Annotated in this window: 104 protein-coding genes and 2 pseudogenes (1 of these 106 cut by a window edge); 50 read left to right on the forward strand and 56 right to left on the reverse strand. The window is 70.3% G+C overall.

The features are described from left to right. Positions 1-290: 290 nt before the first annotated feature. The 3 genes from AC6EUL_RS13200 (at position 291) to AC6EUL_RS13210 (ending at position 3,265) form a co-directional block, all read left to right on the forward strand. Positions 291-611 (forward strand): hypothetical protein, encoded by a 321-nt coding sequence (locus AC6EUL_RS13200; RefSeq protein WP_499870572.1) that lies wholly within the window; start codon positions 291-293, stop codon positions 609-611. A gap of 121 nt (positions 612-732) precedes the next feature. After that, entirely contained in the window at positions 733-1,998 is a 1,266-nt protein-coding gene (locus tag AC6EUL_RS13205) for an MFS transporter (RefSeq protein WP_499870574.1), read from the forward strand. 538 nt (positions 1,999-2,536) lie between these two features. Then, positions 2,537-3,265: a lytic transglycosylase domain-containing protein gene (locus tag AC6EUL_RS13210; RefSeq protein ID WP_499870576.1), complete on the forward strand. Its 729-nt coding sequence runs from the start codon at positions 2,537-2,539 to the stop codon at positions 3,263-3,265. Positions 3,266-3,317: 52 nt separating this feature from the next. Here the strand turns inward: AC6EUL_RS13210 and AC6EUL_RS13215 are convergent. The 3 genes and pseudogenes from AC6EUL_RS13215 to AC6EUL_RS13225 all read right to left on the reverse strand — a co-directional run. After that, a pseudogene (locus AC6EUL_RS13215) lies at positions 3,318-4,379 on the reverse strand (glycosyltransferase family 2 protein). Beyond that, complete coding sequence (locus AC6EUL_RS13220; RefSeq protein WP_499870578.1) at positions 4,376-5,836, reverse strand: oligosaccharide flippase family protein; 1,461 nt, start codon at positions 5,834-5,836, stop codon at positions 4,376-4,378. The pseudogene AC6EUL_RS13215 and the gene AC6EUL_RS13220 overlap by 4 nt, the downstream one beginning before the upstream one ends. A 986-nt stretch (positions 5,837-6,822) precedes the next feature. Then, positions 6,823-7,125: pseudogene (locus tag AC6EUL_RS13225) on the reverse strand (methyl-accepting chemotaxis protein); the annotation flags it as partial. A gap of 1,303 nt (positions 7,126-8,428) precedes the next feature. Between AC6EUL_RS13225 and AC6EUL_RS13230 the strand changes: the two are divergent. The 3 genes from AC6EUL_RS13230 (at position 8,429) to AC6EUL_RS13240 (ending at position 14,245) form a co-directional block, all read left to right on the forward strand. Next, positions 8,429-9,691: a hypothetical protein gene (locus AC6EUL_RS13230; protein WP_499870580.1), complete on the forward strand. Its 1,263-nt coding sequence runs from the start codon at positions 8,429-8,431 to the stop codon at positions 9,689-9,691. Between the two features lie 171 nt (positions 9,692-9,862). After that, positions 9,863-11,128, forward strand: coding sequence for an SPM autocatalytic domain-containing protein (locus AC6EUL_RS13235; RefSeq protein ID WP_499870582.1), 1,266 nt, complete (start codon positions 9,863-9,865; stop codon positions 11,126-11,128). 375 nt (positions 11,129-11,503) lie between these two features. Next, entirely contained in the window at positions 11,504-14,245 is a 2,742-nt protein-coding gene (locus AC6EUL_RS13240; protein ID WP_499870584.1) for a heparinase II/III domain-containing protein, read from the forward strand. A 63-nt stretch (positions 14,246-14,308) separates the two neighbouring features. Here the strand turns inward: AC6EUL_RS13240 and AC6EUL_RS13245 are convergent, their stop codons facing one another. From AC6EUL_RS13245 to flhA, 6 genes are all read right to left on the reverse strand, one after another. Beyond that, positions 14,309-14,755, reverse strand: a complete 447-nt coding sequence (locus AC6EUL_RS13245) for a hypothetical protein (protein ID WP_056213214.1) — start codon at positions 14,753-14,755, stop codon at positions 14,309-14,311. A gap of 15 nt (positions 14,756-14,770) precedes the next feature. Next, positions 14,771-15,100, reverse strand: coding sequence for a hypothetical protein (locus AC6EUL_RS13250; RefSeq protein WP_056213212.1), 330 nt, complete (start codon positions 15,098-15,100; stop codon positions 14,771-14,773). A 6-nt stretch (positions 15,101-15,106) separates the two neighbouring features. Further along, the gene (locus AC6EUL_RS13255; protein WP_056213211.1) at positions 15,107-15,598 is read right to left on the reverse strand and encodes a rod-binding protein; all 492 of its coding nucleotides are present in this window, start codon (positions 15,596-15,598) and stop codon (positions 15,107-15,109) included. Between the two features lie 87 nt (positions 15,599-15,685). After that, positions 15,686-16,087 carry a hypothetical protein gene (locus AC6EUL_RS13260; protein ID WP_499870587.1) on the reverse strand — a complete coding sequence of 134 codons (402 nt, stop codon included), beginning with the start codon at positions 16,085-16,087 and terminating at the stop codon, positions 15,686-15,688. A 4-nt stretch (positions 16,088-16,091) separates the two neighbouring features. Further along, on the reverse strand, positions 16,092-16,862 hold the full coding sequence (fliR, locus tag AC6EUL_RS13265; protein ID WP_056213207.1) for a flagellar biosynthesis protein FliR: 771 nt from the start codon (positions 16,860-16,862) through the stop codon (positions 16,092-16,094). Next, a complete protein-coding gene (gene flhA, locus AC6EUL_RS13270) occupies positions 16,859-18,940 on the reverse strand; it encodes a flagellar biosynthesis protein FlhA (protein WP_056213205.1) in 2,082 nt (693 codons plus the stop codon). The genes fliR and flhA overlap by 4 nt, the downstream gene beginning before the upstream one ends. 247 nt (positions 18,941-19,187) lie before the next feature. On the opposite strand from flhA, the gene AC6EUL_RS13275 reads away from it, so the two are divergent. The 4 genes from AC6EUL_RS13275 to AC6EUL_RS13290 are packed head-to-tail and all read left to right on the forward strand — an operon-like array spanning position 19,188 to position 22,136. Then, entirely contained in the window at positions 19,188-19,439 is a 252-nt protein-coding gene (locus AC6EUL_RS13275) for a hypothetical protein (protein ID WP_056213202.1), read from the forward strand. 48 nt (positions 19,440-19,487) lie between these two features. Next, a complete protein-coding gene (locus tag AC6EUL_RS13280; RefSeq protein ID WP_056274189.1) occupies positions 19,488-20,249 on the forward strand; it encodes a 5-oxoprolinase subunit B family protein in 762 nt (253 codons plus the stop codon). Beyond that, the gene (locus AC6EUL_RS13285; protein ID WP_499870591.1) at positions 20,249-21,304 is read left to right on the forward strand and encodes a 5-oxoprolinase subunit C family protein; all 1,056 of its coding nucleotides are present in this window, start codon (positions 20,249-20,251) and stop codon (positions 21,302-21,304) included. Before AC6EUL_RS13280 ends, AC6EUL_RS13285 begins: the two co-directional genes overlap by 1 nt. Positions 21,305-21,353: 49 nt before the next feature. Continuing rightward, a complete protein-coding gene (locus AC6EUL_RS13290) occupies positions 21,354-22,136 on the forward strand; it encodes a 5-oxoprolinase subunit PxpA (RefSeq protein ID WP_082487887.1) in 783 nt (260 codons plus the stop codon). On the opposite strand, the gene AC6EUL_RS13295 is transcribed toward AC6EUL_RS13290, so the two are convergent. The 11 genes from AC6EUL_RS13295 to AC6EUL_RS13345 form a co-directional block, all read right to left on the reverse strand. Beyond that, positions 22,109-22,375 carry a flagellar biosynthetic protein FliQ gene (locus AC6EUL_RS13295; RefSeq protein ID WP_056181443.1) on the reverse strand — a complete coding sequence of 89 codons (267 nt, stop codon included), beginning with the start codon at positions 22,373-22,375 and terminating at the stop codon, positions 22,109-22,111. The two genes, AC6EUL_RS13290 and AC6EUL_RS13295, sit on opposite strands and share 28 nt — an antisense overlap. A gap of 55 nt (positions 22,376-22,430) precedes the next feature. Then, positions 22,431-22,850 carry a flagellar hook assembly protein FlgD gene (gene flgD, locus AC6EUL_RS13300; RefSeq protein WP_056213421.1) on the reverse strand — a complete coding sequence of 140 codons (420 nt, stop codon included), beginning with the start codon at positions 22,848-22,850 and terminating at the stop codon, positions 22,431-22,433. Between the two features lie 28 nt (positions 22,851-22,878). Beyond that, positions 22,879-23,340, reverse strand: a complete 462-nt coding sequence (flbT, locus tag AC6EUL_RS13305) for a flagellar biosynthesis repressor FlbT (RefSeq protein WP_082487877.1) — start codon at positions 23,338-23,340, stop codon at positions 22,879-22,881. A gap of 8 nt (positions 23,341-23,348) precedes the next feature. Continuing rightward, on the reverse strand, positions 23,349-23,696 hold the full coding sequence (gene flaF, locus AC6EUL_RS13310) for a flagellar biosynthesis regulator FlaF (RefSeq protein ID WP_056213195.1): 348 nt from the start codon (positions 23,694-23,696) through the stop codon (positions 23,349-23,351). A gap of 143 nt (positions 23,697-23,839) precedes the next feature. Further along, complete coding sequence (locus AC6EUL_RS13315) at positions 23,840-24,889, reverse strand: flagellar hook-associated family protein (RefSeq protein ID WP_056274202.1); 1,050 nt, start codon at positions 24,887-24,889, stop codon at positions 23,840-23,842. A gap of 5 nt (positions 24,890-24,894) precedes the next feature. Then, positions 24,895-26,790 carry a flagellar hook-associated protein FlgK gene (gene flgK, locus AC6EUL_RS13320; RefSeq protein WP_499870595.1) on the reverse strand — a complete coding sequence of 632 codons (1,896 nt, stop codon included), beginning with the start codon at positions 26,788-26,790 and terminating at the stop codon, positions 24,895-24,897. A 125-nt stretch (positions 26,791-26,915) separates the two neighbouring features. Then, complete coding sequence (locus AC6EUL_RS13325) at positions 26,916-28,154, reverse strand: flagellar hook protein FlgE (protein ID WP_499870597.1); 1,239 nt, start codon at positions 28,152-28,154, stop codon at positions 26,916-26,918. Between the two features lie 142 nt (positions 28,155-28,296). Next, positions 28,297-29,622, reverse strand: a complete 1,326-nt coding sequence (gene fliI, locus AC6EUL_RS13330) for a flagellar protein export ATPase FliI (RefSeq protein ID WP_499870599.1) — start codon at positions 29,620-29,622, stop codon at positions 28,297-28,299. 4 nt (positions 29,623-29,626) lie between these two features. Further along, the gene (gene flgF / locus AC6EUL_RS13335) at positions 29,627-30,352 is read right to left on the reverse strand and encodes a flagellar basal-body rod protein FlgF (RefSeq protein WP_056274212.1); all 726 of its coding nucleotides are present in this window, start codon (positions 30,350-30,352) and stop codon (positions 29,627-29,629) included. A 6-nt stretch (positions 30,353-30,358) separates the two neighbouring features. Then, positions 30,359-31,135: a DUF1217 domain-containing protein gene (locus AC6EUL_RS13340; protein WP_056213182.1), complete on the reverse strand. Its 777-nt coding sequence runs from the start codon at positions 31,133-31,135 to the stop codon at positions 30,359-30,361. 169 nt (positions 31,136-31,304) lie between these two features. Further along, positions 31,305-31,862 (reverse strand): hypothetical protein, encoded by a 558-nt coding sequence (locus AC6EUL_RS13345; RefSeq protein ID WP_156653264.1) that lies wholly within the window; start codon positions 31,860-31,862, stop codon positions 31,305-31,307. A gap of 134 nt (positions 31,863-31,996) precedes the next feature. Here AC6EUL_RS13345 and AC6EUL_RS13350 point away from each other — a divergent pair, with 134 nt between their 5' ends. Together AC6EUL_RS13350 and AC6EUL_RS13355 are read left to right on the forward strand one after the other, a co-directional pair. Further along, on the forward strand, positions 31,997-32,290 hold the full coding sequence (locus AC6EUL_RS13350; protein WP_056213176.1) for a PilZ domain-containing protein: 294 nt from the start codon (positions 31,997-31,999) through the stop codon (positions 32,288-32,290). A gap of 333 nt (positions 32,291-32,623) precedes the next feature. Further along, complete coding sequence (locus AC6EUL_RS13355; protein WP_056274226.1) at positions 32,624-34,027, forward strand: flagellin N-terminal helical domain-containing protein; 1,404 nt, start codon at positions 32,624-32,626, stop codon at positions 34,025-34,027. Positions 34,028-34,146: 119 nt separating this feature from the next. Here the strand turns inward: AC6EUL_RS13355 and AC6EUL_RS13360 are convergent, their stop codons facing one another. The 4 genes from AC6EUL_RS13360 to AC6EUL_RS13375 form a co-directional block, all read right to left on the reverse strand. Beyond that, positions 34,147-34,821, reverse strand: coding sequence for a response regulator transcription factor (locus AC6EUL_RS13360; RefSeq protein ID WP_056213171.1), 675 nt, complete (start codon positions 34,819-34,821; stop codon positions 34,147-34,149). 392 nt (positions 34,822-35,213) lie between these two features. Next, the gene (locus AC6EUL_RS13365) at positions 35,214-37,370 is read right to left on the reverse strand and encodes an FUSC family protein (protein WP_499870604.1); all 2,157 of its coding nucleotides are present in this window, start codon (positions 37,368-37,370) and stop codon (positions 35,214-35,216) included. Between the two features lie 236 nt (positions 37,371-37,606). After that, on the reverse strand, positions 37,607-38,347 hold the full coding sequence (aqpZ, locus tag AC6EUL_RS13370) for an aquaporin Z (RefSeq protein WP_056213419.1): 741 nt from the start codon (positions 38,345-38,347) through the stop codon (positions 37,607-37,609). 534 nt (positions 38,348-38,881) lie between these two features. Further along, complete coding sequence (locus AC6EUL_RS13375; protein WP_056213166.1) at positions 38,882-39,259, reverse strand: hypothetical protein; 378 nt, start codon at positions 39,257-39,259, stop codon at positions 38,882-38,884. A gap of 403 nt (positions 39,260-39,662) precedes the next feature. On the opposite strand from AC6EUL_RS13375, the gene AC6EUL_RS13380 reads away from it, so the two are divergent. The 3 genes from AC6EUL_RS13380 (at position 39,663) to AC6EUL_RS13390 (ending at position 43,864) form a co-directional block, all read left to right on the forward strand. Then, entirely contained in the window at positions 39,663-40,496 is an 834-nt protein-coding gene (locus AC6EUL_RS13380) for a PRC-barrel domain-containing protein (RefSeq protein ID WP_244476399.1), read from the forward strand. Next, a complete protein-coding gene (locus tag AC6EUL_RS13385; protein WP_499870607.1) occupies positions 40,493-41,845 on the forward strand; it encodes an MFS transporter in 1,353 nt (450 codons plus the stop codon). The genes AC6EUL_RS13380 and AC6EUL_RS13385 overlap by 4 nt, the downstream gene beginning before the upstream one ends. Positions 41,846-42,100: 255 nt before the next feature. Then, the gene (locus AC6EUL_RS13390; protein ID WP_056213159.1) at positions 42,101-43,864 is read left to right on the forward strand and encodes an ABC transporter ATP-binding protein; all 1,764 of its coding nucleotides are present in this window, start codon (positions 42,101-42,103) and stop codon (positions 43,862-43,864) included. Positions 43,865-44,068: 204 nt separating this feature from the next. Here the strand turns inward: AC6EUL_RS13390 and AC6EUL_RS13395 are convergent, their stop codons facing one another. Further along, entirely contained in the window at positions 44,069-45,283 is a 1,215-nt protein-coding gene (locus AC6EUL_RS13395; protein WP_499870610.1) for a polyhydroxyalkanoate depolymerase, read from the reverse strand. 374 nt (positions 45,284-45,657) lie between these two features. Here AC6EUL_RS13395 and AC6EUL_RS13400 point away from each other — a divergent pair, with 374 nt between their 5' ends. Then, entirely contained in the window at positions 45,658-46,314 is a 657-nt protein-coding gene (locus AC6EUL_RS13400) for a glutathione S-transferase family protein (protein WP_056213154.1), read from the forward strand. A 245-nt stretch (positions 46,315-46,559) separates the two neighbouring features. Continuing rightward, a complete protein-coding gene (locus tag AC6EUL_RS13405) occupies positions 46,560-46,829 on the forward strand; it encodes a hypothetical protein (RefSeq protein WP_056213152.1) in 270 nt (89 codons plus the stop codon). A gap of 104 nt (positions 46,830-46,933) precedes the next feature. Here AC6EUL_RS13405 and AC6EUL_RS13410 read toward each other — a convergent pair whose 3' ends face one another. Next, positions 46,934-48,367 carry an ATP-binding protein gene (locus AC6EUL_RS13410; RefSeq protein WP_499870613.1) on the reverse strand — a complete coding sequence of 478 codons (1,434 nt, stop codon included), beginning with the start codon at positions 48,365-48,367 and terminating at the stop codon, positions 46,934-46,936. Further along, positions 48,364-49,092 carry a response regulator gene (locus AC6EUL_RS13415; protein ID WP_056213417.1) on the reverse strand — a complete coding sequence of 243 codons (729 nt, stop codon included), beginning with the start codon at positions 49,090-49,092 and terminating at the stop codon, positions 48,364-48,366. The genes AC6EUL_RS13410 and AC6EUL_RS13415 overlap by 4 nt, the downstream gene beginning before the upstream one ends. A 298-nt stretch (positions 49,093-49,390) precedes the next feature. Here AC6EUL_RS13415 and AC6EUL_RS13420 point away from each other — a divergent pair, with 298 nt between their 5' ends. The 4 genes from AC6EUL_RS13420 to AC6EUL_RS13435 all read left to right on the forward strand — a co-directional run bounded on the left by AC6EUL_RS13420 (position 49,391) and on the right by AC6EUL_RS13435 (position 52,165). Continuing rightward, positions 49,391-49,669 carry an accessory factor UbiK family protein gene (locus tag AC6EUL_RS13420; RefSeq protein ID WP_499870616.1) on the forward strand — a complete coding sequence of 93 codons (279 nt, stop codon included), beginning with the start codon at positions 49,391-49,393 and terminating at the stop codon, positions 49,667-49,669. Between the two features lie 303 nt (positions 49,670-49,972). Beyond that, positions 49,973-50,476, forward strand: a complete 504-nt coding sequence (locus AC6EUL_RS13425) for a type III secretion system chaperone family protein (protein ID WP_055957499.1) — start codon at positions 49,973-49,975, stop codon at positions 50,474-50,476. Beyond that, complete coding sequence (gene proC, locus AC6EUL_RS13430) at positions 50,473-51,306, forward strand: pyrroline-5-carboxylate reductase (protein WP_499870619.1); 834 nt, start codon at positions 50,473-50,475, stop codon at positions 51,304-51,306. Before AC6EUL_RS13425 ends, proC begins: the two co-directional genes overlap by 4 nt. A gap of 55 nt (positions 51,307-51,361) precedes the next feature. Then, positions 51,362-52,165, forward strand: coding sequence for a hypothetical protein (locus AC6EUL_RS13435; protein WP_056213414.1), 804 nt, complete (start codon positions 51,362-51,364; stop codon positions 52,163-52,165). Positions 52,166-52,169: 4 nt separating this feature from the next. On the opposite strand, the gene AC6EUL_RS13440 is transcribed toward AC6EUL_RS13435, so the two are convergent. Next, the gene (locus AC6EUL_RS13440) at positions 52,170-52,523 is read right to left on the reverse strand and encodes a cupin domain-containing protein (protein WP_056493156.1); all 354 of its coding nucleotides are present in this window, start codon (positions 52,521-52,523) and stop codon (positions 52,170-52,172) included. A 745-nt stretch (positions 52,524-53,268) separates the two neighbouring features. Between AC6EUL_RS13440 and AC6EUL_RS13445 the strand changes: the two genes are divergently transcribed. Next, positions 53,269-53,700: a hypothetical protein gene (locus AC6EUL_RS13445; RefSeq protein WP_499870622.1), complete on the forward strand. Its 432-nt coding sequence runs from the start codon at positions 53,269-53,271 to the stop codon at positions 53,698-53,700. A gap of 103 nt (positions 53,701-53,803) precedes the next feature. Here the strand turns inward: AC6EUL_RS13445 and AC6EUL_RS13450 are convergent, their stop codons facing one another. The 3 genes from AC6EUL_RS13450 to AC6EUL_RS13460 form a co-directional block, all read right to left on the reverse strand. Further along, positions 53,804-53,941 (reverse strand): hypothetical protein, encoded by a 138-nt coding sequence (locus AC6EUL_RS13450; protein WP_499870624.1) that lies wholly within the window; start codon positions 53,939-53,941, stop codon positions 53,804-53,806. 110 nt (positions 53,942-54,051) lie between these two features. Beyond that, the gene (locus tag AC6EUL_RS13455; protein WP_056274259.1) at positions 54,052-55,191 is read right to left on the reverse strand and encodes an HPP family protein; all 1,140 of its coding nucleotides are present in this window, start codon (positions 55,189-55,191) and stop codon (positions 54,052-54,054) included. Between the two features lie 217 nt (positions 55,192-55,408). Next, positions 55,409-56,635 carry an App1 family protein phosphatidate phosphatase gene (locus AC6EUL_RS13460; RefSeq protein WP_499870626.1) on the reverse strand — a complete coding sequence of 409 codons (1,227 nt, stop codon included), beginning with the start codon at positions 56,633-56,635 and terminating at the stop codon, positions 55,409-55,411. A gap of 208 nt (positions 56,636-56,843) precedes the next feature. Here AC6EUL_RS13460 and gntA point away from each other — a divergent pair, with 208 nt between their 5' ends. The 4 genes from gntA to AC6EUL_RS13480 all read left to right on the forward strand — a co-directional run bounded on the left by gntA (position 56,844) and on the right by AC6EUL_RS13480 (position 59,656). Next, positions 56,844-57,542 carry a guanitoxin biosynthesis heme-dependent pre-guanitoxin N-hydroxylase GntA gene (gntA, locus tag AC6EUL_RS13465; RefSeq protein WP_499870628.1) on the forward strand — a complete coding sequence of 233 codons (699 nt, stop codon included), beginning with the start codon at positions 56,844-56,846 and terminating at the stop codon, positions 57,540-57,542. After that, on the forward strand, positions 57,532-58,155 hold the full coding sequence (locus tag AC6EUL_RS13470) for a DUF1989 domain-containing protein (protein WP_056355381.1): 624 nt from the start codon (positions 57,532-57,534) through the stop codon (positions 58,153-58,155). The genes gntA and AC6EUL_RS13470 overlap by 11 nt, the downstream gene beginning before the upstream one ends. A gap of 95 nt (positions 58,156-58,250) precedes the next feature. Beyond that, positions 58,251-59,024 (forward strand): ribonuclease HI, encoded by a 774-nt coding sequence (gene rnhA / locus AC6EUL_RS13475; protein ID WP_499870631.1) that lies wholly within the window; start codon positions 58,251-58,253, stop codon positions 59,022-59,024. After that, entirely contained in the window at positions 59,021-59,656 is a 636-nt protein-coding gene (locus tag AC6EUL_RS13480) for a DNA-3-methyladenine glycosylase (RefSeq protein ID WP_056493140.1), read from the forward strand. Before rnhA ends, AC6EUL_RS13480 begins: the two co-directional genes overlap by 4 nt. Here AC6EUL_RS13480 and AC6EUL_RS13485 read toward each other — a convergent pair. Then, positions 59,622-61,313, reverse strand: a complete 1,692-nt coding sequence (locus AC6EUL_RS13485; RefSeq protein WP_499870634.1) for a HAMP domain-containing methyl-accepting chemotaxis protein — start codon at positions 61,311-61,313, stop codon at positions 59,622-59,624. The two genes, AC6EUL_RS13480 and AC6EUL_RS13485, sit on opposite strands and share 35 nt — an antisense overlap. A 443-nt stretch (positions 61,314-61,756) precedes the next feature. Between AC6EUL_RS13485 and AC6EUL_RS13490 the strand changes: the two genes are divergently transcribed. Both AC6EUL_RS13490 and AC6EUL_RS13495 read left to right on the forward strand, forming a co-directional pair. Continuing rightward, positions 61,757-61,975: a hypothetical protein gene (locus AC6EUL_RS13490; protein WP_156389600.1), complete on the forward strand. Its 219-nt coding sequence runs from the start codon at positions 61,757-61,759 to the stop codon at positions 61,973-61,975. Between the two features lie 357 nt (positions 61,976-62,332). Further along, positions 62,333-64,468: a carbohydrate porin gene (locus tag AC6EUL_RS13495; RefSeq protein ID WP_499870636.1), complete on the forward strand. Its 2,136-nt coding sequence runs from the start codon at positions 62,333-62,335 to the stop codon at positions 64,466-64,468. Between the two features lie 22 nt (positions 64,469-64,490). Here AC6EUL_RS13495 and AC6EUL_RS13500 read toward each other — a convergent pair whose 3' ends face one another. After that, entirely contained in the window at positions 64,491-64,784 is a 294-nt protein-coding gene (locus tag AC6EUL_RS13500; protein ID WP_156389599.1) for a hypothetical protein, read from the reverse strand. A 130-nt stretch (positions 64,785-64,914) separates the two neighbouring features. Next, positions 64,915-65,544: a recombinase family protein gene (locus tag AC6EUL_RS13505; protein ID WP_056213119.1), complete on the reverse strand. Its 630-nt coding sequence runs from the start codon at positions 65,542-65,544 to the stop codon at positions 64,915-64,917. A 559-nt stretch (positions 65,545-66,103) separates the two neighbouring features. Here AC6EUL_RS13505 and AC6EUL_RS13510 point away from each other — a divergent pair. From AC6EUL_RS13510 to mnhG, 7 genes are all read left to right on the forward strand, one after another. Beyond that, a complete protein-coding gene (locus tag AC6EUL_RS13510; RefSeq protein ID WP_499870639.1) occupies positions 66,104-66,370 on the forward strand; it encodes a hypothetical protein in 267 nt (88 codons plus the stop codon). A gap of 361 nt (positions 66,371-66,731) precedes the next feature. Then, on the forward strand, positions 66,732-69,665 hold the full coding sequence (locus AC6EUL_RS13515) for a monovalent cation/H+ antiporter subunit A (RefSeq protein WP_499870641.1): 2,934 nt from the start codon (positions 66,732-66,734) through the stop codon (positions 69,663-69,665). After that, on the forward strand, positions 69,665-70,033 hold the full coding sequence (locus tag AC6EUL_RS13520; protein WP_056216341.1) for a Na+/H+ antiporter subunit C: 369 nt from the start codon (positions 69,665-69,667) through the stop codon (positions 70,031-70,033). The genes AC6EUL_RS13515 and AC6EUL_RS13520 overlap by 1 nt, the downstream gene beginning before the upstream one ends. 82 nt (positions 70,034-70,115) lie before the next feature. Then, a complete protein-coding gene (locus AC6EUL_RS13525) occupies positions 70,116-71,723 on the forward strand; it encodes a monovalent cation/H+ antiporter subunit D (RefSeq protein ID WP_499870644.1) in 1,608 nt (535 codons plus the stop codon). Beyond that, positions 71,720-72,208 carry a Na+/H+ antiporter subunit E gene (locus AC6EUL_RS13530; RefSeq protein WP_056216337.1) on the forward strand — a complete coding sequence of 163 codons (489 nt, stop codon included), beginning with the start codon at positions 71,720-71,722 and terminating at the stop codon, positions 72,206-72,208. The genes AC6EUL_RS13525 and AC6EUL_RS13530 overlap by 4 nt, the downstream gene beginning before the upstream one ends. Then, positions 72,205-72,489 (forward strand): K+/H+ antiporter subunit F, encoded by a 285-nt coding sequence (locus AC6EUL_RS13535; protein WP_056216335.1) that lies wholly within the window; start codon positions 72,205-72,207, stop codon positions 72,487-72,489. Before AC6EUL_RS13530 ends, AC6EUL_RS13535 begins: the two co-directional genes overlap by 4 nt. After that, on the forward strand, positions 72,486-72,827 hold the full coding sequence (gene mnhG, locus AC6EUL_RS13540) for a monovalent cation/H(+) antiporter subunit G (protein WP_499870647.1): 342 nt from the start codon (positions 72,486-72,488) through the stop codon (positions 72,825-72,827). The genes AC6EUL_RS13535 and mnhG overlap by 4 nt, the downstream gene beginning before the upstream one ends. Positions 72,828-73,023: 196 nt before the next feature. On the opposite strand, the gene AC6EUL_RS13545 is transcribed toward mnhG, so the two are convergent. The 4 genes from AC6EUL_RS13545 to AC6EUL_RS13560 form a co-directional block, all read right to left on the reverse strand. Next, positions 73,024-73,329, reverse strand: a complete 306-nt coding sequence (locus AC6EUL_RS13545; protein WP_056277000.1) for a hypothetical protein — start codon at positions 73,327-73,329, stop codon at positions 73,024-73,026. Between the two features lie 7 nt (positions 73,330-73,336). Further along, a complete protein-coding gene (locus tag AC6EUL_RS13550) occupies positions 73,337-75,211 on the reverse strand; it encodes a methyl-accepting chemotaxis protein (protein ID WP_499870649.1) in 1,875 nt (624 codons plus the stop codon). Between the two features lie 591 nt (positions 75,212-75,802). After that, a complete protein-coding gene (locus AC6EUL_RS13555) occupies positions 75,803-78,094 on the reverse strand; it encodes a putative bifunctional diguanylate cyclase/phosphodiesterase (protein ID WP_499870651.1) in 2,292 nt (763 codons plus the stop codon). A 215-nt stretch (positions 78,095-78,309) separates the two neighbouring features. Beyond that, positions 78,310-78,834 carry a methyl-accepting chemotaxis protein gene (locus AC6EUL_RS13560; RefSeq protein WP_499870653.1) on the reverse strand — a complete coding sequence of 175 codons (525 nt, stop codon included), beginning with the start codon at positions 78,832-78,834 and terminating at the stop codon, positions 78,310-78,312. A gap of 492 nt (positions 78,835-79,326) precedes the next feature. Here AC6EUL_RS13560 and AC6EUL_RS13565 point away from each other — a divergent pair, with 492 nt between their 5' ends. Then, positions 79,327-80,412: a PAS domain-containing protein gene (locus tag AC6EUL_RS13565; protein WP_056379821.1), complete on the forward strand. Its 1,086-nt coding sequence runs from the start codon at positions 79,327-79,329 to the stop codon at positions 80,410-80,412. A gap of 42 nt (positions 80,413-80,454) precedes the next feature. Here the strand turns inward: AC6EUL_RS13565 and AC6EUL_RS13570 are convergent, their stop codons facing one another. Continuing rightward, positions 80,455-80,637 (reverse strand): hypothetical protein, encoded by a 183-nt coding sequence (locus AC6EUL_RS13570; protein ID WP_056216322.1) that lies wholly within the window; start codon positions 80,635-80,637, stop codon positions 80,455-80,457. Between the two features lie 320 nt (positions 80,638-80,957). Between AC6EUL_RS13570 and soxC the strand changes: the two genes are divergently transcribed. The 4 genes from soxC to AC6EUL_RS13590 all read left to right on the forward strand — a co-directional run bounded on the left by soxC (position 80,958) and on the right by AC6EUL_RS13590 (position 84,398). Next, positions 80,958-82,262 carry a sulfite dehydrogenase gene (soxC, locus tag AC6EUL_RS13575; protein ID WP_499870656.1) on the forward strand — a complete coding sequence of 435 codons (1,305 nt, stop codon included), beginning with the start codon at positions 80,958-80,960 and terminating at the stop codon, positions 82,260-82,262. Next, entirely contained in the window at positions 82,243-82,866 is a 624-nt protein-coding gene (locus AC6EUL_RS13580; protein WP_499870658.1) for a c-type cytochrome, read from the forward strand. The genes soxC and AC6EUL_RS13580 overlap by 20 nt, the downstream gene beginning before the upstream one ends. A gap of 628 nt (positions 82,867-83,494) precedes the next feature. Further along, entirely contained in the window at positions 83,495-83,887 is a 393-nt protein-coding gene (locus AC6EUL_RS13585) for a hypothetical protein (protein WP_499870660.1), read from the forward strand. Then, positions 83,877-84,398 (forward strand): hypothetical protein, encoded by a 522-nt coding sequence (locus AC6EUL_RS13590; RefSeq protein ID WP_499870662.1) that lies wholly within the window; start codon positions 83,877-83,879, stop codon positions 84,396-84,398. The genes AC6EUL_RS13585 and AC6EUL_RS13590 overlap by 11 nt, the downstream gene beginning before the upstream one ends. 97 nt (positions 84,399-84,495) lie before the next feature. Here the strand turns inward: AC6EUL_RS13590 and AC6EUL_RS13595 are convergent, their stop codons facing one another. Genes AC6EUL_RS13595 through AC6EUL_RS13635 form a run of 9 tightly spaced genes read right to left on the reverse strand, consistent with a single transcriptional unit; the run spans position 84,496 to position 93,044 of the window. After that, on the reverse strand, positions 84,496-85,512 hold the full coding sequence (locus AC6EUL_RS13595; RefSeq protein WP_499870664.1) for an ABC transporter substrate-binding protein: 1,017 nt from the start codon (positions 85,510-85,512) through the stop codon (positions 84,496-84,498). Between the two features lie 49 nt (positions 85,513-85,561). Further along, entirely contained in the window at positions 85,562-87,220 is a 1,659-nt protein-coding gene (locus AC6EUL_RS13600; RefSeq protein WP_499870666.1) for a thiamine pyrophosphate-binding protein, read from the reverse strand. A gap of 39 nt (positions 87,221-87,259) precedes the next feature. Next, a complete protein-coding gene (locus tag AC6EUL_RS13605; protein ID WP_499870668.1) occupies positions 87,260-88,990 on the reverse strand; it encodes an L-aspartate oxidase in 1,731 nt (576 codons plus the stop codon). Next, a complete protein-coding gene (locus tag AC6EUL_RS13610; RefSeq protein WP_056216309.1) occupies positions 88,990-89,595 on the reverse strand; it encodes a fumarate hydratase C-terminal domain-containing protein in 606 nt (201 codons plus the stop codon). Before AC6EUL_RS13610 ends, AC6EUL_RS13605 begins: the two co-directional genes overlap by 1 nt. Positions 89,596-89,623: 28 nt before the next feature. Then, positions 89,624-90,496, reverse strand: a complete 873-nt coding sequence (locus AC6EUL_RS13615) for a fumarate hydratase (protein WP_499870670.1) — start codon at positions 90,494-90,496, stop codon at positions 89,624-89,626. A gap of 24 nt (positions 90,497-90,520) precedes the next feature. After that, positions 90,521-90,901, reverse strand: coding sequence for a succinate dehydrogenase, cytochrome b556 subunit (sdhC, locus tag AC6EUL_RS13620; protein ID WP_499870672.1), 381 nt, complete (start codon positions 90,899-90,901; stop codon positions 90,521-90,523). Continuing rightward, positions 90,898-91,227, reverse strand: coding sequence for a succinate dehydrogenase/fumarate reductase transmembrane subunit (locus tag AC6EUL_RS13625; protein WP_056216303.1), 330 nt, complete (start codon positions 91,225-91,227; stop codon positions 90,898-90,900). Before AC6EUL_RS13625 ends, sdhC begins: the two co-directional genes overlap by 4 nt. Further along, complete coding sequence (locus tag AC6EUL_RS13630; protein ID WP_499870675.1) at positions 91,224-92,009, reverse strand: succinate dehydrogenase/fumarate reductase iron-sulfur subunit; 786 nt, start codon at positions 92,007-92,009, stop codon at positions 91,224-91,226. Before AC6EUL_RS13630 ends, AC6EUL_RS13625 begins: the two co-directional genes overlap by 4 nt. Before the next feature lie 3 nt (positions 92,010-92,012). Further along, positions 92,013-93,044 carry an ABC transporter substrate-binding protein gene (locus AC6EUL_RS13635; RefSeq protein ID WP_499870677.1) on the reverse strand — a complete coding sequence of 344 codons (1,032 nt, stop codon included), beginning with the start codon at positions 93,042-93,044 and terminating at the stop codon, positions 92,013-92,015. A gap of 106 nt (positions 93,045-93,150) precedes the next feature. Between AC6EUL_RS13635 and AC6EUL_RS13640 the strand changes: the two genes are divergently transcribed. After that, the gene (locus tag AC6EUL_RS13640; RefSeq protein WP_499870679.1) at positions 93,151-93,987 is read left to right on the forward strand and encodes a GntR family transcriptional regulator; all 837 of its coding nucleotides are present in this window, start codon (positions 93,151-93,153) and stop codon (positions 93,985-93,987) included. 30 nt (positions 93,988-94,017) lie between these two features. On the opposite strand, the gene AC6EUL_RS13645 is transcribed toward AC6EUL_RS13640, so the two are convergent. Both AC6EUL_RS13645 and AC6EUL_RS13650 read right to left on the reverse strand, forming a co-directional pair. Next, entirely contained in the window at positions 94,018-94,917 is a 900-nt protein-coding gene (locus AC6EUL_RS13645) for an ABC transporter permease (protein ID WP_056216296.1), read from the reverse strand. After that, on the reverse strand, positions 94,910-95,704 hold the full coding sequence (locus AC6EUL_RS13650) for an ABC transporter ATP-binding protein (RefSeq protein WP_056216294.1): 795 nt from the start codon (positions 95,702-95,704) through the stop codon (positions 94,910-94,912). Before AC6EUL_RS13650 ends, AC6EUL_RS13645 begins: the two co-directional genes overlap by 8 nt. A 654-nt stretch (positions 95,705-96,358) precedes the next feature. On the opposite strand from AC6EUL_RS13650, the gene AC6EUL_RS13655 reads away from it, so the two are divergent. From AC6EUL_RS13655 to AC6EUL_RS13670, 4 genes are all read left to right on the forward strand, one after another. After that, positions 96,359-97,024 carry a tripartite tricarboxylate transporter TctB family protein gene (locus tag AC6EUL_RS13655; RefSeq protein ID WP_056492359.1) on the forward strand — a complete coding sequence of 222 codons (666 nt, stop codon included), beginning with the start codon at positions 96,359-96,361 and terminating at the stop codon, positions 97,022-97,024. Between the two features lie 14 nt (positions 97,025-97,038). Further along, positions 97,039-98,544: a tripartite tricarboxylate transporter permease gene (locus tag AC6EUL_RS13660; protein WP_056277031.1), complete on the forward strand. Its 1,506-nt coding sequence runs from the start codon at positions 97,039-97,041 to the stop codon at positions 98,542-98,544. Between the two features lie 66 nt (positions 98,545-98,610). Next, complete coding sequence (locus AC6EUL_RS13665) at positions 98,611-99,582, forward strand: tripartite tricarboxylate transporter substrate-binding protein (protein WP_082501458.1); 972 nt, start codon at positions 98,611-98,613, stop codon at positions 99,580-99,582. A gap of 114 nt (positions 99,583-99,696) precedes the next feature. Continuing rightward, a complete protein-coding gene (locus AC6EUL_RS13670) occupies positions 99,697-100,449 on the forward strand; it encodes a TerC family protein (RefSeq protein ID WP_499870683.1) in 753 nt (250 codons plus the stop codon). Between the two features lie 101 nt (positions 100,450-100,550). Here the strand turns inward: AC6EUL_RS13670 and AC6EUL_RS13675 are convergent, their stop codons facing one another. Beyond that, positions 100,551-100,718 carry a hypothetical protein gene (locus AC6EUL_RS13675; protein ID WP_200917676.1) on the reverse strand — a complete coding sequence of 56 codons (168 nt, stop codon included), beginning with the start codon at positions 100,716-100,718 and terminating at the stop codon, positions 100,551-100,553. A gap of 367 nt (positions 100,719-101,085) precedes the next feature. Further along, positions 101,086-102,102, reverse strand: coding sequence for an NAD(P)H-binding protein (locus AC6EUL_RS13680; protein ID WP_499870686.1), 1,017 nt, complete (start codon positions 102,100-102,102; stop codon positions 101,086-101,088). A 525-nt stretch (positions 102,103-102,627) separates the two neighbouring features. Here AC6EUL_RS13680 and AC6EUL_RS13685 point away from each other — a divergent pair. The 3 genes from AC6EUL_RS13685 to AC6EUL_RS13695 are packed head-to-tail and all read left to right on the forward strand — an operon-like array spanning position 102,628 to position 105,322. Then, a complete protein-coding gene (locus tag AC6EUL_RS13685; protein ID WP_499870688.1) occupies positions 102,628-103,392 on the forward strand; it encodes an NUDIX hydrolase in 765 nt (254 codons plus the stop codon). Between the two features lie 30 nt (positions 103,393-103,422). Beyond that, positions 103,423-104,418, forward strand: a complete 996-nt coding sequence (locus AC6EUL_RS13690) for an SPFH domain-containing protein (protein ID WP_056277039.1) — start codon at positions 103,423-103,425, stop codon at positions 104,416-104,418. Positions 104,419-104,428: 10 nt separating this feature from the next. Further along, positions 104,429-105,322, forward strand: a complete 894-nt coding sequence (locus tag AC6EUL_RS13695) for an NAD(+)/NADH kinase (protein ID WP_056379800.1) — start codon at positions 104,429-104,431, stop codon at positions 105,320-105,322. 86 nt (positions 105,323-105,408) lie between these two features. On the opposite strand, the gene AC6EUL_RS13700 is transcribed toward AC6EUL_RS13695, so the two are convergent. Together AC6EUL_RS13700 and AC6EUL_RS13705 are read right to left on the reverse strand one after the other, a co-directional pair. Further along, complete coding sequence (locus AC6EUL_RS13700; protein WP_499870691.1) at positions 105,409-106,098, reverse strand: hypothetical protein; 690 nt, start codon at positions 106,096-106,098, stop codon at positions 105,409-105,411. 28 nt (positions 106,099-106,126) lie between these two features. Next, positions 106,127-106,777 carry a glycosyltransferase family 29 protein gene (locus tag AC6EUL_RS13705; RefSeq protein ID WP_499870693.1) on the reverse strand — a complete coding sequence of 217 codons (651 nt, stop codon included), beginning with the start codon at positions 106,775-106,777 and terminating at the stop codon, positions 106,127-106,129. Between the two features lie 150 nt (positions 106,778-106,927). Here AC6EUL_RS13705 and AC6EUL_RS13710 point away from each other — a divergent pair, with 150 nt between their 5' ends. Beyond that, positions 106,928-107,935 carry a glycosyltransferase family protein gene (locus tag AC6EUL_RS13710; protein WP_499870711.1) on the forward strand — a complete coding sequence of 336 codons (1,008 nt, stop codon included), beginning with the start codon at positions 106,928-106,930 and terminating at the stop codon, positions 107,933-107,935. Here AC6EUL_RS13710 and AC6EUL_RS13715 read toward each other — a convergent pair. Both AC6EUL_RS13715 and AC6EUL_RS13720 read right to left on the reverse strand, forming a co-directional pair. Further along, complete coding sequence (locus AC6EUL_RS13715; RefSeq protein WP_499870695.1) at positions 107,923-109,140, reverse strand: glycosyltransferase family 4 protein; 1,218 nt, start codon at positions 109,138-109,140, stop codon at positions 107,923-107,925. The genes AC6EUL_RS13710 and AC6EUL_RS13715 overlap by 13 nt on opposite strands. Continuing rightward, positions 109,140-110,180 carry a glycosyltransferase family 4 protein gene (locus AC6EUL_RS13720; RefSeq protein WP_056379794.1) on the reverse strand — a complete coding sequence of 347 codons (1,041 nt, stop codon included), beginning with the start codon at positions 110,178-110,180 and terminating at the stop codon, positions 109,140-109,142. The genes AC6EUL_RS13715 and AC6EUL_RS13720 overlap by 1 nt, the downstream gene beginning before the upstream one ends. Before the next feature lie 75 nt (positions 110,181-110,255). Between AC6EUL_RS13720 and AC6EUL_RS13725 the strand changes: the two genes are divergently transcribed. Beyond that, positions 110,256-110,467: the 5' end (the start) of an HAD-IIB family hydrolase gene (locus AC6EUL_RS13725; protein WP_499870698.1), read on the forward strand. 1,843 nt of this gene lie beyond the right edge of the window; 212 of the gene's 2,055 nt are visible here — the first part of the coding sequence; the start codon lies at positions 110,256-110,258; the stop codon falls past the right edge of the window.

The following is a 110,467-nucleotide window of genomic DNA, read 5'->3' on the forward strand; positions in this document are numbered from 1 at the left end:
TACGGAGGCCGCGAGACCCGAGGCTGGCTCCGGGTCATCGTGCCGATCTACAAGGAGAGCACCAACGCCGCCGCGCCCACCCTGCCGGTCGCGGGCCCGGGCCGGATCGCAGGCCGGTAGCCGCTGCCTGCGCGTGGTCTATTGAATTCTCTATGAATTCCTCAAGTCCACGTGCAGGCCAGGCCGGATAATCCATGACATTAATGTCAAGCAACACCGCGGAACATCAAGTTCGGAACAGACTTACAGCCGCACTGTGCCGCTCGTGAGCACATGACTGGAAGTCTCACATGAAAACCCTCGCCATGGTTCTGGCCTCCGGCCTGATGTTCGCCAGCTTTTCCCTCGGCTCGGCCTCGGCCGCTCCGGGCCTGACCCCGGCCGAGCGGATGCGGGCCAGCTCGTCGATCGGCCACGCGGGCAACTACAAGGCGCGCAAGTACCACATGCGCCATCGCGGCCATCGCCACGACGCGATCCACCACGCGCGCGCCCATCGCCTGCACCACACCCGCAACCGCCTGATGCACGGCGATCCGAACGCCCGCAATCCGATGCTGCCCGGCTACGCCCAGCAGCGCGGCAGCACCTCGGGCGGCCCGCGCTACTGAGGCCGCCCGGGCCGGCGCATCCCGCCAGACGGGGTGACGCCGGCCAGTCGCGTCGGCTAAGCACGGGGTCCGCGCGGCCCGGACGGCGGCGCCTGGCCGGCGTGAGCGAGGACCGGACCCGATGCCGCCGTGGCCGCCGAGCCTGCAGGACGCGCGCTGGCGGGTCGGCCTCTTCACCCTGCTCTACCTCTACCAGGGGCTCGTCGCCGGCTTCGCCCTGACGGCTTTGGCCAACCACTTCGCCGCCGTGGGCGCATCCACCGCGGAGGTCGGCCGCCACCTCGCCGTGGTCGGCCTGCCCTGGGTGCTGCAGCCCCTGCTCTGGGGGCCGGTGATCGACCGGGCGACCCCCGACCGCATGGGGCCGCGCCGCCGCTGGCTCGTTCTGGCCTTGGCCGCCGCACAGGCGAGCCTCGCCGGCCTGCTCCTCCTCGGCGGCGTCCCGAGCCTCACGGCCGTCAGCCTCGTCCTCCTCCTGCACAGCCTGGCCGCCTCCCTGGCGGACACCGCCACCGACCGCCTGATCGCCGACAGCGTGCCGGCCGGCGAACTGGGGCGCACCAGCGCGGCCACGCGGGCGGGCTTCGTCCTCGGCAGCGCGGCCGGGACCGCCCTCTTCGCCTGGGTGCTGGAAGCCGGGGGGTTCGCCGCGGCGGCGGGCGCCCTCCTCGGCCTGACCACCCCCATCGCCCTGGCAGCCGCGCTCGTGCGCGAGGCCCCGGGGGACCGGCTCCTCGCCTGGCCGCAGCGCGGGCCGGCCCGTGCGGCCGGACCGGGCCGGATCGCCGCGGCGGCCGCCTTCGCGCGCGGGCTCGCCGACGGCTTCCGGAGCCGCGACGCCGCGCGCCTGCTGGCGCTGTGCTTCGCCATCGACTTCGCCCTGGCGCTGTTCCAGGTGCCCTTCGCCGTCGCCCTGGTGCAGGTGCATGGCTGGGACGCGGGCGGACTCTCGCGCCTGCAGGCCCTGCTCGCCCTCCTGGGCGGAACCCTCGGGGCAGCGGGCGTCGGCGCCTCCGTCGACCGCCTCGGCCCGGGGCCGGCCCTGCGCGCCCTCCTGGTCGCCTGCGCGGCGGCCTTCGGGATCGCAGGCGGGTTGATCGCGGCCGGGCTGGAGGCGGCCACGGGGCCCGTCATCCTGGGCCTCGCCAACGTCGTGCCGGCCCTCCTCTACGTCGCCCTGCTGCCGACCGTCCTCCTGGCGAGCCGGACCGGACGGGCCTCGGCCACGCAGTTCCAGATCTACATGGCGGCGATGAACCTCGGCGACGTCGCCGGCTCGGCGCTCGCCAGCGGCCTCGCCGCGGCGGTTCCCCCGAGCCTCGTCGCCCTCGGCGTCGCCCTGCTGTTCCTCATCGGCACCCGCGTCGCCCGGACACCCTCCGGGTGATGGGGCGGGCTGCGGGATGGCGCGCAGCCCTCTCCCCAAGGGCGACCGCCCCCTGCGCAGGGGTTACGGGCCGCGGTTCGGGCCGGGAGACCGGCGCTCGTTCCGTCAGCGGGCCCGGCCCCGGACGCACCGACGCGGCAGAGGCCCTACCAGCCGTTTCGCGCCCGCCGCGCACGGTTCCGTCGTCTCCGAGAGATCGAGGCCCGGAGCGCGTAACCAAGCACAAATCCCAACACGATCAGACCCGGTACGTACCACCCCAGAATGATCGGCGCAGGTATGCTGGCGACATAGGCAACGGACGCGTCCCAATAAGGAAGGACGAACGCGACTAAACTGTCCCAATACGACTTTAACAGATCCATAAGCGTGTGCCTCGATTGGGACCTGCTAGTTGAGAGCGGCACCCGGCTCGAACCTATGCCATACGTTCGACGCGAATGTCACCTTTGACGCAACTGTCCGTGGCGACCTCCCGTTGGGATCATTCACGCCTCCGCCCAGCGCCCGGGCCGTGCGGCGAACGAGGGACATCGAAGTGCCGAAGGCTCGACCGCTGATCGCCCTGGGTCTGCTCTGCGTGGCAGCGGAGGCGCAGGCCCAACCCGCCCGCATGGTCCTGGCGCACGCCGATCATCTGATTCCGCTCCTCGCGGATATGGATCTCCCCCCACATCAGGGCAGCGCACGGACGGCTTACCGGCTGATCGTCCACCGCGAGGCCGCGTCGGAGGGGCTGCCGGCCGAGATTGCCGACGCCGTGACGCAGATCGAGAGCGGCTACGATCCGACCGTGATCGGAGGCGCGGGCGAGATCGGCCTGATGCAGGTTCTGCCGACCACCGCCGCGATGCTGGGCTTCCGGGGGAGCCCGGCGGAGTTGGCCCGACCCGACGTCAACGTCCGGTACGGTGTCCGGTACCTGGCCGAAGCCTGGCGCCTGGCCAGAGGCGACCTCTGCCGGACCCTGATGAAGTACCGGGCCGGTCACGGGTCGGATGTCATGTCGCCCCTGTCGGTGACCTATTGTCGTCGCGCCCAGTCGGTTCTCGACGTCCCGGAGGCGCAACGGGAGGCGCAGGCGCCACCCGGATCCCTTCGACGCGCCGATCGGGCGTCCCTGACCAGGACGCCCCTCCCGAAGGGCGCGAAGCGGGGAACGCCGGAATTCGAGAAGGCCTACTGGGCCGCGCACGAGGCTCGCATCGCGAAGCTCAAGGCGCGCGTTCAGGCCAACTGGCGGGCGCGGGGCGCAAAGCCCGTGTAAGGCGACGCAAGAGCCCATCGGCGCCCGATCGAGCCGCGCACCCGTGCGGACCTCACGAATCTTCGAGCGTGACGTCGGGCGCGCTCCGCACCAGGAAATAGGGGCGGAGCCGCCGGCGCAGCGTCAGCGCGATCCGCGGCGAGCCGATGCAGGCCAGCCGGAACACGGTCCACCTGCTGAGGAGCGGCAAGCGGTAATGTCGGGAGAACAGGATGCGGAGGGCCATCCATTTTCGCCCCGCCAGGGCCGCATCGACCGTGGCGCCGACGGCGACCCTGGCGAGGAGCGCATCGCGGGCCGCGCAAATCTCCTTGCCGCCGCGGACTGCCCGAACAGAGTCATAGAACAGGTCCTGCCGGCGGTTGATCAGGTCCGATCGTGCAATGGAATTCGACGTCAGCCGATATTCCGAGACGAACTTGTCGACGAAGACGAACGCGTGCGGATCGGCCGTCTCACCGAGGCGGATGCCGAAATCGGCATCGACGCAGTCCCCGACCTCGTCCTCGGACCGAAAGCCCATCGCATGGGCCCGCGCCGATGAGACCAGGTAGCTGTTGTTGGGCATCTGCTGCCGGAGCGCCGCGACGAGCGGCACCGGCTGAGGGCCGGCCTCCTCCGGAATCCGATGATAGGTCCGGTTCCAGGTCCGGGTGCGCTTCGGCAGAATCCGCCCCGTCTCGTCGATGACGTACTGCATGCCGTACACGCACAGACACCCCGGATGCGCATCCCAGGCGTTCGTGAGCGTCGTGATCGCATCGTCACACAGGCGATCGTCGTCGTGCAGCAGGATCAGCCGCTCGCCTTTCGCCGATGCGAACAACGCATTGATATTCCGCGCCTGCCCCGCGCGCGGCGCGTTGTGCCGATAACGGATTTCCACCTCGGACGCCGCGGGCAGGCTGGCAATCATCGCCCCGCTCACGGTTCAGCCCGAGTCGTCCCCGATCAGAATTTCCAGCGGACGGTATTTCTGGGACAAACAGCTCTCGACGGCCTGCCTGAGAAAGTCCGGGCGGTTACAGGTCGGAATACAGATGGATATAAAACCTTTCCGTCTATCTATTTGTGCGTTCCCTTCTCCGATTTTTGTCTCAGGCGTGCTTTTCATTGCCTTCTCAAGCCGCTCAGGACAAACCCCGCATTGTCTTTAAACTGCCTGAGCGCGCAAGAAAACAAGATACCGAAGAAGACTGTCACGAAAATCGTAAAAATCAAGACCATCAGAAGATTCGCTGGGACCTTGGCGGTCAATTCGGCACGAACGATCTCGGCCACAACAAAAGCAAGGATCGACGCACCGCAGGGGGCAATAATCGCCGACGCGAGATCACTCCACCTGAGGGAGAGACGATGAACCATCACGCTGAACGTGATGGGCGCCTCACAGAGCAGCAGGAGCGAGTAGGTGATGACTGTTTCCTGAAGATCTGAATTCTTAATGACGACGAGACCCAGGACCACAATCAGTGTCTTTGCCACGATCAGGCCCAGCAGCGTCCCAGGGCGCCCCATCGCGATGAGATACGAGCCGCAGATGAACTGGATGCATTGAACGCCACCGACGATCAGGAGAGGGCGCACGATCTCATCGGCACCCATCCATCGGCTTCCGAGCGCAAGACGAACGAGATCCGGTGATAACGCAGCCACACCGAGAAAGACCGGGGTTCCGAACGTGGCACACAGCGAGACCGTCCGGAGGAACGACCGGGCCAGCCGCTGCGGATCGGAGGCGATCCGAGACAGGAAACTGAGCGCGACGGCCGAGACGCTCACTTGGACCAGCTGGGTCAGCGTCTGATCGATCCGCATGGAGACGGCGAAGAGCCCCAGGGATGCGGCGCCATGGCGACTCAGGATCACGAAATCGATGCTTCGCATGGCCACGAAGTCGATCGCCCGGAGGAGGACGAGGCTGACCCCGAAGCGCAGCAGCCGACGCAACACGGCCGGATCGGGTGCCCGGGACGGACGCCAGGTCGAGCGGGACCAGAGCCAGAGGGCCGATAGGACGACCTGCGTGCTGAATTGGCCCAGCAGCGCCCAGGCGCCCCACCCGTTCAGCGCGAGGGTGAGCCCGACCACCCCGCTGGCGAAGATCCCGAACACGGTCCGCAAGGCGAGCGCGCGGAAGAGCTCGGCGCGGCGATACAGAGCTTCCTGGAAGCTGATCAGGACCAGGATCGGACAGAACAGGGCGGCGTATTGCAGATAGGGCGCCAGCGCTTCCGCCTTCATGATCCGGGCGATCGGCAGGGCGGCGGCGATGAGGAGGCCGGCCAGGATCACGCTGCCGGCCAGGGAGACGTACAGGGTGAGATCGGGATCGCCCGCCCGCAACTGCGGACGCTGCACGAGCGCGTCGCCCATGCCGAAGTCGGCGATCAGCGCCAGAAAGCTGACGACCACGATCGCCGTGGACGCGAAGCCGAATTCATCGGGCGTGACGAAGCGCGCGATCAGGATGAACAGCAGCACGCTCATCAGGCGGCCGACGACGTTCTGCAGCAGGGACCAGAACAGCCCCCGCATCGCCCGCGATCGCAGCGTCGGGTTCTGGCTCATGGTTGCCCGGCACACCCGCTGCGAGAAACCGGACGCCGGGCGACGGGTGTGACAATCATTCGGATGGGGGTTCCTCGATGTCGTCAATCCCGCGCCCCGGGTGGTCCCGGTCCGTCCCGAGACCTGCCCGAGGGCTCCCGAACCGCAAGGCCCCCGCGCAGCAACGTCCCGGCCGGGTCCCAAGAGCCCAAAGGGTCTGACAGGGTCGGCGCGAAGATGCCAGCACGGCACCCTGCGTTCATCGTGCGGTGATCGCACGGCGGCCGAACCACCCGCTGCGTGACCACGCGATCAGGAAGCCGTCTCAAAGGCGCGGGCGGGCGTGCGATGACAGGACACCGCGACATCTCCGACAAGGGCCGTGCTTGCAGACGCCGCGCTCTATACTTCGGCCGCGGCCCGGAGAATGGTGCCCTTCCGATCGCGCGCCGTTTCCCGGCGAGGCTCGTCACGGCGACGCGGCACCGTCAGGGGCCCTGCGAGGTCTTTCCGAAACGCCCCGCGCGGTCTCTCCGCCACGCCCTGCGCGGTTTGCCTGGAACGCAGAGGTCCCGGACGCGTCCGATCGGGCATTCGGCAATGCAAGCCCGGAGATCCGGTTCGCGCCCGATCGTCCATCCTCGCTCCGAGGAGGCGCGCCGTTCGAGCACGACGCCTCGCCGCGCATTCCATCGCGGGTCCGTGCCTTCGGCGACGGAGTCCCGCGACGGCGGCTTCAACGCACCCGCGGCGACACCGTCGCGAACGCGGGCGCACCCGATCCCGCCTCCGGTCCGCCTCGGCGGGGGCGGGGTCCGACGAGGCTCCCGCTCCGGTTTGGGCGGGGGCCGGGGTGACGGGCGCCCCCGCCGAGGTCACCCAGCGCCCCCTGTCCCTGTCCGTCCAGAAGACAGGCCCCGCGCTCGCAGGACGCCGAAGGCGTCGACCGGGACCGGTCCGATCCGGGACGGCGCCCGTCGCGGCAGGGAGCCTGCGCGCCGCGCGTCTCAGGCCGCCCGAACGGTCGTCAGGAAACGCCGCACCTCGCCGGAGAGGTGTTCGGATTGCCGGGAGACCTCGGACGCGGAGGTGAGCACGTGGGCCGCTGCCGTACCGGTGTCCTCGGAGGCTCGTGCCACCCCTGCGATGTTGTCGGTCACCTCGGCCGTGCCGCTCGAGGCCTGGGCCACGTTGCGCACGATCTCCTGGGTCGCGGCGCTCTGCTGCTCCACGGCCGCCGCGATACTGGCCGCCACGGTGTTGATGTCGCGGATCCGCCCCGTGATGCCGTGGATGGCCGCGACGGCTTGGGTTTCCAGAGCTTTCCCGCTCTCGCGCAGGACCTCCGGCTTCAGCGCGAGCGCGATGGGCCGTTCCAGCCCGCGCATCGCGCGTTCGGCGTCCCGCACGGCGCTGGCGGCGGCGTCGACCTCAGACTTCGTTCGCGACAGATCGAGGTCCTTGAAGTTGAGCTGGATGCGATTCAAGGCGACCTGTGCTTGGGAGATCCCCGACAGGACGGTCTGCTCCCGGGCGACAGTGTCGATCGCGTCATTGATCTGGTGATTGCTGTTCCATTGGTATCCCTTGACGCCAAGGGCGAACAGCGCCGTCACCGATGACGAGAGAACAAGCTTACGCAATATAGTGATGAACGGTATGATCAAAACCAATATATAAACTTGACCAAGGCTTTTTCAAAGATTTATATTGTATTTATTCAATAAATCATTCGTTACGATGGACAAATCCTCGCAGGATGGACTGAATTAGGCCTCCTGCTGCGCGCCCGACGCCACGCGCCGCAGCCCGGCACCCACGCGACCCTGGCCCGCATAGTCTGCCGCGACCGGTCTGGGGCGGAGCTCGCCCCACCCATCGAGGTGGACTTTCCGAACCTGAATGCACTGATGCCCAAGGCGGTCGAGCGGAGTATGCCGGATTGGTGACCCATCATTGGACACACATCCAAACGGTCACGTTCGCGAGTGCACCGACCTCGCCGTTGCAGGACCCGAGCGGGAATAGCCAGAGATTTTTAATTCATCGCGCTCGCCTGGATTTACAAACTGATTGATAAATACCATTTTCCCTATATATTATTATAGGCAGCTCGTTAGTCATGTTATAGTTATAAATACACACGCCAAATAACAATCATAGATCGTGGAAATAGATCATCGACGCACAGTTTCATTATACTAACATGAGTATCGATATGATTAGTAAGATTTTGATAGCAATTCCGTTTTTCACATTTATAGTCACGTTGATCATATTGATGAGAGAGAGATCGGGAGGATCTGACTATAGCACAATATCCAAAATTTCTATCGTAGTCTTAGCTATAAATTCCCTTTTTATAGTCGCGAGTATTTCCGCTTTAGGAGTAAGATATCAAGAAAAACTTGAGCCTCTGGGCTTATTTATAGAAAGACATAAAATAATTTTTTTTATTATTACTCCATTCATAATTTATACCTCTATAACAATTATATACTATCTATTCTCATAATACAGGCATTGACAGGCATAAATTTATAAGTAAATAATTGATTATTATATACTTAATTACTGACTTTCAGTCACAGATCGCATTAAGAGGCCTGCACGATGGGCTTGCTATCTAAATTTATTACGTATTTAGGATACGGAACAGCAACGACCAATGCAGTTGATGGCGCACTTACGCTTGAAGAGGATGCGCTATCTCGACTGAATTTTGGTGTGCAAGTGACCGCGTCAATCGCGGGCTTCAAAGCGGAGGTTAGTCCGGCCCCTGCGATCGTCGCAGGCTACCTTGCGATGGATGTGTCTTTCACAAAGATGGCCTTCGACTTAAAACACGGAAAAGGCGCCGACAAAGTTGCCGGAGATATAGCACAGATATTTGGTAACGGTCTCGTCATTGCGGCGGGCATGTTCTCATTCATGGGCCTTAAACCGCTTGCCCTTCCATTGAGTGCGGCAGGAGTTGCCCTAGATGTAACTGGTATCGCGCTGAATCATCCAGATAAAGCGAAAGAGTATACTCGACAGGTTCTAGACACTGCTTCATCGACTGGCTCATCTGCCTTACACGCTATCGGAAAGTTCTTAGATAATACATTCAATTCTCTATGGGACTATCTTGAGATCGGAATATTTGATCCTAGAGCTGACATCAAAAGATCCGTAGACAGATATCTACCGACTGTTTCGGATGCTGCTGGCATAAGTCTTATTCGTGCTCAGGCTACCGAAGCTATCAACAACCCTGCAATCGAATGGGCAGATAAAGCAAATATCAAACACGGCTTTGTTTCTGGGGAGATCGGCAATTTGTATGTCGACCACAACGCCATAACATTCGCCGCCAACACCACGGGCAACGTTCACGGTCCGGGCAATACGCTTCTACTGACCCCCGACAGCGGCAGCTATGCGGGCGTCTTCGGCACTGCCGTGAGTGTCTCTGGCATCTACGGCAGCTCGAACATCAATGTCGGCGGGGTGGGAAGCTCCGTTACCGCCTATGGCGCAAACGGCGTCGGCGGCTACGTCGGCTTGGTTGCCGACAATCAGACCCTGAAACTAATGAATGAAGGCTTCACCGTCGCCACTGCGCCCAACGTTAAGAACCTCAACCTCTACGGCGACCGTTCTACCTTCACCTTTGCCGCCAACACCACAGGTACCGTGTCGGGCAATTTCAACCATGTTGTGTATAATACGAGCAGTGAAGTTAAGATAGTTGGTATAGGGACAAAATTTGACGCGAAAGATAACAATGGAAATTTATTGAATAGATCAATTATCAATTTAGACAACACGAAAGATAGCACTGCATTTGATATTCATAATAATTTTGATTATGCAACTTATACAAATCACTAAGATACAAATGGAAGAAACACGACAGCAGCTATCGGCTACGATGACGGAGGCAGAAGCTATACTGTAAACGACGCCTACAATGAGTCCCCGTGGGCAGCCTACAACGAACGATACAGCTCCGCCGGCATTAAAATCAGTCGATATACAGTTTCTGACGATGGTTCTGGTAAAATGGAAATTTGGAACCGAGGTCTAACATCCCCCAATCTCCCAGACCAAATACACTATTTTAACAAGGATGGCGCCTGGATCCGTACTCTTGAAAACGAATACAGTAGAATCTACGGCACAAATAGATACGAATTATCACGAACAATTACAAAAGATGTCGCAAATTTCTACAATTGGAAAGAAACTTACATTTATTATGATCACTCTGGAAATGCCGCTGCCGGAGCGACGATATTCGATGGAGGTAATTCTCAGAGCACAATCCCAAACACATTGTTCACACCGGCATGGAACTTTGCATCAACTGTCGATAGTAACTTTGGACTTGTCAGAACAAATGTCTACTTGGATTTCTCAATGCCAAAACTCGCCGAACTTGGTGTCTATGCGCCTACGAATTTCGATCCGATGACGTATTTTTCAAACGATTATGTGGGATATAAGGGTCTTAATTTTAATGGCCTGACGAATAATGATCCTTTCAATAATTTTAAACTAATCGATCCTAATCCAATTCGATATTACGATTTTGTGCAATCAAATGGGAATTACGGACCCATTATTTTCGATATCGACAACGACGGCCTATCTATCAATTTACAGAATTCCTCGTCGACATTTATAGATATCGATGGATCTGGACGCTTGATTCAGAGTGCATGGGCGGCTCCAAACGATGGCCTGCTCGCAATCGATTTATCGGCGGATGGGCAATTTTTGCCAGATGGAAAGATCGATCATTTTTCAGAGCTGACATTTCAGTACGATATCGAATTGGGCCAAAATGGTGACTCATCGCTATCCGACCTGGCAGCCCTGAGAAATTCATATGACTCAAATAAGAACGGGTATTTAGATAGGGGAGATGACCAATTTAGTCTCTTTGTGGTCTGGAAAGATAGTAATTCGGATGGATTATCACAACCCGGTGAGCTTATCACTCTAACCAAACTTGACGTAGCGTTTATCGACTTAGCTTCGAAAGGCGAATCCATTTCGCTGCCCGATGGCACTGGTCTAAACGGAATCTCCCAAGTCATCTATCTAAATGGGAAATCGACTTCGGCTGGAGATTTTTCTTTCGCATTCGGCGAAGAGAAGTCTGCCGCGTCGGTCGTAACGAACATGAACTCTGCAAATATAAAAATGAATATCGATGAAACATACGACATTTCTTATGCATCGTATTCGCATCTGGTGGACAGCTTATTTTTCGATAGCCAAAGATATAACGGTCAACCCTCTGATTTTGATCTAAAAATTTAGATTATTGATTTATTACTCTGAATTATCTACGACATATCAAGTTAAATTTACATAGTAAATTAGAACTGCAATAGACAATCTTACCTCTGCGTGTTGGTTTTTATCTCAAGACTGCAAAAGTTAGCATTGTCGTACGTCATTGTCCGCATCACGCACCAGAGCGGTTCGAACCGCCCTGGTGCGTCATCTCGTATGGGACAACAAGATCTCTATAAACCGTGTTCTGCTTGACACGGAGCGACCCGACCGCCTCAGTGGCGGCATCGCGCCGACACCGGGGCGCCCTGGACCACCACGTCGGCCAGACCGACTTACCCCCGCGCCGCACCCCGCCTTGCCGATGTCCCCTCCCCCCGCCTCCGCCCGGTCCGCCTCGTGAGCGAACCGAGCGCGCCCGGCCTTCGGGTCCTGCTGCCCGAGGCCGCCCGCTATGCCGGGGGCGCGCGCGTCGGGCCGGGGGAGAACGAGCATTGGGTTCCGGCCAAGAACCGCTGGTCGCGGGTGGTGCTGCCCTTCGGTGGGCTGATGCCGGAGGCGTGGTGCTGCCTCGGCTTCCGCCTCGCCTGGGCGGCGGAGGAGGCCGCCGGGTCCGCCCTCGACTTCGCCCTGGTGGGGATCGACTTCCTGGCCGAGGACGGCTCGAGCCTCGACTTCGACCACGTGCCCGGTCTCGACCGGACGCTCCTCGACCCGCACGGCACCTGGATCGCCGGGCCGGCCGTTCTGCCGCCGGAGACGCACGGGGCGCGGGCCGGGCGCCTCCAGCTCGCCTTCCGGGTCCCGGCCCCGGCCACCCGGATCACGGTGACGCTCCGCTCCTGGCGCAACAGCGCGCCGTTCGCGGTCTCGGAAGCGCGTCTCGCCCAGGGGACGGATCTGGCACCGTCGCCGGCCCTGATCCCCCGCGCCCGGCACCGCCTCGGGCCGGAGCCGGCCTGGCGCGACCACGCCCTGGTGCCGGGCTGCGGCCTCGTGCTGCGCGGCCAGCTCCACACGCCGCAGCCCGGCACCCACGCGGCGCTCGCCCGCATCGTCTACCGCGACCGGTCCGGGGCGGAGCTCGCCCCCCCCTATCCCGGGACCCTCTCGGTGCCGGGGCTCGGGGCCCTCGTCGACCTCTCCGCCCACCAGCAGGCCCGCCGCTTCACCCTGGAGCTCCAGCCCCCCGCCGGGGCGGCGCGGGTGGCGGTGGGCTTCGCCACCTGGGAGGCGGACGGGCCGGAGGCGGAGCTCCTCGCCCCCCCGGAGCTGGCCCTGGAGGACCGGATGCGGCTGGAGAGCCTCTGCGCCGACGACCTCCTCGCGGCCCCGGATTTCCTTGCCCGCCTGGCCGAGCGCCTGTCCCTGCCCGGGGCCGCCTTCGCGGGCTGGTGTCCGCAGCCCGAGGCGGTGGCCGCCGTGCCGGCGGTGCTCGCCCGCGCCCGGGCGATCCAGCGCGGCGAGGGCCACCGCGCCGCCGGCCTCGACCGGGCCCTGCGCCTCGCCGGCCAGCCCGCCTGGACCCTGCCGGAGGCGCCGGACTGGACCGAGGATCCGTTCCGCTCGGTGCCCTGGCGCCTGGAGTACCAGTCCCTGGCCTGGCTCGCGGCGCTGGCCGAGGCACCGGGCGGCGCGGCCACCGCCGTCGGCCTCGCCCTGTCCTGGTCGCGGGCCAACCCCTGGGGGGCGCCCACCGACGGCCTCGCCCTGCACCCGGCGGCCCTCGCCGCCCGCACCGAGACCTTGGTGCGGCTCCTCGCCCGGGCCGGCAAGCCCGGCGGCCCGGCCTCCCTCACCCTCACGGGCGAGGCGGTGCGGCACGGCTTCGCCCTCGCCGAGATTCTGGGCCAGAACACCTTCGGCCGCTCGATCCACCAGCTCCAGGCGGCGGCGGCCCTGCGCATCGTCGCCCGCGCCCTGCCACTGCTGCCGCTCGCGGCACACTGGCTCGCCCTGGCCGAGGCCGCCCTCGAGACCGGCCTCGCGCCGCTCCTCGACGCGGAGGGGCGGTTCTCCGACCCCGCCCTGCACCCGCGCCTCGAGCTCCTGACCCTCCTGCGCGCCCTCGGGCTCGGCCTCGACGCCGACGACCCCGCCGAGTCGGCGCTCAGGGGCCGCCTCGACCGGCTCGTGGCGGCCGGGCTCCCGGCGGTCGCCGGTCTCCTCGATCCGACCGGGCGCCTGCCCCCGTTCGGGGACGCGCCCGCCGGCGAGGATGCCGCCGGCTGGATCGGGCGCCTCGGTGCGCAGGCGGGTCGCGCGCTCAGTGCGACGCGCTGGTCCGGAGACGCGCGACCGCGACGCGACCGTCCCGGTATACCACGCGTCACCCTGGAGCCCGCCGCGGGCCGCGTCGACCCGTCCTCGGGCATGATCGCGCAGCGCCACGACGCCCCCGGCCGCGGCTGGGGCCAATTCGCCTGCACCTTCGCCAGCCAGGGCCAGGGTCCCGGCCCCGGCCACCGGGACGTCGGCTCCTTCGTCTACGCCTGCGAAGGGGTGCGCTGGATCGTCGAGGCCGGCGGGTCGAGCCAGGTCGAGAGCGGCGCCGCCCGCCACCACCTCCTCTCGGGGGCCGGCCACAACGTGGCGGCCCTCGACCAGCGCGAACCGATGGCGGGGCCGGCCCTCTACCTCGGGGCCGAGCGCCTCATCGGCGCCACTGCCCACCGCCTCGCCACGCAGGTCCACGGTCCCGACGTCGCGCACCGGCGCGTTTTCCTCGTTCTCGACGACCTCTCCGGACTGGCGGTGTTCGACCGCTTCAGCGGGTCGGGCAGCCTCAGCTTCGAGGGCGCGGTCCACCTGTCGCCGGAGATCCTGCTGGCCCTGGCGGGTCCGCGCCGGGCCATGGCCCAGGCCGGGCGCCACCGGCTCTCGCTCTCCCCCGTGGCGGTCGCCGGGCGCTGCGCCGGCCTGACTCTCCGCAACGGCTGCAACGCCCATCCGGGGGCCCTGCGGGGCTTCGTCGCCGCGGCCGCCGGCGGCCTTCAGCCGACGAGCGTGCTCGGCTACGCCTTCGCCGGTGCCGGCACGGTCTGCGGCGGTCTCGCCCTCGCGGCCGATGCCGATGCGGACCGGCGGCTCACCGCCCTCCTGGACGAGCCCGCCTTCGAGCGCCTGCTGGCGGAGGCGTGAGGCCCATCCTCGGATACGCACTTCGCATGAGGAAGGGAGGTCCCTTCGGGGTCGGACATCCCTTCAGGAACGGACTTCGCGCTTGGCGACGAAGTTGAATTCTTCGACCAGCACGTCCTTGACCACGTCGGAGCCGAGGCGGGCGTTCACCTGCTTGCGGATCTCGGCAAGGCGCTGGGTGACGTTGTAGCGGGACAGGCGTTTGAAATCGATCGCCGGGTCCGTATAGATCTGCCGGAACGTCTCATCGACGACGAAGGCATTCGGCGGCACAGAGAGCGTGTGCATCAGCCGCGCATCGGCAGTAAAGACCAGGACGGCGACGATGTAGCCCTGTACTTTGCCATCGACGACCATCGGCACATTGATGGGTGGCAGTTTCTGGTACTGGAGACCTTCGAGGTAAGGCTCAGTTTTCTTGGCGAACAGCCCCGCCCCCCAGGTCACCGCGGCGTAGCAGGACAGGATGGTGAGGCCGCAGATCCACAGGCCGGTGACGAGGATGCGCATGGCGGGGAGCGGACCTCAGCGCCGGACGTGGCCGGAATAGGTGCCGTCGGATTCCGCCGCGCGCAGGGACTCCGCGACGATGCCGGAGATCTCCTCGACGGCCCGCAGGTGCAGGCCGACGGCGTCCTGATTGCGCTCGAGGGCGCCGCGCAGACGCAGCAGCTGGTCGAGCACCGGCGTGTCGAGTTCGGCGGGATCGAGGTCGCGGGTCAGGCGGGTCAGTTCGAGGAGGCTCTGGCTCTTGCGACGGTTCACCGCCTCCTGGTCGACGGGGTGATGCGCCAGCAGGGCCTCGGTCTCCGCCGTCACGGTGGCTTCCAAGCGCTTCAGGGATGCGAGCAGCATGGGGTTTCAGCTCTCCGAAGTCTTGGTCGACGCGGTCTTGGTCGACGGCGCGACGGCCGCCGCGGGCGGGTTCAGCGGACGCGCCGCCTCGAGCATCCGGGCGATGCCGACGCCGCCGGCCCGGGCGACCTGCGTTCCGACCTGATCGGCGAGCATCGACTTCCAGATCCCGCCGGCATTGCCCTTGCCGAAGACGGCGCTGGCCTTCGAGGGCATCATGGTCTCGACGAACTGGCGCAGGACGAAGGCCTCGAACTGCTTGTAGGGATCGCCCGCCTTGCCGGCGCCCGAGACCGCGTTGTCGGTCTGCAGGGCGGTCAACGTCCCGCGAGCGTCGAGGGGCATGTGCACCGAGACGCCGGCCATGCGGTAGGCATCGCCGAACGCCGCCGGATCGGTCCCGGGGGCCGACAGCTTCGCGGCGGCCTCCTGCACGCGGCCGGGATCGGCGGCGCGGGCCACATCGAGGACGATGTCGGAGGGAGGCGAGATGCTCATGGCAGGCGCTTCAGCGGGTTCGGGGAGCCGGTCCCCGGAAGGCATAGGCGCCCTGGCTTTCGGCAGGCTTGCATCGTGGCCTGGGGATCAGTCGATCGGCCTTGCCCCGCGTGCGGTCATGAGGTCGAGCTGCTCGAGCAGGGCGTGCTGCTCGCGCTCGTGGTCGCGCAGCTTCAGGAGGCTGTCGGCCTGGCGCTCGGCGCGCTTTTCGGCGAGGCCGCGGGCCTTCAGTATTTCAGACAGTCGTGTCGAGGTCGCGCCGAGTTCGCTCGCCTCCGTGGCGAGGGCGCGCAGGCGCCGCGCGGCGGCGTCGAGGAACAGGCCGTGCATGGTCTCGCCGGCCAGGGTGGCCAGCATGGCCGTCCGGTCGGCCTCGACGCGGGCGGTCCGGGCGCGGTTGGCGGCGAGGTCGCGCTCGGCGAGGCCCCGCATCTGCTCCTGGACCTTGAGCAGGCGCTGGGCGCGCAGGAGCCGGAGGCGGGTGGTCATGGTCTCAGCCCCGGCGCAGGTAGTCGAAGTAGCCCATGACGAACTGCATCATGAACTCGTTGCTGATGAGGTACAGCAGCATCAGGCCGCCGGCCATGATGAACGGCGTGGCGATGAAGTAGACCGGGATCTGAGGCACGAGCTTGTTGATGAAGCCGGCGGCCAGGTTCACCGCCACCGCATAGACGAGGAACGGCGCGGTGATGCGCAGGCCCAGCACGAAGGCGGTGGTCACCTGGTCGACGATGCGCACCAGGGCGACCTGCGAGCCGATGCCCTCGCCGGGCGGGATCCGGCCGTAGGAATCGACGAGGCCGCGGAACAGCTCCCAGTGCAGGTCGGCGGCGAACAGCAGGGCGGCGGCGGCCATCATGATCATCGCCTCCACCGCCGGCACCGGGTCCATGCCCTCGGCCACCGACCCCGGCATGCCGCCGAAGCCCACCATGGTGGCGGCGGCGTTCACCACGGTCTCCAGGACCACGTAGTAGATCCGGCCGAGGAAGCCGAGGACGAGGCCGGTCAGGCTCTCGGTGACGATCCAGCCCAGAGTGGCGCCGGGGTCCTGCGCGGCGAGCTTGCCCTGGAACAGAGGCAGCAGCATCGGGGTCAGGGCGAGCGAGACCGCCAGCGCGATCAGGAGGCGGACCTGCGCGGGCACGCGGGGGCTGGAGAAGCCCGGCACGATGAGGAGGCAGGCGCCGACCCGGCAGAAGATCAGGAACACCCCGAGAAAGCTCTCGGGGCCCAGCACCGCCAGGAGCGGCGCCGTCACGAAATCGTCCCGAGGGAGCGGATCTCGACCCCGCGCGCGATCTCCAGGTGCGAGAGGACGGCGAGCGTCGGATAGAGCCGCTCGATGATCATGCGCACGTAGGGGCGGGCGTCCGGCGCGGTCACGAGGGCGAAGTTGCGGGTCTCGCGCATCTGCTTGCGGATCGCCTCCGACGCCTCGGTGCCGAACTGCTCCACGAGGCGCGGGTCGATGTCGAACTCGATGACCTCGCCCTTGCCGTCGCGCTTCAGGCTCTGGTGGAAGGAGAGGTCCCAGGCGCTGCCGAGGCGCAGCACCGCGAGCACGCCGTTCTCGGCGAGGTCGCCGCAGATCTGCTGGGCGATGCGCATGCGGACGTGCTCGGCGATCTGCTCGGCCCGGCGGGCATGGGGCGTGATCTCGGCCACGGCCTCCAGGATGAGGTGCAGGTTGCGGATCGAGACCCGCTCGGAGAGCAGGAGCTTGAGCACCGCCTGCAGGCCCGAATAGGAGATCTGCGAGGGGCAGATCTCGTCGAGCAGGCGCTTGTACTCGGGGTCGAGCCGGTCGAGCAGGTTGCGCATGTCCTTGTAGGACAGGAGCGTGGGCAGGTTGTTGCGGATGACCTCGGAGAGGTGGGTCAGCAGCACGGAGGAGCCGTCGATGGGCTCGAAGCCGCCGCGCCGCACTTCGCCCGCATAGGCGTCGAGGACCCAGCGCGCCTTCATGCCGAAGGCGGGCTCGCGGACCTCGTCGCTCGGCACGTCCGGCACGGGCCCGTCGCCGGTGACCACGAGGAGCTCGCCCGGGCGCAGTTCCTGGGTCGCCACCACGGTGCCGTGGATGAGGATCTGGTAGCATTTCGGCGGCACGGCCAGGCTGTCGGTGAGCTTGATGTCGGGCACGACGAAGCCGTACTGGCGCGCGAACTTGCGGCGCATCTTGGCGACCCGGTGCGACAGCTCGGACTGCGTCCCCTGGACCTGGGCCGCGATCTGGCGCCCGAGGCAGAGCTCGATTTCCGGGGTCTTCAGCGACTCCTTGACGGATTCGCGCAGCGCGACCTGCTTCTTCTCCTCCTCGGCCTCCGCCTTGGCATCGACGATCGCCTTCTGGGCGGCGAGCTTCTTCGGGATCGCGTAGGCGGTGAAGGCCATCAGCCCGGAGAGCGCCATGAAGGGCACGAAGGGCAGGCCCGGCACCAGGGCGAACAGGAACATGAGGGCCGCGGCCACCGAGAGGGCGCGCGGGTAGGCCCCGAGCTGGCCCATCACCGCCTGCTCGGCGGTGCCCCGCGTGCCGCCCTTCGAGACCAGGAGGCCGGCGGCCAGCGAGACGATCAGGGCGGGGATCTGCGAGACGAGGCCGTCGCCCACCGAGAGCTTGGTGAACACGTCGGCCGCCTGGCCCAGCGGCATGCCGTGGCGGGTGGTGCCGATGATGATGCCGCCGAACACGTTGACGGCGATGGTGATGAGGGAGGCGATGGCCTCGCCGCGTACGAACTTGGAGGCGCCGTCCATGGAGCCGAAGAAGGCGCTCTCCTCCTCCAGCTCGCGCCGGCGGTGCTGGGCCTCCTTGTCGTCGATCAGGCCCGCGTTCAGGTCGGCGTCGATCGCCATCTGCTTGCCGGGGATCGCGTCGAGGGTGAAGCGCGCGCCCACCTCGGCGATGCGGGTGGCGCCCTTGGTGATGACGAGGAAGTTCACCGTGATCAGGATCAGGAAGACCACGATTCCGATGACGAAGTCGCCGCTCATCACGAACTGCGAGAAGCCCTGGATGACGTGGCCGGCCGCCGACACGCCGTGCTGGCCGTTGGCCAGGATCAACCGGGTGGTGGCGATGCCGAGGGCCAGGCGCAGCAGGGTCGCGATCAGCAGGACGGTGGGGAAGGCCGAGAATTCCAGCGGCTTCTTGATCCAGAGGGCCACCATCAGGATCAGCACCGACAGGGCGATCGAGAAGGCGAGCCCGATGTCGAGCAGGATCGCCGGCACCGGCAGGAACAGGATCGCCAGGATGGCGACGATGCCCGCCGCGAACCCGATGTCCCTCTGGGACCGGCGCTCTCCTGCGATCGTGGCGCTTGCCGCCATGGCGGATACTCAACCCCCGTGAATCAACACGGGCTTGTCGCGCCGCAAGCTTGCGCGAGGGTCGCCTGGCATCGGGCACGGCCTCGGAGACGCGACCGAACGGGCGCGACGCGCGTTGAGGGGACGTCGATTCCGCCGCGCGGGTGCGCGCGTGCTAAGATCATTGTCTGCATCGGCGCCGCGCGTTGGGATTTCGAACCCAGCGGGCGTCGCCCGTCCCGTGTCCCTGGAAAGTCCCGATCGCCCCATGCCTGATCTACGCCTCGTCCTCCCCCTCCTCGGCGCCGTCCTGGTTTCGGGCACCGCGTCGGCCGAACCCACGCCGATCCGCGAGCTGCTCAAGCTCTCCTGCACCGGGGACTACCTCGAGCACTGCAGCATGCATCCCCCCGGCGGACCGGAGGTCGAGGCCTGCTTCCGGCAGAACCTGCGCAAGCTCTCGCCGGACTGCGCCCGGGCGATCCGGTCCTACCAGCGCGAGAAGAAGTCCACCCGCTGAGGGCCGGCCGCGCTGGGCCCCCCGCCGCAACCGTCTCAGGATCACCCCGTGTCGCAGGCCGAGGCCAGCACGCCGACCGATCCGGACGCCGTCCGGTTCCGCGATGCCGGCGAGGCGGCGCTCGTCGTCGAGTTCGGCGCGCGGGTCGATCCGGCCCTGAACGCGCGGGTGCTCGCCCTGGACGCGGCCCTGGCGCAGGACCCGGTCGCCGGCATGCTGGAGACGGTGCCGACCTATCGCTCGCTGATGATCCACTACGACCCGCTGGTGCTCGACCGCGACGCCCTTGCCGCCCGGGTCGGCGGTCTCCTCGATCGGCCCCCGGCAGGATCGCGCCCCGGCCACATCTGGACGCTGCCCTGCTGCTACGACCCGGCCTTGGCGGAGGATTTGGCGGAGGATCTCGGGGCGGTCGCCGACTGGGCCGGCCTGGCGCCCGCGGATGTGGCCGCGCGTCACGCAAGCGGCACCTACCGGGTCTACATGTACGGCTTCGCGCCGGGCTTCGCCTATCTGGGCGGCCTGCCGGACGCCCTCGCGATTCCCCGCCGCCGGACGCCGCGCCCGCCCCATCCCGCCAACGCCCTCCTGGTGGGCGGCGGCCTCGCGGCGGTGGCGACCGTCCCGATGCCCACGGGCTGGTACGTCGTCGGCCGGACCCCGGAGCGGCTCTATTCCGAGGCCCGCCCGCAGGGCTTCCTCGTCGAGCCCGGCGACGGCTTGCGCTTCGAGCCGATCGACGCGGCCACCTTCGCCGCTCTCGAGGCCCGCGCGGCGCGCGGGGAGATCCTCGCGCGGAGGGACCCGTGATGGACGGACCCGTGACGGAAGAGCCCGTGAAGGAGGAGCCCGTGACGGCGTGGGCCACGCTTCGGATCCTCTCGGCCGGGGCGGGCGTCACCCTGCAGGATGCCGGCCGGCACGGCTATCTCCGCTACGGCATCACGCCGGCCGGGCCGATGGATCCCCTCGCCCACGCCACCGCCAACCGCGCCCTCGACAATCCCCCGGGCGCCACCGCCATCGAGGTCTCCCTCGGTGGATTGTCGCTCACGGCGGAGGCGACCGCCCTCGACGTCGCCCTGGCGGGCGGCGACCTGCGCATCGACCTCGACGGGCGCCCCCTGCCCGGCGCCGTCGCCCTCACCCTGCGGCCGGGCGCGCGGCTCACCCTGCGGGCGGGCCGGGCCGGGGCCTGGTGCAGCCTGGCGGTGGCGGGCGAGATCGCCGTGGCGCCGGTGCTGGGCTCGACGGCGACCCACACCCGCTCCGGGCTCGGCGGCCTGCACGGTCGCGGCCTGCGGGCGGGCGACGCCCTCGCGGTCCGCGCTGCGCGCGCCTCGGTCGGCGACCCGTGCCGCCTCGCGGCGCCCTGGCTGCATCGGCCGCCGGACGTGATCCGCGTCGTCCTCGGACCGCAGGACGATCTGTTCGAGGCGTCCGCCATCGAGACCTTCCTGGCGGGTCCCTGGCGGATCGGCCCGCGCGGGGACCGCATGGCCAGCTTCCTCGAGGGCCCGTCCCTCCGGGCTCGGACCCACGACATCGTCTCCGACGGCATCGCCATGGGGGCGATCCAGGTCCCGGGCTCGGGCCAGCCCCTGGTGCTCATGGCCGACCGCCAGCCCACCGGCGGCTACCCGAAGATCGCCACGGTGATCGGCGCCGATCTCGGCCGCCTAGCCCAGGCCCAGGCGGGCACGGCGTTGCGCTTCGCCGCCGTCGACCGCGCGCAGGCGGTGGCGGCGCGGCGGGCGGAGCGCGACGCCCTGATCCCCGACATCCCGCGCCAGCCCGTCCTGCGCACCGACTTCCCGTCCGAATTCCTGCTCGGGACCAACCTCATCGACGGCGTCGTCGGTTAGGATCGCGCCGCCAGCGGCCGGGGGTCGCGCCGAGCCGGGGATGCGCCAGATGCCGACCATCGACCTGAATGCCGATCTGGGGGAAGGCTTCGGCGCCTATCGCTGCGGCGACGATGCGGCGATGCTCGCCCTGGTGACCTCGGCCAACGTCGCCTGCGGCTTCCATGCCGGCGACCCCGAGATCATGGCCGAGACCTTCGCCCTGGCGCGGGCGCGGGGCGTCGCCGTGGGGGCGCATCCGGGCTTTCCCGACCTTGCCGGCTTCGGGCGCCGGCCGATGCCGTTCGGCCCGGCCGAGATCGAGCGGCAGGTCGCCTACCAGGTCGGCGCCGCGCAGGCGCTGGCTGCCCTGGCGGGCCATCGCCTGACCTACGTCAAGGCGCACGGGGCGCTGGCCAACCGCGCGGCGGCGGAGCGGGACGTGGCGGATGCGATCGCGCGGGCGGTGCGCGCGGTCGATCCCGCCCTCGGCCTCCTGGCCATCGCCCGGACCGAGCAGGTCGCGGCCGGCGAGGCGGCGGGCCTGGCCGTCCATGCGGAGATCTTCGCCGACCGCGGCTACACAGAGGCGGGCCAGCTGATCCCGCGCGGCCAGCCCGGCGCGCTCATCACGCAGGCCGAGGCGGCGGCGGACCGGGTCCTGGCGATGGTGCAGGCCGGCGGCCTCCTCACGGCGGAGGGCTCCCTGCTGCCGACGCGGATCGACTCGGTCTGCGTGCACGGCGACAGCGCGCATGCGGTGGGCCTGGCGCGGGCGGTGCGGGCGCGGCTGGAGACGGCCGGGATCGTCCTGCGGGGCCTCGGTCAGAACCCGGTGACGATGCGCCCGTAGGTGGCCTCGGCGAAGGTGTAGATCTGCGCCCCGATGAAGGAGCTGGTCACGAGGAGCACCAGCAGGATCACCACGATCTTGGGCACGAAGGTGAGCGTCACCTCCTGGATCTGGGTCAGCGCCTGGAGCAGCGCCACCAGGATGCCGATCAGCATCGCGGCGCCGATCGCGGGTCCCGCCGCGACGATCACGGTCCAGATCGCGGCGCGCACGAGTTCGAGGGCGTCGACCTCGTTCATCCGGGGAGCGGCCTTGTCCTGTGGGGTTTCGCGTCCACTCTACGCCGGAACGCCGTCACTGCGACAGGGAAATGCCCTGCGCCAGGAGCACGTCCTGGCCGTTGGTGAGGCGGGCCAGGGCGCCCTCGCTGGTGATCTTCACGGACTGGACCTCGCCCGTGACCGTGCCGTCCGAGGACGTGATGGTGCGGCCGATGATCTGGTCGGCCTGCGACAGGAAGCTCGAGGAGAGCAGCGAGTCGAGCTTGGTGTTGGTCTTGGTCGCCTGCTCCACCTGCGAGAAGGTCGCCAGCTCGCTGACATAGGCCGTGGAATCCATCGGCTTCGTCGGATCCTGGTTCTTCAGCTGCGTCATCAGCAGGGTGAGGAAGGTGTCGGCGTTCATCGAGGCGGCGATGCCGGTCGCGGATTTGGTGGCGGCGGCGGTGGCGGCCGTCTGGGATGTGGCCGTGCTGGGGACGCTGGCGACGCTCATCGGCGGGCCTCCTGGTTCGATGGCCCGGTCAGGCCGGGTGGACGGGGGATACGACGGGCGCGGCCCGCAGCACCGGTGCGGCGGCCCCGACCGGAGCGGGGGCGGCCGAGGGGGCGGCCATGAGGGCGGCTTCCGCCGCGTAGAGCCCGCGGATCAGCTTGAGCGCCTCGATCAGCCGGCCCGCCTCGACGAGCCGGCCGGCGCCGAGGACGCCCTCGCGGATCTCCGGATCGGCGACGACGGCGAGGAGACCCGCCTGCAGGGTGCGGCAGAGCTCGCGGGCGCCGTCCGCGTTGGCCGGATCGATCACCAGCGCCTGGACCGCGAAGTAGAGCTGGCGCAGGGGCGTGGTCGCCGCCTCCGCCTGCAGCACGTGGGTCTCGAGCAGGAAGGTGGCGTCGTTCAGAAGCTCCAGGGAGACCTTCCGATCGACGCGCAGGACCGCGCCGTTCACGTAGACGCGCTCGCCGGCGCGCAGGGACAGGCGCATGGTCCGGCTCACCGCAGGCCGTCCCGGATCGAGGTGTTGACCGCGATGAGCGCCGACAGGGCGCGGTCGGGCTCGGCGATGACGGCGTTGGCCTCGTGCATGCTCCACAGGCCGATGGAGACGAGGTCGGCGCGCAGGTCCGGCGGCAGGCCGTTCTCCTCGCTCTGGAGGTCCTCGATGAGCACACCCCAGAGGCTCTGCAGGAAGCCGGCCGCCATGGCGCGATCCGGCTGCTGGGCATCGGGCCGATCGGCGATGCGCAGCAGGTCGAGCGCCCGGTCGAAGGCGGCGCGCTCGCGCTCGCGCGCGATGGCCGGGGCCTCCTCCAGGATCTCGGCGTAGGAAAACTGGTACATATCGGTCCTGTCCCGTGTATCCGCGGCCCGCCGCGCCCGGGCGCGGATCGGACCGATGAGCCGTTGGGGCCGACGGAGCCTTCCGGGGAAGGCGCCCGCCGCCGGGTCGTGACGGGGCTCGGTCGTCCGGGCCCCGCGCCGCGCTAGAGGTAGTTGACGAGGGAGAGCTGCCGCAGCTGCGCGGTCAGGGCGTAGGAGATCTGCACCTGCGTCGACAGGCGGTCGACCCGGGTCTTGGCCTCGGCCCGGTCCACGCCCTCCATGTCCATGATCTGGGCGTCGAGCAGCGAGGTCTGCGACTCGAGCCGGGTGTTGGCCGCCGCGATCGCGGCCTGCGAGCGGCCGAGATCGGCCTGGAGCGTGATCAGGCCCTTGCTCGCCTCGCCCAGCAGCCCGGCGACCCGCGTGGTCAGGACGCCCTGGGCGGCCGCCGAGAGGTTCGCGGACCCGAGTTCGGAGGCCATCACGTAGGCCATGGCGAGCTTGCGCAGGGCCGGTGCGTTGGCGCTCGCCGACGTCTCCACCGTCTCGCTGAGCGAGATCTGGTTGGTCAGGGGCGCGGTGCCGGCCGCGGACCAGGTCGTCCCCCACGACGCTTCGGCGAACAGGCCCTGGAAGGCCGGCCCGTCGAGGAAGGCCGCCATGTCGCCCTCCGTGATCGCGCTCACGCCGGCGCTGTCCTGCGACAGCCCGAAGGCCGCGCGGAAGGCCGCGTCGACGGCGGTCTTCGCCGGGGAGGCCGGACTCGTCGCGTAGGTGGACATCGGCGCCGCGGCGGTCCGGGTGCCGCCGAAGACGTACTGGCCGCCCGCGGAGGTGTTGAGGAGCGCGGTCAGGGTGCCGAGCCGGTTCGCCGCCATGTCCTTGAGGACGCCGGCCCGCTTGTCCTCGGGGACGCCCGTCAGCGCCGTCAGGGTGGCGTCGGCCCCGTCCTGGATCTGCTTCAGGACGGCCTGCGAGGTGCCGAGCCGGAGGCTCGCGGCGTTGTTGCTGTCGCGCAGGGCGGCGAGCTCGGCGCTCTTCTGGCGCAGCCCGACGGCGAGGCCGGTGCGGCTGCCGAGCGCCAGGCCGACATCGGCATAACGGCCGGTGACGATCTCCTGGTTGGCCTGCGCCATGTCGGATTGCATGCGGGCCACGCCGATGCGCGGCGTGTTCCAGAAGCTCAGGGTGGAGAGGGCGTTGGTCCGCATGGGGTCTATCGCACCGCGTCCATCAGGGTTTTCAGGAGATCGTTCACCAGGGTCAGCAGCTTGGCCGAGGCGGTGTAGGACCGTTCGAGCGCGAGGGTCGTCGCCGTCTCGTCGTCGGTGTTGACGCCGGTGGCGTTCGAATAGGCGTCGGAGGCGCGGGCGAGCAGCGTCGACTGGTAGTTCGACTCCGCGGTGGCGGCCTGCCGCTTGCCCGCGAGCCAGCCCACGGACGCCGTGGCGAAATCCTGGAGGCTGCCGCGGCTGGGAAGGTCCGCCGAGGCGTCGAAGGCGCGGTCGGCCGTCAGGACCGAGGCCAGCGTCCGCAGGCGGCCCGCGAAGGCGGTGCCGCCGCTGGCCGCCGGATTCGACCGGTAATCGGCCCCCGCGATGCCACCGTCCCGCAGCAGTGCGACGTCGCCGCCGCGCTGCGGATCGACCGAGGCGTTGACCCGGAGCCGGGCGGCCAGCCCGGTGGCGGCGAAGGGACCGCTCGGCACCGACCCGCCGGCATCCGCCGCGAACAGGCCGGCCGCCCGCGGCGGGACCCCGCCCGTGACGCCGAAGCCGACATCGACCAGCGTCCGGCCGGCCGTGGCGTCCAGGTTCTGGACGGTGAGCTGCGCGGCGGCCCCCGAGGCCGCCGCGGTGGTGAAGGTGAGGCGCCCGGCGCCGTCGAGGGCGGCGGTGACCTTGCCGGAGAGCGACGGCGTCGCGGTGTCGGCGGCGATCCGGCCGTTGATCGCGGCGACGAGCTCGGCCGGGGTCACCCGGGACGGGTCGGCGGCCGCACCCGCCATCGTGCTCGCGTTCAGCACGATCTTGACGGCGGAGCCGTCGGCGAGGCTAAGGGCGAACGCCACTTCGTTGGCGCCGCCGAGATCCGCCGTCCCGGCCGTGCCCGCGGCGGCCCCGGGGCGGAACGCCTCCGTCGTGGCGAGGGCGCCGAGGGCGCTCACCTGGCGCGTCGCTTGGTTCAGGACGCGGGTCCCGGTCTCGGCGAAGGCGTCGATGAGGCTGGCGGCGATCCCGTCGAGCTGGGATTCGTAGCGGGTCGCCACGCCGTCGCGCAGTTCCGCCAGGCCGGCGATGCGGCCGGACTGCACCGGCATCGGGGAATCGGCGCCCGTCACCGGCACGCCGTCGACGATGACGGCGGCCCCGGTGGTGCCGGCCGGGAAGGCGGCGGTGGGCGTGAAGGCGACGCGCCGGGCGCTGCGCTCGAACAGGGGGACGCCGCTGTCGGTGTAGATCGCGACGTCGTTGCCGGCGCGTACGACCGTGGAGATGCCGATCTCCTGGGACAGGCCGGCGAGGATGCGGTCGCGGTCGTCGAGGGCGTCGGTCACGTCGCTGCCGTTCGCGGTGCCGCGGGTCACGACCCGGTTGGCGGCCTCGAACTGGGACAGGAGGTCGTTGATGCGCACGACCGACTCGGCGAGGCCGGCATCGGCCTGCGCGCGCACGGTCTCGACGGCCGCCGCGCTGCTGTTCAGGCTCGTCGCGAGGTCGCGCGCCCGGTCGACCGCGTCGCGCGCCAGCGCCACGTCGTCGGGCTGGTTGGCCGCGGCCTTCAGGGCCGCGTTGAGGGCCCCGAGGCGCGCGGCCGGAGAGGTGCCGTCGCCGGTGTCGCCGATGGTGCCCTGAAGGGTGGCGAGACCGTCGAGCACGGCCTCGCTCGCGGCCACGGAGGAGGTCCCGGCGAGCTTGCGGTCGAACAGGGCGACGTCGGTGGCCCGCTGGATCGAGACCGCGCTGCCCCCGCCGGCCGCCACCAGGTTGGCGATCTTGCGGGTGTAGAACGGATCGCTCGCCCCGGCCGTGTTGCGCGCGGCGACGGCGATCTGCGTCGAGGTCGCGAGCAGCGAGGTCCGGGCGGAGTTGAGGGCGAGGGCGAGGCCCATCGGGTGTGTCCTGGAAAGCGGGCGGGTGGTGGGCGGCGGGCGCCGCCGCACCGGGGGGCGCGGCGGACGGGGCTTCGAGGCCCGGAGCCCGGTGCCGGAGTCCGGCGCCGGGCTCCGGCGTGGCCTCAGCGCTTGAGGTTCATCAGGGTCTCGAGCAGCTCGTTGCCGGTCATGAACACCTTCGAGTTGGCGGTGTAGACGGTCTGCGACTCGATCATCGAGGTCAGCTCGGTGCTGACGTCGACGTTGGACTGCTCCAGGGCGCTCGCCTTGAGGGTGCCGAGGCCGCCGAGACCGGCGAAGCCGATCTGGAGGTCGCCGGAGTTCAGCGACGGCAGGTAGACGTTGCCGGCGCGCGGATCGAGATTGTCGGGGCTCTTCACTTCGGCGATCGGGATCTTGAAGGCCTCGAGGCGGGTGCCGTCGGCGTAGGTCGCGTAGACGAGGCCGTCCGGGCCGAATTCGGTGCCGGTCACGGCCGAGGGCGCCTTGCCGTTGGCGGTGCCCTTGAGGGCGTCGGCGCCGGCGAGCTGCGTCATGCCGCTCATGTCGAGGGTGAAGGGCTCGCCCCCGGGAATCGTGAAGCTCGCGGTGGTCGGGCCGGAGAGCTTGCCGTCGGCGTTGAAGACGAACTGGATCGGCGCAGTCAGGGCCGTCTGGTCCGGTCCATAGACCGAGGCGGTCCAGGTGTTGGGGAGGACCGGCGGAGTGGCGGCCGCGTCCGCGGGCGTGTGCTTCAGGTAGATGTCGAGGGTGACGCTGTTGCCGAGCTTGTCGTAGGTGACGAGCGAGGTCTTCTTCGAGTAGTTCGTCGGCGACACGGTTCCGCCGAGCGTCGGCGTGTCGGCCGCGAGGTTGCCGCCCATCGTCGCCTTGGTGGAGGGCGACGCCCGGAGGCCGAGGCTCGCCATGTTCACGGGCACCAGCCCGTCGGTGCTGTTGAGGGCGGGGGTCGGCGCCTGGCCGTCGACGAGGCTGTAGCCCATCAGGGTGAAGCCGCCGGCGTTGACGAGGTTGCCCGTCGGCCCGTCCACCACGAAGTTGCCGGCGCGGGTCAGGTAGGACGCCTTGTTGTCGTCCTGCACCACGAAGAAGCCGTTGCCCTGGATGGCGAGGTCGGTCTTCGAGGACGTGAAGGTGACCGGGCCCTGGGTGCCGATCGACCGGCGGATCGTGGTCTCGACCGCGCCGGAGGTGTAGTTCGCCGTGGAGCCGCCATCGATCAGCAGGGACGAGAACTCGGCCGCCGAGCGCTTGTAGCCCGTGGTGCTCGAGTTCTGGACGTTCTCGGCGACGGTGGAGATGCGGTTCGACTGCGCATTCATGCCGGAGACGCCGGTGCGCAAAACGCTGATGAGACTCATGACGTCACCTCGAAGAGGGGGATCGCGGCGCGGCGCGACGGTGTGGCGGGCACTAAAGGAAGGCAGGCTTGCGCGGGGCTGGGTGGCCGCGCGCGCGGGGGACGGAACGGGGCGGATGGGGCAGCGGGCGGCATGATCGGCCTCACGTCCGCAGGAACTGCGCGAGCTCCAGGAACGCGTCCTGGCTCGCCGCCATGCCGGGTTCCTGACGCAGGGCCTCGTAGATCCGCGGCACGAGGAGGATGGCCTGGTCGAGCTCGGCATCCTCGCCGGTGCGGTAGCCGCCCATCAGGCGCAGGTCGCGGGTCTCCTCGAACCGGGCCATCATGGCCTTGAGGCGCCGGACGAGCTCGCGCTGCTCGGGCGTCCAGACTTCGGAGGCCAGGCGCGAGATCGACCCGAGGAGGTGCACGGCCGGATAGCGGCCCTGCTCGGCGATGGCCCGGTCGAGGACCACGTGCCCGTCGAGGGTGCCGCGGATCGAATCCGCCACGGGATCGTTGTGGTCGTCGCCGTCGACGAGCACCGAGAACACGCCCGTGATGGTGCCGGCGCCGTCGAGGCCGGGGCCGGCCCGCTCGAGGAGGCGGGGCAGGTCGGAGAACACGCTCGGCGGATAGCCCCGCGCCACCGCGGGCTCGCCGGCCGCCAGGGCGACGTCGCGGGCCGCGTGGGCGTAGCGCGTGACGGAATCCACGATGAGCAGCACGGATTCGCCGGCGTCGCGAAACGATTCCGCGATGGCGAGCGCCATCTTGGGCGCCTGACGGCGCATCATCGGGCTCTCGTCCCCGGTGGAGACGACGATGACGGACCGGGCCCGGTTGGGCGCCATCGCGCCGTCCAGGAATTCGCGCACCTCGCGGCCGCGCTCGCCCACCAGGGCGACGACGACGCTGTCGAAGCCGGTGGCCCCGGCCAGCATCGCCAGCAGGGTCGACTTGCCGACGCCGGAGCCGGCGAAGATGCCGATGCGCTGGCCGAGGCAGAGGGGGGTGAACAGGTCGAGGGCGCGAACCCCCGTGCGCAGGGGCTGCGTCACCCGCGCCCGCTCCATGGCGGGGGGCGGGGCGGCTTCCAGCGGCACGGCGCGGGCGCCCGGGACGAGGTCGCCGAGGCCGTCGATGGGGCGCCCGAGGGCATCGATCACCCGGCCCTTCCAGCTCGGGTCCGGGCGCAGGGTCGGGTCGCCGAGGCGATAGGCCAGGGTTCCGATCCCGGCCTCGATCCGGCAATCGAACGGCTTCACGGTCACGCCGCCCGCATCCACGCGCACGACCTCGCCGATCTGCTCGCGGCCGTTGGCCAGGAAGCCCATGCGGTCGCCGAGGGTCATGAACGGCGCCACGCCGGCGACGCGGGCCGCGCTGGCGGTGACCTCCTGGATCGGCCCGCCGACGCGCACCAGGGGCAGGGCCTCGCGGCCCCTCGCCAGGGCCGCGCCGAGGCGGTCGAGGAGATCGGGCATCGGCTTAGCCCTGGGGGCTCAGGGAGCGGATCGCCCCGGAGAAGGTGGTCTCGGTCTCGGCGCTGAGCGTCGCCGCGCTCTCGAAGGCGCGCTGGATGGTGATGAGCTTCGTCATCTCCAGCACCGGGTTGACGTTGGCGCCCTCGACATAGCCCTGGACCATGCCCATGCGGGTGAAGTCCTGCACCGGGACCGCCGGCAGGCTGGTGCTGACGCCGTTCGGCTCGGCGCGGGTGAGCGTGGTCTTCGGGTCGAGGGTGAAGAGGCCGATGGCCCCGACCTGGTTGATGCCCTGCGAGACGCTGCCGTCGCGCCCGATGGTGGGCGGGCCGGCCTGCGGATCGAGCAGGATCGGCGCGCCGCCGGGATCCAGCATCGGCTGGCCGGTGAGGCTGCGCAGCTGGCCCAGCGCGTCCATCGTCATGCGGCCGTCGCGGGTATAGACGGGGCCCTTGGCGCCCCGCACCGCGAACCAAGCCTCGCCCTGGACCGCCACGTCGAGGGGGCTGTCCGTCTTGATCGTCGGCCCGGCCCGCTGGGAGATGTAGGTGTCGCCGGAGGAGGCGAAGGCGACGGCGCCCTTGGTGGCCTGGGCGAGGAGCGCGGTGAACTTGGTGTCCTCGGCGCGGTAGCCGCTGGTGGACAGGTTGGCGACGTTGTTGGCGACCGCGTTCAGCCGCTTGTCGAGGGCGATCTGCGCCGAGAGCGAGACGTAGAGGGCGTTCTGCATGGCGCCTCAGCTCCCGAAACGAATGCGCTGGAGGCTGAGGAGCAGACTCGCGTCGAGGCCCTGCGCGGTGGAATCGGCGAACAGGTTGAGGACGGGGGCCGACGCGGCGTTGTTCTGGGCATCCCAGATCGCGGTGAAGCGCTGCACGAAGCGCTGCAGCTTGTCCGGGTCCTTGAAGCTCGCGAGATCCACCCGCTTCTCGATGATCGCCGCCTGGCCGGCGATGCCGTCCGCGCTGGAACTGTCGGGCAGGCCCAGGACGGTCTTGACCACCTGCGACAGGGCCGGATCGCCCAGAACGCCGTAGCCCGAGGAGACGGTGGGCGCCATGCGGGCGAAGTACAGGGCGAGACGCACGCCGGCATCCTCGCTGCCCGCATCGGTCTCCAGGCTCTGGCGCAGGTAGGCGGCGGTGGTGTCCGTGGTGGCGGCGGGCAGCGTCGTCGTGAAGGCGCCGTAGGTGTTGAAGTCGAAGGCCTTGGCGAAGGCGACGTAGCGGTCGTCGGCGAGGCGGTTGGCGAAGGCTTTCGAATCCGAGACCCCTTCGGTCAGCACCTTGCGCATGAAGGCCTTGGCGTAGGTCATGTCCTCCAGGCCGTAGGCCTTCATCGCGTAGGCGTAGAGGCGCCGGTCGCCGAGAAAATCGTCGATGGATTTCACGTCGCCGATCTTCGCCTTGTAGTAGGCGGTCTCGCGGGCGACGTCGGGCTGCGCGGCCTTGCGCGCCAGGGTGCCGTCGAGGTCGCGGGCGATCAGGCGGTAGCTCGTGAAGGTGCTCGTCATGGCAGGGCGCGATCGCTCGTGCGGCGCGGTGGCATCGCCGGATTGCAAAGAGAGGGGCGGGACGGCCGGGCGCCCGAGGCGTCGCGGAACGGAGCCGGGGCGGCCCCCGCCCGGCCTAGGCCGCGGGGCTTGCCGGAGGCTGGCGCCGAGACCGGGCCGCGGGCGGCCGTCACAGCGGGGTCGGCCCGATGATCGTCTCCGAGGTGATCACGACCCAGCCGGACCCGGTGGCGCGGATGGAGAGGATGCGGCCCGCGCCCGGCAGGACGGCGCCCGGCACCACCTGGCGCAGGCCCTCGGGGCCTTCCACCAGGGCCGCGCCCTCCGTCACCCGGCGCAGGACGTAGCCCCGTGCCTTCGCGGCGGAGTCGCCCCGCGGCTCGTCGGCGCGCGGCGGGACGGGATCGGGCAGCGCGCCGGTGGTGGTCGGATCGAGGTCGAGGGCCGCCTCGCGGACGGGGGTCGCCGTCCGCTTCCAGGCGAAGCCGCCGCCCACCGCCGGCAGGAACGGCTGGACCGAATAGGTGTTCGAGGCGCCCGTGATCGCGAAGGCCGCGAAGGTGCCCGAAACCACGGCGAGGCCGAGGCAGAGTCCGACGGCGGCGCGCTCCACGGCGGCCGCCCGGGACCGGCGCAGGATCTCGGCCCCGGCGGAGGGACGGGTGTAGCCGGGACGCGGCGAGAGCGGGGTGGCGGCGCGACGGGAGAAGGTCGGGGTCATGGCCATCGCAAGGGGAGCCGGCGGACGAGCCAAAACACTCACATGTTATAGTTACCAAGCCGTTAAGATCCGGCCCGGATCGACAGTCCGGAAACCCGCTGTTAAGCCTGCCCGCAGGTCGCGGACGGGACGGCGGGACGATGGCGGATTGGCAGGAGGCGGTTGCCCGGGGAGACCGGCCCGCGCGCACGCCCTCGCCGAAGCGCTTCCGCGTGATGCAGCAGGGCCGCATCGTCCTCGGCCCGGAGAGCCTGGTGCCCTGCATCGTCCGGGACCTCTCGCCGAAGGGCGCGAGCCTGCGCCTGCCGCGCCCGACCCCCCTGCCCGAGCGCTTCGATCTCGTCATCGCCGGCCACGAACTCCGGACCGTCGCGGTCCGGCTGCGCTGGCAGCGCGCCGACTTCGCCGGCGTGACCTTCCTGGCCCAGGACTGAAACCGTCCCCCTCGGGGGTGCGTCCCGCGGGCCTGCGGCACATCCGGGCACAGGCCCGGGCGATCGGCCTTAAGCTCCTGCTAAGCCGGACCGGGCATAGTCGCCTCATCGGCAAGCGACTGTCCCGGAGCGGGACGGAAGCCCCTCGATACGAACGCGGTGGATAGGTTTCGTGGACCTATAGACATGATGTCGTCCCACCGGTCCGGTGAAACTCCGGGATGTATGAAGCAATACTCGACCTCTCCTGAGAGAGATCTTTAGCCCTCGGGGCGTATTGCTCGGCTACGCACACGAATTCCTTGCAATTCCTGCCAACCGGACATCCTCGCAATGACCAGCCTGCTGACCAACAACGCCGCCATGACGGCGTTGACGACCCTGAAAAGCATCAACACCCAGCTCGACATGACCAGCAACCGGGTCTCGACCGGCCAGCGCGTCTCGAGCGCCGCGGACAACGCCGCCTACTGGTCGATCGCCACCACGGTCCGCACCGACAACGCCTCGCTCGGTGCCGTGAAGGACTCCCTCGGCCTCGGCTCCTCGGCGGTGGACACCGCCTACAACGGCCTGAACTCCGCGATCTCCGATCTGCAGAACATGCGCGCCAAGCTGCAGACGGCCCTGCAGCCCGGCGTCGACCGCGCCAAGGTGCAGGTCGAAATCGACGCCATCCAGAACAAGATGGACAGCACCGCCAAGTCGTCGGTGTCGAGCGGCCAGAACTGGCTCTCGGTCGATTCCTCCGCATCGACCTATCAGAAGGATCGCCTGGTCATCGCCGGGTTCTCGCGTGAGGCCGACGGCGACATCGCGTTCTCGACGGTCAAGATCAACGTCAACGAGATCAAGCTCTACGACGCCAACGCGGGCACCAGCGTGGACGTGCCGGGCACGGCCGCCCAGGTGTTCGGCTCCCAGACCATGACCGGTCTGGCGGCCTTCCGTCCGGCGGACGCAACGCCCGCGAACCGGGGCACGGCCGATTTCTCGGGCGCCGCCACGGTCGCGCTGGACATCCGCGTGGACGGCTCCGCCACCGCGGCCGTGATCACGCTCAACAAGGCCAGCCTCACCTCGGCGGTCTCGAACCTGGCCCGCGTGACCACCGATGAGCTGCTCTCGGCGATCAACAACCAGATCGCCGGCTCAGTCGATCTGGCCGGCAAGGTCACCGCCGGTCTCGACACCCAGGGCCGCCTCACGTTTACCCGGAGCACGGTCGGTTCGCCGGAGTCCCTCCAGGTGAACACCACCGCAGCCAACACCGTCGACCTCGGCTACGGTGGCGCGACGGCCACCGGAAAGCTGGCAACCGGCACGGATGCGACCACGGTGGTGAGCAAGGGTATCCTGGACACGGCCGGCGGCACCTACACCACCCCAGGGGTCACGGGTAACTACACCGTCGCCGATTTCGACATCTCGAAACTGGTCGGGACCGCCGGCGACGCCGACCTCAGCAGCATCATCAACATGGTCGACAAGGCGATCGCCAAGGTCACCGATGCCGGCACCAAGCTCGGTGCCAACAAGACCCAGATCGACGGCCAGAAGTCGTTCATCGACACCCTGATGAAGGCCAACGACCGGACGATCGGCACCCTCGTCGATGCCGACATCGAGGAGGAGTCCACGAAGCTCAAGGCCCTGCAGACCCAGCAGCAGCTCGGCGTGCAGGCCCTCAGCATCGCCAACGCCGCGAGCCAGAACGTCCTCTCGCTCTTCCGTTAAGCCGAACGGCGCCCCGGGGACTCCGGGGCGCTCCACGCAAGACAGGCCACGCCTCCGCGAGGAGGCGTGGCCTTTTGCATTCCGGAGGGTGCGCGACCGCGGCGGAACCCGGGCGCGGATCAGCCCACGAAGGTGTAGCCGGCCAGCCGCTTGGCCTCGATCGGGTCGTAGCCGAGGCGCATCCGCAGCTTCTTGCGTAGCTTGCTGATGTGGCCCTCGACCACGCTCTCCTCGACGTCGGTGCCGTGGTCGGCATAGACCGCGGTGAAGATCTGCGCCCGGCTGAGCTGCCGGCCGCGATGGCCGGCGAAATACTCGAGGATGTGCCGCTCGCGGCGCGGCAGGATCAGGCTGATCCCGTCGATCTCGGGGTCGCGGCCGTCGGAGAACACCTTGAGGCGGCCGCTGCGATCCTGGGCGGCGGGCGCCTGGATCTCGCCGCGGATGCCGCGCCGGCGGATCGCCTCGGCCCGCGCCAGGATCTCGCGGACATGGACCGGGCGGCGCACGACGTCGTCGATGCCGGCGGTGAAGAGGTCGAGGGTCTGCTCCAGGGAGCGGGTCTCGTTGAGGGCGATGATGGGCGCCTGGGAGAAGCTGCGGATCCTGGCGGTCCGGCTGGCGCGATCGGCGCATTCGCCGAGCACGATCCCCTGGAGAGCATCGGCCGGGTTTCCGGCGAGCCAGGCCAGGAAGTCGTCCGCATTCGTGCTGCGTGCCGGAACCGCCTGCGCGTTGAAGCCCGCCACGTACTCGGCGGCCACCGAGTGCCTCTCATCGACAACGATATACATTTCAGCGCCCCGCCGAAAACGAACTGTTCTGCAAGCCCACCGGACGATCACCTTGGAAGCGGAGCGACTTCGTTGTTCGCCCTTGGCATCCAGGTTTTACTTGATGATGACTTCGCAGCGGCCTCTCTTGAAGAGGATTTATTCGCTGCCGTCCGTCGCCTTGCGTTAAAAATGTTTCTTTAAGGAAATGGTTAATTTTGGATTAAGTGGTTCGGCGTCCTGTGATCCCGGTCCGATTTTCGGGCCTCTGGGATACCAGGGACGGCCTCGGACGGGCCGGATGTGGCAAATCGATCACGGTTTCGCGAGCGGCCCGGCACGCGCGCCGCACCGCACGAATCGTGCGGCCGGCCGGCGGGCCTGGTCGGGGGCGCCGGACGATGGGCCGGCGCCTACCCGCGGGGGCTCCGCGCCGCGGCGGGTGCCAGGGTCTCGCCCAGCAGTTCGATCTGGGCGACGAGGCGGGTCAGGCCTTCGCTGCGAGGCACGGCGGGCATGGGCGGTGGCGTCTCCTCGCCTTCGCCCCCGAGGCTCGCCAGGGTCGCGGTGATCCAGCCGCTCCAGGCCGCGAGGGCCTCGGGTTCGGCCACCTCGACGGCGTAGCGCAGGGCCGTGAGGCGGGCCGAGATCCGCCGCAGGGTGGCGTCCGCCACCATGGCGGATTCCACCTGCGGGTGTCGCCCGGCCCGGGGCTGCTGCAGGGCGCGGGCGAGCGCGGCTTCGAGGTCGTTGAGGGCGAGGCCGGCGCCCCGGGCGGCCTGGGCCCGCAGGCCGCTGGCCTCCGCCTCGGGTCCGGCGCAGAGAACCGCCCGGGCGAAGGCCGCATGGGCCCGCACCGCCCTGCGCAGCTCGAGGCGCACCTGGTCGGGCTCCCAGATCGGCCAGAGCACGAGGGCGCTCGCCACCGCGATCAGGCCGCCGAGGAGGGTGAGGAGGGCGCGCATGCCCGCCACCTCCCAGGAGCCGTGCCCGGGTTCCACCACCTCGACGAGGAGGACCACGAGCGGGGTCAGGCAGGCGATGAAGACGCCGTAGCTGACCTGCCGGGCGGCAAAGCCGATGATGCTCAAGGGAAAGACCAGGGCGGCCAGGGCCAGGGGCGAGGTGGCGAAGCTCGCGAGAATGGCCCCGATCAGGCCGCCGAGCACCGTGCCGCCGATCCGCTCCAGGGCCCGCTGCCAGGTGGCGGCGTAGAACGGCTGCATCGTCAGCACCACCGTCATGGTGAGCCAGTGGGCGAACGGTCCGGCCCAGACCAGGGTCGCCCAGAGGGCGGGGGCCGCCACCACGGTGGCGCGCACGGCGTGGCGCAGGTTGGCGGAGGCGACGGTGAAGTTGGTGCTGAGCGGCCCGAGGAGCCGGGTCCCGAGGGGGAGGCTCGCCCGGCCCAGCAGGGCGCCGCCGGGCCGGTAACCGTCCGGCGTCGAGAGCTTGGCGCCGATGCGGACGCGGTCGAGGATGCGGGTGGCGAGATCGTGCAGCCCGCGGTCATGGGCGAGGCGCCGGGTGCTGCGGTCGATCGCCCGGTCCAGGCGGGCGAGGTCGATCACGCTGTCGTCGCGGATGGCCCGCGCGATCACCCCGAGGAGTGGACGCAGGCGGCGCAGGAAGCGGCGGACCATGCGGCGCCGGCGCGGGTCCGGCTCGCCCTCGATCAGGTCCGAGACCGCGATCAGGGCGGCGAAGATCTGCTCGGCCGCCTCCAGGCGGATCAGGGCCTGGGCCGTGCGGTCGGAGATGCGCTCGCGGCTGCGGGCGAGGTCGACGATCACCGTGCGGGCCTGCTCGATCGCCTCGCGCACGCCCCGGCGATGGGCTCGGGCGTGGCGGTCGAAGGCCTGCAGGTCGAAGGTCTGGCGGTCGAAGATCTGGCGGGCGACGCCCCGGGGGGCGGTCCTGGTCTCGAGCGTCTCCGGCCAGGCCAGGGAGGCGAGGTCCTCGAGATCGTCGCAGAGGCGGGTCAGGCGGCGCCAGACCTCGGCCACCGCGCGATGCGTCGGGCGATAAGGGTGAAGCCGCCACAGGAGGAGCGCCAGCAGCGTCGCCCAGAGGCCTCCGGCGGTGAAGACCAGCCCGGCCACCAGGGCCTGGTCGGGCGTGAGCGGCCGGTCCAGGGCGAAGCACAGGACGAGGACCAGGACGTTGCCGGCGGCCTGGGCCTGCACCCCCCAGACCCGGGCATAGGTGCAGCCGAAGATGACGATGCCGGCGAGCGGCACCACCGGCACCGGCCCCAGCGGCTGCATCAGGCCGAACAGCCCCCAGATCATTCCGCCGAGGAGGGAGAAGACCGTGAGCACGAGGAGGCGCGAGCGCATCGGCCCGCCCGCATCGGCGAAGCACGCGAGATTCGCGGCGAGCGCCACGGTGAGGAGCGGCGGCCAGGGAAACCATTCGTGCAGCAGGATGACGAGGCCGAAGGCCAGGGCCGCCCGCACCCCGTCGACGAGGCTGAGGCCGCGGGGGTCGAGGCCGATCGGCAGGCGCGTGAGGTCGAGCCCCGGATTGGTCAGCGTCCCGCGCCCCCGCAGGAAGGCGGCCGCGCGCATCCGCCGGCGTCGGCCGGCCGCGGGGCTGGTCGGGGCGGGATCGGACGGGCCGGGAGCGGACCGGGCGGAAGACGAGGGCATCGCGGACGAGGGGGACTCCCGGCGGGCGCAGGCCCGCCATACCTCCGCGATCTAGGGCGTCTGCGCCCCGCGTGGAACCGCCGGGCTCGGCACGGGAGCCCTGCGTGACGCGGGAGCCTTCCGTCGCCCGCAGCGCCCGGCGCCGGTGGCCGGGGTCAGATCGCGCTGCCCTTCTCGACCACCGTCGTGTCCACGACGTCCGCGGGCTCATAGAGCCAGCGCGTCATGGCGCCCGCCGCCATCGCACCGACGATCGGCGCGAGCCAGAACAGCCAGAGCTGCGCCACGTATTCCCCGCCCGCGATCAGGGCCGGACCGGTGCTGCGCGCCGGATTGACCGACGTGTTGGTCACCGGGATCGAGATCAGGTGGATCAGCACCAGGGCGAACCCGATCGGGATGCCGGCAAAGCCCGTCGCAGCCCCCTTCGAGGTGGTGCCGACGATGATGACGAGGAAGAAGAACGTCGTCAGGACCTCGGTGACGAGGCAGGCCGCGAGGTTGTATCTGCCCGGGCTGAGATCTCCGTATCCGTTCGCCGCGAACCCGTTAGGGACCCAGCCGGCCTTGCCCGAGGCGATGGAATAGAGAACGCCGGCCGCCAGGAGCGCGCCCGTCACCTGGGCGACGATGTATGGCAGGACGTGCCGGTTGGCGCAGCGATGGGCCGACCACAGCCCGAGGGTCACGGCCGGATTGAAGTGCCCGCCGGAGATGTGCCCCACCGCGTAGGCCATCGTCAGCACCGTCAGTCCGAAGGCCAGGGCGACCCCGAGGAAGCCGATCCCGAGTTCGGGGAAGGCCGCCGACAGGATCGCGGCGCCGCAGCCGCCGAAGGTCAGCCAGAACGTTCCGAAGAACTCGGCGGTCGCCCGCCGCATCGTATCGTGATCCATGACGATGCCTCCCGCTCGCAGGGTCGCGAGGCACTCGTCCCATGGCGGGTTCGCCGCCATCGCCGGCACGACGCGAGACCGAATCTCCTCCGCCGCCGCGCGAGCGGCGCACGATCTCAGGATTACACAGTCGCAGGACGACAGCAACGGCGCCGGACAATCAAATTGTCACGCATCCGCCCAGGGCCGAAACCTTTCGTGTTGCAGTTGTCGGCGACCACGAACCGGACCGAAGACTGAACAGGATCGGGGGAAGGCCGGCGCGCGGGCCATCCCCCACGGGGTGACGTCCATCAGTCACGGCGTCGGGTCCGCATTGTTCGGACGCCGCGCGGATCTCCTCGCACTCCCGTCGGGTAAGGGCCGGAGCCTCCGCGGGTTTCGGTTCGGGGTCAGGAGGCGCGCCCCGACGCGGCGCGACACCCGCGCGAGGCCGGCCCCCGCGAGGCTGGGCGGCGTCGCGGGGCCGGACCTTCGGACGTGGACGTTCCGACCTCGGCCCTCAGGTCCCGGTCGTCAGAACGAACCCGGTCGTCAGAACTTGCCGCCGAGACCGACGCTGCCGCCCTGCCCCATCTGGGGGGCGAGGCCGCCGGAGCTCGACCGGCTCGTGGTCTCGCCCTCGATGTCCTCGCGGCGGATCCGGCGCTCCTCGTTCGCGGCAGCGCGGCTCTGGCCGCCGGCGGAGCTCGGCAGGTTGAGGCGGCGCGTCGGCGCGGTCTGCAGCGGGCCCCCGTCGGGGTCGACCTCGGCGGAGCGGCTGCGCTGGGGACCCGGCACCGCGCCGCGCATGGAGGGCGGCGGCCCGACCTCCGTCTCGGGCATCACGCCGCCGCCGCCGCCGAGCGCTTGGCACCCGGCGAGCGCGGCGGCAACGAGCGCGACGGCGCAGGCTCTGGACGGAAGGGACATCGGGTCTGGTCCTCGGTAACACCGGCGACCGCATTCGGACGCCCACGCAAGCTATTCGCCTCTGTACGACGCAGATTTGTCGAAAACCAGACACGCTCCGGTGCGCAAGAGGATTGCGGCCACGCTTGGCCCGGTGCCAGAGTGCTGGTCTCGGAACCCAGATCGGTCGCAGCCCGGTCCGTTTCTTGCGCGCGATCGCGTCGTCCTGCTGTCCCCGGGGTCCGTGTCATCCCTCCCCGGGGATCGGCAGGAAGGGACGCCGCTCGCGCGTCCCTTCCTGCCGCCCATCCACAACTTCGCCTTGGTCCACGCGCAATGAGGCCGGAACCGCCCGTCAGGCGGAACCCGCCGCCCAAGCTTCCATTGTGTCAGGCCGGCGAGACGCACCATTCGGGGAACGCGCGTGTTCAGAACTGTCCGGATGATCGCCACTGCGACGATCACCCTGTTGGCCGCCTCCGCGGCCGCCGAGACCCCGGCCGCGCCGGGCAAGGACGCCGCGCCGAGCTCCGGCGAGGTGACGACGGGCTCGTCCACGCCGCCGGCGTCCGCCCCGGTCCCGACGCCGGCGCCGCCAACCCAAGCGCAGCCGGCTCAAGCGCCCGCGCAACCCGCTCCGGTTCCTGCCCCGGCGCCCGCCCAGCCGGCGGCGCCCGGGACGCCGCCCGTGGCCGGCCCGCCCGCGCCGAGCGCGCCCGCCGCCGGGGCGCCCGCGACGGGCACGCCCGCCACCGTTCTCGACACCCAGGATTACGAGGGCGTCCTCGGCAAGGCCGTGCGCAGCTCCACCGGCGAGGATATGGGGCGGATCATCGACATCATCCTCGACAAGGACGGGCGTCCGCGCGCGGCCATCATCGATTTCGGCGGCTTCCTCGGCGTCGGCTCCCGCAAGATCGCGGTGGACTGGCGCGCCATGCGCTTCACCACCGACGGCAAGGCGAGCCGGCCGGTGCTCCAGCTCAGCCGCAACCAGGTCCGCGTCTCGCCGGAATACAAGCCGGGCGAGCCGATCGTGGTGCTCGGCCCGGCGAGCCCGGCCGCTCCGGCCGAGGGCGAGCAGGCGGCGGCCCCGGTCCAGGGTCCGGTCGCGCCGCCGGCGCCCGTCGCGTCGCCTCCGGCCGCCGGTCCCGCCCCGACGACCGCGCCCGCCGCCACGATGCCGCCCGCCCCGGTCGCCGCGCCGGCGCCTGAGAAAGCGCCGGACAAACCGGCCGAGAAGTCGCCGGATCGATGACGGTCCCGCTTCCGAAGGATCGCCGGGCCCTCAAGCCGCGGGAGGTGGCGCGTCCGGAGTTCCGGCCGCGGTCGCTCCCGCGCCGCGACGCCCTCACGGACGACGCCCCGTCGGCGACGGCAGCGGAGAACCCTGCCGACATGAAGGTGATCTCGCGCCGGAGCACGCGCGGCCTCGACGGGTTCGCGTTCTTCGTGGCGAACCTCCAGACCGGCTTCGGCCCGTTCCTGGCCGTCTACTTCACCCAGGCGAAGTGGACGCAGTCCGATATCGGCTTCGCGCTGACCGTCGGGAGCCTCGTGAGCCTGCTCGGCCAGGTGCCCGGCGGCGCCTTCGTGGACGCGGTGCACGCGCGCCGGTTCGCCGCCGGCTTCTCGGTCGTGGCCATCGCGCTGAGCGCCTTCGCGCTGGCGATGTGGCCGAACTTCCTCGTCGTGCTCCTGGCCATGGCCGCCCACTCGGCGGCGAGCTGCATCCTCACCCCCGCCATCGCGGCGATCAGCATCGGCCTCGTCGGGCATGCCCGGGCGGGCGAGCGGCTGGGCCGCAATGCCAGCTTCTCGGCCCTCGGCAATGCCGTGGCCGCCGCCGGCATGGGCGCCTGCGGCTACTACCTCTCGAACGACGCGGTGTTCTACCTGACCGCGGCCCTGATGGTGCCGACCCTGATCGCGCTGTCGCGGATCCGCCCGGAGGAGATCGACGGGCCGGCCCACGTCAAGGCGAGCGGGACCGCCGGCGCGGGCCAGGGCGAGGCCGGCCTGCGCGCCCTCCTCACCAACCGCGCGCTCCTGTGCTTCGGCGCCTGCATGACCCTGTTCTTCCTCGCCAACGCGGCGATGCTGCCGCTCGTGGGCAGCATGCTGACCCTGCGGGCCAGCGAGACCGCCACGGCGCTGATCGCCGCCTGCATCGTGGTGCCCCAGGTCGTCCTTGCGGTGTCGGCGCCCACCATCGGGCGGCTGGCCGAGCGCTGGGGCCGCCGCCCGCTGCTGCTCCTCGGCTTCGCCGCCCTGCCGATCCGCGGGCTGCTCTTCGCCTACGTCGACAGCCCGGAACTCCTCGTGGCGGTGCAGGTCTTCGACGGCATCTCGGCGGCGGTGTTCGGCGTGATGGTGCCCCTCGTGGTCTCGGACGCCACCCGCAAGACCGGCCACTTCAACCTCGCCCTCGGCGCGGTCGGCACCGCCATGGGCATCGGCGCCGCCCTGTCCACCTCGCTCGCCGGCGTGATGGCGGATCGGCTCGGCAGCCACACCGCGTTCCTGGGCCTCGCGATCGTGGGCTTCGCGGCCTTCGCCCTCGTGGCGCTCATCATGCCCGAGACGCGCCGCGACCCCGCGGTGTAACCTCGGGCGGGTCCGCGGACGGATCCGGGCGGCATCGAATTCGCTTGCCGCTCAAGCGACGTTCAGGTTTGCACGCTAAAACGCGCAAACCTCCGCCAGACACTGCAACGCTTGCGTCCGCTTCGCGTTGCGAGTCCGGGGGGCTCCGAAACCTGTGTCGGGCACGCGCGGGAAACCAGGGTCCGCGAGGACGCCTTAACAGTAGCCGGTCCACCCTACGTCCGGGCGGGCCTCGAAACCGGGACGGTCACCGCGATGGAAGACCTCTGCGTTTATGCCGATAGGCCGTTCGCCTTCGTGGGACGCTATCTGCGCCGGCGCGCCCTGCCGCACCTCGTCATCCTGTGCGCCGTGCTCGGCGCCGTGGGCTTCTCCGTCAGCACGGACTATGCCCTGAAGGGCGTCGTGGATGCGCTGAGCAAGGGTCCGCAGGCCGGCCTGATCTGGGGCGCCCTCGCCCTTCTCATCGCCTTCATCGCGGCCGACAACATGCTCTGGCGCGTGGCGAGCCTCGTCGGCTCGTTCACCTTCGTGGGCGTCACCGGCGACATCCGGCGCGACCTGTTCCGGCATATGACCGGGCACTCGCCGACCTTCTTCGCCGACCGGCAGCCCGGCACCCTGGCCTCGCGCATCACCGCCACATCGAACGCGATCTTCACGGTCGAGAACATGTTCGTGTTCAACGTGATGCCGCCCTGCGTCGCGGCCTTCGGCTCGATCCTCTACATCGCCACCGTCAACCTCACGATGGCCCTGGTGCTGGCCGGCATCTTCGCCGCCGTCGTGCTGCTGATGTTCAAGATGGCGGCGGCCGGAAAGCCGCTGCACCACGACTTCGCCGCCAAGGCCGCCTCGGTGGACGGCGAGATGGTCGACCTCGTCGGCAACATGCCGCTGGTCCGGGCCTTCTCGGCCTTCAAGCGCGAGTATACCCGCTTCGACGGGACCATCGGCCAGGAGATGCGCTCGCGCCGCTCGTCGCTGCTCTACCTCGAGAAGCTGCGCATCGTGCACGCCATCCTGACGGTGCTGGCGGTGCTCGGCCTGCTCTACTGGGCGATCACCATGTGGGAAGCGGGCCAGGCGACCAACGGCCAGGTCGTGCTCGTCTGCACCCTCGGCATCCGCATTCTCGCCGCGACCCGCGACCTCGCCGTGGCGCTGGTGGACGCGACGCAGCACACCGCCCGTCTCTCGGAGGCGCTCCACACGCTGCTGCAGCCCCACGACCTCATCGATCACCCGGAGGCGGAGCCCCTCACCGGCACCGGGGCCGAGATCACCTTCGACCACGTCGCCTTCTCCTACCCGGACGGGCGCGGTGTCTTCACCGACTTCGACCTCGTGATCCAGCCGGGCCAGCGGGTCGGCCTCGTCGGCAAGTCGGGCGGCGGAAAGTCGACCCTGTTCTCCCTGCTGCAGCGCTTCTACGACGCGCAGGGCGGCCGTCTCCTGATCAACGGCCAGGACATCCAGCGCATCACCCAGGAATCCCTGCGCGAGGCCATCACGGTGGTGCCGCAGGACGTCTCGATGTTCCACCGGACCCTGCGCGAGAACATCCGCTACGGCCGGCCCGATGCGTCGGACGAGGACGTCTGGAAGGCCGCGGCCGCCGCCCACTGCACCGACTTCATCGACGCGCTGCCCGAGGGCTTCGACACCATCGTGGGCGACCGCGGCGTGAAGCTCTCCGGCGGCCAGCGCCAGCGCATCGCCATCGCGCGGGCCATCCTCAAGGACTCGCCGATCCTGCTCCTCGACGAAGCGACCTCGGCCCTCGACGCCGAGTCCGAGGAGGCGATCCGCCATGCCCTCGCGAACCTGATGAAGGGCCGCACGGTCATCGCGATCGCGCACCGCCTCTCGACCCTGAGGGACTTCGACCGGATCGTGGTGCTGGAAGGCGGCCGCATCATCCAGGACGGGTCGCCCGACAAGCTGACGCACCTCGACGGCTTCTACCGCGAGCTGATGAAGAAGGAATCCATGTCGATGGCGCTCGCCGCCGCTTGAGGCGCGCGGGACGACGCACCCGACCGTCGACACCGACCGGGCGCCCTCCCCCCGCGGGGAGGGCGTTTCGCCGTTGGGATGCAAAGCCGGCCCCGCTGGGCGGGCTCCTGGGCGCGCACCGCGATCCGAGCGGTTCGGCCGCGCGCGAAACCGTTCGGCGCGGTCGCCCGCGCCGTCGGGATGGTCCGGCGGGACGCCGTCGGCTCAGTTGTGCGACTGGATGAAGTTGCGCACCAGCGGGTAGGTCTGGCTCTCCCACTTGCGGCCCGAGAAGACGCCGTAATGGCCGACGCCGGCCTGGAGGTGATGGCTCTTCATGTGGTGCGGCAGGCTGGAGCAGAGGTCGTGCGCCGCCATGGTCTGGCCCACGGCGCAGATGTCGTCGCGCTCCCCCTCGACCGTCATGAGCGCGGTCTTGCGAATGGCGCCCATGTCGATCGGATTGCCGCGATAGGTCAGTTCGTTCTTGGCCAGGGTGTAATCCTGGAACACGGTCTTGACCGTTTCGATGTAGAACTCCGCTGCGAGGTCGAGGACGGCGAAATACTCGTCGTAGAAGCCCTCGATCTGGCGCGCCTTCGCAGTCTCCCCGTTGGCGAGATGCCAGAACAGGTCGGCATGGCCCTGGACGTGGCGCTTGGCGTTCATCGAGACGAAGGCCGAGACCTGCATGAAGCCCGGATAGACCCGCCGCCCGGCGCCCTTGTGCCGCTCGGGCACGGTGGCGATCAGGTTCTTCTCGAACCACGCGATCGGCTTCGAGGTGGCGAGGTGGTTCACCGAGGTCGGCGAGATCCGGCAATCCACCGGGCCGGCCATCAGCGTCATGCTGCGGGGATGCGCCACGTCCTTCGAATGCGCCATCACGGCCGCGGCGGCCAAAGCCTGCACGGCCGGCTGGCACACGGCGACGAGATGGGCCCCCTCCCCGATCACCCCGAGGAACTGCACGAGGTGGTCGACATAGTCGTCGAAGCCGAAGGGGCCGGCCTCGAGGGGCACGTCGCGGGCATTGTGCCAGTCGGTGATGTAGACGTCGTGATCGGGCAGCAGGGTGCGCACCGTGCCGCGCAGCAGCGTGGCGAAATGGCCCGACAGGGGCGCCACCACGAGGACGCGGGGCTGATCAGTGTCGATGTCCTTCTTGAACCGCAGCAGGGTCCCGAACGGCGTCGCGAACGCCGTCTCCTCGGTCACCGGCACCTCGCGGTTGCCCACCGTCACGCTGTCGATGCCGTAGGCGGGGCGCGAGAAGGTCAAGCCGGCCCGCATCATCATCCGGGCGCCGGCCGACCACCAGCTCAACGGCTCCTTGAAGCCGGCCGCGGTCCAGGGCGAAACGGCGTCGTGGACGAGCCGTCCCCAGGCGCGCGTCTGCTCCGCCAGATCCGACTGGGCATCGAAGGCACGATAGAGCATGCAGCCCGAACTCCTACGCGAACGGTCAAATCGCAGATCGTCCGCGGCAAGCGGGCGCGACGGCAGAGCCGCCGACGATGGGGCGCTAGGCTGCGGCAGGCTGGGCCCGGACGCAACGGCCTTAACGTGTGATATCCTGCGGTTGTTGTGCGTATGCATCACCGGAGACATGTCGCACGTCGCATCGGAATAACAGGTGAACAACGGATCGCCGGTGGTCGTGACTGTGAAAGGTCAACCGTCACGGTGGGAAAAAGCTCCCGTGTCCGCCGAGCATGCGGCGGGTGAACCGGAAACATCCTGCGTGTCGGGGCCTCGGGCGGCACAAGTCTTGGATCACGTGTTGGCGAGGGACCAACAGGGGGGACGGATCGATGCCCGCGGCAACGCTGACGATTTCAAGCCGGAACTACTCGTCGTGGTCGCTGCGGGGTTGGCTGGTCTGCCGCATGGCCGGCCTCGACTTCGAGACGGAGCTTCTGTCGGGGAACGACGCCTCCACCCGGGCGGAGCTGCTGCACCTGTCGCCGTCGTTCCTCGTGCCCCGCCTGGTCCACGGCGAGATCATCGTCTGGGACACTCTCGCCATCGCCCAGTATCTCAACGAGATCCGTCCCGAGGCGGGGTTCCTGCCGCCCGATGCGGTGGCGCGCGCCCATTGCCGCTCGATCTCGGGCGAGATGCATGGCGGCTTCATCAACCTGCGTTCCGCGCTGCCGATGAACCTCAAGGCGCGCCACGCCAACTTCAGGGTCTTCAACGGCGCGCGCGGCGATATCGAGCGCATCATCACGATCGTCGACGAGTGCCTGGGGCGCTACGACGGCCCGTTCCTGTTCGGCGAGACGCCGAGCCTCGCCGATGCCATGTACGCCCCCGTCTGCACGCGGTTCCGCACCTACGACGTGAGCCTGCCGCGCCGGACCGAGGCCTATCGCGACACCATCCTGGCCTGGCCGCTGATGACGGAATGGGCGGCGGACGCGGCGCGGGAGCCCGACGAGATCGAGGAACTCGACATGGAGTTCTAAGGTCCCGAGCTCTGAGGCCCCGAGGTCCGAAACTCCGAGGTCAGAAACTCCGGGTCCCGAAGCTCCGCGTTCCAAAGCTCCCCGACGTCGGGGCCACAAGGGTCCGGGGCGCCGCGTCGGCGCCCCGCCGCGCCTACGTGCGCGGTGGCACGTCGTCCCGGTCGGACGCGTCCCATATGACGCTCACCGCAGTCGAGACGCAGGGACATACGGTCCTCGTCTCACACAAGAGTGATATTCTTTCGATGAAACATCGTCTTTTCGCCCTCGCCGCCGCGACTGTTCTTGCCGTTGCGGCCCCGGCGACCGGCAGCTTCGCGCTCGATCGCGTCGCGCCGACCTACGGCGATGTGCCGGCCTCGCGCTACGACGACATCACGACGGGGTCGATCCGCTCCTACGACGTCCCGGTGACCGGCCGTTGTGCGGACAATTCGGCGAGCCAGGGCAACGCCAACCAGCAGAACTTCCCGGTCCAGCAATACGGCCAGACCTCGGGCGGCCCGCGCTGCTGACGCCCTGACGGGGTGACGCAAGCCGGCGCGGAGCGCCGGCCTCGCGAAGAAGGCCCGCCCCGGGAGGGGCGGGCCTTCTTTGCTTCTGCGCCCCTCCGGCGCGATCAGGCGGCGGCGGCGCGGTGGTCCGCATCGACCGTGACGCCCGCTGGGGTCGCCTGGGCGGTGGCGGCGCGCGGCAATTCGATCCGCGCCGTGAGGCCCCGCGGGGTCCGGTTGCGCAGGGTGAAGCGACCCTCGTGCGAATCCGCGATGGCGAGCACGATGGACAGGCCGAGGCCGAAGCCGCTGGCGGTGTCGAGGTTGCGCGCCCGGTCGCCACGCACGAAGGGCTGGAGCATCGCGTCCCGCTCCGCCTCCGGGATGCCGGGGCCGTCGTCGCTGACCTCCACGGCGACGCCGCGCTCGGTCTGGGTCACCGTCAGCCGCGCCGCGCCGCCATACTTCACCGCGTTGTCCACGAGGTTCATGATCGCGCGCTGAAGCTCCTCCGGTCGGCCCTGGACCAGCACGTGGCGGGTCTCGGCCACCCGGACGTCGGCGCCGATATCGGCGAACTCGTCGGCGACGGTCTGGACGATGGAGGCGAGGTCGATCAGCATCTTCGCGCCCCCCTCCGGGCCGTGGCCGTCCCGCACGAAGGACAGGGCCGCCTCCACGAGGCCGTTCATCTGGTCGAGGTCCCGCAGGGTCATGGTCCGCGCGTGATCGTCCTCGATGAACTCGGCGCGCAGGCGCAGGCGGGTGATCGGGGTGCGCAGGTCGTGGCTGATGGCCGCGAGCATCTGGGTGCGGTCGTCGATCAGGCGCCGCACGCGGGCCCGCATCCGGTCGAGGGCGCGGGACAGGGCGACGACCTCGCGCGGGCCGTTCTCGGGCAGATCCACCAGGTTCATGCGGGTGCCGAACACGTCCGCGGCCTCGGCGAGGCGCGCCAAGGGCGCCGTCAGCGCCCGCGTGGCCCAGAGGCAGATCAGCGAGACGGCCACGCCCAGGAACACGAAGGTGAAGATGATCGCACCCTGCCGCATGGGCGGGCGGTCGTCGTCCGGCACCAGGGCGGAGAGCCGGGCGCCGCCCGGCGTCGCGAGGCCCACGCGCACGCCCGCGGGCGCCTCCGCCGGTCGCTTGGCCGCCGACAGGTCGGTGATGGCGAGGGGGCGTCCGAAGCCGTCGCGCAGACGCTGGACCACGAAATGATCGCCGATCCGATCGCCGCCGGCCGGCTCCGTGGCGGCGGCCCCGGAATCGGTCGCGTCCCAGGGCTCGATCCGCAGGGTCGGCAGCATCCGGGCGGCGTTGGCCAGGAGCGCCGGGCGCTCGGCCGGGCTCGCACCGTCGAGGAGGCGGGCGACGGTGGCGAGGCGGTTCGCGGCGACGCCAGGATGGTCGTCGGGCCGCCAGGGCTCGCGCAGGGTGAAGAAGGCCAGCGTCGCCATGGCGTGGGCCAGGACCACGGCGGCGACGATGAGCAGGGCGATCTGCCCGGCGACGCTCGACGGCACGAGGGCGCGCAGGCGGCTCCAGGGGGGCCTCATGTGCGGGTGACCTCGGGCGTGAACAGATAGCCGCCGGAGCGGATGGTGCGGATGATCTCCGGGTTGCGCGGATCCGGCTCGATCTTCTGGCGGATGCGGCTGATCAGGACGTCGATGCTGCGCTCGAACGGGCCGGCGGCGCGCCCCTGCGTCAGGTCGAGGAGCTGGTCGCGGGAAAGCACCCGGCCGGGACGCAGGCAGAGGGCGTGCAGCAGGTCGAACTCCGCCCCCGTGATGGCGATGCGCGCGTCCTCCGGGCTGAGGAGCTGGCGCAGGGAGACGTCGAGGGTCCAGCCCAGGAAGTGGAGGCGGCGTACGCCCTCCTCCGCCTCGGCCTCCGTGCCCGAGCCCCGCCGCAGGATGGCGCGGATGCGTGCCAGGAGCTCGCGCGGGTTGAAGGGCTTGCCGAGATAGTCGTCGGCGCCGATCTCGAGGCCGATGATGCGGTCGATCTCCTCGGCCTTGGCGGTGAGCATCAGGATGGGGATGCGCGAGGTGGCGCGCAGGCGTCGGCACAGGCTCAGACCGTCCTCGCCCGGGAGCATCAGGTCGAGCACGACGAGGTCGACCCGGGCATCGGCCAGGACCTTGTCCATGGCTGCCCCGTCCCCGGCGAGGCTGACCCGGCACTCGTTGGCGCGCAGGTAGCGGGCGACGAGGGCGCTGATCTCGCGGTCGTCCTCCACGAGAAGGATGTGCGGATGGGTCGTGGTCGTCTGCGTCATGGTCCCGAGCATCGCGGCTCCCTCCGCATCCGGGGCCGGTGCCCGGCTCTCCTGCGGATCTGTCAACGCGCGACTATGCGCCGGCACGCCCGGAGTTCGAAGGGCTGGCGGGGCAGGATTTTGTAAACGCCTGTTTCGCGCGGCCCCATCGGACAACGGCGGAAACATTCCCGTCGGGGCTCCCGAAGCACCGGCGCGGATTGCCGGGACGCGCGGGGATTCTTATGTCGTGCCGCACAGGCGCCGGTCTCGTGGCCGTCACGGACGGATGGCGGCCTCATTGCTCCGGGAGACGACGATGCAAGGCTCGAACCGGCTGTTCGACGATTTCGCCCGCCTGATGACCGATGCCGTCGGCGCCGCGCAGGGCGTGCGCCGCGAGGCGGAGACGGTGTTCAAGGCCCAGGTCGAGCGCCTGATCCGCGACATGGACATCGCCTCCCGCGAGGAGCTCGACGTGCTGCGCGACCTCGTCTCGGCGCTGCGCAGCCAGAACGACGCCCTGGCCGCCCGGATCACCGCGCTCGAGGCGAAACTCGGCCCCGAGCCCGTGGCCGGAGCCAGCGAGGCGATCTGATTCCAGGTTGATTCGCGGGGGCTCCGGCCCCGCCACGCTTGTGCACAGGAAGGAACGGTGGACGGTCGCTTTCCTGTTCACCGGCTTCCCGGGCCGCTTTGAAACGCGAGTCCGGCACGGTCTATAGTGGGTCATGACCTGATTCGCTCCTGCCCCGAAACGCCCTGAACCGAACAGAATCGTTCCCTGCCACACCCGTCCGGGTGGGCGTGGAGCAAGTCCGGAACAGAGGGCCGACGGTCACCGGAGCGCGTTTCACAACGACTTCGCCGATCTTCGACGAGATCGACACACTGGACCGCCATGACCCAACTCCACATCGAAGATCACGATCGGCACGAGCATCCCCTCGACATCGTCGAGCGCCTCGCGTCGCTGCGCGACTGGATCTTCGACCGGGCCGAGACCGACGAGATGTCCGTCTCCGTCGCCGGGCGCTGGGCCGACTACCACGTGGCCTTCACCTGGATCGAGGACGTGGAGGCGCTCCACGTCGCCTCCGCCTTCGACCTCAAGGTGCCGGAGCGCCGGCGCACCGAGATCCTGACGCTGGTCTCCCTGGTCAACGAGCAGCTGTGGGTCGGGCATTTCGACCTGTGGTCCACCGACAACGTCGTGATGTTCCGCCACTCGCTGCTGCTGACCGGCGGCGCGGCCCCGACCCAGGGCCAGTGCACCATGATGCTGAAGTCGGCGGTCGATGCCTGCGAGCGCTACTACCAGGCCTTCCAGTTCGTGCTCTGGGCCGGCAAGTCCGCCCGCGAGGCCCTCGACGCGGTGCTGTTCGAGACCGAAGGCGAGGCGTGAGCACGCCCGTCGACGCTGCCCTCCCCGCCTCCCTCACTCTGGTGGGGGCCGGCAAGATGGGGGGCGCCATGCTCTCCGGCTGGCTGGCGGGGGGGCTCGACCCCGCCCGGACCACGATCCTGGATCCGCAGGCCTCCCCCGAACTGCAGGCGCTCTGCGCCGCGCGCGGGCTCGCCCTGAACCCCGCCGCGCCCCCGGTCGCGGAGGCCCTCGTGCTCGCCATGAAGCCCCAGGGGCTGGAGGCCGCAGCGCCCACGCTGGCGCCGCTGATCGGTCCCGGAACCCTGGTGGTGTCGGTGCTGGCGGGCAAGACCATCGCCAACCTGCGCGACCGCCTGCCCGGCGCCCGCGCCATCGTGCGGGCGATGCCGAACCTGCCCGCCAGCATCGGACGGGGGGCCACCGGCGCGGTGGCCAGCCCGGAGGTCGATGACGGGCAGCGGGCGCAGGCGCACGCGCTCCTCGCCAGCGTCGGCCTGGTGGAGTGGCTCGACGACGAGGGGCTGATCGACGCCCTGACGGCCGTGTCGGGCTCCGGGCCCGCCTACGTCTTCCTCCTGGCCGAGGCGATGGCCGAGGCGGGCATCGCCGCCGGCCTGCCCGCGGACATGGCCACGCGCCTCGCCCGCGAAACCGTCTCGGGGGCCGCCGCGCTCCTCGCGGCCGATCCCCGGGACGCCGCGCGTCTGCGCCAGGATGTGACATCGCCGGGCGGCACCACCGCCGAAGCCCTCGCGGTGCTGATGCGCAGCGGCGGCCTGCCGGACCTGATGCGCGAGGCCGTGGACGCGGCGCCGCGCCGGGGCCCTCGCGGGCTGAGCCGGACCTGACGATCCGGCCGCGGGACCCTACATGAAGGCCTGATTGGACGAGGATCGCACGACCATGGCCAAACGCCCCGGCTCTCCCAAGCCCGAGACCCAGACGACCGAGACGGACTCCGCCGACACCCTGCCGGTGGCGACCGCAGCGCCCGAGAAGGCGCTGCCCCCGCGCGAGGCGGCCGTCGAGGCGCTGATGCGCCTCGCCGCCGAGCAGCCGTGGAACGACATCGAGATCGGCGACATCGCCCGGGAGGCCGGCCTGACGCTGGCGGAGTTCCGCGACCTGTTCCCCTCGAAGGGCGCCGTACTCGGCGGCCTGTCGCGCCTCATCGACCGCGCGGTGCTGGAGGGCGACACCGCCGATCTCGCCGACGAGCCGACCCGCGAGCGCCTGTTCGACGTGCTGATGCGCCGCCTCGACGCGATGACGCCCTACAAGGACGCCCTGCGCCGGATCTCCTACGCCCTGCGCGGCGATCCGCTCTCGATGCTGGCGTTGAACGGCGTCGCGCTGAACTCGCACCGCTTCATGCTGGCCGCCGCCGGCATCAACACCGAGGGTCCGCTCGGCCGCCTCAAGCTCCAGGGCGTGGTCATCGCCTTCGCCCGCACGGTGGAGGTCTGGCTGGACGACGACGATCCGGCCCTGGCCCGCACCATGGCGCGCCTCGACAAGGAGATCCGCAACGGCGAGCGCTTCATGGAGCGCGCCGACGATGCCCGCCGCCTGACGGCCCCCTTCCGGGCGCTCGGCCGCTCGCTGCTCGACCGCGGCGGCCGTGCGCGCCGGGAACGGCACGCGGCGGACGACCGCAACGAGGATGCGGGCAATCCCCTCGGCGGCGACCCGGCCGCGGCGATCTGAGGCCCTAGGCCCCGGCCGGGCAATCGGTCTCGCCGAGATGGACGGCGAGCCAGACCGTCGGCCGGTCGGGATCCGTGAAGGTGACGCGGTGCACGCACCCGGCCGGGATGAACAGGGTATCGCCCGGCCCGAGCGCGACCTCAGCGCCCGCCAGCGCGACACGGGCCGCACCCGCGAGGAGCAGCACCCACTCGTCGTGGGCTTGGCGATAGGGCTCGTCCGGCGGCGTGACCTGGCCCTGCGAGACGATGCGCTCGATCCGGCAGCCCGGCCGCGCGAGGAGTTCGGTGAAGACCTCGCCCGCCGCGGCGTCGGGCAGGTTCGCGAGCAGGTTGCCCGCGTGGGCGGGGCGGGTCATGCGGCGGATCCTGATCGTTTGGGCGACTGAAGAAGGGTTCCGACATGAGCGGCCGGAACCGGATTTGCCCGACTGGCCCGTGAGGGTCCACCATGGACGGGTGGCGGCCCCTCTCGTCGTTTTGCGGACCTGATCCTAACATCGCCTCGGCCTCAGGATAGGCCAACGGTCCGCGTGAAGGGCTCAGCCCATTCGTCGTCGTCTGATCATTCCCCGACTTCCTGCCCGAGAACGCGGACAAAGGGCGCTGAGGAAGGAAGGATTCGATGACGGCTACGCTTCCGTCGAGCGGCGCTTGCCCCCGCGCACTCCCCGACCGCCCCAACCTCGAACACCTGCGAAATGAAGCCAAGTCTCGGTTGAAGCAGATGCGCGCCGCCGACCCGACAGCGCAGCTCGCGACGGCGCAACGCGATCTCGCCCGTGACTACGGTTTCCCCAGTTGGCGCCGGCTCCGGGCGGAGGTCCGGCGGTTGACCGAGGGGCGGACGGAGACCGACAAAGACCGCATGGAGCGGCTCAGGATCGGGCAGGCGCGTCCACGAACGGAAGTCCGGATCGATCCAAAGGTCGTGGACGGATACGTCGCCTTCTACGAACTGACTCCCAAGACCATCATCGTTGTACAGCGGGACGCGAACGATCTCATCGTTCGCCTCACGGGACAGTCGTTTTACTCGATCATCCCGGAAAGCAGTCGAAAATTTTCTATCGAAATCGCAATATCCAGGCACAGATCAGCTTTATGGTCGGTCCGGATGGCACCGCGACTGCCGTCATCCTTCATCAGAACGGGCTTGAACAGACCTCTCCGCGGATCAGGGAAGACCGGGCGAACGCCATCGAGGCACGGCGGGAGGCGCGGCAGGCTGCGAATACGCCGGCCCCTGGAAGTGAAGCGGCTCTGCGTCGGATCATCGAGGCGACCCAGCGGGGCAGCCCGGAACTCGCGCGCATGAGCAAGCCGCTCGCACGGGCGTTCAAGGAGCAGTTGCCGGACAACATGAGGACGGTGAGGTTCTGGGGCGACCTCGTGTCGATCGCCTTCAAGGGCATCTCCCGCGTCGACGACAGCGATGTCTTCACCGTCATGTTCTCTGCCGCGCACAGCGAATGGCGGCTCACCATGAACGACCCGGAGACGATCGAGAGCGCCAGTTTCCGATTGGCTCCCTAAGACAGGTGCACGGTGCGGGGCGTGCGTCGACCGGCGACGGCGGGGCCCCCTGCCGTCGTAATGGACCACGCAGCCGGCCGGCACGCCTGCCGGCCATCATCCGTCAGGCCCGGCCGAGGAGCCGATGGACCTGCCAGGTCAGCATCATGCTGGCCACCATCAGGGTGGCGTACAGGAGGTGGAGGAGAAGCGGCGCGTCGTGCATCAACTCGAACCCGTGGGCTTCGGTGCGAGGGAGCACGTCTCCTCGCAACAACCGCGCCACGCGCCCGGGACCAAGCGCCGGGCCAAGCGCCGGGCCAAGCGCCCGGGGCGAAGTGTCGGACCAAGTGCCGCCGGCCCCTGCCCCGCTCAGGCCGCCGCGGCCGGGCTCGCGTCGAAGGCCTTGGCGGAGGCGAGGCGCGTCAGCACGGCGAGCAGGTCGGTCTGGGTGATGATCCCGTGGATCCGGCGGTCCTCGCCCGTCACCACCACCGCATGCGCGTGCCCGTTGGTCAGGGGCTCCACCAGGCTCAGCACGGGCTCGGCCGCCCGGGCCGTGTGCGCCTCGGACATCACCTGCGCGAGGCTGCCCTCCCCGCGCAGGGCCAGTTCGCGCAGGCCCAGGGTTCCGGCGAGGCGGCCCGCCTCGTCCACCACCGGCAGGGTCCGGATGTTGTGCCGGAGCAGGAGGTCGCGTGCCCGGGCGAGCGACTCGTGCAGGCCGATCGTCACCACGTCGCGGGACATCACCGCGCCGCAGTCCAGGGCCCCGTGCGCCCGCACCAGGGCCTGGCTCTCGACCTCCCGCAGCAGCCGGTCGAGGTCGCTGCGGTCGATGTCGAGGGTCTCGTTGAGGTTGAGGAGCGCGGCGTCGACGTCGCGGGCGTTGAAGCCGACCCGGATGGGGGCCGGCAGGTCGGTCGTGCCGTGCAGGTTGGCCGGGGGGGCCGACGGGACGTGCGGATAGGTGCGCCCGGAAATCCGGTGGAAGGCGATGCCGAGGCTGACCAGGATGATGGAGTTCAGGCAGACCGGCACGAAGGGGAACAGGAAGCCCGAGGAGGCGATGGCCGGGCCGCCGATGAGCGCGGTGAGCGCCGCGGCCCCGCCCGGCGGATGCAGGCTGCGCGTGAACGACATCGCCGCGATGGCCAGCGAGACGCCGACCCCGATGGCCAGCACCGGATTGGGGATGAAGTGGGCGGCGGTCACGCCGATCAGGGCCGAGATCGTGTTGCCGCCGATGATCGGCCAGGGCTGGGCCAAGGGGCTCGCCGGCACGGCGAAGAGCAGCACCGCCGTGGCCCCCATGGGCGCCACGATAAGGGGAATGTATGGGCCTTGCCCGACCATCCAGCCGGTCACGAGTCCCGTCAGGGCGATGCCGATGAGGGCGCCAAGGCAGCCGATCAGGCGCTCGCGCAGGGTGGCGCCGGCCAGGATCGGCCGGAACAGACGGGCGCCCAGCAGCGCGCCGGCCGGGCGGTCGGGACCGGTAGGGTCTGACATCCTCTCCCCCTCGCTCGCGATGCGCGCGCTGCACGAGCGAACGCTGAAAATGCAGGCCGACGTCTCTGGTATACCAGTGCGACCTTACAGGGCGAGGTCAGAATTGCAAACGGTTCGGGCAGATTGCCCACCTCGACGGCAGAGCCCTGCGTAGGGCGGCGAGCGGTTTTCCGGAGACCGGCCCGGTTCGGCGCAAGCCGGCACTCCGATGGCGGATTCAGGCCGGCGGATCGGACCGGCCGGGCTCGACGATGACGTTGGGCGGCGTCGGCCCGGCCCCGCCCAGGATCTTGCGCAGGCCGCGGGCGCGGATGCGGCCGGCGCGACGGCGGGTTTCCGGCACGGTCCCGTGTTCCCGCGCCACATCGGCCACGTCCGCGTGGGCGATCAGGCCGTGCTCGGCGGCATGCTCGGCCATGGCGAGGCTGTCGGCGGCCAGAACCAGGCTGCTGCCGGCCGCCTCCACCGCCTCGGCGAGCTTGGCGATCTCTTCCAGCCGGCCCGCATCCCGCGAGACGTTGCGGATATAGACCGCGGCCACTCGGCCGGGATAGGCCGCGACGATGCCCGCGTAGACCTCGGGATCGTGCTGGCCGCTGTCGCCGATGAGCACGAAGGGCAGGTCGTGGTAGAGCGTCAGCATGTGGTCGATGAGGTGGCGCTTGTGATCCTCGGCCCGGCGCGGCAGCGGGCTCGTCCAGGACAGACCCCATTCGCGCAAGAAGAGCACCGGCCCGACCGGGATCCGATGCATGACGAAGAATTCGCTGAGCATGTCGTAGATGCCCCACGGCGCCCGGGAGACGTAGAGCATGGGATTGCCCTCCGCCCCGCACGGCCCGGCATAGAGCGCCCGGTACAGGGCGGCGGCCCCCGGGAAGGCGACCCGGTTCTCGGCATCCTCCACGAACAGCCGCCAGAGCATCTTGACCTTGTTGGCCACGCCCGTGTGCATGATCGTGTCGTCGATGTCGCTGATCACCACCCGCCGGCAATCGACCGAGGGGATGAACACCTGCGCCTTCGCCCGCACGGGCTCGGGGCCGGCCAGATCGAGCTCCAGGCTGTGCCAGGAGGCCTGCGGCGGCGCGGGCAGGTTCGGGCGCAGGTGGACGCGGAAGTAGCCGTCCCGGTCGGTGACGACCTGCTCCTCGCAGCCGAAGAAGCGCGCGGTGAGCGCGGCACCCGCCACCGTGCGGCGGGTGATGCGGCGCCGGATGTCGCGCAGCTCGGCGGCCCAGCCCTCGTCCGGCGCGTCGGCCGCCCGGCTCGACTGCCGAAAGACCCGGCCGATGAGGAAGACCTCGTCGCGGGAGCCGTAGCCCCGATAAGTTTCCACCACCGTCCCGGCGCGGCCTTGAGACCGTCGAACCGGCTTGGCCAGCAGGCGCAACGCCCGCAGGGTGCCTTTCGCGAACCGGGCGACCCCCTGTCGGCCGGTCATGGTTGCGTCGCCATCGTCGTGGGGCCCCGTCTCGACATCGTCGGTTCAATGCTCGGCGCCGGCAAAGGTTCGCCGCGGGGCATCGCCGCCGTCGCCGGGAGGGCTGTGGAGCATGCGTGCCATGCCGTCGCGCGAACGGAACTCGGCCATGTCCCTCCGGTTCACCCCATGCACCCTGCGTTCCGGGTGCTGTCAGCGTCGAGTCTCCATGCATCTCCCCACCGACGACAGCGGCCATCCCCTGGCCGTGGAGTTCCAGGATTTCATCCGAAGCCAGCCCTTCCCCTGCGTCGGCGCGAAATCGGCCCTGTCGAAGGGCCAGATGAAGATCGTCGTGGCGCGCAGCATCGCCTCGAGCTGGGACGATCCCCGGCTCTATCCCGCCCTTCTCGCCTTCATCTGCCGCTACCGGGCCAAGCCCGACCTGTTCCAGAGCTTCGCCGTGATCTTCGAAGGTCCGACGGACCTCGGCGAGGAGGCCTTCGAGCGCCACCTCTGGGACCGCGTGCAGTCCCTGTCGGACAAGGACGCGTTCCTCGGCCAGCGCTACGACACCCGCGTCGAGGCCGACCCGAACGACCCGCACTTCTCCCTCTCCTTCGGCGGCGAGGCGTTCTTCGTGGTCGGCATGCATCCCGGTGCCAGCCGGCCGGCCCGGCGCTTCCCGCATCCGGTCCTGGTGTTCAACCTGCGCGCCCAGTTCGAGCAGCTGCGCGCCGAGGGGCGCTACGAGAAGCTGCGCAGCGCGATCCTCTCGCGCGACGAGGCGCTGGCCGGCTCGATCAACCCGATGCTCGCCCGGCATGGCGACGCCTCGGAGGCGCGCCAGTACAGCGGCCGCGCCGTCGACGCCGACTGGGTCTGCCCGTTCCGCGGCCGCGACGCGGAGGACCGCGATGCCGCCTGAGCCCCGCCCGCACCCATCGACCTTGCACGAGATCGCGCCGCGCTCCGGCGTCGCCTTCACCCTCGACAAGGGCGAGCGCCTCACCGTGATCGACCCGCAGGGCGAGCAGGTGGCCGACCTCCTCGCCTTCGTCCGCGGCGACCTCGACGAGGTGATCTCCTCGGGCCGGACCCTCGATTATGCCAGCCGGATCTACCTCACCACCGGCGACCCGATCTATTCCAACCGCTCGAATGTGCTCCTGCGCATCGTCGCGGACACGGTGGGCCGCCACGACTTCCTGCTGACCCCGTGCTCGGCCGACACCTTCCGGATCATCTACGGCGACACCCACCCGCACCGGGGCTGCTTCGGCAACCTCGCGGCGGCGCTGGCGCCCTACGGCGTCGTGCCGGACCGGATCCCGGTGGCCTTCAACGTGTTCATGAACGTCACCGTCGATGGCGGCACGGGCGACTTGAAGGTCGAGCCACCCCTGAGTCGGGCGGGCGACCACGTCACCTTCGAGGCGGAATGCGACCTCGTGATCGGGCTCACCGCCTGTTCGGCCCTGCAATCGAACAACAACAGCTTCAAGCCGATCCGCTACCGCATCGACCCGGCCCGCCTCTGAAGCGGGTGCCCGACGGGGCCGCGCTCGTGCTATGGGCGGCGCCCGGCGCCCCCTCTCCCGGGGGCCCCCGTCGTGAACAGGTCGAAGCGAGTCCCATGCGAACCATCGTCTATGCCGACGGCGGATGCGATCCCAATCCCGGACCCGGTGGCTGGGGCGTCGTCATCGAGGCCGAGAACGGCCGCATCGAGCTCTGCGGCGGCGACCGGGCCACCACCAACAACCGCATGGAGCTGACCGCAGCGATCAACGCCCTGCGTCACTTCCCCGAGGGCGCGCAGATCGAGATGCGCTGCGACAGCCAGTACGTCATCAAGTCGGTGACCGAGTGGATGCGCGGCTGGAAGGCCAAGGGCTGGCGCACCGCCACCGGCCCGGTGAAGAACGTCGAGCTGATGCAGGAGCTCGATGCCCTGGCGGCCCGGCGCGACGTGCGCTGGACCTGGGTCCGGGGCCATGCGGGCGAGGCCGGCAACGAACGCGCAGACCGGCTCGCGGCGCAGGGCCGGCGCGAGGCCCTCGGCCTGCCGCTGCGCCCGGAGAGCGGACCGGCACCGCTCACCGGAACGGCCGCCCTGCGCGCGGCGGTTGCCCCGGCTGTCTCGCAGGCGGTCTCGCAGGCGGCCTTGGCCACGGCGCCCGTCGCGTCCGAGCCCGCCCCGGCGCGCACGAGCGCGATCCCCCTCGATCTCGGCCTCGGCCTGGAGGTGTCGCGCGCCGCGAAAGCCTCCGGCCTGACGCCGCAGGCCTACGTGGAACGGGCGGTGCGGCTCGCCCTCGACCTCGGCCCCGAGGGGCTGGAGCGGGCCCGCGCCGACCTGCGCGGCGCCAAGGCTGCCAACGCGGGCAAGGGCGTCTCCACCCCTTGAGTCCAGCGGGCGATCCCCTCGGCGCACGCCTCCCGGCCGGCTTCTTCGCCCGCCCGGCGGCGGACGTGGCCGCGTCCCTCATCGGCTGCGACCTGCGGGTGGACGGGATCGGCGGGATGGTCGTCGAGACGGAGGCCTATGACCGGAGCGACCCGGCCTCGCACAGCGTCAACGGCCCGACCCGGCGCAATGCCAGCATGTTCGGGCCGCCGGGGCACGCCTACGTCTACCGCTCCTACGGCCTGCACTGGTGCCTGAACCTCGTCTGCGAGCCGGGCAGCGCGGTCCTGATCCGGGCGCTGGAGCCCCGCCACGGGCTCGACGCGATGGCGGCGCGGCGGAGGCTGTCCGATCCGCGCCTGTTCTGCGCCGGACCCGGCCGCCTCTGCCAGGCGCTGGCCGTCAGCCTCGCGATGGACGGCCTGGCCCTCGACGCGCCCCCCTTCGCGCTGGCCGCCCCCGAGACGGCGCCGGCCTGGATCGCCGATCGCCGGATCGGTATCTCCCGCGCGGTGGAGACGCCCTGGCGCTTCCTGCTCGCCGGCTCGCGGGCCGTGAGCCGGCCGCCCTCGCGCCACGCGACGCCGGGCGGCCCCCTCACGCCGCCCGGACCGTCTCCAGGAAGCGCGTGACCTGCACGGTCAGGTGCTCCGACTGGGCGGTCAGGTCGGAGGCCGAGACGAGCACCTGACGGGCGGCGGCGCCGGTCTCCTCGGCCGCGTGGGCGACGCCCGAGATGTTCTCGGTGACCTCGCTGGTGCCGCTGGCGGCCTGGCCGACGTTGCGCACGATCTCCTGGGTCGCCGAACCCTGCTCCTCCACCGCCGCCGCGATCGAGGTCGTCACCTGGCTGATCTCGCCGATCCGGCCGCTGATGGTGCGGATGGCCCCGACCGCCTGCTCCGTCGAGGCTTGGATGCGGCCGATCTGCTCCTCGATCTCGTGGGTCGCCCGCGTGGTCTGGTTGGCGAGTTCCTTGACCTCGGCGGCGACCACCGCGAAGCCGCGGCCCGCCTCGCCAGCCCGCGCCGCCTCGATCGTTGCGTTCAGCGCCAGCAGGTTGGTCTGGCCCGCGATGGTGGTGATCAGCGCGACGACGTCGCCGATCCGCGCGGCGGCGCTGCTGAGGTCCTGGACGAGCCCGGCGGTCTGGGCCGCCTCCTCCACCGCCCGCAGGGCGAGGTTGGCCGAGCCGTCGACCTGGCGGCCGATCTCCTGCACCGACGAACCGAGCTCCTCGGCTGCGGCCGCCACGGTGTTGACGTTGGAGGCCGCCTCCTCGGCGGCGGCCGCCACCGTCACCGATTGATCGGTGGTCCGGGCCGCGTTGGTGCTCATCGCCGCGGCGGTCTCCTGCAGCGCGCCGGCCGAGGCCGACACCGTGGCGATGATCGAGCCGACCGCCACCTCGAAGCCGTCGGCGAGTTCATGCATGGTGCGCTGGCGCTCGGCCGCCGCCGCCGCATCGGCGATCTGCCGGCGCTCGGCCTCCTCCGAGGCCTTGCGGGCGACCAGGGCGCGGATCTCCTCCACCGCGCGGCCCACGGCGCCGACCTCGTCGCGCCGGTCGCGCCCGAGGATCACCGCGTCGCTGTCCCCCCGCGCCATCCGGCGCAGGGCCTCGACCAGCTGGCCGATCGGACGGGTGATACCGAACACGGCGACGAGCCCGGCCGCGAAGAGGCCCGCGAGCAGGCCGAGGCCGCCGAGGAGCAGGGTGTTGGTCCGGGTCCGGTCCGTCATCGCCGCGAGATCGCGGGCGCCCGCGTCGACGAAGGTCCGGATGTCCCGGCCGAGGGCGCTTCCCTCCGACACCATCGCGTCGAAGGTCGGGTCGACGGTCTGGTGCAGCAGGACGAGGGCCTCCGTCTTCAGGCCGCTGCTCGCCAGGGTGCGCGCCTCGGAGCTGTCGGCCATGAAGCGGTTGACCTTCTGTTTCAGACCGTCGATGCGCGGCGCGAAGCTGGGAGCGGCATCCCGCAGTTCCGCCAGCACCTTGTTCAGGCGCTCGCTCGCCTCGTCGAATCCCTTGTCGGTCTTCTGCATCTCGTCGGGGCTGCCCTCGGCGATGTTGCGGAAGTTGAAGTAGCTCATCGTGAAGACCAGCCGGTTGACCGTCCGCAGGTCGGCGATCGCCTTCGTGTCATGGGAGACGAAGCGGCTGTAGGCCTCGTCGATCTGCGTCATCTGGGTGGTGGCGTACCAGAGGCAGCCACTGACGATGACCCCGATCAGACTGACCACCGCGATCAGTTTGGTGATGATGCTGAAGCGCGCGAGCAAAGCCACGAGAGATCTCCGGACCGGTATCGGTGCCAGAGCTAGCAGCGGGAAACTTAAGGCACCGCTAAAGCATCGTGACTGCTCATCGTTTGCGCTGGATTACGAATGTATTGAATTATATTTACTTTCCGGATCGTATCTGGACGTCTCCGATTACGGACTTGATCCGGGCCTTATCCGAACCGGACCGGTGGCAATACCTCGACGAACGCGGGCCGCCGGGGGCGGAGGCCGGATCGGAGCGCGGACACAGGCCCGAAAAAACCCGCCTCGGCGTGAGCCGGGCGGGGATGAGGTCTTCGAGCTTGGGTCGTCGGTGCAACGGCCGGCCGGCGCTATGGTTCCGGTCCGCACCGTCTGAACCCGGGGGCGAAGGTCCGCGTTTCCCGCCCGAGGCCCGCCCGTCAGGCGAGCCGGACGCGTTGCGCGCCATCCGCCAGGGAATGACCATGCCCGTCACCGACGACCGAAAGTCCCAGTACCGCGCCGAGCGCGATCGTCTGATGGCGGAACTCGCCGCACGCGGGCAGGAGGCGCATACGGAGGAGCGCCAGTTCGAGGACGGGTACGCCCTGCGCGACATGGACGAGAGCACCCGGGAAGGCCTCCGCCTGCGCATCGGTGAATTGACGGCGCTCATCGAGAAGATCGAGACCGGCACCGCCTGACGGAGAGTGGATCGGCCGCCGCGACCGAAAAAGAAGCCCGCAGGGGCGATGCCCTGCGGGCCGAGACGGTCCGAAACCTTGGAGACGCCCAGGCTAGACCGCAGCCCCGGTGCCTGACATCCCCCAAATGGAGGGTGCCGAGCGGGTCATCCGATCTTCGCAGAGAACGGCTAAGGGATCGTCCCGACGGGCCGCGCTCCGGACGGTCGATCGCAGGGACGCGAGATCCCGCGCGGATCACCCCTGCGCTGTTTGCGCAACAGTGGCCCTGATCCCGTCCCGGCTTGGATTAAACCATATTGTCATAGTTATAGCACCGTCTATACCCCGTCCTCGGACAAACGGCGCGGGGGCGGTATGACGAGAGCGGATCGCTTTGGACGCGGCGGCCCTGACCGCGCGGGAGCCGCCGGCCTCGCCCTGCTCACGCTGACGGCCGCTTCCGGCGTCCACGCCGCCGATCTCGGCGCGCCACGCCCCCTGGCCACGGCACCGGCCTTCGTCGATTGGTCGGGGCCCTATCTCGGGATCGAGGGCAGCGCCGGCAATTCCTACGGTGCCTACACCTTTCGCGACACCACGGTCGGCGGTCGCCCGGCCCGTCCGTTCAAGACGGGCGACGCCACCGGTCGGTCCGACCTCGGCCGCGACGCCACCACCGCCGTCGGCGGCCTGTTCGGCGGCTACAACTGGCAGACCGGCCCCTGGCTGTACGGGATCGAGGCCGATGTCGCGGGCGCGAACCTGAAGCGGCCGGTGCTCCTGCCCACCCCCGGCTTCGTCGGCGACGGCGATCCGGGCCTCGGCCTGATCCGCGCCAAGACCGACGTCTACGGCACCCTGCGCGGGCGCTTCGGCTACGCCTTCGAGCGGTCGCTGGTCTATGCGAGCTTCGGGCTCGCCGGCGCCAATGCCCGCATCCTGGCGAGCTATCCCGACCCCGGCACCGGCCGCGTCACCACCGCGCGGCGCGACCTCTCCTCGCTCGGCTTCACCCTGGGAGCCGGCGTGCAGTTCGCCGTGACCGAGAGCCTCGCCCTCGGGATCGACTACCGCTATCTCGACCTCGGCGGCAGCGGCCGCTTCGATATCGGCGCCGTCCCGGGCCTCGGCCCGGTGGCGACGCGGCAGGATTCCTTCACCTCGCACCAGATGATGGCGCGCCTGTCCTGGCATCCGAGCGGCTTCGTGCTGCCGCCGGAGGTCGACGACGCCGCGCCGCACGATCCCGGCGACGGCTCCGGCGATCGGTTCTCGCTCCACGGCCAGACCACCTTCATCGCCCAGGGCGTGCCGGGCTTCCGCGCGCCCTATACCGGTCCGGCGAGCCTGATCGGCCATCAGGTCCAGTCGACCACCACCGCCACCGCCTTCCTGGGGCTCAAGCTCTTCGAAGGCACGGAACTCTACTACAATCCGGAATTCTCCCAGGGCTTCGGCCTGAGCCGGACCCTGGGCGTGGCCGGCTTCGTCAACGGCGAGGCGCAGAAGGCGGGCGCGCCGTTCCCGAAGCTGCGCTCCAACCGCTACTTCGTGCGCCAGACCTTCGGCCTCGGCGGCGAAACCGAGGACGTGCCGGACGGCCCGAACCAGGTCGCCACCCGGCGCGACATCGAGCGGATCACCGTGGTGGCGGGCAAGTTCGCCCTCGGCGACTACTTCGACGGCAACGTCTACGCCCACGACCCGCGGGTGGACTTCATGAACTGGGGCATCTGGGCCTCCGGCGCCTACGACTTCCCCGCCAACCTGCCCGGCTTCACCCAGGGCGTGATGGTCGAGTACAACCGCGCGGCGTTCGCGATCCGGGCCGCCTACACCCAGGTGCCCAAGGAGCCCTCCAGCGACGTCCTCGACCCGCGCGTCTTCCGCCGGGCCGGCACCACTATCGAGTTCGAGGAGCGCCACGTGCTGCCGGTCCTCGATCAGCCCGGCAAGCTGCGCCTTGGGTTCTTCACCAATGTGGGCAACTCGGCCGACTTCCGGGAGGTGGTGTCGCTGACCCAGGCCGGGCTCTTCGGCGACATCAACGATGCGGCCGCCGCCACGCGGGCCGCGCGGCGCAAGACCGGCTTCTACCTGAATCTCGAGCAGGCGGTGACGGCGGACCTCGGCGTCTTCGCCCGGTTCAGCGCCAATGACGGCCGCACCGAGAGCCTGTCCTTCACCGACATCGACCGGTCGGTGTCCGGCGGCGTGTCCCTCAAGGGCACCGCCTGGGGCCGGCCCGGCGACACGGTGGGCCTCGGCACCTCGATGAACGCGATCTCGCCGAGCCATCGCGCCTTCTTCGCCAATGGGGGCGTCGGCCTCCTCATCGGCGACGGCCGGCTCAACTATGCCCCCGAGCGCGCGGTGGAGGCCTACTACGCCTTCGCCCTGAACAGGACCCTGACCCTGTCGGTCAATTACCAGCACGTGGAGAACCCGGCCTACAACCGGGACCGCGGGCCGGCGGACTTCTTCGGCACCCGCATCCACGCGGATTTCTGACCCCCGGGGCGTCGGTCCGGCGTCAGGAGCGCGGCCGCTCCGGCTGGTCGCAGCGATAGGCCCGCCCGTTGACCGACGCGACCGGCACGAACCGGCCGCCCGCCGCCCGGCATTCGGCGACATGCGCGTCCATGGCCCACTTGTCGGCGAGGGCGAGGCTGAGCGGGACGACCGTGACCACCAGCAGCAGCGCGACCACGGCACAGACCGCCCAGCCGACCCCGCGGGGCGGCGGCTCCGGCGGATGGTAGCGCTCCGGCGGCAGCGGCGCGAGGAACGCCAGCGTGGTGAGCCCGAGGAGAGTGGCGGCGCCCATGGTCATCCCGCATCGGTCAGGCGCCCCAGACTAAGCCGAGGCGGGCGCCCGGGGGAGGCGACCATACGAAGCAGCGCCCCCGGCCGAGCCCAGGGCTTCCGCCGGCCCAGACCTCCCGTCGGCCCGAGCCTCAGGCCCAGCGCGCCAGGGCCGCCTCCGCTTCCGCGGCGTTGTCGCGGATGCGGTAGACGGTCTGCCGGCTGAGGCCGGTCGCGACAGCGATCGCCGAGATCCCCCGCCCCTCGACGAGGGCGGAGCGCACCGCTTCGTACTGCGCCCGGCTGAAGCTCGGCTTGCGTCCGCGATAGACGTCGCTGCGCGCCCGCGCCTGGGCGATGCCGGCCTTCTGCGCCTCTCGCATGGCCTCCGCCTGGGCCTGGGCCGTCGCCGCCATGAAACCGATGAGGGCATCGCGCACGGCCTGCTGCATCGGATCCGCCGTGGCGCCGTCGAAGGTCAGCCGGTGGATGACCGTGCGCACCACGACGCCCCGGCGCATCATCTCCCGCAGGGTGTCGCAGACGTCGGCGTAGTTGCGGCCGAGGCGGTCGACCCAGCGCACCACCAGGACGTCGCCCCGCCGCAGCAGGTCGAACAGCCGGCGCCCCTGCGGCCGCTCGCGCAGGCAGGTGCTCAGGCCCGACACGCCGTCATCCGCCACGACCTCGTCGACGACGAAGCCCGCGGCGGCAGCCTGCGCCTCCTGATGGGCGATGGTCTGGTCTCCGGTCGAGACCCGGGCATACAGAATGGTCTTCATCGATCACGGCCGCACTCGGACATTCGGGCCCGCAGGACGACGCCCGTGCGTTGCCGTGTCAATCCATTCGACGGCGCAGGGACGAAGGTGCGGCGGCGTGATGCGGGGGTGGTTCGGCACCCTGGGGCTGCGTCCGTCGCCCCGCCCCGGCGCTACGGAGTACGGCTCTCAGCCGCCGTCACCGCGGATCCCGTTCAGCACGCGGTCGAGGTCCCGCTGGCGTTCGGTGCGGACGTCCGGATCGGCCGTTGAAGCGTCCACGCGGCACCGTCTGGCCGGTGGGCAGGGTGCCGCGCGACCGACGCCGGATGCGCGCGTCGCTTCGGCGAAAGCCGGCGTCCAGGGCATCCTTGGCCCGAGACTTACGGCACCTTTGTCCAAGATGTATTCATGATGCATCGAGACGGGGCGAACCCTCATCTCAGGCCCCACCGTTTAATCCTGTCTTCTACGTGCCTGGCCGCACGTCATGGCTGAGATCGAGGCCCCATATTGGGTTCAGACAGATGAAGCGAACCAAGAAAAACGGTTCGCACTGTATAGGAGCCCGATAGCCACAATGAAGACCCGTATCGCCGCCCTCGCCGTCGCCCTCGTCCTCGGCGTTGCTCCGATCTCGTCCGCCATGGCTTTCGAAAGGCCGTCCCGTTACACCGCCTTCTCGCCCTCCGACGTCGAAACGACCGGTTCGCTCGAGTTTCGCAGCGTCGCCCCCCTGCGAAACCCCTACAGCTGTCCGATGAGCTCAGCCGCCGAGGGCAACGCCAACCAGCAGAACTTCCCCACCCAGCAGTACGGCCAGACCTCGGGCGGAAACCGCTGCTGATCGCACACCCCAACCCGACCGGACACCCCGAGGAGACCCCCATGCTGCTGAAAGGCTTCTCCTACGCCATGATCGCCGCTTTCGCCGGCGGACTCGTCTTCACCCTCGTCGGCTCGGCCCAAACCTTTCTCAACCTCTGAGCCGTTCCCGACCGACAAGATCTCACACCGACCCGCCCGGCCTCCGCCGTGGCGGGTCGCGTCGTGGGTTCGGGAAGCTCCCGCCGGGCGGCGCTCGCCACCCGGTCTCCCGGAGGCTATAGCCGTGTGGCGTGCGTCGGCGCGTCCCCGCTCGCGGAGGGGCGCCTCCGGCCGATCGCGAGGCTGCCCGTGTCCGCCCGTTCCTCTCATCGCCCGAGCTGATGCCGCCTCAACTTCTCCTTGCCATCGCGGCGATCCTTCCTTTCCTCGGCAGCGCGGCCGTGATCAGCCTGCCCGGACATGCGCGCAATGCCGCCGCGATCCTGGCCGGGTCGACCCTGGTGGCGTGCCTCGCCTGCATCGGGCTTCTCTACCCAATGGTGTCCGCGCCCGGCGGCAGCCTGGTCTGGGCGGTGGACTGGCTTCCGACGCTCGGCGTCCAGTTCGTCCTGCGGCTCGATGGCCTGGCCTGGCTGTTCGCAGTCCTCGTGCTCGGGATCGGCGCGCTCGTCGTCCTGTACGCGCGCTACTACATGGCCGCCGAAGATCCGGTCCCGCGCCTGTTCAGCTATCTCCTCGCTTTCGTCGGCGCGATGCTGGGGATCGTGCTCTCGGGCAACCTGATCCAGCTAGTCGTGTTCTGGGAACTGACGAGCATCGTGTCCTTCCTGCTGATCGGCTACTGGACCGACAATGCGTCCGCCCGCGACGGGGCCCGGATGGCCCTCACCATCACGGCGGCCGGCGGTCTCTGCCTGTTCGTCGGCATGGTGCTGATCGGGCAGATCGTCGGGAGCTACGACCTGGCGGTGGTCCTGGCCTCGGGTGACACGATCCGCTCCAGCCCGCTCTACCTCCCGGCCCTGGTGCTCGTGCTCGCGGGTGCCCTCACCAAGTCGGCGCAGTTCCCCTTCCATATCTGGCTGCCGCGCGCGATGGCGGCCCCGACGCCGATCAGCGCGTACCTACATTCCGCCACCATGGTGAAGGCCGGCATCTTCCTGATGATCCGGTTCTGGCCCGTGCTGGCCGGCACCGAGACCTGGTACTGGATCGTCGGCACCGCCGGCATGGCGACGATGCTGGTGGGCGCCTGGAGCGCGATCTTCCAGCACGACCTCAAGGGCCTGCTCGCCTACTCCACGATCAGCCATCTCGGGCTGATCACCCTCCTGCTCGGTCTCGACTCGCCCCTCGCCGTCGTGGCGGCGATCTTCCACACCGTGAACCACGCGACCTTCAAGGCCTCGCTCTTCATGGCGGCCGGGATCATCGACCACGAGACGGGCACGCGGGACATGCGCCGCCTCAGCGGGCTGTGGCGGGCGATGCCCTACACGGCGACGCTGGCGATGGTGGCCGCCGCCGCGATGGCGGGCGTGCCCCTCCTCAACGGCTTCCTCTCGAAGGAGATGTTCCTGGCCGAGGCGGTCGACAATGCGGGCGAGCACGGGCTGAACCTCGCCCTGCCGATCCTGGCGACGCTCGCGAGCGCCTTCACCATGCTCTACTCGGTGCGCTTCATCCGCCAGACCTTCTTCGGGCCCGCCCCCCACGACCTGCCGCAGGTGCCCCATGAGCCGGTCCGCTGGATGCGCATCCCGATCGAACTGCTCGTCCTGGTCTGCATCGCCATCGGCCTCGTGCCGAATCTCACCATCGGGCCCGCCCTCGCGGGCGCGGTCCGGTCGGTCCTCGGGGCGCGGACGCCGGACTACGACCTCGCGATCTGGCACGGCTTCAACGCGCCGCTGGCCCTGAGCGTCGTGGCGCTGGTAGGGGGCGTCGCGCTCTACGGCGTGTTCGGGCGGCGGATCAACGCCAATCCCCGCGGCGGCCCCTGGCTGATGGACCGGCTCGACGGCGGCCGGCTGTTCGAACGGGCGATGACCGGGCTCGTGACCGGTGCCCGCCGGTTGGAGGGGCACCTGGGCAGCGAGCGCCTCCAGGTGCAGTTGCGCATCCTCTTCCTGACCGTGCTCCTGGCCGCCATGCTGGCCGGAGCCGTGCGGGGGCTCGACCTCTTCGCACCGGGACGCGCCACGACGTTCGACCCCGCCTTCGCCCTGATGTGGCTGGTCGGTGCGGCCTGCGCCGTGGGGGCGGCCGAACGGGCGAAGTATCATCGCCTCTCGGCCGCCATCTTCGTCGGCGGAGCCGGACTCGTCAGCAGCCTGACCTTCCTCTGGCTCTCGGCGCCCGACCTCGCGGTCACGCAGATCCTCGTGGAGATCGTCACCACGGTGATGCTGCTGCTGGGCTTGCGCTGGCTGCCCAAGCGCGACGCCGCGATTCCGGCTCCGGCCTCCGAGGCGGCGCGGGCCCGGCGGCGGCGCATCGTCGACCTCTGCATCGCGGCCTTCGCGGGCCTCGGCCTCGCCGGCCTGGCCTACGCGGTGATGACCCGGCCGGCGGTCGACGGCATCGCGCGCTGGTTCGTCGAGGAGGCCTACCCGCAGGCGGGCGGGCGCAACGTGGTCAACGTCCTGCTGGTCGATTTCCGTGCGTTCGACACCCTGGGCGAGATCTGCGTGCTCGGCATCGTCGGGCTCACGGTGTTCGCGCTGCTGCGCCGCTTCCGCCCGGCCTCGGACAGTCTCGGACGTCCCAAGCAGCAGGTCAGGCACGATGCCTACGACGCGGCACGGGCCGGCCGCAGCCCCGGCGACACCGCCGCCGATGCCCTGCTGGTTCCCCGCGTGGTGATGACGTGGCTGTTCCCCTTCATCGTCCTGCTCGCCCTGCACCTGTTCCTGCGGGGACACGACCTGCCCGGCGGGGGCTTCGCGGGCGGCATCGCGCTGACCATCGCCTTCGTGCTGCAATACATGGCCCAGGGGGCCGAGTGGGTGGAGGAGCGCCTGCGCATCCGGCCGATCGCCTGGATCGGCGTCGGCCTGCTGGTCGCCGTCCTGGCGGGCGCGGGATCCTGGCTGTTCGGGCGCCCGTTCCTCACCGCCTCCTTCGCCTACTGGGAGCCGCCGCTGCTCGGAAAGGTGCCGGTCGCGAGCGCACTGGTGTTCGATCTCGGGATCATGGTCCTGGTGGTGGGCGCGAGCGCGCTGATGCTCGTCGCCCTGGCGCACCAGTCCGTGCGCCGGACGCGGGCGGCCGAAGCCGAGGCGGAGCGCGCCGCCGAGAGGGAGCCGGCCTGATGGAACTCGTCCTGTCGCTGGGCATCGGCGTCTTCGCCGCCTCGGGCATCTGGCTGATGTTGCGCCCGCGCACCTTCCAGGTCGCCCTCGGCATCTCGCTGCTGAGCTACGCCGTGAACCTCTTCATCTTCGCCATGGGCCGTCTGACGGTCGGGGCGCCGCCGGTGCTCGGGGCCGGCGCTGAGGTGGTCTCCGTCGACGATCCGGTCCCGCAGGCCCTGGTCCTCACCGCCCTGGTGATCGGCTTCGCGCTGACGGCGCTCTTCCTCGTCGTCCTGCTGGCCGCCCGCGGCATCACCGGCAGCGATCACGTGGATGGCCGCGAGCCTGGCGAGGGCGAACCGCAGCCCGGGAATCCGCACCCATGAGACGCTTCCTCAGCGTGACGCCCTTCCCCGGCCGGACGCGCTCCCCCAGCATGAGGCGTTCCTCTGCGATGACCCGTTGCCGATGACCCCATCCGTCCTGACTGCCACCGCCGAGACCACCTGGTCGGACCACCTCGTGGTGCTGCCGATCGTGCTGCCGATCGCCGTGGCCGGGGTGATGTTCCTGTTGGACGAGCGGCGGCGCCGGCTGAAATCGGGGCTCAGCCTCGTCACCGTGCTTCTCCTTCTCGGCATCGCCCTGGTGCTGGCCCTGCGCGCCGAGGCAGCGGCCCAGGTCTATCGCCTCGGCAATTGGGACGCGCCCTACGGCATCGTCCTGGTGGCCGACCGGCTCTCGGCGCTGATGCTGGTGCTGGCGAGCGTGCTCGGCCTGTGCGCCCTCGTCTTCTCCTTCGCCCGCTGGGGCCGGGCGGGACCCCGCTTCCACGGCCTGTTCCTACTGCTCCTGATGGGCGTGAACGGGGCCTTCCTCACCGGCGACCTGTTCAACCTGTTCGTCTTCTTCGAGGTGATGCTGGCCGCCTCCTACGGCCTCGTCCTGCACGGCTCGGGCGAGATGCGGATCCGGGCCGGCCTCGGCTACATCGCCGTGAACCTGGTCGCCTCGCTGTTCTTCCTCGTCGGCGTCAGCCTGATCTACGGAACCATGGGGACGCTCAACATGGCGGACCTCGCGCGGCGGCTCGCGGCGCCGGCGGCCGCCGAACCGGCCCTGTTCGAGATCGGCTGCGCCGTGCTCGGCATCGCCTTCCTGATCAAGTGCAGTGCCTGGCCCCTCGGCTTCTGGCTGCCGACGACCTACGCGGCGGCGAGCGCGCCCGCGGCGGCGATCCTCGCCATCCTGAGCAAGGTCGGCATCTACGTGGTGATCCGCCTCAGTCAGCTCCTGTTCGGTTCGGGCCTGTCCGCCGGCTTCGGCCAGACCTGGATCCTCGCGGCCGGGCTCGCGACCATGGCCTACGGCACCATCGGGATCCTGGCCGCGCGCGAGCTCACCCGGGCGGCGGGCTACGCCGTGATGATCTCGTCCGGCACGATGCTGGCGGTCCTGGGCACCGGCAGCGCCGCAGCGCTCGCGGGCGCCCTGTACTACCTCGTGGGATCGACGCTGGCCGCCGGCGCCCTGTTCCTCCTCGCCGAGATCCTGCAGCGGGGCCGCGCTCCGGGGCAGACCCAGCAGGCGGTCTTCGCCGACGAGTACCGCGACCCCTTCGACGACGCCGACGCGATCGAGATCGGCCGGACGTTTCCGGCGGCGGTCGCGCTCCTGGGAAGCGGCTTTCTCCTCTGCACGCTGATGCTCGCCGGCATTCCGCCGCTGGCCGGGTTCGTCGGCAAGCTCGCGATGTTCACCGGATTGGCCACGGGCCCGATCACGGCCTCGGCCTGGTGGCTGATCGCCGCCCTGACGCTCTCCAGCTTCGGCACCCTGGCGCCGCTGGTCCGTCTCGGCATCCAGAACCTCTGGGTTCCGAGCGACGACCCGCCCCCGGTGCTCCGCCCGCCCGAGTTCCTGGCTCTGGCCGGATTGCTCGCGGCCTGCCTGGCCCTCGCCCTCTGGGGCGGCCCGGCCCTCGCCTACGCGGACGCCACCGTCCAGTGGCTGGCGCAACCGCAGGATTACGTCCGGGCCGTCCTCGGCGCCGCCCATGGAGGGGCGGGCGCATGAGCCGGTTCCTGCCCTACCCGCTGCTGACGGTCGCCCTCGCCCTGACCTGGCTCCTGCTGAACGCCCCGATCACACCGGGAAGCGCCGCGCTGGCGCTCCTCGTCGGGGTGTCGGTTCCCGCCGTGATGCGGGCGCTGCAGCCCCGCGCCGTCCTCGTGCGCGCGCCGGGCACCCTCGCGCGCCTCGCCGTCGTCGTGCTCTACGACATGGTCCGGTCGAACGTCGACGTCGCCCGGATCATCCTGGGCCTGCGCCGCGGGGAGCGGCGCACCGGGTTCGTGACGATCCCCCTCGACCTGCGCGAGCCCTTCGGCATCACGGTCCTGTCGATCATCCTCACCGGCACCCCCGGCACGCTCTGGGTGCAGTACGATTCGCAGACCGGCTGCCTGCTCCTGCACGTGCTCGACTATACGGGCGGGGACGAATGGGTGCGGCGGGTGAAGGACCGCTACGAGCGTCCCCTGATGGAGGTCTTCGCATGAGCGCCACCGCCGTTCTCGACTGGGGGCTCGGCCTGGCCCAGGGCATGCTCGTGCTGGCGATGGCGCTCGCCGCGTGGCGGATGTTGCGCGGTCCGCGCGCGCAGGACCGCATCCTCGGCCTCGACACCCTCTACCTCAACGGCATGCTGGCGATCGTGGTCCACGGCATGCGCACCGGCAGCGGCCTCTACTTCGAGGCGGCGCTGATCCTCGGCATGATCGGCTTCACCGCCACCGTGGCGCTGGCCAAGTTCCTGATGCAGGGCGAGGTGATCCAATGAGCGGCGCGGAGCTGCCGCTCTGGGCCGCCTGGCTGGTGGTCGCGATGGCGGTCGTCGGAGCCGCCTTCTCGCTGACCGGAGCCCTCGGCCTCATCCGCCTGCGGACCTTCTACGAGCGCGTCCACGCGCCGACCCTCGGGGCGACGCTGGGCATGGCCCTGATCCTCATCAGTTCCATGCTGCTCCTTTCGCTGCTCGAGGGCCGGCTCGTCCTGCGCGACGCCCTGATCGGCGTGTTCCTCACCGTGTCGACGCCCGTCACGCTCCTGCTCCTCGCGCGGGCCGCGGCACATCGCGACCGCCACGAGGGCACGCCCGACGCGCCGCCGGAGATCTGACGCTCGCGCCGGCCAGCGCCCGGCCGGGACGAACCGAACCGGCCCGGACGGACTTGGCGCGACAGGCTCACGCGACCCGCCGGAATGCGGGTCGCACCGCCCCGCGGATCGGTGTTCCCGAGGATGCGTCCCGGGTTCGGGCGACAATCCTGCCGCCCAGGGGCGGGGCGCGTCGACAAGGATCGGCGGCCCCGGCTCAGAGCTCCGGCACGGCGTGAGGGTCGAGGACCGCCCCGTAGGTCAGGACGGCCCGTGCGAGGCGCGTCATGTTCTGCGCGGCCGCGTTGAGCCGGGGGACCATCGGATCGTCGGCCGGTAGCGCGGCGACCAGCAGGACGAGTGCGTCCTGAAGGCCCTGCAGCGAGCGCGTGATCGACGCGGAGGTGCCGGCGAGCCGATGGCGGCACCCGCCGGCCTCGAGATCCGCCAGGCCGGCGCGGTTCTCCGCCGGGCCGAAACGGTGGGCGGACCGGTCGAACGGAAGGCCGGAGGTTTCGCGCATGGCCGCCTCACGCCGTCCGGATCTTGGCGAGGAAGCGGGAGACCTCGCCGTCGAGATGCTCGGACTGGCGCGAGAGGTCCGAGGCGGCGGTGAGGACCTGGGTCGCCGCGCTTCCGGTCTCCTCGGCCGCCCGGGCGACACCGGACATGTTGCTGGTGACCTCGCCGGTCCCGGTGGCGGCCTCGGTCACGTTGCGCACGATCTCCTGGGTCGCCGCCCCCTGCTGCTGCACGGCGGCCGCGATGGACCCCGCGACCGCGTCGATCTCCTTGATGCGCCGACGGATGCCATCGATGGCGCTCACGGCGCCTCCCGTCGCCCCCTGGATCCGCCCGATCTGCCCGGTGATCTCATCGGTCGCCCGGGCCGTCTGGTTGGCGAGTTCCTTGACCTCGGCCGCGACCACCGCGAAGCCGCGTCCGGCCTCGCCGGCCCGGGCCGCCTCGATGGTCGCGTTCAGGGCCAGGAGGTTGGTCTGGCTCGCGATGGCCGAGATCATGGCGACGACGTCGCCGATCCTGCGCACGGCCTCGCTGAGTTCCTGGACCAGGGTCGCCGTCTGTTCCGCCTCGGCGACCGCCTGGCCCGCCAGGACCTCCGAGCCCGCGACCTGCCGGCTGATCTCGTCGACCGAGGCCCCGAGCTCCTCCGCGGCCGCCGCGACGGTGCCGACATTGGCGGCCGCCTGGCTCGCGGCGGCAGCTACGGCGGTCGATTGCTGTGCGGTCTCCGCCGCGATGCCCGACATGCCGGAGGCGGTCGCCTGCAGCTCGGTCGCCGCGGAGGCGACAGAGGCCAGGACGGCTCCCACCGTCTGCTCGAAGGCGTCGGCCAGTTGCACGCGCTCGGCCCGGTGGCGGGCCTCGGCCTCGACCCGCTCGCGCGCGGAGGCCTCCTCGAGGCGCCGGACCTGTTCCCGCTGCTCGACCTGGGCCGTCACGTCGATGGCGAACTTGGTGATCTGTATGGGTCGTCCGTCGGCGTCGAGCACCGGGTTGTAGCTGGCCTCGATCCAGACCTCGCGCCCCGCCTTGCCGATGCGGCGGAACTGCCCGGCCTGGGACTCGCCGCGGCGCAGGGCTTCCCAGAACCGGGCGTACTCGGCACTCGCGCGGTGGGCAGCGTCGACGAACAGGCCGTGATGCTGGCCGACGACCTCGGCCGCCGTATAGCCGACGGCGGCGAGGAAGTTGGCATTCGCCTCGAGGACGCGGCCGTCGAGGTCGAAGCTGATCACGGCCTGCGACCTGCGGATGGCGTCGACCTGCCCGCGAAGCGCGTTGGTCTCGACGGTCTGCGCCGTGATGTCGGTGGCGTACTTCACCACCCGCGCGACCTGGCCGGCGCCGTCGCGGATCGGATTGTACGAGCCCTTGATCCAGACGGCCTTGCCGTCCTTGGCGACCCGCTTGAATTCGGCGACCTCCGCGTGGCCCGCCCGGAGGCCGTCCCAGAAGGCGGCGTAGGCGCGGCTGTCCCGGTAGGCCGCCTCCACGAACAGGCTGTGATGGCGTCCCCGAACCTCGTCGAGGGTGTAGCCCATGACCGCGAGGAAGGCCGCGTTGGCCGACACGATGGTGCCATCCGGGGTGAACTCGATGACGGCCTGGGACGCCTCGATCGCGGCGAGGCGGCGCGCCTGGTCCTCCCGCTCCAGGCGGGGGGTGGCGTCGGTCCATTCCAGGACGTAGCCCGAGATCCTGTGGCCCTCCATCAGCGGCGTGACGGCGACGTCGAAGGGTCTGCCGCCCAGGCGGACCAGGGCGTCGTGCCGATGGCGCAGCCCGACGGCGACGATGGACTGGCCGGACAGGTCGCGGCAGAGGTCGTCGAGGCGGCGACCCTTATGGTCGGCTCCGCCCGGCCCGAGCAAGTCTTCCATGGCAGGATTCATCGTCGTGACGACCGACAATGCGTCGATCCCAAGAACCGGCATACGCAAGCCGCCAAACACTGCGGCGCCGGACCTCGACTTACGTGACGCTCCCATGAAATCGAACATCAGATATTTCTCCCCTTATGCTGACTTGCTGTTCGAATCTTCGCGATGACCGATCCAGAACATCACATCATTGTGAGACCGCACCACTTGACGATATCTGAATCAGATATTCAGCCCGGCACTGGAAAACTGTCTTTCCGCTACTCGGACGCCCAAAAAAACCATTCTTTCGTCGTAATATCGACGATCGTGACAGATTTTATGCCACACGCGTGCCTTCTTGGCTCTTGGATCAGGCCGGTGCGAAGGGCGTCTGCGAACCGCCGTCACCCCGGCAGAAGGGCCGTCCGACCCGCTCCGGCCCGGCCTGGCTGGGTCCGGCGGGACGACCGAAGGAGGTTCGGGACCGAAGCATCCCTCATCCGCACCAGGTCAGGTCGCTCAGGGCGCGCAGCGGCCGCGTTCCGGGTCGGTCGGCGCCCACGCATCATGGGCGGCCCACGGGGCGACCGCGGTGATCCGCCGCGAGCCTCAGACGATTGCCAGCGCGGTCCGCATCCGTGCCTGATCCGGCACCGGCGAGGACGTCGCCTCGATGCGATCGATCAAGGCCATCACCTCGGAAGCGGGCCGCGCGGGGCTGTAGAGGAAGCCCTGTGCGACGTCGCAGCGCTTGGCGCGGAGGACGTCGAGCTGCGCCTGGGTCTCCACGCCCTCCACCGTCACGTTCATCGAGAGGGCGCGCGCCATCCGGGCGATCGCCTCGACGACGGCGACCTTCTCGGGCCGCCCCTGAAGGTCGCGCACGAAGGAGCGGTCGACCTTCACCTTGTCGAAGGGAAATTCCGTGAGGTAGCTCAGGCTGGAATAGCCCGTGCCGAAATCGTCGAGGGCGATACGCACCCCCTGGGCACGCAGCCGCTTCAGGTTCTCCAGGACCTCGTCGCCGTGGTCGAGCAGGACCGATTCGGTGATCTCGATCTCCAGGCGTTCGGGCGCCAGCCCCGTCTCCCGCAGGATGGCGGCGACCTCCTCGTGGAAGCTCGGCCTGCGCATGTGGATGGAGGAGATATTCACCGCGACGCACAGGTCCGGCCATCGGCGCGCGTCGGTGCAGGCGCGGCGCAGGGCCCAGCCGCCGATCTCGACGATGAAGCCGGTGGCTTCCGCGATGGGGATGATCTCGCCCGGCGAGACCCAGCCGTGCCCGGGCTTGTTCCAGCGCAGGAGCGCCTCGAAGCCCGTGACCCGCCCGCTGCGCATGTCGACCAGCGGCTGGTAGTGCAGTTCCATCGCGTCGGCGGCGAGCGCTTCGCGCATGTCCGTGTCCAGCTGACGCTGACGATGAGCGCGCTCCTCGAGGGACGGGTCGAAGCTGTGCCAGCGCCCCTTCCCGGCCGATTTGGCGCTGTAGAGCGCGAGGTCTGCACGGGACAGGAGGCTCGACGGATCGATGGCGTCGTCCGGCACGCAGGCGATGCCGACGCTCACGCCGATCTCCACATGCGCCTCATCGATCCGGAAGGACTGTCGAAGGGTGGATACGATGCCTTTGGCCAGAATCTCGGCCGCAGCCTTGCCGGCCTGTGGGGCGACCACGGCGAACTCGTCGCCGCCGAGGCGGTACGCCGTGGCCTCCGACCCGCAGAGGTCCGTCAGGCGCTGGGCGACCTGCCCGAGAAGACGGTCGCCGATGAGATGCCCGCGGCCGTCGTTCACCGCCTTGAACCCGTCGAGATCGAGGTAGAGCAGTACGCCCCGGCCCGCTCTCGAGGACGCCTCGCCGCAGAGATCCTGAAGGGCCGCCTGGAGCGCCGCCCGGTTGGGCAAGCCGGTCAGATTGTCGTGGCCGGCGAGAAAGGCGATGCGCGCCTGCGCCTCCCGGCTGGCCGTCACGTCCGATCCCACGCCGCGATATCCGACGAAGGTCCCGAGGGCATCGAAGATGGGCCGGCCGTTGAGGGTCAGCCAGCGCCTGCCGTCCCGCGTCCGGAGCCGCACGGTGTGATCGCGGAACGGACTCCGCGCCGCGATGGCGGTCAGGACGGCATCGATCCCGGTCGCGCCCCCGGCCTCGTCGGCGAAGTCCCTCAGGACAGCCTGGAGCGTGCGGTGGCGAAGGGCAACCGGATCGACGCCCAGCAGGCCGGCGATCGGCTCGAGGGAGGGCCTCAGGCGGCCGACGGTGTCGATCTCCCACAGCCAGTCGCTCGTCCCCTCGGCGAAGTCCTTGAGCAGGAGCTCGATCGTCTCGCTCTGGGCCTGCACCACGACGCGGTCCCGGATGCGCTGGTAGGCGTGCCCGCACAAGCGACGCGCGCTGACGAAGACGAAGGTCGCGTAGAGGGTCAGCAGCAGGGCAACGGAGTGGCCGACCGGTCCCTCGCACCCCGCCAGGCCGATGAAGATGCCGGCGACCACCGGGACCACCGCCAGAAGGGCGAGGGAGAAGACGGGGCCGGCGACGTAGGCGTGCGAGATCAGGGCGGCGCAGACGGCGCCGACGACGACCCGATAGGCATTGTCGAGGGTCGGGAGCAGGACGGCCGGCATCGTCGCCCAGGCGAGGCCGCGCCCGAACGCGAGCAGGTGCAGGACCCGGAAGGCCCCGCGGGTGGAGGGGCAGGACGCGCCCCCGCCGATGACACCCCGGTAACGGTGCGTGGCGACGATGGCGGCACCGCAGAGCGTCGTCACCGCCGCGGCCAGCACGGCGAGGTAGGTCTTCGCGGCGATGTCCCAGAAGATGGCGGCGAGCGAAAGCGCCACGGTCGCCTGGGTGAAAGCGGAATAGCGGCCGAGTTGCAGCGTCTCGCCGAGCATCGCCGCGCGGACCGCCGCACCCAGCCGTGCTTCGTCTTGGGAGGGGGAGGCCGGGGTATCGGCCTGCTCCGGAGCGGTCTCGACCCCTTCCGGGCCGGCATCGCCGATCGCACCGGTGGTGCGCCCATCGTCCAGGACCGCGAAGCGATCCCGGGATCCGTCCGGGGATCCGTCCCGTCGACCGGATAGGCCAGGGTGTGCGGAGACGGGCGGCATCAGGCGGCCATGCTGCGAGAGGCCGCGCGGCCTTGCCGGGTCGAGGCGTCGACCTCGCGGGTGGAGACCTTGATCAGACCCCCGTTCTGGCTGAACTCGGTGACGGCGACCGTCATCACCTGCATGCTGGCCGACATCTCCTGGGCCACCGCAGCCTGCTGCTGGACGGCGGTCGAGGAGGCCGCGATGTCGTTCGTCGGCCCGATGGTCTCCCCGATGCGGGCGATGGCGGTGGCGGCCCCCCGGGCGGCGGATTGGGTGCCGGTGATCTGGCTTTCGACGCTCGGGGTCGCCTTCGACGTCTGGGCGGCCAGGCTCTTCACCTCAGCGGCGCCGATGGCGAAGTGCTGCCCCGGCTCCCGGACCGGCGCCGCCTCGATGGTGGCGTTCCGTGCCAGGCGGCTGGTCCGGCGGGCGATCTCGCCGACGGAGGCAGCGATGCCGTCGAGGTCGAACTCGATCGACTTTTGGGAAGCATCGAGCGCACTGAGCTTCGATTTCAGTTCATCACCACCCCAGAACATCGCCATCCCCATGCAACGGACAGGCTGCCGTTACTGGTGCAAACTAGGCATGCGGACATAACGCAAACACAGGCAAATCCCCGAAACTCGGGGGTATCTCCGGGTTTTTGCGCCGCATTTTCTCTCATCCGCGATGCAACATCCGAGGCTCGCACCCGGCTGAAACGAAATCTGTCATGCCTATCCTCGTATGTGGCCAACGAGCCGGAACTGATAACCGAGGCGTTGAAGCCGGTCTTCGGGTGGGAAGGCAAGCTCCTCACCGTGGAGGCGCGTTTCAATCGTTTGTTTTCGTCCACACAGAGACGAAGACGCGCATGCCGTCGGATGAGCCGTGCGCCCCTCCCCGCAGCGCATCCCGGGGGGCATCACGGTACGAATGCCAAGCCAGGTGTCTTTTCACCCATTGGCAAGTCGCTTCGGAACTATAAGGACAGCAGGCAGGTCGAATCGCTGGAGCCGAAGGGGAAGCCTGTGCCCACGAGAGTTCTCATGCGCCCCCAGACGGCATCCGATGGCAACGGAACCCTGCGGGCGTTCTCCTCCCGGCACTTCCTCAAGCTCATCGAAGACACCGGCAAGGTGGGCTTCTGGTCCGCGGACCTTCGCAGAGAAGAGGTCGACGCGTCGCCGGGACTCTACCGTATTCTCGGCCTGGACCCGGCCTCCCGCGTAACCTTCGGGTTCGGCCTGGACATGATCCACCCCGACGACAAGGCCGCCCACGCGGATCAGATCGCGGTGCTGCGGAATGGCCAACCGATCAGCCGCGAGTTCCGGATCATCCGCCCGGACCGCACCCAGCGCTGGCTGTTGCACCATGCCGAGGTGATCCTGGGGCAGGACGGCAAGCCGAACCAGGGCATGGGCGTGGTGTTCGACGTGACGGCGCGTCACGATGCCATGAATGCGGTCATGCAGCGCCACGACCGCCTCAACGCCCTGATCGCCGCGACCGCCGCGGTCTTCTGGCTCAACAAGGCGAACGGCGAACCCAGCGAGATGCCGCAATGGATGGCCCTGACCGGTCAGAGCCACGCGGAAATGGAGGGCATGGGCTGGCTGAACGCCGTCCATCCCGATGATCGCGCCCGGACCCAGGCGGCCTGGATGACGGCGGTCGAGCACACGGCGCCCTACAACACCGACTACCGGGTGCTGTGCGCGGACGGCATCTACCGCTGGTTCAACGCCCGCGGCGCTCCGGTACTGAACCGCGACGGCTCGGTGCGGGAGTGGGTCGGCGTCTGCCTCAACGTCCCGGGCCGGAATCGATACGGCGCCTCCGGCACCGAGGCGTCGCCGCCGCCCTCCCCGCAGGCGACGGCCACGGCTTCGGCCGAGGCCGGACTGACCTCGGGACAGGTGCGGGCCGCCCGCGGCCTGACCGGCCTGTCGAAGGAGGAACTGGCCAAGCTGGCCAACGTCTCCGTCTCGACCTTGAACCGCCTGGAGGATTCTAATTCCGCCATCCAGCCGCGACCCGACACGATCCTGGCCGTGCGCCGGGCTCTCGAGGGGGTCGGCGTCGAGTTCATCTTCGAGGCGGGGAAGAAGCCGGGCGTCCGCGAGGCGTGAGCATCGCGGGGCGACGGGATCGGGCCGCCCCGGACGGATCGCTCAGTTGGCCGTCCGATGCGACGCGGCCGGCGCGAAGGTCCACCCGTTCAGGGAGCGGGGGATCGGCAAGCGCGCCAGGTCCAGCCCGCACGCGGCTTTGTAGGCATGCTCCTCGGTCAGCATCCGGAGCCCCTGCTCCGCCGTCTCGCAAGTTCCGAGAACGTCGTGGTCCAGCAGAACCACGTAACAATCCTTCTGCCCCAGGAGCGTTCGCTGGATGCGGAATGCTCCCTGAGGCGTGTCACAGAGCCAACAACCACCCATGGCGCGCACCTCCGCCTGAGATCCGGGAGCGAGATCATGCGGCGCGCACCCGATCCCTGTCCAGAACCTTAATGCATACCTTTTGATCTGACATGCAAAATTCCGCTTCCGCCGCCGGCGAGGCCTGCCCGTCGCGACGCTGTGCCGGCGGAGACCCGAAAGGGGATGACGGAATTGGGTGAGCGGTCCTACACTCCGCGCTGCCGACGACGGCCCCGCCCCGGTGAAGGAGACGCAGCGTGAGCGGACCAGAATCCGACGAAGACCGCGTCCGGAATACCACGGAGGTCGCGTCGAGGTCGCGCCGGTCCTTCCTCGCGCAGGGCACTGCCCTCGTCGGCGGCGGCCTCGTCGCCGCACGCACGGCGGAACCGGCCGCGGCGGCGTCCCCGGCCGGCGGTCCGCCGGGCGTGCCGCCCTGGATGACGACCCCCGGCGCGGAGACCGGGGCGCAACCCTACGGGACGCCGTCGCCGTTCGAGAAGACCGTCGTCAAGAACATTCCGAAGACCCTCAAGCAATACACCTCAGCATCGGTGCGCACGCCGCTGCAGGAGCTCGACGGGATCATCACGCCCAACGGGCTGTTCTACGAGCGCCACCATGGCGGCGTCCCCGCGATCGACCCGGCCCAGCACCGCCTGATGATCCACGGCCTGGTGGAGCGGCCCCTGGTCCTGACCATGGACGACGTCCGGCGCTTCCCGAGCGTGTCGCAGATCCACTTCATCGAGTGCTCGGGCAACCCCGACTTCAAGGCGATCCGGGCGGGCCGCACCGCCTCCGACCTGGTGGGGCTGGTGAGCTGCGCCGAATGGACGGGCGTGCGCCTCAGGACGGTGCTGGAGGAGGCCGGCCTCCAGCCGGGCGCCAAGTGGGTGATCGCCGAGGGCGCGGATGCGGCCGCGCTGACCCGCAGCCTCCCGATCGGGAAGTGCCTCGACGACGCGCTGCTCGTCTACAGCCAGAACGGCGAGCGCCTGCGCCCGCAGCAGGGCTACCCCCTGCGCGTGCTCCTGCCCGGCTACGAGGGCAACATGAGCGTGAAGTGGCTGCGCCGGCTCAACGTGACGGACGCGCCGGCCTATTCCCGCGAGGAGACGGCCAAGTACACCGACCTGATGCCGGACGGGACCGCGCGGCAGTTCACCTTCACCATGGAGGCGAAGTCGGTGATCACGCGGCCGTCGGGGACGCAGCGGATCGTGCCCGGCTTCAACGAGATCACCGGGATCGCCTGGAGCGGGCGGGGCACGATCGCCCGGGTCGAGGTCTCGGTGGACGACGGCCGGAGCTGGCAGGCGGCGCAGCTCCAGGCGCCCGTCCTCGACAAGGCGCTGACCCGGTTCCGCCTGGCCTGGACCTGGAACGGAGAGCCCGCCGTGATCCAGAGCCGGGCCACCGACGAGACCGGCTACGTGCAGCCGCTCTTCTCCGAACTGGCCGGGGCCCGGGGCCTGAACTCATTCTACCACAACAACGCCGTCATCCCCTGGCGCATCGCGGAGAGCGGAGAGGTGTCGAATGGCTATCCCAAGGCGTGACGGCACCGCCCTCCGAATCGGCCCCAGGGCCGCGATCGGCTTGGCCGCGACCGCCCTGGCCGCCATCGCTCTAGCGGCGACAGGGTTGGCCGCGATCGGCTTGGCCGCGATCGCTTCGGCCGGCCCGGCCTCGGCCGAGACCCGCTACGGGATCGGGCGCCCCGCCACCGCGGCGGAGGTCGCCGCCTGGAACATCGACATCGACCGGGACGGCCGGAAGCTTCCCGCCGGCCGAGGCAGCGTCGCCCAGGGCGGCGCCCTCTTCGCCGAGCGCTGCGCGTCCTGCCACGGCGCGAAGGGCGAGGGCGGCCTCGGCGACCGGCTCGTGGGCGGCCAGGGCACCCTCGCCTCGGCCCAGCCGGTGAAGACGGTGGGCAGCTTCTGGCCCTATGCCCCGACGCTGTTCGACTACGTCCGCCGCGCCATGCCGATGGACGCGCCGCAATCGCTCACGGACGACGAGGTCTACGCCGTCGTCGGCTACCTACTGAACCTGAACGGCCTCCTGCCGGACGACGCCGTCCTGGAGGCGAGGAGCCTCGCCGCCGTGCGGATGCCCAACCGCGACGGCTTCGTGCCGGATCCGCGCCCCGACGTGCCCTGAGGCGCGGCGGAGGCCGGGGGCGGCCGGGCTCGGTTCAACTGACAAGCTTGGTCCATCTACCCGGTCTTATGCAGCAACCTCACCCAAAAGCGTTGAGGTTGCTGCGGCGATAGGTCGACGTTCTATTCGCCCCGCTTCCGCTTCATCTCACGAAAAATGCGGTTCCAGCGCTGTTCGCTCTCGATCGCCCCCACGCTCCGAATATCGGTGAGCGTTGGCCGATCACGAAGGCGAGCGAACATATGTTGTGTTGAGCCGGTGGAGGAATCGAGCGCCGATTTCCATCGCATTCTCCTACTTCTTTGAGTTGCATTCTGCGGAGCGGTGCGTCCCGTCCGCACAAGACAAGAGGGGGCGATGAAGGGACGGTTCCCGCGCATCGAACCGAGCACTGAGGGGGGTTGCTCCCTGTTCGCGGATGGCAAGCGCTGAGAGCCAGCGGACCGATTGTTCAAAAATCGGGCCGTTCAATTCAACGCGTGAGCGAGCAAAAAATGAGTCGAGGATTTTCGCGTGTGTGAGGTTCATTTGCTCTGAAATCGCGCTAAGTGCGCAACGTCACGCTACCTCTCTTGGGTCGGGTTACGCGCACCTGCACGCGTATCCTGGACTTATCAAAAAGACCCGGATGAAAAAGTTTTTAGCGTTTCTGCGCACGCTTCGGAACGTGATTCTCGCGATGGTAGCGATCGTCGCGGTTCTAAAAACTCTCTCGAACGACAGCGCGGACGCCCTTTCGGGGTTCGCGCGTTCCTACAAGAAAATAAAAGCCGACCAGGACGTGCAGGAGCTATTTTCTGACGCAGGGATGGCAGCGCGGATCTTACGGGATTATGTAATATCCATCGAATGGCACGAATGGGCGATTTTTGGGGGCGTGGCGCTGATCGCAACGATCCTATGGATTGTGATTTATACCGTCCCGAGAAAAGCGCAGAAACGGCGTTACCGGGAGAAACTCAGGAGCGAAGTTCCAACCGTTCGAAGGCGGAATCGGAAGGCAGGCGGCGATGATCGTTGAAGCGATTTTATGGGCCGGAGGGATCGTTGTTGGTTATGCGATCGTAGCGAACCGCATGATGGCCTTTTCCGAGCCTCTTCGCATGGAGTCGATTGAGTTGGCTGCCTCACTGGTGGCCGATGAGCGTTTCCCTGACCATAGAAAGCGACAGATCGAAGTTCTGATGCCGTGGCTGGTGAGCGCGCGCTCGGCATGGACTCTCGTGGGCGCTTTGCCGCTTGCTGCGTGTGCAACGCTGTTCAAGGCCAGCCGACGCGATGCCGCTGTCGCCGATCCTCTGGCGGATTTACCAACTGATCTTCGCCGCAAATGGCGAGCCTTGCGGGTGCTCAGCTTGGTTGCGGCGTTGAGCGCAAGCCCGCTTGCAGCATTGATTTTCGCTACCTTATTCGCACTCGGTAGCTTCATCGTCTCAGGGGCGGTTTTGGCCGATTCCGTTTTTGCAAAAACGCTGAGACGAGGCGATGATTCATCGCACACGCATGGGCCACAGGAGCCTCTGCGCGCCTGACCTCATGCCAACGCTCGAACGCGAACTCCCGCCTGCTGCTCATCAGATTTAATGCAGCCATGCTGATGCGCTGTATTACGTAGCTGCCAAGCTGGACTCAACTGCCGGGTTTGGCGTGGACGTTGGCGAAGAACAGCTCCCGCCAGTCCCGGGCGCCGCGGCGGATCGTTTTCGTGCGGGCCATGAAGGTGACGACGGGCAGGATCGCCTGGGGGGTGGTGGTGAAGCTGACCTGGGGCGAGGCCAGGATCGGCGCGATGAGGCCGACGTCGGAGCCGTCGCGGGCGAGGCGCACATAGGCCTGGGCGGCGGCCCGGGGGTCGCCCGCGATGGAGGCGACCGCCTCCTCCAGGGCCGCCGTGAAGGCGGCGTGGAGGGTGGGATTGGCCTCCACGAAGGCGGCGGAGGCCCAGACCACGTTGAAGGTCGAGGGTCCGCCGAGCACGTCGAAGGAGTTGAGGATCGTCCGGATGCCGGGCCTGCGCAGCTCCAGCTCCTGGATCGGCGCGGCGGTGAAATGCGCGGTCACCTCCTGGCCGGCCAGGAGGGCGGCCATGCCGTCCGGGTGCGACAGGGTCACGGTCAGGCGGTCGAGGTCGTTGCGCCGCGCCTCCCCGAGCGCCTTCTCGGCCGCCATCTGCAGGAACATGGCCTGAACCGAGACCTTCACGGCCGGCAGGGCGATCTTGTCTCGGTCGGTGAAGTCGGCGAGCGAGCGGATGCGCTCCGCATTGGTGTTCATGAGGAGCGGCATGGCGTTCATCGCCGCCACGCCCTTCACCGCCATGGCGGTGCCCTCGGTCTTGGACCAGAGCAGGACGAGGGGCGGCACGCCGCCGGCCACGAACTGGATCGAGCCGGACAGGAGCGCGTCGTTCATCGCGGCCCCGCCCGCCAGGGTGACGTAGCGGACGCCGAGCCCCGACAGGCCCCGGGCCGCGGCGTGGGTCTGAAGCAGCCCCTGCTCCTCCATGAGCATCAGCGGCAGGTGTCCCAGGCTCGGCTGGCGCGCGATGGTGACCGCCTGCACTTCGGCCCGGGCCGGGCGCAGGCCCCCGAGGAGGGGCAGTCCCGCGCCGAGCAGTCCCCGGGCCAGTACGTCGCGTCGGCGCATGTGAACCTCCCTGGAGCGGACTCGCGATGGGGGATGCGGTCGGCCCGCCTTACGGAACGGAAATTTTCGGCCTGCGGATCACCGGGGCGGGCACGCTCTCGATCAGCACGTTGAGGCAGGCCGGCAGGCCGCTGGCCTGCGCCTCCTCCAGGGCCCCGGACAGGTCCTCGGCCCGGGTGACGAGGGCCCCGTGGCCGCCCAGAGCCGTCACGACGCGGTCGTAGCGGGAACTCAGGAGGTCGCAGTGGCGCGCCCGCGCCGCGCCGTACTGGCGCAGCTGGATCTGGTACTCGGCGTTCCAGCGGGCATCGTTGCCCACCACGGCGATGAAGGGCAGGCCGTAGCGCACGGCGGTGTCGAACTCGGCCATGTGGAAGCCGAAGGTGCCGTCCCCCAGGACCGCCACCACGGGCCCCGCCGGGTCGTGGAGGCGGGCCGCCAGGGCGAAGGGCAGCGACGCGCCGATGGTGCCCGAGACCCCGTTGATGAGGCGCCGGGAGGCCTGCACCAGGGCCTGGGGCCATTGCCCGATCTCGCCCCCGTCGCAGATCAGGGTGCCGCCGGGATGCCGGTCGAGGAAGGCGGCGACGCCGCGGCACAGCTCCGCCGGATGGAGGCGGCCCTCGGGGCCGCGCCGGTCGTCCCAGTCCGGGGGCCGGTACGCCACAGCCGCCCGCACGGTGGCCGGCCAGTCCGTCCGCGCGCGCGGGCGCCCCCCGGCGCAGGAGCCGGCCAGGGCCGCGAGGGTCGGCAGCGCATCGGCCGTGCCCGAGACGGCGAGGCGGGCCGGATCGACCCGCGCGACGAGGGCGGGGTCGGGGTCGACGACGACGAAGCGGCAGGCCGGCGCCACCGCGGGCGCCTCGCCGAACTTCAGGGTGAAGTCGAGGGGCTTGCCCACGAGCACGAGGCAGTCGGCCTGGGCCAGCACCTCGGCGAAGGCGCCCAGACTCGGATCGTTGAGGCCGCGCGGGCTCTCCATCCCGAGGACGGGCACGCCCGAGGCCGCCTCCAGCGCCGCCATCCGGGCGCGCCCCTCGGCGCCGCAGGCGACCGGGCCGCACAGGATCAGGGGGCGCTGCGCCCGGCCGAGCTCCGCCGCCACCGCCGCGACGAGGTCGGCGCCGGGCGCGCCGACCCGGATCGCGGCCTCGGCGGGTGCCGGGGGAGCGGCCGAGAGAGCGGCCGGGGCCTGCGCTTCCAGGAGGTCGACCGGCAGGCTGAGATGCACGGGCCCCGGCCGGCCCGCGCGGGCGATCCGCAGGGCCCGGGCGACGTCGTCGGCCAGGGTGTCGACGGCAGCCGCCGTCCACGAGGCCTTGGTCATCGGCCGGGCGATGTCGGCCTGGGCGAGTTCCTGGAAGGCGCCGCGCCCGAGCTCCGACAGGCCGGCATGGCCCGAGAGCAGGAGGACGGGGCTCTCCGCCGCCAGCGCCGTGAACAGGGCGGCGGCGCCGTTGGTCTGCCCCTGGCCGCCGGTGACCAGGGCGACCCCGACCTCCCCGGTCAGGCGGCCCCAGGCATCGGCCATGTGCACGCAGGCGGCCTCCTGGCGGACATGCACCACCGCGATATCCGTGCCCAGCAGGGCATCGAAGATCGGCATGATGTGGTTGCCCGACAGGGTGAAGATGCGGCGCACGCCGAGGCGCTCCAGCGTCTCGACGACGATGTCGGCTCCGCGCGGCCGGCCCCGGGACTGGTCCATGGCGTCTCTCTCGGCGATCCGTCGGGTGGGGGCGCGGCCTCAGGCCGCCGCATCGAGGAGGGAGGCGCCCGGGCGCACATGGGTGAAGGCGACGGGCTCCAGGGTGACGCCGAGCCCGTCCCCGGCCTGGCGCACCACGGTGTAGTGCGAGGTGGCGAGATCGGAGGCGTCGGGGAAGTCCTCGCGAAAGTGCGCCCCGCGGCTGTCGGTGCGGGCCAGGGCCGCGGCCCGGATCGCCTGGCTGACGCGGACGAGGTTCTCGAGGTTGAGCCGGTCCATCCAGGTCAGGTTGTAGCGGCGGTCGCCGTCGGGGATGCCGGCCTCCGCCACCGCGGTCGCGAGGGCGTCGAGGCGTTCCCCGGCCCGGGCCAGCCCGGCCGCGTCGCGCAGGATGCCGACATCGTCCCACATGGTGGCGTAGAGGGCCTCCCGGATCGCCTCCAGGTCGCCGGCCGGGCGCCCGAGAGGGCCGTAGGCGCGGGCGAGCCCCGCCTCGATCGCGTGAGGATCGGGCTCGGCGAGGCGTCGCACGCCCCGGACGTCGCGGGCCATGGCGGAGCCGGCCAGGCCCCCGAACACCGTCGAGTTGGCGACGCCGTTGCCGCCGAGGCGGTTGGCCCCGTGCACCCCGCCGGTATCCTCCCCGGCCGCGTAGAGGCGCGGCAGCTCGGTGCCGCAGCCGGGGCGGAAGGCGACCCCGCCCATCATGTAATGGGCGGTGGGGATGACCTCGACCAGGCCCCCGGCGAGATCGAAGCCGCAATCAGCGCAGCGCTCCACCATGCCCTTGAACTTGGCGGCCACGTCCGCGGGCCCGAGATGGCTCATCTGGAGGTAGACGCCGCCATGGGGGGTGGCGTGGCCGTCGCGGATCCGCCGCATGATCGAGCGGCTGACGACGTCGCGGGTCGCCCGCTCCGCCCGCGGGTCGTAGTGCTGCATGAAGCGCTCGCGGGAGGCGTCGAGCAGGTAGCCGCCCGCGCCCCGCAGCCCCTCCTCCAGCACCGTGCCGGTCATCCGCGTGCCCGCGCCCGCCAGCAGGCCGGTGGGATGGAACTGGACCATCTCCATGTCGCGTAAGGGCAGGCCGGCGCGGAGCGCCATGGCGAGGCCGTCGCAGGTCTTGTCGCCGGAGGGCGTGTGGAACTTGTACATGGTCGGGCCGCCGCCCGTGGCGAGCAGGGTCGCCCGGGCGCGGACCAGGACCGGGATTCCGGTCCGCATGTCCAGCATCAGCACGCCGGCGAGGCCGGAGCCGTCGGCGGCCGGGATCAGCTCGAGGGCGCGGTGATCCTCCAGGCGCCGGACGTCCCGGCGCCAGACCTGTTCGGACAGGCGGTTGATGATCTCGATGCCGGTGAGGTCGCCCTTGTGCACGGTGCGGTCGAAGGTCTGACCGGCGAAGGCCTTCTGGTGGACGCTGCCGTCGGGGTTGCGGTCGAAGAAGCAGCCGAGCTCGGTCTCCAGTTCGCGGATGCGGACCTGCGCCTCCGTGACCAGGGTCCAGGCCAGCTCCTGGTTGTTCAGCCACTTGCCGCCCTCGATCGTGTCCATGAAGTGGCGCTCGACCGAATCGCCCGGGGCGAGGGCGACGTTGTAGCCGCCCTGGACCATGCGGGTGCAGCCGCACTTGCCGAGCAGGCCCTTCACCGCGACGGTGACCTGGAGGTCGGGGGCGGCCTTCTTGGCGTGGAGGGCGGCGAACAGGCCGGCGCCCCCCGAGCCCAGAATGAGGATGTCGGTCTCGACGGTGGTCGGCACGGCGCGCATCAGGCGGCTCCCAGGCTCTCGATGACGGCATCCCGCCGGCTGGCGACGTCGCGCTGGACGTCGGCGAAGAGCGAGCCGCCGTGGGAATCCATGCCGACCAGGAGGGGGCCGAAGTCGCGGATCGCGAACTTCCACAGGCTCTCGGGGTGGAGGTCGTCGAGGTCGATGTCGTCGATCCGCTCGATCCAGGTCGTCTCCAGGGCGGCGGCGCCCCCGACGATGGCGAGGTAGGCGCCGCCGTGTTCGGCGAAGGCCGCGAGGGTCTGGGGGCCCATGCCGCCCTTGCCGACGATGAGGCGCACGCCCTCGCGCCGCATCAGGGCGTCGGTGAAGCGCTCCATCCGCATGGAGGTGGTGGTGCCGATGCAGAACGGCGCGTAGCCCACCGGCGCCTCGGGGGAGACCGGTACGCGGTGGACGTTGGGCGCGGTGTGGATCACCGCGTGGCCGGTGAGATCGAGATGGGTCCGGCGCCCCCGGTCGAACATGTGGATCAGGGTGGCGTCCCGGATGCCGAACAGGGTCTTTCGCAGGGTGACGGTGTCGCCGACCTTCAGGGCGCGGACCTGGGCCGCGTCGACCGGCATGTCGAGAACGTGGTGCATGGCGCAGGCCCTCCCGGAGGCGGCGATTTCAGTCGAAGGCGATACCGCCCGGCGTGAAGGTCGCCCTCGCCCGGCGGGCCGAGTGGCACTGGATGTTCACCGCCACCGGGTTCTGGGTGATGTGGGTGGCGGCGATTTCCACATGCACGGCGAAGCTGGTGGAGCGCCCGCCGAGCCCCTGGGGGCCGATGCCGAGCTCGTTGACGGCGCGCGACAGCTCCGCCTCGATCCGGGCGCCGTCGGGATCGGAACAGGCGGTCCGCAGCTTGCGGGTGGCCGCCACCTTGGCCAGATGCATGCACAGGTCCGAGGTGCCGCCGATGCCGACGCCCACGATGGTGGGCGGGCAGACGCGGCCGCCGAGCTCGATCACGCGGTCGATGACGAAGCGCTTGACCGCGTTGATGCCGTCCGAGGGCAGCAGCATCTGCAGGAACGAGCCATTCTCCGAGCCCGAGCCCTTCGGGATCATCTCCACCGAGACGGTCTCGGGCCGGTCGTCGAAATCCACATGGATGATCGGCACGCGGATGCCGCAGGAGGTCTGCTCGTTCACGCGGGTGATCGGGTGGACCACGGAGGAGCGCAGGGAATGCTCGGTGGTCGCGCGTTCGCAGCCGCGCCGGATCGCGGCCTTGAGGTCGGCGCCCTCGACGCGCACGTCGCGCCCGATCACCACGTTGTAGATCGGGATGCCGGTGTCCTGGCAGAGGATGTTCCGGGTGCGCTCGGCCACCGCGATGTTCTCCACCATGGTGCCGAGGATCGCCCGGCCGGTGGCGCTGGTCTCCTCGCGGGCGAGATCCGCGAAGCCCGCCTTGATGTCCGGCGGCAGCAGCTTCAGGGCGCGGACGTAGAGGTCCTTGCACACCGCTTCGACTTCGGTGAGGTCGAGATCCATGCCGGTCTCCTTCGAAGGGTTGGCTCAGGCGCCGCCGAGCAGGAACAGGAGCCCCACCGCGAGCCCCGCCGCCACGCAGGCGGAGACGACGAGCGCCGTCCGCTCCCGGGTGACGAACCACTCGAGGGCCAGCACGCGCAGGCCCAGGACCATGTGCAGGGCCAGCGCGCTGACGAGGCCCCATTCGGCCGCGCGCACGAAGCCGTTGTGGGTCAGCCCGAGGAAGCTCTCGAGGCGGTCGGCCCCCTGCAGGGCGGTGCCGAGGGCGATGAAGTGCATCGGCAGGAACAGCGCCAGGGCGATCCCCGAGAGGCGGTGCAGCAGGGCGGCGGCGAGCCCCGCGCGCGGACGGGCGGCGCGGAGGCTCCTTGGCCGCGGGGCGGCGGTCTGCGTCCCGGCGCTCATGCGACGTAGACCGCGAGCGCCGCGCGCAGGCCGAGGACGACGAGGAGCGCCGCGACGGCGAGCATCGCCCCGTCGAGGGAGCGTCCGCGCCAGGGCGTCCACTCCCGCAGGATGCTGCGCAGGCCGATGGGCGCGTGGATCGCCGCCGCCACCACGAAGACGCCGTAGAACACGAGGAAGGCCAGGTTGCCCTGCGTCCGGCCCAGGATCTCCCCGGCGGTGAGCCCGCCGCGCACGGCGTACAGGATCGTGCCGAGATGGACCGCCACCGCCACCGCCAGGATCCCGGCGGTGCCGCGCTGCGCCACGTAGAGGAGCGGGCTCATGCCGACCTCCGGAAATGCCGCGCGCTGAGCCGCTTCAGGGCAGACCGGGCGGTGGCGCGCTTCAGCCCCGCGATGGCGAAGGTCGGCGCCAGGGCCTTGGGGCAGTGCTCGGTGCAGCTCATGTGGGTGTGGCAGGACTGGCAGCCGGCATCCCCGGACACGGCCTCCAGCCGCGCCGCCTGGCCCCGGTCGCGCACGTCGTTCACCAGGGTCCAGGCCCGGTTGAGGGCGGCCGGGCCGAGATAGTCCGGGTTCCAGGCGACCACGTCGCAGGCGGCGTAGCAGACGCCGCAATTGATGCACTCGATGCCGGCGTCCACCGCCCGGCGCGCGGGCGAATCCGGCGCCACCACGGCGAAGTCCGCGGGCGGCGCGTCGCCGGGCTCGAAGGCCCCGTGGGCGGCCGTCCACTTCTCGAAGAACGGCTCCATGTCGACGGCCAAGTCCTTGACCACCGGCAGGTTGCGCAGGGGCTCGAGGGTCAGGCCGTCGTCCTCCGCCACCGCCGCGACCCGCGTGCGGCAGGTCCAGCGCGGGCGCCCGTTCACCGTCATGGCGCAGGAGCCGCACATGCCGACCCGGCAGGCGAAGCGGTAGGCGAGCGTCGGGTCCTGCTCGCGCTGGATCTCGGTGACCACGTCGAGGATGGTCTGGGCCGGGCGCCGCGCCACGGTGAAGGCCTGGAAGCCGCCGTCCCGCCGGATGCGCACTCTCAGCGTCGCGCCGGGCACGGCCTCGACCGTGGGATCGGCCGGGGCGGGGACGGGAACGGACACGGTCATGCCTCAGCGCTCCGCCTTGGCGGCGGCGCCGGGAAAGAACAGCTCGCCCTGGTCGGCGGCCTTGGCGGCCACGAGGCCGGCGCGGTTCATGTAATCGAGATAGGCCAGCATGTTCAGGGGCGCGCTGGTCCACTGGGTCTGCGGCGCGCGGATGATCTCCACCGCCTCCGCCTCGGTGAGCCGGGCGTTCTCGGCCTTGATCCAGAGCGCGGCGACCCGGGCGGGCTCGGCCTTGATGAGCGCCAGGCTCTCCTCCAGGGCGGCCCGGAAGGCGGCCACGATCTTCGGGTTGGCGGTGACGAAGCGGCTGCTCGCCCAGACGAGGTTGAAGGTGTGCGGCCCGCCGAGGACGTCGTAGCTGTCCAGCACCTTGCGGGCCTTGGGGTCCTTCAGCTCCACCTCCTGGAACGGCGGGGCGCCGAAATGCGCCGTGATCTCGGAGCGGCCGCCGAGCATCGCCGTCTGGGCGTCGGGATGGCCCATCGAGACCGTGAGGGGGTCGAGCTTGCCCTGCTGGCCCGGCCCGAAGGCCTTCTCGGCGGCCATCTGCAGGGTGATCGCCTGGATCGAGCTCTTCACCGTGGGCAGGGCGATCTTGTCCTTCTCGGTGAAGTCCTTGATCGAGGAAACGGCCGGGTTCACGGTCACCAGCCAGAGCGGCATCGCGTTGAGGGCCGCCACGCCCTTGATCATCAGGTTGCCGCGGGTGCGGCCCCAGATCGTCAGCATCGGCCCGACGCCGCCGGCGGCGAAGTCGAGGTTCCCCGAGAGCAGGGCCTCGTTCATGCCCGAGCCGCCGGTGAAGCGCAGCCACTCCGTCTGGAGCTCCAGGCCCTGCTGACGGGCCTGCTTCTCGAGGAGGTGCTCCTCCTCCATCACCGTGAGGGGCAGGTAGGAGATGCCGAACTGCTTGGCGAGGCGCACCACGGAGGCCTCCGCCCGAGCGGACCCCGCGCCGGCCAGAAGGCTCGCCGAGAGCCCCACCGAGATCAGGGCCGCGGCGCCGCAGAGCCGGATGAGACGGCCGAGTGCCATGTGTTCCTCCTGCCTTGAGCCCGAATTCTCTGGTCCGGTGCCGAGGGCCACGATAGCCTCGTGCCGACCGCTGTCAACGGTCATATGTCATATACATGAGTTGCCGATGTCGAACCGCATGCGCGGCGCCCCCACCCCCCAGGCGCATCCCGAAGTCCCGTCGCCGGCCGCGCCCGAGATCGCGCCCGTGACCGGACCCACGACCGCCCCCATGACCGCCCCCATGACCGGGCCTCTGGCGAGCCGTCCGCTCTACCTGCAGGCCCGCGACCTGCTGCTGCGCCGGATCGTGGACGGCACCTGGAAGCCGGGCGGCTACCTGCCGAGCGAGCCGCAGCTGGCCCTCGACCTCGGCGTCTCCATCGGGACGATCCGCAAGGCCATGGAGGACCTCGTCGGGCAGGGCCTGCTGGAGCGCCAGCACGGGCGCGGCACGCAGGTGGTGCCCCATTCGAGCGACCGGTCGCGCTTCCGCTTCCTGCGCTTCGTCCACGGCGACGGGCGGCCGTTCCGCCCGGTGGCCCGCGTCCTCGCCGCCGGGACCGCGCGGGCCGACGCGCAGGACCGGGCCGCCCTCGGGCTGGGGGCGGGCGCCAAGGTGCTGGTCCTGCTGCGGACCCGCAGCGAGGACGGCGTGCCGCTGATCTACGAGCGCATCGCGCTGCCGGCCGAGCCCTTCGCCGCGCTGAGGCCGGAGCCCGGCGCCGAGATGCTGGAGGAGATCTACGTGCTCTATCAGGCGCGCTGCGGCCAGACCGTGGCGCGGGCCCGGGACACGATCGCCACCGACCGGGCGAGCCCGGCCATGGCGGACGCCCTCGGCTGTGCGCCGGGGGCGCCCCTGCTGCTGGTGCGCCGGGTCGCCGTCGCCCTCACGGGCGACCCCATCGAGTATCGCCAGAGCTGGACGGCCATGCTTCACTACCGCTCCGACCTCGACTGACGGAGCGGAGGTCCTTCGGGCAGACCCGCCTCAGGCCTGCATGCCCCAGCGCTGCAGGGTGTGGCGCTCGATGGTCTGGAAGATCAGGTTCTCGACGCAGAGGCCGATGAGGATCACCGTCAAGAGCCCCGCGAAGACGTTGGGGATGTCGAGCATGTTCTTGTTCTCGAAGATGAACCAGCCCAGCCCCCCCGAGCCCGAGCTGACGCCGAAGACGAGTTCCGCCGCGATCAGGGTGCGCCAGGCGAAGGCCCAGCCGACCTTGAGGCCGGTGAGGATGCTGGGGAAGGCCGCCGGGATCAGGATCTTGGTGATCAGCCGGCTGCCGCGCAGGCCGTAGTTGCGCCCGACCATCTTCAGGGTCCGGCTGACCGAGAGGAAGCCCGAATGGGTGTTGAGGGCGATGGCCCAGGTCACCGAATGGACCAGCACGAAGATCAGGCTGCCGTTGCCCAGCCCGAACCAGATCAGCGCCAGGGGCAGAAGCGCGATGGCCGGCAGGGGATTGAACATCGACGTCATCGTCTCGAGGAAGTCGGTGCCGATGCGCGAGCTGATCGCGATGCCGGTGAGCAGGGTCGCCAGCAGGATCCCGAGGCCGTAGCCGATCAGCAGGACCTTGATCGAGCCCCAGGCCCGCAGCACCAGGGTGCCGTCCGCCACGCCCCGAGCGAAGGCCGTCACGGTGGCGGAGAAGGTCGGGAACAGGAGGTCGTTGTCGAGGTAGCGCCCGTAGGCCTCCCAGATCAGGGCCAGCACCGCCAGGATCACGAGCTTGCGCAGCCAGCCCTGGTTGTAGAGGCGCTCGACGGCCGAGAGCGGCTTCTCGACGACGGCGCCCCCATAGGCGCCGCCGGTCTCGCGGACGATCTCGGGACGGGCGGGCCGGAGGAGGACGGGTGACACGAGCGCCTTCGCGGTCCTAGACATTCTCCGCCTCCTTGATCTCTTCGGAAAACAGCATCCGATGGATGCGCTGCTCCAGGAGCAGGGTCTCCTGCGGCGAGCCGGCCGTGTTGAGCTCGGCCTTGACCTCGCCGGGATGCGGCGAGAGCAGCAGGATGCGCGAGCCGATCTTGATCGCCTCCGGAATCGAGTGCGTGACGAACAGCACCGTGAAGCGCGTCTCCTCCCACAGGGCCAGGAGTTCGTCCTGCATCCGCCGGCGGGTGAGCGCGTCCAGGGCCGCGAAGGGCTCGTCCATGAGCAGGATGTCGGGCTCCATCGCCATGCCGCGGGCGATGGCCACCCGCTGCTTCATGCCGCCCGACAGCATGTGCGGATAGCTGTCGGCGAAGGCCGAGAGGTTGACCTTGTCGATATAGTGCATGGCCCGTTCGTCGGCGGCCCGGCCCGACAGGCGCCCCGAGGCCTCGAGGGCGAAGGCGACGTTCTGGCGGACGGTCTTCCAGGGCAGCAACTGGTCGAATTCCTGGAACACCATCATCCGGTCCGGGCCGGGCTCGGTGATGGCCTGGCCCTTCAGGCGGATCTGGCCCTCCGTCGGCGCCATGTAGCCGCCCACCGACTTCAGGAGGGTGGATTTCCCGCAGCCCGAGGGTCCGAGCAGGACGAACCGGTCGCTCGGGAAGACCTGGAAGCCGACCCGGTAGGTCGCCGTGACGAGGTGGTCGGGGGTCTTGTACTGCAGCGTGACGCCGTCGACCTCGAGCAGCGGCCCCGTGACGTTCGAGGGCAAGCCTGTCGCCAAGCTCATCGCATCCTCCCTTTGGCCACGCGCATGGCGGCACTGCTGGTTTTCAGGGGCGGTCTGGAGCCGCTTTGCCTTCGGACGACCGGCCGCCCGAGCCCCGATCCGTCGGCCCTGGCACAATCGTTCGTCCGACCCCTGGATACCAAGCACGATCCTTCCTGTAAATATAATAGCTATCTATTATAAGACAGGTTTTTATTCTTGTTGGCGGGCCTTTTTGGCTTGGGCCGGGGGCGGCCCGGGGGTGGCCTCGGTCCCGGCCCGCCCCATCGGGGCGCTCTCCGCGGGCGGCGCGTCACCGGCCCGATCCTCATGCCGGAACGCGGTCGCCCCGCAGCACAGCCCGCCCGGACAGGATCCGTCATCGGCGAAGGATTAAAAAGAGGCCGGCAACGTAATCAGGTCTCATGCGACGAGACCTTCGAATCGGTTGATGACGCCGTCACGGGCTCTTGTGGAGACTTCGATTTACGGCATAGGTTCTTATCAGAACCATCTCGGGCGACCCCGCTCCTTCAGGGCGCAGCGTCCAGCGTCAGGGGACGCGCCGACCGCCGCGGGCGTCCTCCCGGCCACGGCCCAGGGGACGAACGGACATCCGACGATCGCCGTGCCACCCGCCCGAGACACGAAGGCGGGGCTCGTAGGGGAGAAACGATGAGCGACGCATCCGACGGTGCGCGGCGGGCGGGGTCCGTGGTCCGCGCGCCGCAGAGCTTCGTGGCCGGCCTCGTGCTGGTCCTGCTCGGGATGTTCGGCGTCTGGGCCGCGAGCGACCTGCCGCGGGGCACCCTCGGCGCCATGGGACCGGGCATGCTGCCGCACTGGGTGGCAATCGGCGTCGCCCTCTGCGGCGGCGTGCTCGCCGCGACGGGCCTGGTCCGCGCGGGGGCGGGCCTCCAGACCTTCGGCCTGCGCGGCCCCCTCGTCGTCGTGCTAGCCATCCTCGCCTTCGCGGTCACGATCCGGCCCTTCGCCCTCGGCCCCGTCGCCGGCCCGGGCCTCGGCCTCATCGTCGCGGGCCCGCTGGCTGTGATCGTCGGGGGCTACGCCACACCGGAGGCGCGCTTCCGCGAACTCCTGATCCTGGCCCTGCTCCTCACCGCCGGCTGCATGCTGCTGTTCGGGGACCTCCTGAACCTGCCCATCCCCATCTTCCCCACCGCCGTCATCGAGGCGGCGAGCGGCCGGATTCCGTCGCGGGTGCTGCTGCGGCTCGCGGCCGGCGCCCTCGCCCTGGCGGGCCTCGGCCTGCTCGCCCTGGAACGCCGCGCCACCCGCCGGACCCGGACCGACGTCGCCCCGCACGCCATGACGACCTGATCGGGAGCGCGCACGTGACGGATCTCCTCGCCAATCTCGGCCTCGGCTTCGCCGTCGCCCTGAGCCTGCAGAACGTGACGCTCTGCTTCCTGGGCTGCCTCGTCGGCACCCTGATCGGCGTGCTGCCCGGCGTCGGGCCGATCGCCACCATCGCCATGCTCCTGCCGATCACCTTCGGGCTCGATCCCGTGGGCGCCCTCATCATGCTCGCGGGGATCTATTACGGGGCGCAGTACGGCGGCTCCACCACCGCCATCCTGGTGAACATCCCCGGCGAGGCGACCTCGGTCGTCACCACCCTCGACGGCCACCAGATGGCGCGCCAGGGCCGGGCCGGGGTCGCGCTCGGCATCGCCGCCATCGGCTCCTTCTTCGCCGGCACCGTCGCCACCCTGCTGATCGCGGCCCTCGGCGCGCCGCTGACCCGCCTCGCGCTGATCTTCGGACCGGCGGAGTACTTCGCCCTGATGGTGATGGGGCTCGCCTTCGCGGTCGTCCTCGCGCACGGCTCGGTGCTCAAGGCCGTGGCGATGATCCTCGTGGGCGTCCTGCTCGCCGCGGTGGGCACGGACCTCGAGACCGGCCAGGAGCGGATGACCTTCGGCCTCGCGTTCCTCACCGACGGCGTCGACTTCTCCGTCCTGGCGATGGGCCTGTTCGGGGTGGCCGAGATCCTGCGCAACCTCGACCAGACCGAGACCCGCGAGATCGCCCGGGCCCGGATCGGCCGCCTCCTGCCCAGCCTCGCGGATCTGCGCCAGGCGGCGCCCGCGACGCTGCGCGGGACCGCGATCGGGGCGATCCTCGGCATCCTGCCCGGCAACGGCGCCGTGCTCGGCCCCTTCGCCGCCTACACGGTGGAGAAGCGCCTGGCGCGCGATCCGAGCCGCTTCGGCCGCGGGGCCATCGAGGGGGTCGCCGGCCCGGAGAGCGCCAACAATGCCGGCGCGCAGACGGCCTTCATCCCGCTCCTCACCCTTGGCATCCCGCCGAACGCCGTGATGGCGCTGATGGTCGGCGCCATGACGATCCACGGCATCGTTCCGGGCCCCGGCGTGATGACCAAGAACCCCAACCTGTTCTGGGGCATGATCGCGTCGATGTGGATCGGCAACCTGATGCTGCTCGTCATCAACCTGCCGCTCGTGGGCCTCTGGGTGCGCCTGCTGCAGGTGCCCTACCGGCTGATGTTCCCCGCGATCCTGATGTTCTGCGCGATCGGCATCTACTCCATCAACGCGCTGCCCACCGACGTCATGCTGATCGCGGCCTTCGGGGTGTTCGGATACGGGCTGATCAAGTTCGGCTTCGAGCCCGCGCCGCTGCTGCTCGGCTTCGTGCTGGGCAAGCTGATGGAGGAATACCTGCGCCGCGCCCTGACCCTGTCGCGGGGCGACGTCCTGGTGTTCCTCGAGCGCCCGGTCTGCGCAGTGCTGTTCCTCGTCGCCGTCACCATCCTGGCGGCGGCGCTGCTGCCGTCGCTGCGGCGCGGCCGCGACGCGGTGTTCACGGAAGCCTGACGGCGGGGGCGCCCGGGCGCCCTCCGGGGACGGACACGACAACCCACAACGAGAAGGATGCGGACCATGAGAACGGCACTCGCCATCGGCCTCCTGTCGGCGCTCGCCGCCTTCGGCGCCGCGGCCGACACCTACCCCCAGCGCCCGATCACCCTGGTGGTGCCCTTCGCGGCCGGCGGACCCACCGACGTGGTGGCGCGGATCGTCGCCGAGCCGATGTCGCGGGCGCTCGGCCAGCAGGTCGTCATCGAGAACGTCACCGGCGCCGGCGGCACCACCGGCATCACGCGCGCGTCCCAGGCCGCGCCCGACGGCTACACCATCATGATGGGCCACATGGGCACGCACGGCGCCGCGCCGGCCCTGTTCAAGGGCCTGAAATACGATCCGGCCAAGAGCTTCGATCCGATCGGCCTCGCCGCCGGCACGCCGATCGTCATCGTCGCCAAGAAGGGCTTCCCGGCCCAGGACCTCAAGGGGTTCGTCGAGGTCCTGAAGGCGCGCGGACCGGCGATCAACCAGGCCCATGCGGGCGTCGGCTCCGTCTCGCATTCCACCGGCGTGCTGTTCGATGCGCTGACCGGCGCCAAGCCGACGCTCGTCGTCTATCGCGGCACGGGGCCTGCGCTGAACGACCTGATGGCCGACCAGGTCGACTTCATGACGGACCAGATCGTCAACGTGGCGCCGCAGATCGCCGGCGGCACGATCAAGGCCTACGCCATCGCGACGCCCGAGCGCTCCCCGAGCCTGCCCGACGTGCCGACCACGAAGGAGGCCGGCCTGCCCGGCTACGAGGTCAGCGCCTGGAACGCGGTGTTCGCGCCCAAGGGCCTGCCGCCGGAGGTCCGGGCCCGGCTCGTGGCCGCCCTCGACGCGGCGCTCAAGGATCCGGGCACGACCAAGCGCATCCTGGAATTGGGTGGTACAGTGCCCAAGGAGGCCGAAGCCGGTCCGGCCGCCCTGCAGGCCCTCGTCGAGCGCGAGGTCGCACGGTGGACGCCCGTGCTCCGCTCCGCCGTCGAAGCCAATCCCTAGGTCCTGTCCGGGGACGGCCCGTCCCGCGAGGGCGGGCCGGTCCCTTCCCCATCCCGACCCGTTGCCGGGTACTCCATCGCTTCGCTGTGTCGGAGCAGCAGAGGCGTCTTCCGCGTGGATTCCTACCTCACCTCCTCCTTCCTGCTGTCGCTCCTCCAGATCGTCTGGATCGACATCATCCTGTCGGGCGACAACGCGGTGGTCATCGCCATGGCCTGCCGGGGCCTGCCCGAGCGGCAGCGGCGGATCGGCGTCTTCGCGGGCGCCCTCGCGGCGGCCCTGCTGCGGATCCTCTTCGCCGTCATCGTCTCGCAACTGCTGGCGGTGCCGCTCTTGAAGGTCGCCGGCGGCCTCATCCTGCTGCACATCGCCGTCAAGCTCGTCTGCGGCGAGGAGGAGGACGAGAGCGCCATCAAGGAGCATTCCAGCCTGCCCAAGGCGATCTGGACCATCGTGGTGGCGGATGCCGTCATGAGCTTCGACAACGTCGTGGCGGTGGCGGGGGCCGCCAAGGGACACGACGAACTCTTCATCATCGGCCTCGCCCTGTCGGTGCCGCTCCTCGTGGTCGGCGCCAGCCTGATCACCCGGCTGATCGACCGGTTCCCGATCCTGATCTGGTTCGGCGGCGGGCTGCTGGGCTGGGTGGCCGGCGAGATGATCGCCACGGACCGGCTGGTTCACCAGCAGATGGTCGAGGTGCTGCCCGCGACCCTGCAGGGCGCCGTCCCGCACGCGATGGGCGCCCTCGGCGCCGCCCTCGTCGTCGGCCTGGGCTGCGCGCTCAAGCGCCGGTCCGACCGGGCGATCGCGCAGCAGCAGGCCGCCGCCGTGGGCCGGGCCGAGGTGGACGTCCTCGGCGGCTGATCCGCGGCGCCCGCGGCAGCGCCGGACCCGGACATGGAAAAGCCCCGCCTCGATGAGGCGGGGCCGACGGGTTCGGACGTCCGAAGGAGGATGAGGGGCCGTCAGGCGGCCAGCTTCACCGCCGAAGCCGGGGCGTTGTCGTTCACGATGGCGAGCTCGCCCGCCGAGATGACGGGGGCCGCGTCCTGCGGGGTCAGCCGGTCGGCCATGAAGGCCACGAGCGCCACGTTGGCGGCACCGGCGAGAGCGACGAGAAGCAGAACGGTCATGTGGGGCGGTCCCGAGTGATTGTTGCGTTGCAACGCATATGACCCGTCCCGCCGCCCTTTGGTATGCCAGATACGATATGCCAGATATACCAGTCTTGCATGGATGACCGTCTCGGCGAGACTGACGCCGCGCGCCCCTGCATTATGCTGCGCGACGTCGATGCCACGATAAGGTACTATTCTTCAACAGAACGGGCCGGCCTGTGCTGGTCCCGGGCCGCGCGCCCGCAACGCCGGGCGACCCCGCACCGCCCTGTCGTTCGCGGGCGCACGGAGGCCATCCGGGCGCGTCTCACCGACGCTCCACGGACCCTGCCCCGCGGGAGATGGCGCTGCGCGTTGGCCCGCCCCGCGGATTCGCGACGCCTCAGAACACCGCGTGGTCGCCGCGCTCGGCGACCGCCTCGCCGCGGATCAGCTGGGCGTAATAGTCGAACAGCGTCTCCGACCCCGTCGAGGGGGTCATGGCGGCCTCGTATCGGCCGGTCGCGGGGTCGTGCACGAGCATCGACTCGGTGGCGTAGTAGCGGCCGATCCGCGCGAGCTCGGCCTTGGCCGCCAGCGCCGGCACCCACCGCCCGAGGGTCGCCAGGACGGTGACGATCCCGTCGAGCAGGACGACCGGGACGTGCCGGAAACGCGGCTCGCGCCCGAGCAGCGCGAAGAGGCGCTCGCCCTGCGCCAGGGGCGTGATGGCCTCGCCCGGTCCGCCGATCGGCAGCACGCGATTGCGCCGCGCCGGGTCATCGAGGCATGCGGCGAGGTAGCGGCCGAGGTCCCCGTCGCTGATCGGCTTGCAGGCCGTCAGGGTTCCGTCGCCGAAGACCAGGAACGGCTTGCCGCGCTTCAGGCGCTCCACCTGCCCCGAGAGGGATTTGAAGAAGGCCGTCGGCCGAACGATCGTGTAGTCGAGCCCCGAGGCGGTCAGGACCGCTTCGAACGCCAGCTTGGCCTGCTGGAAGGCGAGGATCGGCTTCTGGACGCAGATCGCCGAGAGCAGGACCACATGGGTCACGCCCGCCGCCCGGCTCGCCTGCAGGGCGCGCACCGACACGCCGTAATCGATCGCCCAGGCATCGTCGGGCAGTCCGGTCCGCGAGGCGAGGCACGAGACCAGGACGTCGAACGGTTCACCGCGGATCCCGTCGCGCGCCAGCGACGCGGGATCCGTGAAGTCCACGATCCGTTCGGTGACGCCCGGGGGCGCTCCGGGCGGGTCCCCCGCACCGGCCGGGGGCGCGGCGCCGGCCGGGCGCCGGACGAGGCAGACGACCGCGTGCCCGCGGGCCGCAAGCGCCCGCGCGGTGGCCCGCCCGATCGTGCCGGTCGCCCCCAGGAGGAGCACGCGGCGCGGTCCCGCGCCGTCCGGTCGATCCAGGCTCATGATCGTTCCCTCCCGACGCGCGGACCTCCTCGGACGACGGCGCGGCCGGCGCCGTCCCGTCACAGGGAGCCTGGGGGCTGCTTGGCCCCGTACGCGATCGGGGGCTCGTTCCTCGTCTCCGCCAAGATCCGCACGAATCCGTGCGGGCTGGCAAGAGTACGGGTCGGCAGGAGTACGGGCCGGCAGGAGTACGGGCCGGCAGGAGTACGGGCCGGCAGGAGTACGGGCCCGGCAGGAGTACGGGCCCGGCAGGAGTACGGGCCCGGCAGGAGTACGGGCCCGGCAGGAGCACGAACCGGTAAGACCTGCGGCCGCCGAAGGTGCGGGCGCAGACAAGATCCTCCGGACGGATCGCCGGCACGAGCGGACGCGGGCAACCCGGGACCAACCGATCCAGGGGACCGACGACCACGGGGGCGACGTTGCGACCCGGTGCGGCCGGCCACGCCCGGCCCCGGCTTCGGGCGCTTGACTTATATCCATCTCGCATCTTAGTTAGATGCAAGTTGAACATAAGGCTGCGCCGTGACCGAGGACGACTTTCTCCGCGCCTACGACCCCGCCGCCTTCGCGCGGCCGGCGCTCACCGTCGATCTCGTCCTGATGGGGTTGCGCGCGGGCCGTCCGGCCGTGCTCTTGGTGCAGCGGACCCAGCATCCCCATGCCGGCCGCTGGGCGCTGCCCGGCAGCTTCGTGCGCCTCGACGAAACCCTGGACGGCGCGGCCGAGCGCGTGCTGCGCGACAAGGCGGGCTTCGCCCCGGCGGAGGTGGCGGAGACCCATCGGGAGCAGCTCTACACCTTCGGCGCCCTCGACCGGGACCCGCGCATGCGCATCGTCACCGTGGCCTACCTCGCGCTGATGCCGGAGGCCGCCTTCGCGGCGGCGCTTGCGCGCGCGGCTGCGGTGTCGGCGGGGCCGTCGGCCGCGCTCCTCGACGTGCCCTGGTCCGGCGAGGCGGGGGGGCCGGTCGCGGCCTTCGCGCCGGGCGACCCCGACCGGAGGACGCCGCTGCGCCTCGCCTTCGACCACGCCGCGATCCTCGCCCTGGCGGTGCAGCGGCTGCGGGGAAAGCTCGACTATTCCGACGTCGCCTTCGCGCTGCTGCCCGAGGCCTTCACCCTGCGCCAGCTGCAGGACGTACACGAGGCGATCCTGGGCACGTCCCTCAACAAGCCCGCCTTCCGCCGCCGGATGCTCGACCGCGGCTGGCTCGCCCCCACGGGCGCGCGCGAGGCCGGCACGTCGTTCCGTCCCGCCGAGCTCTACCGTTTCCAGAAGCCGCTCTGAATCCCAGCGCGCCCCCAACAGGAGGGTCCCATGGCTACGATCCGCAACCTCGGTCCGCTCGCCCAGCTCAGGAGCGAGGCGAGCAGCCACGTCATCCGCTACCGCAACGGTCGCATCCGGCAGAGCGGACGGGGCCTCGTCTTCTGGTTCCGGCCGGAAACCGCGAGCATCAGCGAGGTGCCGATGGACGACCGGGAGATGACCCTGTTCGTGCGCGGCCGCAGCCGGGACTTCCAGACCGTGGTGGTGCAGGGGACGATCGGCTGGCGCGTCGTCGACCCGGAGCTGCTGGCCAGCCGCGTCGACTTCTCGCTCGGGCTTCGCACCGGCCGGCCGCAGGGCGAACCGATCGAGCGGATCGAGGCGCGTCTCGGCGGCATCGCCGGCCAGGCCGTCCTGGAGGTGATCGGCGCCAGCCCGGTGGGCGCGCTCCTCGATGCCGGGCCCGAGCCCCTGCGCCTGAGCCTCGACGCGGCGCTGGGGGCGGCCCCGGCCCTGGCGGAGATCGGCCTCGCGGTGGTCTCGGTGCGACTCACCAACCTCGCGCCGTCGAGCGAGCTGGAGCGCGCCCTGCAGACGCCCACCTTCGAGGCCCTGCAGCAGAAGGCGGATGCGGCGACCTTCGCCCGGCGCGCCCTGGCGGTGGAGAAGGAGCGGGCCATCGCGGAGAACGAGCTGGAGACGCGGACGGAGCTGGCCCGCCAGGAGGCGCTGCTCATCGCGCGGGAGGCGGAGAACGCCCGCGACCGCGCGGTGGGCCTCGCCGCGGCAAGCGGGCTGGAGGCGGCGGCGGAGGCCGAGCGCATCCGCCTCGTGGAGGGCGCCCAGGCCGAGGCCGAGCAGCGCCGCGCCGCCATCTACCGCGACCTTCCGCCGGCCGTGCTCCTGGGTCTCGCCGCCCGCGAGCTCGCGGGCAAGCTCGAGACCATCGAGCACGTCAACGTCACGCCGGACCTGCTGGCGAGTGCCCTCGGCGCGTTCCGCGGGGCGGCCCCGCCGGTCGCTCCCCCCGGCCCGCTGCGCTGAAGGACGGGCCATGGCGGTCATCACCCCGCGCGCCGTGTTCGTCGTCCGCGAGACCGATTACGAGGCCCTGCTCGCCCGGCACGCCACCCGCGGCCAGGCCCGGTTCTTCCTGGAGAGCCGCGGCCAGAGCCTCGCGGAGGTCGAGGACCGGCACGCCCGCTTCCACGCCGTGCTCGGCCAGGCGCGGGCCGCGGTGCCGGGGGACTGGCGGCAGGCGCTGGCCCGGCGCGTCGACCTCGACCGCTTCCTGTTCGCCCCCGAGGACGTCGTCGTCACGGTGGGCCCGGACGGCCTCGTCGCCAACGTGGCGAAGTACCTGCGCGCGCAGCCGGTGATCGGCGTCAATCCGGCCCCCGACCTCTACGACGGCGCCCTCGCGCGGGTCGCGGTGGCGGGCCTGCGCGCCCTGCTCCCGGCCAGCGCCGCGGGAGCGGCTCCGGTGGAGCGGCGCACCATGGTGCAGGCCGCCCTCGACGGCGGCCAGCGGCTCGTGGCCCTGAACGAGATCTTCGTCGGCCACCGCAGCCATCAATCCGCACGCTACCGCATCGCGGTCGACGGCACCGCCGAGGACCAGTCGTCGAGCGGCCTCATCGTCGCCTCGGGCACCGGCCTGACCGGCTGGGCCCGCTCGATCGGCGAGGCGACGCATCTCACCGTCGGGATCGGCGCGGAGGAAGCGGCGGTGGGCTACTGGGTGCGCGAGCCGTTTCCAAGCGTGGCCACCGGAACGACCCTTCGGGCGGGCCGGCTCGCCGGGGCCGCCCTGGCGGTCACCTCACGGATGAACGAGGGCGGCGTGGTCTTCGCCGACGGGATCGAGCAGGACTTCCTCGCCTTCGACTGGGGCCGCCGGGTCGACCTCGGGCCCGCGGACCGGACCCTGACCCTGGTGGTCGGCTAGGGCTGCGGCCCGGACGAAGCCGACGCGGAAGCCGCAGGGGCCGGCCCGGTTCCGGCACCGTCGCGCGGACGCGCGGTGCCCCCCCGTCAGCGGCGGTCGCGTCCCTGCGCGCCATCGTCGTCCCTCTGCGGCCACGCCCCGTCCCACGCCGTCCGGACCGGACCGGTGGCGGTGTCGGGCTTCGACGCGCCGATGAAGACGACCACCGGGCCATGCTCGGCCCGCCGGGGGTCGTAGAAATCGAGCAGGGCGGGATAGCGGTGCTGGAGGAGATCCGGAGCCAGGCCCTCCCGGCGCAGCAGGTGATCGATGACGACCTGGTCCCCGTGCACGGCGTTCGGCACGGGCCCGCAGGAGCCGGGCGCCATCCAGCGCTCCGGCTCGGCCGCGAAGGCGGCGTAGAGGGCATCCAGTTCGCCGCCCTGCCAGCGCAGCAGGGCGCTGGAGAGGCGGCCCTTGTGGAAGTAATCCTCCATGGCGGCGAGGCCCGGCTCGGCCAGGGCGTCCGCCGGCCCGGTCAGGACGGTGTCGAGGTCGCAGAGCAGCGTCGGTCCCTCGGTGAGCCCGGGGCGGAAGGCCTCCATCTTCGACCACCAGGCCGGCCAGTCGTGCCGGAGCGGCACGCGCTCGACGCCCGCCACCGCGAGGGGAAGGTCCGTGAGGCAGAGGATCCGGTCGAAGGCCGGAGCGTGGCGGCGCACGCCCCGGGCGAGGCGCTCGACCCAGGCCGCGTCGTAGCGCCCGCCGCTCTTCAGGACGGTGATGAGAGTCGTCATTGGCGGGGCCTGATTCCGGTCGAAAGGGTCACGGGCGGCACGGATGGAGGCGGAGCTGCCCGGCCGCCTCGGCCTGCCGGAACCAGGCCCGCTCCGCCGCCCAGGGATGCCCGGGCCAGCCGTCGAAGCCGAAGCCGTGCGCCTCGACCGGGCCGCGCCCGAGGGGACGGCCCAGGAGGAAGGCCAGCGTCACGAGGAAGCCGGTGCTCGGGTTCGGCCGCCCGATCGGGTCGGGTTCGTCCGTGCCGGCGTCGGACATGACGGTGTCGGCCATGACGGCGGCGAGACGGAGCCGCGCCGCCCGGTGGAGGTCCTCGGGCAGGATGTGGACGGGCTTGCCCAGGGGGGCCAGCAAATCCATCGCCTCGCGGGTCCAGCACACCGGTTCGGGCCGGTTCTGCTCCGCCGGCAGCATCGGGAACGGCAGGATGAAGGCCTGCGCGCACCGGACCACCGGGCGGTCGAGGAAGCGGGGGTCGGCGAGCCATTCGCGCATCTGCCCGCCCCGATTGACCAGGGCGAGATGGGTGACCCGCGCGCCGGCGCGGCCGCCGAAGCCCGGCGCGTTGTTGAAGCGCACGACGCAGGGCGCCGCGTCGATCGCGGCGGCGGCATCGAGCCCCGGGGCGTTGCCGACGAGGGCGAGGGGTCCCGATGCGGAGGGGAACAGGTCGAGCATACGCGGGGAGTCGACCTCGATGTCCAACTGCGGCAGGGGTTCGCGGAGCAGCGGAGGTATGGCGCCGGCCCGGCGCGGCAAGGTCCGTTCGGATCCTTGCGGTGCCGGCGGGATTTCTGCGGCGAGGGGAAACGAGGGCCGGGACCGATGATGCGCCGATGCTTCGTCTGCGCGGCCGACATGCTCGGGCCGAGCCGCCGTCACCTCGCCTATCCGAACGGGCGGGTCAGGGCGTTTCCGATCGCCTGCGGCGCCTGCGGCCTCCTGCTGGAGGCGGGGGCCGATCCGGCGGCCTGCCGGGCGCACCTGGCCGAACAGCTCGCCGGCCCGGTCTTCGACCCCGACCCGGACGCGCCCTACGGCCTCGACCTCTACACCCTGCGCAGCGCCGCCACCGGCCACGCCCTCGGCGTCCGGCCCTGCGACGCGGCGGGGCATACGGCCCTGCGCCGACCCCACGACCGGCACGCCGCGCGCGGGGAACTCTACGCGCTCGACGGGGCGGCGGGGCGGCCCGTCTCCCTCGGCCTGCTCTGCCGCCCCGCCGCGCTGGAGGCGGTCCTGGCGGGGCTCGCGGTCCATGCGGCCTGGACCGACGACGTCGTGATCCTCCTCGATGCCGAGACGCGACCGGCCGCTGCGGTGCCGGCCGCCGGCTTTCCGCGCGGGACCCTGCGGGTGGGGGCCCGGCCCCTGGGGCAGGATCGCGAGCGGGATCAGGGACAGGACTTCGCCGCCCAGCGCAACACCCTCCAGGACCTCGCCCGCCATCCCTGGATGCTGCAGCTCGACGCCGACGAGACCCTGGCCGTGGACGCCGGCCGGCGGCTGCCGGCCCTGGCGGCCCTGGCGGAAGCGGGGAACGTCGTCTCGATCGGATTGGCGCGCCGGAACCACGTCGACGGCATCCGCTCGGACGTCTACCCGGACGTCCAGTACCGCCTGAACCGCCGGTCCGTGCGCTATGCCGGCCGCGTGCACGAGCGGCCGGTGCTCGACGGCGGCTGGCCGCGCAGCCTCATCGCCCTGCACGGGGCGATCGAGCACCATCTCGACCGCGCCCACGTCCTGGCGCGCTCCCGGCACTACGAGCGCCTCGCGCCCGGGCACGGGCGCCCCGAGGAAGAGGCCGCTTTGCTGCGCCCCTACCGGGACTGAGGCGCGGACGCGCGCCGCTTCGGACAGATCCGGGCCGCCGCGATGGCCCGGGCGTAGAGGGCGAGCGTCTCGCGCCCCAGGACCGCCCGGGTGAAGCGGCCGGACGCCGCCAGCGCCCGGCTCCGGTAGGCTTCGCGCAGCGCCGGATCGGCCAGCAGCGGGCGCAGGGCCTCTGCCAGGGCCGCGCCGGTGGCCTCCCGCGCCAGGGGCCCCGCATCCGGCGCCCCCACGAAGGCGCGGGCGCTGGCGTCCTCGGCGCAGGCCACCACCGGCCGGCCATAGGCGAGGGCCTCCTGGTAGACGAGCCCGAAGCTCTCGTAGCGCGAGGGGGCGAGCACCGCGTGGGCCGCCCCGTAGGCCTGCGCCAGGGCCTCGGCCGGCACCCGGCCGCGGGCGTGGATGCGGGCGCGGGCCGCCTCGGGCAGGTCCCCCGGCAGGTCCTCCGGGGGCACGCCGATCAGGTCCAGGCGGAAGGCGGGACCGGCGCCCCGCTCCGCCGCGTCGGCCAGGATCGCGACCGCGCCGAGGAGCGCGTCGAAGCCCTTGCGCGCCTCCGCCCGGCCCACGAAGAGCAGGCGCACCGGCCCGGTCGCGTCCGGGTAGGCGGCGCCGCGGGCCGCCGCCGTGATCTCCGGCGGAAGGCTGAGGCCGATCACCGCCTCCGGCTGCCGGCCGGACAGGCCGTAGGCCCGGGCGATCACCGCCCCGTGCGCGGCGGTGTTGGCGATGAGCCCGGCGCTGCCCCGGGCCTGGGCGCGCTCCAGGGCGTCGGCGGCCCACCCGTCGAGGCGGTCGCGCAGGGTTTCGGGGGCGTCCCGGGTGAAGGCCGCGGGCGTCGAGCTGCGCGTGACCAGCGGGAGATCCCGGCGCCCGGCCAGCAGGGCGGCGGGGGCGTACCAGTTCGTGGCTTCCGCGACGTCGAAGGGCTGGTGGGCATGGGCCGCCAGGACGGCGCGCCGGAAGGCGAGCGGCGCGGCGAGGTGCCCCGCCGCCCCCCAGCGGCGCAGGCGCGCCAGCCCACCGCCGGGCGGCAGGGCGAAGCCCGCCACCGTGACGCCGCCGCGGCGCTCGCGCCCCGTCCGGTCGAGGCTGAAGACCGTGACGTCGGCGCCGCCCTCGGCGAGGCTCTCGGCGATCTCGCGGGCCGCCGTCGAGAGGCCGCTCGGGGCCGGCGGGTAGTCCCAGGCGAGGAGGGCGACGCGCATCAGGCGGCCAGCAGGCGCTGGTAGAGGGCGAGGTAGTCGGCCGCCATGCGCGCGGCGGTGAAGCGCGCCTCGAAGCGCCGGCGGATCAGGGCCCGGTCGAGCTGATCGATCCGTGCCAGGGCCGCCACCGCGTCGGCCTCGGAGGCGACGATGAAGCCGGTCACGCCCTCCTCGACGATCTCCGGCACGGAGCCGCGGTTCCAGGCCACCACGGGCGTGCCGCAGGCCATCGCCTCGATCATCACCAGGCCGAAGGGCTCCGGCCAGTCGATGGGGAAGAGGAGCGCCCGCGCGCTTCCCAGGAGGTCGGCCTTGCGGGCATCGTCCACGGGGCCGAGATAGACGGCGTCCGCCCCCAGGAGCGGGCGCACCCGGTGCTCGAAATAATCGGGATTGCCGACATCGATCGTGCCGCCGAGGCGGATCGGCAGGCCGGCGGCGCGCGCGACCCGGATCGCGGTGTCCGGCCGCTTCTGGTCGGTCATCCGGCCCACGAAGGCGACGTGCGGGCCGGGCTGCGGGCTCAGGGCGTAGCGGTCCCGCGCGAGGCCGTGATGCACGATCCCGGCCCGGTTCGCCGGCGGGATGCCGGCCGCCTGCGCCGCCGAGATCGCCGCCACCGGCAGGTCGGGGAAGCCCGCGAAGAACAGCGCCCGGTCGAGTTCGTCCACCCGCCAGTGCACCGTCGTGAGGCTGTGGCGCCGGCGCGCGCCGAGGAGCGCCGCATGGGCGAACTCCCCGTGGCCATGCACGATGTCGAACTGGTCCAGCCGGCAGCGCAGCGCTTCCAGCTGCAGGGCGTCCAGGGCTGCCGGGACCCCCGGCGCGACCCGCCCGTGGCGCCGCTCCAGGGCCGCGAGGCTCGGCTGGTCGCCGATGCGCGGCAAGTCTGTCGCACTGTCCGAAGGCGCGAAGAGCGTTACCTCCACACCTAGGTTAACCAGTGCCGTGCTGAGGTCATGTATGACCCTCTCCGTACCGCCGTGGTGCTCAGGGGGAACGGGGAATATGTTGGGGGCGATTTGGGCGACACGAATCACGGTATGTACCTCCCCGGTAACGTTTCTTTGCCTGAATTCTGTTTGTCGAAAGACGCTTGAGCTGCAAGCGGCCTGATGTTCGTCTTGCATGTCGCCCTGCAAGGCTGCCTGCGCGGCGGCGGGGTCGTGTTCGGGCTCACCGCCGATACGGGTGGCCACATCCGCTACCTGCTCGATCTGGTGGCTGCCTCGTCCCAGGATGCCGGGATCGCGCGGATCGTGATCGCGACGCGCCTGTTTCACGGCGCGCTCGGCCCGGATTACGCCGTGCCCGAAGAGCGCATCTC

It is taken from the genome of Methylobacterium sp. 001424705 (assembly GCF_059816145.1).

What these genes read in the sequence shown, in the direction of transcription:
- AC6EUL_RS13710 (WP_499870711.1), top strand. Translation starts at nt 106,928, where the DNA reads ATGCGCCGATGCTTCGTCTGCGCGGCCGACATGCTCGGGCCGAGCCGC.
- AC6EUL_RS13695 (WP_056379800.1), top strand. Translation starts at nt 104,429, where the DNA reads ATGGCGGTCATCACCCCGCGCGCCGTGTTCGTCGTCCGCGAGACCGAT.
- flgD (WP_056213421.1), bottom strand. Translation starts at nt 22,850, where the DNA reads ATGAGCGTCGCCAGCGTCCCCAGCACGGCCACATCCCAGACGGCCGCC.
- flhA (WP_056213205.1), bottom strand. Translation starts at nt 18,940, where the DNA reads ATGGCGGCAAGCGCCACGATCGCAGGAGAGCGCCGGTCCCAGAGGGAC.
- AC6EUL_RS13260 (WP_499870587.1), bottom strand. Translation starts at nt 16,087, where the DNA reads ATGACCACCCGCCTCCGGCTCCTGCGCGCCCAGCGCCTGCTCAAGGTC.
- AC6EUL_RS13415 (WP_056213417.1), bottom strand. Translation starts at nt 49,092, where the DNA reads ATGACGCAGACGACCACGACCCATCCGCACATCCTTCTCGTGGAGGAC.
- AC6EUL_RS13340 (WP_056213182.1), bottom strand. Translation starts at nt 31,135, where the DNA reads ATGACGAGCACCTTCACGAGCTACCGCCTGATCGCCCGCGACCTCGAC.
- AC6EUL_RS13680 (WP_499870686.1), bottom strand. Translation starts at nt 102,102, where the DNA reads ATGAGCCTGGATCGACCGGACGGCGCGGGACCGCGCCGCGTGCTCCTC.
- AC6EUL_RS13615 (WP_499870670.1), bottom strand. Translation starts at nt 90,496, where the DNA reads ATGGATCTCGACCTCACCGAAGTCGAAGCGGTGTGCAAGGACCTCTAC.
- AC6EUL_RS13365 (WP_499870604.1), bottom strand. Translation starts at nt 37,370, where the DNA reads ATGCGCGCGGCCGCCTTCCTGCGGGGGCGCGGGACGCTGACCAATCCG.
- AC6EUL_RS13705 (WP_499870693.1), bottom strand. Translation starts at nt 106,777, where the DNA reads ATGCTCGACCTGTTCCCCTCCGCATCGGGACCCCTCGCCCTCGTCGGC.
- mnhG (WP_499870647.1), top strand. Translation starts at nt 72,486, where the DNA reads ATGAGCGGCGCGGAGCTGCCGCTCTGGGCCGCCTGGCTGGTGGTCGCG.
- AC6EUL_RS13230 (WP_499870580.1), top strand. Translation starts at nt 8,429, where the DNA reads ATGGGCTTGCTATCTAAATTTATTACGTATTTAGGATACGGAACAGCA.
- AC6EUL_RS13640 (WP_499870679.1), top strand. Translation starts at nt 93,151, where the DNA reads ATGTCGAACCGCATGCGCGGCGCCCCCACCCCCCAGGCGCATCCCGAA.
- flaF (WP_056213195.1), bottom strand. Translation starts at nt 23,696, where the DNA reads ATGTACCAGTTTTCCTACGCCGAGATCCTGGAGGAGGCCCCGGCCATC.
- AC6EUL_RS13425 (WP_055957499.1), top strand. Translation starts at nt 49,973, where the DNA reads ATGACCCAACTCCACATCGAAGATCACGATCGGCACGAGCATCCCCTC.
- AC6EUL_RS13295 (WP_056181443.1), bottom strand. Translation starts at nt 22,375, where the DNA reads ATGAACGAGGTCGACGCCCTCGAACTCGTGCGCGCCGCGATCTGGACC.
- AC6EUL_RS13565 (WP_056379821.1), top strand. Translation starts at nt 79,327, where the DNA reads ATGCGCCCCCAGACGGCATCCGATGGCAACGGAACCCTGCGGGCGTTC.
- AC6EUL_RS13505 (WP_056213119.1), bottom strand. Translation starts at nt 65,544, where the DNA reads ATGAAGACCATTCTGTATGCCCGGGTCTCGACCGGAGACCAGACCATC.
- AC6EUL_RS13315 (WP_056274202.1), bottom strand. Translation starts at nt 24,889, where the DNA reads ATGCGGACCAACGCCCTCTCCACCCTGAGCTTCTGGAACACGCCGCGC.
- AC6EUL_RS13375 (WP_056213166.1), bottom strand. Translation starts at nt 39,259, where the DNA reads ATGTCCCTTCCGTCCAGAGCCTGCGCCGTCGCGCTCGTTGCCGCCGCG.
- AC6EUL_RS13405 (WP_056213152.1), top strand. Translation starts at nt 46,560, where the DNA reads ATGAAACATCGTCTTTTCGCCCTCGCCGCCGCGACTGTTCTTGCCGTT.
- AC6EUL_RS13500 (WP_156389599.1), bottom strand. Translation starts at nt 64,784, where the DNA reads ATGGGCGCCGCCACTCTCCTCGGGCTCACCACGCTGGCGTTCCTCGCG.
- flbT (WP_082487877.1), bottom strand. Translation starts at nt 23,340, where the DNA reads ATGCGCCTGTCCCTGCGCGCCGGCGAGCGCGTCTACGTGAACGGCGCG.
- AC6EUL_RS13550 (WP_499870649.1), bottom strand. Translation starts at nt 75,211, where the DNA reads ATGGAAGACTTGCTCGGGCCGGGCGGAGCCGACCATAAGGGTCGCCGC.
- AC6EUL_RS13630 (WP_499870675.1), bottom strand. Translation starts at nt 92,009, where the DNA reads ATGACCGTGTCCGTTCCCGTCCCCGCCCCGGCCGATCCCACGGTCGAG.
- AC6EUL_RS13255 (WP_056213211.1), bottom strand. Translation starts at nt 15,598, where the DNA reads ATGAGCATCTCGCCTCCCTCCGACATCGTCCTCGATGTGGCCCGCGCC.
- AC6EUL_RS13245 (WP_056213214.1), bottom strand. Translation starts at nt 14,755, where the DNA reads ATGCGCATCCTCGTCACCGGCCTGTGGATCTGCGGCCTCACCATCCTG.
- AC6EUL_RS13410 (WP_499870613.1), bottom strand. Translation starts at nt 48,367, where the DNA reads ATGAGGCCCCCCTGGAGCCGCCTGCGCGCCCTCGTGCCGTCGAGCGTC.
- AC6EUL_RS13435 (WP_056213414.1), top strand. Translation starts at nt 51,362, where the DNA reads ATGGCCAAACGCCCCGGCTCTCCCAAGCCCGAGACCCAGACGACCGAG.
- AC6EUL_RS13535 (WP_056216335.1), top strand. Translation starts at nt 72,205, where the DNA reads ATGAGCGCCACCGCCGTTCTCGACTGGGGGCTCGGCCTGGCCCAGGGC.
- AC6EUL_RS13600 (WP_499870666.1), bottom strand. Translation starts at nt 87,220, where the DNA reads ATGGACCAGTCCCGGGGCCGGCCGCGCGGAGCCGACATCGTCGTCGAG.
- AC6EUL_RS13715 (WP_499870695.1), bottom strand. Translation starts at nt 109,140, where the DNA reads ATGCGCGTCGCCCTCCTCGCCTGGGACTACCCGCCGGCCCCGAGCGGC.
- AC6EUL_RS13395 (WP_499870610.1), bottom strand. Translation starts at nt 45,283, where the DNA reads ATGCTCTATCGTGCCTTCGATGCCCAGTCGGATCTGGCGGAGCAGACG.
- AC6EUL_RS13545 (WP_056277000.1), bottom strand. Translation starts at nt 73,329, where the DNA reads ATGCGCGAAACCTCCGGCCTTCCGTTCGACCGGTCCGCCCACCGTTTC.
- aqpZ (WP_056213419.1), bottom strand. Translation starts at nt 38,347, where the DNA reads ATGGATCACGATACGATGCGGCGGGCGACCGCCGAGTTCTTCGGAACG.
- AC6EUL_RS13275 (WP_056213202.1), top strand. Translation starts at nt 19,188, where the DNA reads ATGCCTGATCTACGCCTCGTCCTCCCCCTCCTCGGCGCCGTCCTGGTT.
- AC6EUL_RS13440 (WP_056493156.1), bottom strand. Translation starts at nt 52,523, where the DNA reads ATGACCCGCCCCGCCCACGCGGGCAACCTGCTCGCGAACCTGCCCGAC.
- AC6EUL_RS13590 (WP_499870662.1), top strand. Translation starts at nt 83,877, where the DNA reads ATGATCGTTGAAGCGATTTTATGGGCCGGAGGGATCGTTGTTGGTTAT.
- AC6EUL_RS13605 (WP_499870668.1), bottom strand. Translation starts at nt 88,990, where the DNA reads ATGCGCGCCGTGCCGACCACCGTCGAGACCGACATCCTCATTCTGGGC.
- AC6EUL_RS13455 (WP_056274259.1), bottom strand. Translation starts at nt 55,191, where the DNA reads ATGTCAGACCCTACCGGTCCCGACCGCCCGGCCGGCGCGCTGCTGGGC.
- AC6EUL_RS13350 (WP_056213176.1), top strand. Translation starts at nt 31,997, where the DNA reads ATGGCGGATTGGCAGGAGGCGGTTGCCCGGGGAGACCGGCCCGCGCGC.
- AC6EUL_RS13560 (WP_499870653.1), bottom strand. Translation starts at nt 78,834, where the DNA reads ATGTTCTGGGGTGGTGATGAACTGAAATCGAAGCTCAGTGCGCTCGAT.
- AC6EUL_RS13665 (WP_082501458.1), top strand. Translation starts at nt 98,611, where the DNA reads ATGAGAACGGCACTCGCCATCGGCCTCCTGTCGGCGCTCGCCGCCTTC.
- AC6EUL_RS13390 (WP_056213159.1), top strand. Translation starts at nt 42,101, where the DNA reads ATGGAAGACCTCTGCGTTTATGCCGATAGGCCGTTCGCCTTCGTGGGA.
- AC6EUL_RS13400 (WP_056213154.1), top strand. Translation starts at nt 45,658, where the DNA reads ATGCCCGCGGCAACGCTGACGATTTCAAGCCGGAACTACTCGTCGTGG.
- AC6EUL_RS13200 (WP_499870572.1), top strand. Translation starts at nt 291, where the DNA reads ATGAAAACCCTCGCCATGGTTCTGGCCTCCGGCCTGATGTTCGCCAGC.
- AC6EUL_RS13385 (WP_499870607.1), top strand. Translation starts at nt 40,493, where the DNA reads ATGACGGTCCCGCTTCCGAAGGATCGCCGGGCCCTCAAGCCGCGGGAG.
- AC6EUL_RS13235 (WP_499870582.1), top strand. Translation starts at nt 9,863, where the DNA reads ATGGAAATTTGGAACCGAGGTCTAACATCCCCCAATCTCCCAGACCAA.
- AC6EUL_RS13675 (WP_200917676.1), bottom strand. Translation starts at nt 100,718, where the DNA reads ATGACCGTTCTGCTTCTCGTCGCTCTCGCCGGTGCCGCCAACGTGGCG.
- AC6EUL_RS13655 (WP_056492359.1), top strand. Translation starts at nt 96,359, where the DNA reads ATGAGCGACGCATCCGACGGTGCGCGGCGGGCGGGGTCCGTGGTCCGC.
- AC6EUL_RS13220 (WP_499870578.1), bottom strand. Translation starts at nt 5,836, where the DNA reads ATGAGCCAGAACCCGACGCTGCGATCGCGGGCGATGCGGGGGCTGTTC.
- AC6EUL_RS13285 (WP_499870591.1), top strand. Translation starts at nt 20,249, where the DNA reads ATGGACGGACCCGTGACGGAAGAGCCCGTGAAGGAGGAGCCCGTGACG.
- AC6EUL_RS13650 (WP_056216294.1), bottom strand. Translation starts at nt 95,704, where the DNA reads ATGAGCTTGGCGACAGGCTTGCCCTCGAACGTCACGGGGCCGCTGCTC.
- flgF (WP_056274212.1), bottom strand. Translation starts at nt 30,352, where the DNA reads ATGCAGAACGCCCTCTACGTCTCGCTCTCGGCGCAGATCGCCCTCGAC.
- AC6EUL_RS13250 (WP_056213212.1), bottom strand. Translation starts at nt 15,100, where the DNA reads ATGCTGCTCGCATCCCTGAAGCGCTTGGAAGCCACCGTGACGGCGGAG.
- AC6EUL_RS13610 (WP_056216309.1), bottom strand. Translation starts at nt 89,595, where the DNA reads ATGCACCACGTTCTCGACATGCCGGTCGACGCGGCCCAGGTCCGCGCC.
- AC6EUL_RS13470 (WP_056355381.1), top strand. Translation starts at nt 57,532, where the DNA reads ATGCCGCCTGAGCCCCGCCCGCACCCATCGACCTTGCACGAGATCGCG.
- AC6EUL_RS13525 (WP_499870644.1), top strand. Translation starts at nt 70,116, where the DNA reads ATGACCCCATCCGTCCTGACTGCCACCGCCGAGACCACCTGGTCGGAC.
- AC6EUL_RS13205 (WP_499870574.1), top strand. Translation starts at nt 733, where the DNA reads ATGCCGCCGTGGCCGCCGAGCCTGCAGGACGCGCGCTGGCGGGTCGGC.
- AC6EUL_RS13515 (WP_499870641.1), top strand. Translation starts at nt 66,732, where the DNA reads ATGCCGCCTCAACTTCTCCTTGCCATCGCGGCGATCCTTCCTTTCCTC.
- rnhA (WP_499870631.1), top strand. Translation starts at nt 58,251, where the DNA reads ATGCGAACCATCGTCTATGCCGACGGCGGATGCGATCCCAATCCCGGA.
- AC6EUL_RS13420 (WP_499870616.1), top strand. Translation starts at nt 49,391, where the DNA reads ATGCAAGGCTCGAACCGGCTGTTCGACGATTTCGCCCGCCTGATGACC.
- AC6EUL_RS13510 (WP_499870639.1), top strand. Translation starts at nt 66,104, where the DNA reads ATGAAGACCCGTATCGCCGCCCTCGCCGTCGCCCTCGTCCTCGGCGTT.
- flgK (WP_499870595.1), bottom strand. Translation starts at nt 26,790, where the DNA reads ATGGGCCTCGCCCTCGCCCTCAACTCCGCCCGGACCTCGCTGCTCGCG.
- AC6EUL_RS13355 (WP_056274226.1), top strand. Translation starts at nt 32,624, where the DNA reads ATGACCAGCCTGCTGACCAACAACGCCGCCATGACGGCGTTGACGACC.
- AC6EUL_RS13635 (WP_499870677.1), bottom strand. Translation starts at nt 93,044, where the DNA reads ATGGCACTCGGCCGTCTCATCCGGCTCTGCGGCGCCGCGGCCCTGATC.
- sdhC (WP_499870672.1), bottom strand. Translation starts at nt 90,901, where the DNA reads ATGAGCGCCGGGACGCAGACCGCCGCCCCGCGGCCAAGGAGCCTCCGC.
- AC6EUL_RS13445 (WP_499870622.1), top strand. Translation starts at nt 53,269, where the DNA reads ATGGTCGGTCCGGATGGCACCGCGACTGCCGTCATCCTTCATCAGAAC.
- fliI (WP_499870599.1), bottom strand. Translation starts at nt 29,622, where the DNA reads ATGCCCGATCTCCTCGACCGCCTCGGCGCGGCCCTGGCGAGGGGCCGC.
- AC6EUL_RS13325 (WP_499870597.1), bottom strand. Translation starts at nt 28,154, where the DNA reads ATGAGTCTCATCAGCGTTTTGCGCACCGGCGTCTCCGGCATGAATGCG.
- AC6EUL_RS13360 (WP_056213171.1), bottom strand. Translation starts at nt 34,821, where the DNA reads ATGTATATCGTTGTCGATGAGAGGCACTCGGTGGCCGCCGAGTACGTG.
- AC6EUL_RS13530 (WP_056216337.1), top strand. Translation starts at nt 71,720, where the DNA reads ATGAGCCGGTTCCTGCCCTACCCGCTGCTGACGGTCGCCCTCGCCCTG.
- AC6EUL_RS13345 (WP_156653264.1), bottom strand. Translation starts at nt 31,862, where the DNA reads ATGGCCATGACCCCGACCTTCTCCCGTCGCGCCGCCACCCCGCTCTCG.
- AC6EUL_RS13580 (WP_499870658.1), top strand. Translation starts at nt 82,243, where the DNA reads ATGGCTATCCCAAGGCGTGACGGCACCGCCCTCCGAATCGGCCCCAGG.
- AC6EUL_RS13460 (WP_499870626.1), bottom strand. Translation starts at nt 56,635, where the DNA reads ATGACCGGCCGACAGGGGGTCGCCCGGTTCGCGAAAGGCACCCTGCGG.
- gntA (WP_499870628.1), top strand. Translation starts at nt 56,844, where the DNA reads ATGCATCTCCCCACCGACGACAGCGGCCATCCCCTGGCCGTGGAGTTC.
- AC6EUL_RS13490 (WP_156389600.1), top strand. Translation starts at nt 61,757, where the DNA reads ATGCCCGTCACCGACGACCGAAAGTCCCAGTACCGCGCCGAGCGCGAT.
- AC6EUL_RS13625 (WP_056216303.1), bottom strand. Translation starts at nt 91,227, where the DNA reads ATGAGCCCGCTCCTCTACGTGGCGCAGCGCGGCACCGCCGGGATCCTG.
- AC6EUL_RS13690 (WP_056277039.1), top strand. Translation starts at nt 103,423, where the DNA reads ATGGCTACGATCCGCAACCTCGGTCCGCTCGCCCAGCTCAGGAGCGAG.
- AC6EUL_RS13585 (WP_499870660.1), top strand. Translation starts at nt 83,495, where the DNA reads ATGAAAAAGTTTTTAGCGTTTCTGCGCACGCTTCGGAACGTGATTCTC.
- AC6EUL_RS13290 (WP_082487887.1), top strand. Translation starts at nt 21,354, where the DNA reads ATGCCGACCATCGACCTGAATGCCGATCTGGGGGAAGGCTTCGGCGCC.
- AC6EUL_RS13555 (WP_499870651.1), bottom strand. Translation starts at nt 78,094, where the DNA reads ATGCTCGGCGAGACGCTGCAACTCGGCCGCTATTCCGCTTTCACCCAG.
- AC6EUL_RS13595 (WP_499870664.1), bottom strand. Translation starts at nt 85,512, where the DNA reads ATGCGCCGACGCGACGTACTGGCCCGGGGACTGCTCGGCGCGGGACTG.
- AC6EUL_RS13495 (WP_499870636.1), top strand. Translation starts at nt 62,333, where the DNA reads ATGACGAGAGCGGATCGCTTTGGACGCGGCGGCCCTGACCGCGCGGGA.
- AC6EUL_RS13645 (WP_056216296.1), bottom strand. Translation starts at nt 94,917, where the DNA reads ATGTCTAGGACCGCGAAGGCGCTCGTGTCACCCGTCCTCCTCCGGCCC.
- AC6EUL_RS13520 (WP_056216341.1), top strand. Translation starts at nt 69,665, where the DNA reads ATGGAACTCGTCCTGTCGCTGGGCATCGGCGTCTTCGCCGCCTCGGGC.
- AC6EUL_RS13700 (WP_499870691.1), bottom strand. Translation starts at nt 106,098, where the DNA reads ATGACGACTCTCATCACCGTCCTGAAGAGCGGCGGGCGCTACGACGCG.